Source organism: Sorangium sp. So ce1153, from assembly GCF_051521595.1.
GTDB lineage: Bacteria > Myxococcota_A > Polyangia > Polyangiales > Polyangiaceae > Sorangium.
This window is the reverse complement of sequence record NZ_CP150361.1, coordinates 12,083,412-12,198,754: the sequence shown is the minus strand read 5'-3', so window position 1 is coordinate 12,198,754 and position 115,343 is coordinate 12,083,412. Positions and strand designations below refer to the sequence as shown.

90 protein-coding genes and 2 tRNA genes (2 of these 92 cut by a window edge) are annotated in these 115,343 nt (G+C 72.6%); 61 read left to right on the top strand and 31 right to left on the bottom strand.

The genetic code is table 11. The features are described 5' to 3' along the window. Positions 1-271, bottom strand: the 5' portion of a protein-coding gene (locus WME85_RS44395; protein ID WP_437830282.1) for a peptide deformylase. The gene continues 341 nt to the left of window position 1, outside the view; 271 of the gene's 612 nt are visible here — the first part of the coding sequence; it begins with the start codon at positions 269-271; its stop codon lies beyond the left edge, outside the window. Positions 272-402: 131 nt separating this feature from the next. Here WME85_RS44395 and WME85_RS44390 point away from each other — a divergent pair, with 131 nt between their 5' ends. The 11 genes from WME85_RS44390 (at position 403) to rpsI (ending at position 13,524) form a co-directional block, all read left to right on the top strand. Then, the gene (locus tag WME85_RS44390; RefSeq protein WP_437830280.1) at positions 403-2,862 is read left to right on the top strand and encodes an MMPL family transporter; all 2,460 of its coding nucleotides are present in this window, start codon (positions 403-405) and stop codon (positions 2,860-2,862) included. A 10-nt stretch (positions 2,863-2,872) separates the two neighbouring features. Further along, positions 2,873-4,276: a hypothetical protein gene (locus WME85_RS44385; RefSeq protein ID WP_437830279.1), complete on the top strand. Its 1,404-nt coding sequence runs from the start codon at positions 2,873-2,875 to the stop codon at positions 4,274-4,276. After that, positions 4,273-5,634, top strand: coding sequence for a hypothetical protein (locus WME85_RS44380; protein ID WP_437830278.1), 1,362 nt, complete (start codon positions 4,273-4,275; stop codon positions 5,632-5,634). Before WME85_RS44385 ends, WME85_RS44380 begins: the two co-directional genes overlap by 4 nt. A gap of 364 nt (positions 5,635-5,998) precedes the next feature. Further along, entirely contained in the window at positions 5,999-6,433 is a 435-nt protein-coding gene (locus WME85_RS44375) for an RNA recognition motif domain-containing protein (RefSeq protein WP_437305120.1), read from the top strand. A gap of 323 nt (positions 6,434-6,756) precedes the next feature. After that, positions 6,757-8,019 (top strand): MFS transporter, encoded by a 1,263-nt coding sequence (locus WME85_RS44370; protein WP_437830276.1) that lies wholly within the window; start codon positions 6,757-6,759, stop codon positions 8,017-8,019. A 58-nt stretch (positions 8,020-8,077) separates the two neighbouring features. Further along, positions 8,078-9,913 (top strand): glutamine--fructose-6-phosphate transaminase (isomerizing), encoded by a 1,836-nt coding sequence (glmS, locus tag WME85_RS44365; RefSeq protein WP_437830275.1) that lies wholly within the window; start codon positions 8,078-8,080, stop codon positions 9,911-9,913. A gap of 143 nt (positions 9,914-10,056) precedes the next feature. Then, positions 10,057-11,883: a sensor histidine kinase gene (locus tag WME85_RS44360; protein WP_437830274.1), complete on the top strand. Its 1,827-nt coding sequence runs from the start codon at positions 10,057-10,059 to the stop codon at positions 11,881-11,883. A gap of 32 nt (positions 11,884-11,915) precedes the next feature. Continuing rightward, positions 11,916-12,002: transfer RNA gene (locus WME85_RS44355), tRNA-Ser, on the top strand. A gap of 107 nt (positions 12,003-12,109) precedes the next feature. Continuing rightward, positions 12,110-12,194, top strand: a tRNA-Ser gene (locus WME85_RS44350). Between the two features lie 479 nt (positions 12,195-12,673). After that, on the top strand, positions 12,674-13,123 hold the full coding sequence (rplM, locus tag WME85_RS44345; RefSeq protein ID WP_436620473.1) for a 50S ribosomal protein L13: 450 nt from the start codon (positions 12,674-12,676) through the stop codon (positions 13,121-13,123). A gap of 8 nt (positions 13,124-13,131) precedes the next feature. Further along, complete coding sequence (gene rpsI, locus WME85_RS44340) at positions 13,132-13,524, top strand: 30S ribosomal protein S9 (RefSeq protein ID WP_436620474.1); 393 nt, start codon at positions 13,132-13,134, stop codon at positions 13,522-13,524. 290 nt (positions 13,525-13,814) lie between these two features. Here rpsI and WME85_RS44335 read toward each other — a convergent pair whose 3' ends face one another. Continuing rightward, entirely contained in the window at positions 13,815-15,878 is a 2,064-nt protein-coding gene (locus tag WME85_RS44335) for a peptidoglycan DD-metalloendopeptidase family protein (RefSeq protein WP_437830272.1), read from the bottom strand. Positions 15,879-15,997: 119 nt separating this feature from the next. On the opposite strand from WME85_RS44335, the gene WME85_RS44330 reads away from it, so the two are divergent. Together WME85_RS44330 and WME85_RS44325 are read left to right on the top strand one after the other, a co-directional pair. Then, positions 15,998-16,873 (top strand): tetratricopeptide repeat protein, encoded by an 876-nt coding sequence (locus tag WME85_RS44330; RefSeq protein WP_437830270.1) that lies wholly within the window; start codon positions 15,998-16,000, stop codon positions 16,871-16,873. Positions 16,874-16,876: 3 nt separating this feature from the next. After that, the gene (locus WME85_RS44325; protein WP_437830269.1) at positions 16,877-18,124 is read left to right on the top strand and encodes a DUF2062 domain-containing protein; all 1,248 of its coding nucleotides are present in this window, start codon (positions 16,877-16,879) and stop codon (positions 18,122-18,124) included. 1,135 nt (positions 18,125-19,259) lie between these two features. Here the strand turns inward: WME85_RS44325 and WME85_RS44320 are convergent. Next, positions 19,260-19,712, bottom strand: a complete 453-nt coding sequence (locus tag WME85_RS44320) for a DNA-binding protein (RefSeq protein WP_437305113.1) — start codon at positions 19,710-19,712, stop codon at positions 19,260-19,262. 2,583 nt (positions 19,713-22,295) lie between these two features. Here WME85_RS44320 and uvrC point away from each other — a divergent pair. From uvrC to WME85_RS44305, 3 genes are all read left to right on the top strand, one after another. Further along, positions 22,296-24,701 carry an excinuclease ABC subunit UvrC gene (gene uvrC, locus WME85_RS44315; RefSeq protein ID WP_437830268.1) on the top strand — a complete coding sequence of 802 codons (2,406 nt, stop codon included), beginning with the start codon at positions 22,296-22,298 and terminating at the stop codon, positions 24,699-24,701. Between the two features lie 236 nt (positions 24,702-24,937). After that, positions 24,938-26,254, top strand: coding sequence for a protein kinase domain-containing protein (locus WME85_RS44310; RefSeq protein ID WP_437830267.1), 1,317 nt, complete (start codon positions 24,938-24,940; stop codon positions 26,252-26,254). 80 nt (positions 26,255-26,334) lie between these two features. After that, on the top strand, positions 26,335-28,104 hold the full coding sequence (locus tag WME85_RS44305) for a VanW family protein (RefSeq protein ID WP_437830266.1): 1,770 nt from the start codon (positions 26,335-26,337) through the stop codon (positions 28,102-28,104). Positions 28,105-28,328: 224 nt separating this feature from the next. On the opposite strand, the gene WME85_RS44300 is transcribed toward WME85_RS44305, so the two are convergent. Then, complete coding sequence (locus tag WME85_RS44300; protein WP_437830265.1) at positions 28,329-28,856, bottom strand: putative signal transducing protein; 528 nt, start codon at positions 28,854-28,856, stop codon at positions 28,329-28,331. Positions 28,857-29,005: 149 nt separating this feature from the next. On the opposite strand from WME85_RS44300, the gene coaBC reads away from it, so the two are divergent. Both coaBC and WME85_RS44290 read left to right on the top strand, forming a co-directional pair. Continuing rightward, complete coding sequence (gene coaBC, locus WME85_RS44295) at positions 29,006-30,319, top strand: bifunctional phosphopantothenoylcysteine decarboxylase/phosphopantothenate--cysteine ligase CoaBC (RefSeq protein ID WP_437830264.1); 1,314 nt, start codon at positions 29,006-29,008, stop codon at positions 30,317-30,319. Beyond that, the gene (locus tag WME85_RS44290) at positions 30,316-31,116 is read left to right on the top strand and encodes a CPBP family intramembrane glutamic endopeptidase (RefSeq protein ID WP_437830263.1); all 801 of its coding nucleotides are present in this window, start codon (positions 30,316-30,318) and stop codon (positions 31,114-31,116) included. The genes coaBC and WME85_RS44290 overlap by 4 nt, the downstream gene beginning before the upstream one ends. A gap of 30 nt (positions 31,117-31,146) precedes the next feature. On the opposite strand, the gene WME85_RS44285 is transcribed toward WME85_RS44290, so the two are convergent. From WME85_RS44285 to WME85_RS44270, 4 genes are all read right to left on the bottom strand, one after another. Next, a complete protein-coding gene (locus WME85_RS44285) occupies positions 31,147-31,896 on the bottom strand; it encodes a YebC/PmpR family DNA-binding transcriptional regulator (protein WP_437830262.1) in 750 nt (249 codons plus the stop codon). 316 nt (positions 31,897-32,212) lie between these two features. After that, on the bottom strand, positions 32,213-33,427 hold the full coding sequence (locus WME85_RS44280; RefSeq protein WP_437830261.1) for an ammonium transporter: 1,215 nt from the start codon (positions 33,425-33,427) through the stop codon (positions 32,213-32,215). Positions 33,428-33,571: 144 nt separating this feature from the next. After that, positions 33,572-34,021, bottom strand: a complete 450-nt coding sequence (locus tag WME85_RS44275; RefSeq protein WP_437305104.1) for a universal stress protein — start codon at positions 34,019-34,021, stop codon at positions 33,572-33,574. Continuing rightward, positions 33,996-36,173 (bottom strand): DUF2079 domain-containing protein, encoded by a 2,178-nt coding sequence (locus WME85_RS44270; protein WP_437830260.1) that lies wholly within the window; start codon positions 36,171-36,173, stop codon positions 33,996-33,998. The genes WME85_RS44275 and WME85_RS44270 overlap by 26 nt, the downstream gene beginning before the upstream one ends. 108 nt (positions 36,174-36,281) lie before the next feature. On the opposite strand from WME85_RS44270, the gene WME85_RS44265 reads away from it, so the two are divergent. Next, positions 36,282-36,923, top strand: a complete 642-nt coding sequence (locus WME85_RS44265) for a hypothetical protein (protein WP_437830259.1) — start codon at positions 36,282-36,284, stop codon at positions 36,921-36,923. Positions 36,924-36,972: 49 nt separating this feature from the next. On the opposite strand, the gene WME85_RS44260 is transcribed toward WME85_RS44265, so the two are convergent. The 6 genes from WME85_RS44260 to WME85_RS44235 form a co-directional block, all read right to left on the bottom strand. Continuing rightward, positions 36,973-37,959, bottom strand: a complete 987-nt coding sequence (locus tag WME85_RS44260; RefSeq protein ID WP_437830258.1) for a lysylphosphatidylglycerol synthase transmembrane domain-containing protein — start codon at positions 37,957-37,959, stop codon at positions 36,973-36,975. A gap of 2 nt (positions 37,960-37,961) precedes the next feature. After that, positions 37,962-38,579, bottom strand: a complete 618-nt coding sequence (locus tag WME85_RS44255) for a class I SAM-dependent methyltransferase (protein ID WP_437830257.1) — start codon at positions 38,577-38,579, stop codon at positions 37,962-37,964. Next, positions 38,576-39,541 carry a glycosyltransferase family 2 protein gene (locus tag WME85_RS44250; RefSeq protein ID WP_437830256.1) on the bottom strand — a complete coding sequence of 322 codons (966 nt, stop codon included), beginning with the start codon at positions 39,539-39,541 and terminating at the stop codon, positions 38,576-38,578. Before WME85_RS44250 ends, WME85_RS44255 begins: the two co-directional genes overlap by 4 nt. 573 nt (positions 39,542-40,114) lie before the next feature. After that, complete coding sequence (locus WME85_RS44245) at positions 40,115-40,747, bottom strand: hypothetical protein (RefSeq protein WP_437830255.1); 633 nt, start codon at positions 40,745-40,747, stop codon at positions 40,115-40,117. A gap of 10 nt (positions 40,748-40,757) precedes the next feature. After that, positions 40,758-41,774: a phosphorylase family protein gene (locus WME85_RS44240; RefSeq protein WP_437830254.1), complete on the bottom strand. Its 1,017-nt coding sequence runs from the start codon at positions 41,772-41,774 to the stop codon at positions 40,758-40,760. A gap of 240 nt (positions 41,775-42,014) precedes the next feature. Further along, a complete protein-coding gene (locus WME85_RS44235; RefSeq protein ID WP_437830253.1) occupies positions 42,015-42,839 on the bottom strand; it encodes a hypothetical protein in 825 nt (274 codons plus the stop codon). Between the two features lie 311 nt (positions 42,840-43,150). Here WME85_RS44235 and WME85_RS44230 point away from each other — a divergent pair, with 311 nt between their 5' ends. From WME85_RS44230 to WME85_RS44175, 12 genes are all read left to right on the top strand, one after another. Further along, a complete protein-coding gene (locus tag WME85_RS44230) occupies positions 43,151-45,343 on the top strand; it encodes a protein kinase domain-containing protein (RefSeq protein WP_437830252.1) in 2,193 nt (730 codons plus the stop codon). A 52-nt stretch (positions 45,344-45,395) separates the two neighbouring features. Continuing rightward, the gene (locus WME85_RS44225; RefSeq protein ID WP_437305094.1) at positions 45,396-45,701 is read left to right on the top strand and encodes a hypothetical protein; all 306 of its coding nucleotides are present in this window, start codon (positions 45,396-45,398) and stop codon (positions 45,699-45,701) included. After that, on the top strand, positions 45,698-46,504 hold the full coding sequence (locus tag WME85_RS44220; protein ID WP_437305093.1) for a sigma-70 family RNA polymerase sigma factor: 807 nt from the start codon (positions 45,698-45,700) through the stop codon (positions 46,502-46,504). The genes WME85_RS44225 and WME85_RS44220 overlap by 4 nt, the downstream gene beginning before the upstream one ends. A gap of 47 nt (positions 46,505-46,551) precedes the next feature. After that, positions 46,552-47,547, top strand: coding sequence for a hypothetical protein (locus WME85_RS44215; RefSeq protein WP_437830251.1), 996 nt, complete (start codon positions 46,552-46,554; stop codon positions 47,545-47,547). 32 nt (positions 47,548-47,579) lie between these two features. Further along, positions 47,580-48,725, top strand: coding sequence for a PEGA domain-containing protein (locus WME85_RS44210; protein WP_437830250.1), 1,146 nt, complete (start codon positions 47,580-47,582; stop codon positions 48,723-48,725). Positions 48,726-48,799: 74 nt separating this feature from the next. Next, positions 48,800-50,314, top strand: a complete 1,515-nt coding sequence (locus WME85_RS44205; RefSeq protein ID WP_437830249.1) for a PGRS family protein — start codon at positions 48,800-48,802, stop codon at positions 50,312-50,314. Positions 50,315-50,513: 199 nt separating this feature from the next. Then, positions 50,514-51,590, top strand: coding sequence for a hypothetical protein (locus WME85_RS44200; RefSeq protein ID WP_437830248.1), 1,077 nt, complete (start codon positions 50,514-50,516; stop codon positions 51,588-51,590). Positions 51,591-51,649: 59 nt separating this feature from the next. Then, on the top strand, positions 51,650-53,176 hold the full coding sequence (locus tag WME85_RS44195) for a PGRS family protein (protein ID WP_437830247.1): 1,527 nt from the start codon (positions 51,650-51,652) through the stop codon (positions 53,174-53,176). 163 nt (positions 53,177-53,339) lie between these two features. After that, positions 53,340-54,455 carry a hypothetical protein gene (locus WME85_RS44190; protein WP_437830246.1) on the top strand — a complete coding sequence of 372 codons (1,116 nt, stop codon included), beginning with the start codon at positions 53,340-53,342 and terminating at the stop codon, positions 54,453-54,455. A gap of 17 nt (positions 54,456-54,472) precedes the next feature. After that, positions 54,473-56,038: a PGRS family protein gene (locus WME85_RS44185; protein WP_437830245.1), complete on the top strand. Its 1,566-nt coding sequence runs from the start codon at positions 54,473-54,475 to the stop codon at positions 56,036-56,038. A gap of 205 nt (positions 56,039-56,243) precedes the next feature. Then, entirely contained in the window at positions 56,244-57,020 is a 777-nt protein-coding gene (locus WME85_RS44180) for a PP2C family protein-serine/threonine phosphatase (protein ID WP_437830244.1), read from the top strand. A gap of 387 nt (positions 57,021-57,407) precedes the next feature. Continuing rightward, on the top strand, positions 57,408-58,229 hold the full coding sequence (locus WME85_RS44175) for a DUF434 domain-containing protein (protein WP_437830243.1): 822 nt from the start codon (positions 57,408-57,410) through the stop codon (positions 58,227-58,229). A 69-nt stretch (positions 58,230-58,298) separates the two neighbouring features. On the opposite strand, the gene WME85_RS44170 is transcribed toward WME85_RS44175, so the two are convergent. Further along, positions 58,299-59,246, bottom strand: coding sequence for an NAD-dependent epimerase/dehydratase family protein (locus WME85_RS44170; protein ID WP_437830242.1), 948 nt, complete (start codon positions 59,244-59,246; stop codon positions 58,299-58,301). 384 nt (positions 59,247-59,630) lie between these two features. Between WME85_RS44170 and WME85_RS44165 the strand changes: the two genes are divergently transcribed. Together WME85_RS44165 and cysK are read left to right on the top strand one after the other, a co-directional pair. Then, entirely contained in the window at positions 59,631-60,701 is a 1,071-nt protein-coding gene (locus WME85_RS44165; RefSeq protein ID WP_437830241.1) for a sulfate/molybdate ABC transporter ATP-binding protein, read from the top strand. A gap of 53 nt (positions 60,702-60,754) precedes the next feature. After that, the gene (cysK, locus tag WME85_RS44160) at positions 60,755-61,711 is read left to right on the top strand and encodes a cysteine synthase A (protein ID WP_437830240.1); all 957 of its coding nucleotides are present in this window, start codon (positions 60,755-60,757) and stop codon (positions 61,709-61,711) included. Positions 61,712-61,857: 146 nt separating this feature from the next. On the opposite strand, the gene WME85_RS44155 is transcribed toward cysK, so the two are convergent. After that, complete coding sequence (locus tag WME85_RS44155) at positions 61,858-62,403, bottom strand: hypothetical protein (protein ID WP_437830239.1); 546 nt, start codon at positions 62,401-62,403, stop codon at positions 61,858-61,860. Between the two features lie 279 nt (positions 62,404-62,682). On the opposite strand from WME85_RS44155, the gene WME85_RS44150 reads away from it, so the two are divergent. From WME85_RS44150 to WME85_RS44120, 7 genes are all read left to right on the top strand, one after another. Next, on the top strand, positions 62,683-63,747 hold the full coding sequence (locus WME85_RS44150; protein WP_437305081.1) for an AAA family ATPase: 1,065 nt from the start codon (positions 62,683-62,685) through the stop codon (positions 63,745-63,747). Next, positions 63,744-65,873 (top strand): hypothetical protein, encoded by a 2,130-nt coding sequence (locus WME85_RS44145; protein WP_437830238.1) that lies wholly within the window; start codon positions 63,744-63,746, stop codon positions 65,871-65,873. The genes WME85_RS44150 and WME85_RS44145 overlap by 4 nt, the downstream gene beginning before the upstream one ends. Next, complete coding sequence (locus WME85_RS44140; RefSeq protein ID WP_437830237.1) at positions 65,870-67,114, top strand: ABC transporter ATP-binding protein; 1,245 nt, start codon at positions 65,870-65,872, stop codon at positions 67,112-67,114. The genes WME85_RS44145 and WME85_RS44140 overlap by 4 nt, the downstream gene beginning before the upstream one ends. Continuing rightward, a complete protein-coding gene (locus tag WME85_RS44135) occupies positions 67,111-68,859 on the top strand; it encodes an ABC transporter permease (RefSeq protein WP_437830236.1) in 1,749 nt (582 codons plus the stop codon). The genes WME85_RS44140 and WME85_RS44135 overlap by 4 nt, the downstream gene beginning before the upstream one ends. Before the next feature lie 237 nt (positions 68,860-69,096). Next, a complete protein-coding gene (locus WME85_RS44130; protein ID WP_437830235.1) occupies positions 69,097-70,344 on the top strand; it encodes a protein kinase domain-containing protein in 1,248 nt (415 codons plus the stop codon). An 843-nt stretch (positions 70,345-71,187) separates the two neighbouring features. Next, complete coding sequence (locus WME85_RS44125) at positions 71,188-72,414, top strand: hypothetical protein (RefSeq protein ID WP_437830234.1); 1,227 nt, start codon at positions 71,188-71,190, stop codon at positions 72,412-72,414. 140 nt (positions 72,415-72,554) lie between these two features. Next, positions 72,555-73,415, top strand: a complete 861-nt coding sequence (locus WME85_RS44120; protein WP_437830233.1) for a hypothetical protein — start codon at positions 72,555-72,557, stop codon at positions 73,413-73,415. A 194-nt stretch (positions 73,416-73,609) separates the two neighbouring features. On the opposite strand, the gene WME85_RS44115 is transcribed toward WME85_RS44120, so the two are convergent. Beyond that, entirely contained in the window at positions 73,610-75,580 is a 1,971-nt protein-coding gene (locus WME85_RS44115; protein WP_437830232.1) for a hypothetical protein, read from the bottom strand. Positions 75,581-75,671: 91 nt separating this feature from the next. After that, positions 75,672-76,184: a hypothetical protein gene (locus WME85_RS44110; RefSeq protein ID WP_437830231.1), complete on the bottom strand. Its 513-nt coding sequence runs from the start codon at positions 76,182-76,184 to the stop codon at positions 75,672-75,674. A 429-nt stretch (positions 76,185-76,613) separates the two neighbouring features. On the opposite strand from WME85_RS44110, the gene WME85_RS44105 reads away from it, so the two are divergent. Then, positions 76,614-77,534 (top strand): transposase, encoded by a 921-nt coding sequence (locus WME85_RS44105; RefSeq protein ID WP_437830230.1) that lies wholly within the window; start codon positions 76,614-76,616, stop codon positions 77,532-77,534. Positions 77,535-77,661: 127 nt separating this feature from the next. Here the strand turns inward: WME85_RS44105 and WME85_RS44100 are convergent, their stop codons facing one another. The 3 genes from WME85_RS44100 to WME85_RS44090 all read right to left on the bottom strand — a co-directional run bounded on the left by WME85_RS44100 (position 77,662) and on the right by WME85_RS44090 (position 84,444). Then, the gene (locus WME85_RS44100; RefSeq protein WP_437830229.1) at positions 77,662-78,819 is read right to left on the bottom strand and encodes a zinc-dependent alcohol dehydrogenase; all 1,158 of its coding nucleotides are present in this window, start codon (positions 78,817-78,819) and stop codon (positions 77,662-77,664) included. Between the two features lie 234 nt (positions 78,820-79,053). Beyond that, the gene (locus WME85_RS44095; protein WP_437830228.1) at positions 79,054-79,806 is read right to left on the bottom strand and encodes a hypothetical protein; all 753 of its coding nucleotides are present in this window, start codon (positions 79,804-79,806) and stop codon (positions 79,054-79,056) included. A 627-nt stretch (positions 79,807-80,433) separates the two neighbouring features. Further along, positions 80,434-84,444: a protein kinase domain-containing protein gene (locus WME85_RS44090; RefSeq protein WP_437830226.1), complete on the bottom strand. Its 4,011-nt coding sequence runs from the start codon at positions 84,442-84,444 to the stop codon at positions 80,434-80,436. Between the two features lie 161 nt (positions 84,445-84,605). On the opposite strand from WME85_RS44090, the gene WME85_RS44085 reads away from it, so the two are divergent. Beyond that, a complete protein-coding gene (locus tag WME85_RS44085; RefSeq protein ID WP_437830225.1) occupies positions 84,606-86,099 on the top strand; it encodes a serine/threonine-protein kinase in 1,494 nt (497 codons plus the stop codon). Positions 86,100-86,130: 31 nt separating this feature from the next. Here WME85_RS44085 and WME85_RS44080 read toward each other — a convergent pair whose 3' ends face one another. Continuing rightward, positions 86,131-86,895 carry a hypothetical protein gene (locus tag WME85_RS44080; RefSeq protein WP_437830223.1) on the bottom strand — a complete coding sequence of 255 codons (765 nt, stop codon included), beginning with the start codon at positions 86,893-86,895 and terminating at the stop codon, positions 86,131-86,133. A 426-nt stretch (positions 86,896-87,321) separates the two neighbouring features. Between WME85_RS44080 and WME85_RS44075 the strand changes: the two genes are divergently transcribed. From WME85_RS44075 to WME85_RS44045, 7 genes are all read left to right on the top strand, one after another. Beyond that, positions 87,322-87,735, top strand: coding sequence for a hypothetical protein (locus tag WME85_RS44075; RefSeq protein ID WP_437830222.1), 414 nt, complete (start codon positions 87,322-87,324; stop codon positions 87,733-87,735). A 385-nt stretch (positions 87,736-88,120) separates the two neighbouring features. Continuing rightward, entirely contained in the window at positions 88,121-88,879 is a 759-nt protein-coding gene (locus WME85_RS44070; RefSeq protein WP_437842536.1) for a DNA methyltransferase, read from the top strand. Between the two features lie 42 nt (positions 88,880-88,921). After that, positions 88,922-89,881: a gluconeogenesis factor YvcK family protein gene (locus WME85_RS44065; protein WP_437305066.1), complete on the top strand. Its 960-nt coding sequence runs from the start codon at positions 88,922-88,924 to the stop codon at positions 89,879-89,881. 594 nt (positions 89,882-90,475) lie between these two features. Then, positions 90,476-91,192, top strand: a complete 717-nt coding sequence (locus tag WME85_RS44060) for a TetR/AcrR family transcriptional regulator (RefSeq protein WP_437830221.1) — start codon at positions 90,476-90,478, stop codon at positions 91,190-91,192. A gap of 11 nt (positions 91,193-91,203) precedes the next feature. Continuing rightward, positions 91,204-91,938 carry an ABC transporter ATP-binding protein gene (locus WME85_RS44055; protein WP_437830220.1) on the top strand — a complete coding sequence of 245 codons (735 nt, stop codon included), beginning with the start codon at positions 91,204-91,206 and terminating at the stop codon, positions 91,936-91,938. Beyond that, the gene (locus WME85_RS44050) at positions 91,935-92,702 is read left to right on the top strand and encodes a hypothetical protein (protein WP_437830219.1); all 768 of its coding nucleotides are present in this window, start codon (positions 91,935-91,937) and stop codon (positions 92,700-92,702) included. The genes WME85_RS44055 and WME85_RS44050 overlap by 4 nt, the downstream gene beginning before the upstream one ends. Positions 92,703-92,705: 3 nt before the next feature. Continuing rightward, entirely contained in the window at positions 92,706-93,536 is an 831-nt protein-coding gene (locus tag WME85_RS44045; RefSeq protein ID WP_437830218.1) for a hypothetical protein, read from the top strand. A gap of 74 nt (positions 93,537-93,610) precedes the next feature. Here the strand turns inward: WME85_RS44045 and WME85_RS44040 are convergent, their stop codons facing one another. Further along, positions 93,611-95,506, bottom strand: a complete 1,896-nt coding sequence (locus tag WME85_RS44040) for an APC family permease (RefSeq protein ID WP_437830217.1) — start codon at positions 95,504-95,506, stop codon at positions 93,611-93,613. Between the two features lie 832 nt (positions 95,507-96,338). On the opposite strand from WME85_RS44040, the gene WME85_RS44035 reads away from it, so the two are divergent. Both WME85_RS44035 and WME85_RS44030 read left to right on the top strand, forming a co-directional pair. Next, the gene (locus tag WME85_RS44035) at positions 96,339-96,728 is read left to right on the top strand and encodes a hypothetical protein (RefSeq protein WP_437830215.1); all 390 of its coding nucleotides are present in this window, start codon (positions 96,339-96,341) and stop codon (positions 96,726-96,728) included. A 183-nt stretch (positions 96,729-96,911) separates the two neighbouring features. Continuing rightward, entirely contained in the window at positions 96,912-97,538 is a 627-nt protein-coding gene (locus tag WME85_RS44030; RefSeq protein ID WP_437830214.1) for a hypothetical protein, read from the top strand. Positions 97,539-97,618: 80 nt separating this feature from the next. Here WME85_RS44030 and WME85_RS44025 read toward each other — a convergent pair whose 3' ends face one another. Further along, entirely contained in the window at positions 97,619-98,845 is a 1,227-nt protein-coding gene (locus WME85_RS44025; protein ID WP_437305058.1) for a multidrug effflux MFS transporter, read from the bottom strand. A 272-nt stretch (positions 98,846-99,117) separates the two neighbouring features. Then, on the bottom strand, positions 99,118-100,746 hold the full coding sequence (locus tag WME85_RS44020) for an N-acyl-D-amino-acid deacylase family protein (protein WP_437830213.1): 1,629 nt from the start codon (positions 100,744-100,746) through the stop codon (positions 99,118-99,120). A 194-nt stretch (positions 100,747-100,940) separates the two neighbouring features. Between WME85_RS44020 and WME85_RS44015 the strand changes: the two genes are divergently transcribed. Continuing rightward, a complete protein-coding gene (locus tag WME85_RS44015) occupies positions 100,941-101,573 on the top strand; it encodes an alpha-ketoglutarate-dependent dioxygenase AlkB family protein (protein ID WP_437830212.1) in 633 nt (210 codons plus the stop codon). A 96-nt stretch (positions 101,574-101,669) separates the two neighbouring features. On the opposite strand, the gene WME85_RS44010 is transcribed toward WME85_RS44015, so the two are convergent. Together WME85_RS44010 and WME85_RS44005 are read right to left on the bottom strand one after the other, a co-directional pair. Next, positions 101,670-102,644: a hypothetical protein gene (locus WME85_RS44010; protein WP_437830211.1), complete on the bottom strand. Its 975-nt coding sequence runs from the start codon at positions 102,642-102,644 to the stop codon at positions 101,670-101,672. After that, on the bottom strand, positions 102,641-103,543 hold the full coding sequence (locus WME85_RS44005) for an SPFH domain-containing protein (RefSeq protein ID WP_437305054.1): 903 nt from the start codon (positions 103,541-103,543) through the stop codon (positions 102,641-102,643). The genes WME85_RS44010 and WME85_RS44005 overlap by 4 nt, the downstream gene beginning before the upstream one ends. 125 nt (positions 103,544-103,668) lie before the next feature. On the opposite strand from WME85_RS44005, the gene WME85_RS44000 reads away from it, so the two are divergent. Next, complete coding sequence (locus WME85_RS44000; protein WP_437830210.1) at positions 103,669-105,084, top strand: serine/threonine protein kinase; 1,416 nt, start codon at positions 103,669-103,671, stop codon at positions 105,082-105,084. A 53-nt stretch (positions 105,085-105,137) separates the two neighbouring features. On the opposite strand, the gene WME85_RS43995 is transcribed toward WME85_RS44000, so the two are convergent. Together WME85_RS43995 and WME85_RS43990 are read right to left on the bottom strand one after the other, a co-directional pair. After that, positions 105,138-105,860 carry a polyprenol monophosphomannose synthase gene (locus WME85_RS43995; protein WP_437830209.1) on the bottom strand — a complete coding sequence of 241 codons (723 nt, stop codon included), beginning with the start codon at positions 105,858-105,860 and terminating at the stop codon, positions 105,138-105,140. A gap of 82 nt (positions 105,861-105,942) precedes the next feature. Further along, a complete protein-coding gene (locus WME85_RS43990) occupies positions 105,943-106,539 on the bottom strand; it encodes a hypothetical protein (RefSeq protein WP_437830207.1) in 597 nt (198 codons plus the stop codon). A gap of 234 nt (positions 106,540-106,773) precedes the next feature. On the opposite strand from WME85_RS43990, the gene trxA reads away from it, so the two are divergent. The 8 genes from trxA to WME85_RS43950 all read left to right on the top strand — a co-directional run bounded on the left by trxA (position 106,774) and on the right by WME85_RS43950 (position 114,278). After that, positions 106,774-107,097 carry a thioredoxin gene (trxA, locus tag WME85_RS43985; protein WP_437305050.1) on the top strand — a complete coding sequence of 108 codons (324 nt, stop codon included), beginning with the start codon at positions 106,774-106,776 and terminating at the stop codon, positions 107,095-107,097. Positions 107,098-107,342: 245 nt separating this feature from the next. Beyond that, positions 107,343-108,368: a type I glyceraldehyde-3-phosphate dehydrogenase gene (gene gap, locus WME85_RS43980; RefSeq protein WP_437305049.1), complete on the top strand. Its 1,026-nt coding sequence runs from the start codon at positions 107,343-107,345 to the stop codon at positions 108,366-108,368. 4 nt (positions 108,369-108,372) lie between these two features. Then, entirely contained in the window at positions 108,373-109,608 is a 1,236-nt protein-coding gene (locus WME85_RS43975; protein ID WP_437830206.1) for a phosphoglycerate kinase, read from the top strand. Continuing rightward, positions 109,605-110,435 (top strand): triose-phosphate isomerase, encoded by an 831-nt coding sequence (gene tpiA / locus WME85_RS43970; protein ID WP_437830205.1) that lies wholly within the window; start codon positions 109,605-109,607, stop codon positions 110,433-110,435. The genes WME85_RS43975 and tpiA overlap by 4 nt, the downstream gene beginning before the upstream one ends. Before the next feature lie 107 nt (positions 110,436-110,542). Then, on the top strand, positions 110,543-110,815 hold the full coding sequence (gene secG / locus WME85_RS43965; RefSeq protein ID WP_433929726.1) for a preprotein translocase subunit SecG: 273 nt from the start codon (positions 110,543-110,545) through the stop codon (positions 110,813-110,815). 6 nt (positions 110,816-110,821) lie between these two features. Then, positions 110,822-112,489 (top strand): hypothetical protein, encoded by a 1,668-nt coding sequence (locus WME85_RS43960; protein ID WP_437830204.1) that lies wholly within the window; start codon positions 110,822-110,824, stop codon positions 112,487-112,489. Next, positions 112,486-113,160 carry an acyltransferase gene (locus tag WME85_RS43955; protein WP_437830202.1) on the top strand — a complete coding sequence of 225 codons (675 nt, stop codon included), beginning with the start codon at positions 112,486-112,488 and terminating at the stop codon, positions 113,158-113,160. The genes WME85_RS43960 and WME85_RS43955 overlap by 4 nt, the downstream gene beginning before the upstream one ends. Continuing rightward, entirely contained in the window at positions 113,157-114,278 is a 1,122-nt protein-coding gene (locus WME85_RS43950) for a DegT/DnrJ/EryC1/StrS family aminotransferase (protein WP_437830200.1), read from the top strand. The genes WME85_RS43955 and WME85_RS43950 overlap by 4 nt, the downstream gene beginning before the upstream one ends. Before the next feature lie 37 nt (positions 114,279-114,315). Here the strand turns inward: WME85_RS43950 and WME85_RS43945 are convergent, their stop codons facing one another. Both WME85_RS43945 and WME85_RS43940 read right to left on the bottom strand, forming a co-directional pair. Further along, positions 114,316-114,714 (bottom strand): hypothetical protein, encoded by a 399-nt coding sequence (locus WME85_RS43945; RefSeq protein WP_437830198.1) that lies wholly within the window; start codon positions 114,712-114,714, stop codon positions 114,316-114,318. A gap of 133 nt (positions 114,715-114,847) precedes the next feature. Next, positions 114,848-115,343, bottom strand: partial view of a zinc-binding alcohol dehydrogenase family protein gene (locus WME85_RS43940; protein ID WP_437830196.1) — the final stretch only. It continues 521 nt past the right edge of the window; 496 of the gene's 1,017 nt are visible here — the last part of the coding sequence; its start codon lies beyond the right edge, outside the window; its stop codon occupies positions 114,848-114,850.

Genomic DNA, 115,343 nt, shown 5'->3' with positions numbered 1-115,343 from the left:
CCCTGAGCGGAACGGGCACGCGGCCGCGCTCGGCGCGCTGGCCCGGCGTGAGGCGGGACATCAGCTCCTCGCTGTCCTCGAGCACGATGACCTGCTGGCCGACGCCGATCTGCGGCGCCGCGAGCCCCACGCCGGGCGCCTTGCGCATCACGGAGACCATCGTCGAGACGAGCTGCTTGAGCTGCTTCGTCCCGATCTCTTCGGGCGCGACGGGCGCGGCGGGCTTCCGCAGGACGGCTCGGCCTGCGAGGACGATCGGGGGGAGATCCATGCCGCCGGGATGAATCGGCGCGAGGGCGGGCGCAAGGGCCGCCGGCCCGGGATCGCGGTCCGCGTGGATGTCCTCGCGGCGAGGCGGGGGTGAGGGTAGAGGAGCGGCGCCGAGCTCCGCCCGGCCCCGCCATGGCAGCGCCCCCTCCGTCATCGCCGGCTCCCGCGCGCGCCCCGCGCCGGCCGCTCCGCCTCGCCGTCGCGCTCGCGCTCGCGGCGCTGACGCTCGCCGCCTTCGCCGCCGTGACGCTGCGGCTGCAGCTCGAGCCGAACGTCGCCTCGCTCCTGCCCGAGCGCGGGGACGCCGCGGCGCTGCGCCGGTACGTGCGCGGGTTCGGCGGCGGCGACCTCGGCGTCGTGATGGTCAAGGGGGACGACCCCGACGAGAACGCCGCCGTGGCCGCGGAGATCGCGCGGGCCATGTCGGCGCGCCCGACCGTGCAGCGCGCCGCCGACCGCATCGAGGTCGCGCGCGCGCTCGACCCGTGGCTCGCATTCCGGCACGCGGACGCGCGCGTACGAGAGCGGCTCGCCGCCGCGCTCTCGCCCGAGGGCATGCGGGAGCGCCTCGCGGAGACGCGCGCCATGCTGCTCGCGCCGGGCGGCGGCGCCGCGGCCGAGGCGATCGCGGCCGACCCGCTGCGGCTCTCGCAGCTCGTCTTCGAGTCCGCGGACATCGGATCCGGAGTGCGCACGCAGGCGGACGGCGCCTTCGCCACGGACGACGGCAAGGTGCACCTCGTCCTCGTGCAGCCGGCCGGGCAGGCGCTCCGCGGCGCCGACGCGCGCGCCTTCGTCGCGGACGCGAACGCCGTGCTCGGCGCCGTCCGCGCGGCGCACCCGAAGATCACGCTCGGGCTCACCGGCGGCCACGCCATCGCCGCGGCCACCGAGGAGATGCTCACGCGCGACCTCGCCGTCTCGGGGTCGCTCTCGATGCTGCTCGCCTCCGTCGTGTTCGCGCTGCTCTTCCGCCGCCTGCGCGCGCTCGCCGCGGTGATGCCGCCGCTGGTGCTCGGCACGGTCTGGACCGCGGGGCTCGCGACGGCGCTCCCGGGCGGCCTCAGCGCGATCGCGGTCGCCTTCATGTCGGTGGTCGTCGGCGTCGGCGTCGACACCGGCGTCCACGTCTACGCCGCGCTGCTCGAGGCGCGGCGCGAGGGCCTCGATCCCGAGGCGGCGGGGCGCGCCGCGAGGGCGCGGACGTCGCGCGCGGTGCTCGTCGCCGCGGTGACCGCGGCGGCGGCCTTCGGGGCCCTCGCGCTGTCGGACATCAACGCGCTCCGGCAGCTCGGGCTCCTGTGCGCCGCGGGCGAGGTGCTCACGGCGGTCGCGATCGTCGTCGTGACGCCCGCCATCGGCGCGTGGCTCGAGCGCGGGGCCCCGCCGCCCGACGCGCCGGCGCGCTGGCCCGATGGCCTCTACCGGCTCACCCGCACGCGGGGCCGCGCGCTCGCCGTCGCCGCGCTCGCGGCGCTCCCCGTCGCGGCCGTCGCCCTCGGCGCGGCGCCGCCGCTCGCCGAGGCCATCGTCGCGATCAGGCCCGCCGAGCTCGAGCCCCTCAAGGTGCAGCAGGCGATCTTCGACGCGTTCGGCGGGCGGCGCGGGCAGTGGGTGGTGCTCCTCGCGGACGGCGAGCAGGAGCGCGCCCGCGCGCGCGCCGACCGGATCGCGGAGCGCCTCGCCGCGATGAAGGCCGACGTGGAGGCCGTCGACGCGCTCACCGCGCTCGCGCCCGCCGCCTCGACCCAGGCCGAGCGGTTCGCCGCGCGCGACGCGCTCGACCTGCCCGGCAAGGCCGACGAGCTCGCGCGGGCGCTCCGCGACACGGGCTTCGCCCCCGAGCGCTTCTCGGCGGTGCTCGACGGGATGCGCGCCCCGCCGCGGCAAGAGGTGGCGCTGTCCGATCTCGAGCGCGGCCCCGCGTCCATCCTGCTCTCGCGCTACCTCGGGGCGGAAGGGGGCGACGCGCTCGTCGCGCTGTACGTGCGGCCCCGCGAGGCCGGCTCGGTCGAGCGGATCGAGCGCGCGATCCGGGAGGAGGACCCGCGGGCCATGCTCACCGGCTACACCCGGCTCGAGGCGTCGCTCCGCGAGACGCTCGCGCACGACATGCCGCGGATCGCGCTCGTCGCGGGCGCGCTCGTGCTGCTGGCGCTCTCGGCCTCGCTCCGCAGCGCGCGCGACATCGCGCTGGCCGCGCTCGTCGTCGCCACGGAGATCTGCCTCGTCCTCCTGCTGGTCCGGGCGCTCGGCATCCCCTTGCACGCGTACGACGCGCTCGTCATCCCGGTGCTGCTCGGGATCACGGTGGACGAGGGCATGTTCTTGCTCCACCGCGCCCGGGGCATCGAGGCCGCGGGCGGCGGCGACGCGGTGATCCGCGAGACGCTGCGCCACGAGGGCCCGGCCATCGCGGCGACCGCGCTGACCACGGCCGCGGGCTTCTCCGCGCTCGCGTTCTGCAGGTTCGACGGCCTCCGCGATCTCGGCCGCGTCGGGGCGCTCGGCAGCGCCGTGGGCCTCGTCGTCGCGCTCCTCGTGGTGCCGGCGGGGCTGCGGCTCTGGCCCCGGGCCCACCGACGCGCTTAACATCACCGCGTTGTCGCCCCGGCGCCTCCTCCTGCTCGCTCTCCTCGCGCTCGCGCGCCCTGCCGCGGCGCAGCCGTCGCCTGCGCCCGCGGCCGCTCCGCCGCGCCCGGCTGCGCCGGCTCCGCGGCCGCCACGCCCCGCCGTCGCCCGCGCCGTCGACGCGCTCGCGCGCTCGCTCGAGCCCGTGGCCGGCCGCGCGCTCGTCGCCGCCGCGCCGCTGGTCTCCGACGCGCCGGCGCCCCGCGGCGCGCAGCTCGCGGCCGCGCTCGCGGCCCAGCTCGCCGGCAAGCTCGGCGCCGCCGCGCGCGCCCAGAAGGACCCGATCCCGCTGCCGCTCGCGCGCGAGGCCGCGCGCGACGACGGGGCGCTCGTCCACCTCGCCGTCGAGATCGCGGCGGGGCGGCTGCGCGTCACCGCCGACGTGTACCCGGTGCCGCGCACCGTCTGGGCGCGCATCCGCGATCCCGAGCCGGGGCCCATCGCCCACGGCTACGCCGAGGTGCCCATCGACGCGGAGATCCGCAGCTTCCTCGCGCCCATCCCGCTCGTCGCCGCCCGCGTCGATCGCGCGAAGAACTTCGAGGGTGACGTGGTCGCGCTCGCGTGCGGCGATCTCGACGCCGACGGCTCGCTCGAGATCCTCAGCGTGAGCCGCCGCCGCGTGACGACCCTCCGCCTGCGCGGCGGCCGGGTGGTGCCGCTCTCGTCGCGCTCCTGGCCGGACGTCGTCGGGGTGCACCCGTCGCCGCTCCGCGAGCCGCTCGCGTTCGCGACGCTCGTCGAGCGCGAGCTGGACGGCGAGCCCTTGCCGCCGTACGCCGACGTGGGGCTCACCGATCGCGCGCGCAGCGTCCGCTTCGACGGCAAGCTCCAGGCGCTCGCCGAGCTCCCCGGGCTCGCGGTCCCGGACGCGGGCGGCTCCGCGTGCACGACGACGTGGGGGCCGCTGCTCACCGGCCCGCTCGGGCCGTGCGCCTCGGCCGATCCGCCGCCGGTGACCCCGGCGCTGGCCGGCCGGTACGACGCGCTCGCGTCGGCGCGGCTCCTGTCCGCGCGGGGTGAGCCGTTCACTGTCTGGGCGACGCGCGAGCGCGGCGCCGTCGAGCTCCGGGACAGCGCGGGCCGCCGCAGGCCCGTGGGCAGCGCCGGGGCGCAGCTCGCGATCGGCGATCTCGATCAGGATGGACAGCCCGAGCTGCTCGCCAGCCTCGACGTGCTGGATCCGCTCGAGGACGCGGTCGTCGTCTGGTCGTGGCGGCGCCGCGAGGGCGCCCCGGACCGCGCGGCGCTCGAGGAGATCCTGCGCCTGCCGGCGCCGGCGGGGGTGCGCGCCCTCGCGGTCTGTCCGCCCGACGGGGCCGGGCGCGCCCCCTTCGCGGTCGCGACGGCCGACGAGATCTGGGTGGTGCGGTGAGCCGGGCGCTCGCGCGCCGCGCCTTCCTCGGCGGCGCCGGCGCGCTGCTCGGCGCCGCCGTCCTCCCCGGCCGCGCCCGCGCCATGGGGCGCACGCCGCTCGGCGGTCGCGTCTCGATGCACCTCCCGTGGCCGACGAGCTCGCTCGATCCGCACGAGCTGAGCGACCCGGCCGCCGCCCTGTTCGCGCCGGCGATCGCCGACAGCCTCTACGGGACCGACGCGTCCGGGAACCCGTACCCGACGCTGGCGTCCGCGCTGCCGTCCCGCGACGGCGACGCCGCGGTCGTGCGCCTGCGCGAGGGGCTGCGCACCGCGCGCCTCGTCAAGCTCGACGGCCGCGACATCGTGAGCTCCGTCGAGCGCGCGCGGGCCCGCGGCGCGGCCGCCGCCCTCGCCGAGGTCCCGAGGCCCGAGCGGCACCCGAAGGATCCGCTCGCCGCCGTGTTCCCGCGCGCGGACCCGGGCCGCGTCGCCCGCGCGCTCGCGTCGCCCCTCGTCGCGCTCCTGCCGCGCAGCTTCGATCCCGCGGCGCCGGACGGCACCGGCGCGTTCCGGGCCGACCTCGGCCCGCGGCAGATCACGCTGACGCGCAACGACGTCGCCGCGCGCGGCGCCGCGTTCCTCGACGCGATCGACGTGATCCGCTCCGAGGACCTGACGACCTCGCTCCGCGCGTTCGAGACCGAGCGCGACGACCTCGGCTGGCTCGGCGCCGGGCTGCACACGAACCGCCGCGGCGCCGTCCGGTTCGACCTGGGCGTCGCCGGGTGGATCGTGCTCACCACGAGCCCCGACGCCGGGCTCTTCGGCCAGCCCGGGGTCGCGCAGCGGCTCGTCGACGCGCTGCCCCCCGAGCGCCTCGCACACCTCGGCCTGGTCGGCCTCCCGAAGGCGCACGGCGATCCCGCGTGGGGCGGCCCCCCGGCGGAGCTGCTCGTGGACGAGTCGGCCGCGCACCTCGTCGAGGTCGCCGAGGCGGTCGCGCCGATCCTCTCGCGGCCGGGGCACGAGGTCACGGCAGAGCCCGTACCCCGGGCGGAGCTCGGGCGCCGCCGCGCCCGCGGCACGGCGACGCTCGCGATCGAGCTCGTACGCCCGCTCGGCCCGGGGCCCCTCAACGCGTTGCTCGCGCTCGCGACCGTCGACAGCCGCAGCCGCGCCCTCGACCTCGCCCGTCACCCGCCGCGGCTCGCGCCCGGCGCCGCGCCGCGCTCGCTCACCGCGACGCTCCGCCTCGGCGTGATCGCCGAGGTCCGGATCGCGGGCGGCGTGATGCCGGACATCGCGCTCGCCCGCGCCGCGACCGGCGAGGGGTGGGATCTCGGCGCCACGTTCCGCCGTTCGGCCAGGCGCTGACGCGGCCCGGCGCACCGCGAGGCGGAAACCGGCGCGGGGAGCCTCGCGGCGGCAGGCGCGACCGTGGGGCAGGCGTTCGGGACGTCTGGGCGGCCGGCGCGACGATGGAGGCTGCTTCGAGCGCTTGCGCCGAGGGGACATTTGGTTACTATCGGCTGGTCACGAACGTCACTGGCACTCGACACGACGCTTCTCTTCTCGGGGATCGCGGATTGATCGCGGACTGGACGACGCAACGTGTGGCGCATCGGGGGCTCCTCCCCAGCGCCGCCCTCCCTCGATCCCCCACGGCTCCATCGGGACGGCAGGGCATTGTTGGGCACCGAAGCTGCCATCTCGCAGAGCCGTGAAGTGAATCAGTGTCATGGGTACTCGCCTCTACGTTGGTAATCTCCCCTTCTCCGCCACCAAGGCCTCCGTGCAGGCTGCATTCGCCGCGACGGGCGGCGAGGTGACGGACGTGCACATCGTGACCGACCGCGAGAGCGGGCAGTCGCGTGGTTTCGGGTTCGTCACGATGGGCACGCCTGAGCAGGCCCAGCAGGCGATCGAGCAGATGAACGGCGCCATGATGGACGGCCGTCCGCTTCGCGTGAACGAGGCGGAGGAGCGGGTCCAGCGCGGCGGCGGTGGTGGCGGCGGCGGTTACGGCGGCGGCGGCGGCGGCGGTTACGGCGGCGGCGGCGGCGGCGGTGGTCGCGGCGGCGGCGGCGGTTACGGCGGCGGCGGCGGTGGTCGCGGCGGCGGCGGCGGTGGTCGCGGCGGCCGTGGCGGTCGCGGCGGCGGCGACCGGTACTAGGTTCGAGCCAGGTCGACGTTGAGTGCGGCGGCGCCTCTTCCCGGGGCGCCGCCGTCTTCGTTTGTGCGCTGCCGCTCGGCGGCGGCCAGTCCCCTCAGCTCCCGGCGCGCGGTCCCTGGTGCTCGGCCGAGGCCTCCGCCTCGTCCACCGTCACCGCGGCGCCGGCTGCCGCGGTGTGGCGGAGCGCCACCTTCGCGACCGCCATCGCGATCAGCGCCGAGGCCAGCTTGCCCCTGCGTCGCGGGAGCGTCAGAGACCGTCACGCTGGGCGCCCCTCGCGCTCCGGCCGCCGCAGCACGCCGCCGATGCCACCTGTCCTTCCTTTGCAGCTCAAACCATCTCCCCGGGCGATCTCGCTCTACTACTTCGGCATCTTCGCCGTCCTCGGCGTGTACCTGCCGCTCTTCCCGAGCTGGCTACAGGCGCGCGAGGTCCGCGGCCTCGCGATGGGGGTGATCGCGGCGACGCTCCCGGCGATGGGCCTCGTCGCTCCCCCGGTGTTCGGCTTCATCGCCGACGCGCTCGGCGTGCGGGTGTGGCTGATCCGCGCGGCCTGCGCCGGCGCCCTCGTCGTGTTCGCGCTGCTCGCGCTCTCGTCGGCGCTGGGCGTCGCGCTCGGCTTCGGCGGTCTCTTCCTCGCGGCGCTCGCGTTCGCGTTCTTCCGCGCGCCGATGTTCATGATGGCCGACGTCGTCGCGATGGACGCGTCGATGAGCTCCGGGATCGCCTACGGCAGGCTCAGGCTGTGGGGATCGATCAGCTTCGCGCTGATGGCGATCGCCGGCGGGGCGCTCGTCGATCCGGCGCGTCCGGGGGCGTTCCCCGCCGCGATGACCGCCGCGCTGCTGGCCGCGTTCACCGTCTCGTGGCTGCTGCCGGCGCGCGGCGAGGCGCCCTTCCGGCGGCCCGGCCATCCGCGCGGCGAGGCCGCGGCGCAGGCGCCCGACGCCGGGAGCTCGGTGCAGCAGCGCGCTCGCGCCCTCCTCCAGAGCCGCGACTTCCGCCTGTTCCTCGCGGCGTCGTTCCTGGCCCAGAGCGCGAACTCTTCCTACGACCTCTGCTACACGCTGCACCTCCGCGACACCGGCTTCCCCGAGTCGCTGGTGGGGGTCGCTTGGGCCGTCGGGGTCGCCGGCGAGATCGCGCTCATGGCGTTCTCTGGCCCCCTGCTCCAGCGGTTCGCGCCGCCCACGCTGCTCGCGTTCGCCTTCGCCGGCGCCGCGCTCCGGTGGGCGCTGCTCTCCAGCGTGCGCTGGTGGCCCGCCTTGCTCGCCATCCAGCCGCTCCACGCCGTCTCGTTCGCGATGATGTGGGTCGCCTCGATCGCTTACACACGAGATCGCGCCCCGCCTCAGATCCTCGCCACCGCGCAGGGGCTCTTCTCGGCCAGCGCCGGGGCGGGATCCGTCATCGGGATGCTCGCCTGGGGCGAGCTCTACAAGCGCGGGGGCGGCTCGCTCACGTTCGGCGTCGCCTCGATCGCGGCATCGATAGCATTCGTCCTGGCTGTGACCTTCGCGCGGTCGACGCGGCGTTCAATGCCAGGGAGCTCAGTTTTTTCTGCCAGCTCTCAGTACCAGGAGTAACGTCAACTTTTCCGCAGCACGCGTAGGCGCGCGCGGGCATTACCTGAACGAGGCGAGCATGTGCGGGATCGTCGGATACGTTGGGTCAAAGAAGGCGGCGCCGATCATCGTCGAAGGGCTGCGCAAGCTGGAGTATCGGGGCTACGACTCGGCCGGCATTGCCATTCATGACGGCAAGGGCATCGAGATCGTCCGGACGCTGGGCAAGCTGGTCAAGCTCAGCGAGGCGCTCGAGAAGAGGACCCTCGACGGCACCACCGGCATCGGCCACACGCGGTGGGCGACGCACGGCCGCCCCAGCGAGGTGAACGCCCATCCGCACTCCGCGGGGCCCGTGGCCGTCGTTCACAACGGCATCATCGAGAACCACGTTGCCATCCGCCAGCAGCTGGAGAGCCAGGGGGTCAAGTTCCTCTCCGACACGGACACCGAGATCGTCGCTCACCTCGTCCACCGCGAGCTCCAGAAGGGCGCGAAGTCGCTCTTCGAGGCGGTGCGCGGGTCGCTCCGCCAGGTCCACGGCGCCTACGCGATCGCGGTCGTCTCGCGGGACGAGCCCGGCGTCATCGTCGCCGCCCGGTACGGCTCGCCGCTCGTCGTCGGCACCGGCGAGAACGAGATGCTGTGCGGCAGCGACATCCCCGCGCTGCTCTCGCACACCCGCGACATGATCTTCCTCGAGGACGGCGACATCGCCGAGCTCCGCGCGACCGGCGTCCGCATCGAGACCGTGGCCGGCAGCGACAAGGTCGAGCGGCGCGTGAAGCGCATCGACTGGAGCCCCGTCCAGGCGGAGCGCGGCGGCTACAAGCACTTCATGCTGAAGGAGATCCACGAGCAGCCCGACGTCGTCGAGGCGACCCTGCGCGGCAGGATCGATCTCGCCGCCGGCGACGTGCACGCGACCGAGATGGGCGTGACGCCCGAGTTCTCGAGGGAGCTGCGCCGGGTCTACATCGTCGCCTGCGGCACGAGCCACCACGCCGGGATCGCCGGGCGCTACTGGATCGAGCAGCTCGCCCGCGTGCCCACGGTGGTCGAGCTCGCGAGCGAGGTCCGCTACCGCGAGCCGATCTTCTTCCCCGACGACCTCGTGATCGCCATCAGCCAGTCGGGCGAGACCGCCGACACGATCGCGGCCCTCAAGGCGGCGAAGGCGCAGGGCGCCAAGGTGCTGGCGCTCTGCAACGTGCTCGACAGCGCGATCCCGCGCCTCTCCGACGGCGCGCTCTACACGCACGCGGGCCCCGAGATCGGCGTCGCCTCGACCAAGGCGTTCACCACGCAGCTCGCCGCGCTGCTCCTGCTGGCGGTCTACCTCGGCCGCCGCCGCGACTCGCTGTCGGCGGATCGCGGGCGCGAGATCCTCCAGGCCCTCTGGGAGATCCCGAGCCACATGCGCGAGGTGCTCGGCGACGCCGACTACGTGCACGCGATCGCGAAGCGCCTCGTCCACGCGAAGGACGTCCTCTTCCTCGGGCGCGGCCTCGGCTTCCCCATCGCGCTCGAGGGCGCGCTCAAGCTCAAGGAGATCTCGTACGCCCACGCGGAGGGCTACGCGGCCGGCGAGATGAAGCACGGGCCGATCGCCCTCATCGACGAGGCCCTCCCCGTGATCGTCGTCTGCCCGCGCGACGCGCACTACGACAAGACCTTCTCCAACCTGCAGGAGGTCCGGGCGCGCGAGGGGCAGGTCGTCGCGATCGCCACGAAGGGCGACGAGTCGATCCTGGAGATCGCCCAGCACCACGTCTGGATCCCCAAGGTGCCGGACGAGGTGGGGCCGCTGCTCACCGTGCTCCCGCTCCAGCTCATCGCCTATTACGTCGCCAACCTGAAGGGCAACGACGTCGACCAGCCGCGCAACCTCGCGAAGACCGTCACGGTCGAGTAGCGGCGCCTCTCGCCAGGAGGGCTGCTCCGACACGGCGAGCGGGCCGTCGGCCCTCGGCCCTCGGCCCTCCTGGCCCGCGCGGCGCCCCCGCGGCCTTCGCGGGCGGCCCGCGCGCCGGTCCAGGCCGCGGCTATGCTGCGCGCATGCGCATCCCCGGCAGAACGGAGCGGCGGGTCGTCGCGGCCATCCTCGTGACCGCGCTGATCCCGCTGGTCGCGAGCATCGTCGTCGCCAGGACGGTGATCGCGCGGGTGTCGGCGACGGCGTTCCAGCCCGAGTTCGGCGTCCACCTCGACGGGGCGCTCGGCGTGTACGCCGAGCTGGCCGCCGCCCTCAAGCAGGGCATGCGCTTCGAGGCCGAGGCGATCGCCGCGGCGGACCCGCTGCGCCAGAGCGCCTTCGCCGGCGACGAGCCGCGCCTCGGGGCCGAGCTCGCGCGCCTCGTCGCGGCCCACCCGGCGCTGGTCTCCCTCCGCGTCGAGCGGTGCGGGGGCGAGCTCGTCGGCGCGCGGGAGCGCGGCCGCCCGGTCGACCCGGCGCACGAGAAGACGCTCACGGTGCGCAAGCCGATCGAGCGCGCCGCGGGCTCGCCCGGCGAGCCCGCGCTCGAGGACGCCGCGTGCGACGGCGACGCGAGGACGCTCGTCGCGACGTTCGCCGCGCCGAGCGCCCGCTTCGACGAGCTCCAGGAGGCGCAGGCGTTCGCGCAGGCATACCGCGCGATCGAGCGGGAGCACCGGAAGGAGTACCTCGACGAGAGCTACGGTGACGCCTTCGCCGCGCTGCTCGGCGCGACGATCGTCCTCGCCGTCCTCGCCGGCGTGCTCGTGGCGCGCCCGGTGGTCGACCGCATCGCGCGCCTCGCCGCCGCGACGCGGCCCGTCGCGGAGGGCGATCTCTCGGTGCGCGTGGCGCTCCAGGGCGACGACGAGGTCGCCGATCTCGGCCGCGCCTTCGATCGCATGCTCGAGGAGCTCCAGGGCAGCCGCGCGCGGATCGAGTTCCTGAAGCGCATGGGCGAGTGGCAGAAGATGGCGCGGCACCTCGCGCACGAGATCAAGAACCCGCTGACGCCCATCCAGCTCGCGGTCGAGGAGTGCCACCGCCGGTATGCGGGCAGCGACCCGGCCTACCAGCGCCTGCTCCAGACGACGCTCGAGGTCGTCGAGGAGGAGGTCGGCACGCTGCGCCGGCTCGTCGGCGAGTTCTCGAGTTTCGCGCGGCTGCCGCAGGCCGAGCTCGAGCCCTCGGACCTGGCGGAGTTCCTGCGCGAGCAGGGCGAGCGCTTCGCGGCGGTCGAGGAGGCGGGGCGAGAGCACGCCTCGGACGAGGCGCTGTTCGGGCGCGTCGATCTCGAGTTCGACGTGCCGGACGTCCCGATGCCGGCCGCGCTCGATCGCGAGATGCTCCGCCGCGCGCTCGGCAACATCGTGCGCAACGCGGCGCAGGCGCTGCGCGACGCGCAGCGGACGGCGCCCGGCGGCGGCGCAGCGGCGCGCCCTGGCGCCGCCGTCTGGGGCAAGGTCCGCGTGTCGGCGCGGAGCGAGGGGCAGAGCTACCTCATCGCGGTCGACGACGACGGCCCGGGCATCGATCCCGCGGTGCGCGACTCGGTGTTCGATCCCTACGTCACGACGCGGTACGACGGCACCGGGCTCGGCCTGAGCATCGTGAAGAAGATCGTCGTCGACCACGGCGGCACCATCGACGTGCTCGAGTCGCCGCTCGGCGGCGCGCGCTTCGTCATCCGGCTGCCGCGCGCGGGCACGCCGGCGGCGCGCGCCGCGCTCAGGGCCGAGCGCGAGGGCGAACCGCGCGCGTCGGGGGAGCCGGGCAGCCCGGCGACCCGCGGGAGCGAGCTCTTCTCCGAGGGCGATCGCGAGGCGACCCCGGAGGGCGCCGGCCTGCCGGCGAGGGGCTCCGGCGGCGAAAGCGCACCTCCAGATCGCCGATGGTCAGGAGATGCTTGACCGGCCGGCCTCACTTTGCCATGTTCGCCCGCGGAGAGGTGACCGAGAGGCCGAAGGTGCCTGATTCGAAATCAGGTGTACCCGCAAGGGTACCGCGGGTTCGAATCCCGCTCTCTCCGCTACGCTTGGCTGCTTGCCCCAGTTGAACCAGGTGGGCTCTGACCGCCCGCTCCCTCGCGAGCGGCGTGGGTACGGCAGAAGCGAGGCGCGCGTCGAAGAAGTATCGGGAGAGGTGACCGAGTGGTCGAAGGTGCACGACTGGAAATCGTGTGTACGGCAACGTACCGCGGGTTCGAATCCCGCCCTCTCCGCTGGACCGAGCAGTCGGTCGATTCCTGATCGTGAGCTCCTCGGGAAGGAGCCCGCAGGACTTCCTCTCCTGATGAGGCCGCCAGGCAGTGGCCTCCAACGGGAGTCGAGCCTCGGCCTCCTCGGCCGAGGCTGAGGGCGCCCCGAACGGCGGTGACACCGCGCAGGACGCGGGGGGACGCACCGGGGGCGGGATCGCGCTCTGCACGGCAAGGCCCGATGATCCGATCAAAAGCGGGCAAACACGGCTAGCAGGCGCAGAAGAAGCCCCGGAGGGCCGGGCTCGCCAGGCGGACAGAGCGGCGCAGAACGAGCAGAGCAGCAGAACGAAACAAGGGCCAGGTCGCGGACCGGCATGCTTGACCACCCCCCTCGGGGAGACGATGGTCCATCAGAAACCAGAGACGCTTGACAGGCGGAGGGCCGCCTTGTAGAAGTTGCGCCCCTTTTTGGCAGGCGCCCTTCCGGAGTTTTTCGCCCAATGAATCCTCAGCCCAAGTCCTTTTCCGCCAAGCCTGCGGAGGCCCGCAACGAGCGTACGTGGTGGGTGATCGACGCGGAAGGCAAGCCCCTCGGCCGCCTTGCCAGCCGCATCGCCATGGTGCTGCGCGGCAAGACGAAGCCCACGTTCACGCCGCACGTCGACACCGGCGACTTCGTGATCGTCGTGAACGCCAAGAAGGTCCTTCTGACGGGTCGCAAGCTCCAGCAGAAGAACTACGTGCGGCACAGCGGCGAGCCGGGCGGCTTCCGTTCCGAGCCGTACGGTCACCTGCTCGAGCGCAAGCCGGAGCTCCCCATCCAGAAGGCCGTGAAGGGCATGCTCCCGAAGAACGTGCTCGGGCGCGAGCTCCTCACCAAGCTCAAGGTCTACGCCGGTCCCGATCACCCCCACGCGGCGCAGAAGCCGCAGCCCCTTAGCTACAGCTGAGCAAAGCCATGACGGAAACGAGAACGTACGCCACTGGTAAGCGTAAGACCGCGGTCGCGCGCGTCTTCCTCTCGCCGGGCACCGGCACCATCAAGGTGAACAAGCGTCCCGCCGACGAGTACTTCGTCCGCGAGACCTCGCGCATGGTGATGCGGCAGTCGCTGGAGCTGCTGGAGCTGCTCGAGCAGTTCGACGTCAACGCGACGGTGGTCGGTGGCGGCCACAGCGCGCAGGCCGAGGCGATGCGTCACGGCATCGCGCGCGCCCTCTGCGAGCTCGATCCCGAGCGCAGGTCGTCGCTGAAGCGCGCTGGCTTCCTCACGCGCGACGCGCGCAAGAAGGAGCGCAAGAAGTACGGCCAGCCCGGCGCCCGCAAGCGCTTCCAGTACTCGAAGCGCTAGCAGGTCGCGGCTTCTGCCCTCGGGGCGGACGCCATGGCAAGGACACCGAGGACGCGAGGGCAGAATCCCTCGGCGTCCTCGGTGCTTTTTGTTCGCCGGCCGCCCTCGACGAGCCCGAGGACGCGCGGGCGTGACGCCCGGAATGCCCGATGTTCTGTTCATCGGCCGTTCGCGACGAGGCTGGGGGACGCGAAGAGGTCATCCCCCGGCTTTCGCGCGCCAGTGGTCCCCTCGAGCGGACCTCCCGGCCCGCTCGGTTTCATCGAGCGGACCTCCCGGCCCACTCGGTGTCACATCGTTTCTGACGGGTTCTTGAGGTCGGCGCCCTCGATGAGCTCGCCCTCATCATCCCCGGCGCCCTGCGGCGGCTGCGCTTCCGGCTCTGTCGGTCCGCTCGGACCGACCTCGGGCGCCGCCGGGACCGCCGTGTCGCTGCCGGCGGCGGCGGGCGGCGGAGCGGTCGGCTCCGCGACCGCCTCTGGCTTCACCGGCTCGGGCGGCGGCTCGGGCAGCGGGATGGCGTCGAGCCTTCTGTCGAGGGCCTCCTTCGCCGCGGCGAACGCCGCGCGATCGATGCCGGGCATCACGCGCTCTCCGTCGAGCTGGAGCGTCTCGGCGTCGAAGTACTTGCCGTCCTTCTTGGCGCTGAAGTGGAGGTGCGGGCCCGTCGAGCGGCCGGTCGACCCCACGTAGCCGACGAGCTGGTGGGTCCCGATCTTCATGCCGGTCTTGATGCCGGCGGCATACCGCGACAGGTGGGCGTAGCCGGTGCTGATGCCGTTCGCGTGCGAGATGGTGACGAGGTTGCCGCTCGGACCCGCAGGCCCGACCCACTCGACCACGCCGCGGTAAGCCGAGTACACCGGCGTTCCCATCGGCGCGCCGAGGTCCGTGCCGTTGTGGGGCATCCTCTTCTTCAGCACCGGGTGCATCCGGTTCGGGTTGAACTTCGAGGTCACGGGCGCGCCCGGGACCGGCGAGCGCCAGCCGCCGGCGTGCGGCTGGCGGCCGCGCTCATCGAAGTAGCCGCGGGCCTCCTGCCCCTTGAAATCGTAGATGCGCAGCGGCTTCTCGGCGGGATCCGCCGGCCGGTACTCGAGCGCGACGATCTTCTTGTACCGGGAGAACATCCCGAGCGCCGTCTCCTCCATGGCGATCAGCCGGACGGTGCTCCCTTCCTCGAAGCTCTCCGTCGACATGCGCCCGCTGAGCGCGTCGTCGATCACGTCGAGCACGCCTGCTTCGAGGCCCCCCGACTGGTACGCGCTGGCGAGATCCTTCCCGACGTAGAAGGCGGCGACGACCTCCTCCTCGGCGATCTTCATGTCGAGCGTGGTGCCCGAGAGCAGCCCGGCCGCGTCCTCCCTCGCCTGGTAGATCTCGCTCGACGAGATCTCGTACTCGAAGGCGCGGACGCGGCGCGTGGAGCGGTCCATCGCGACGGTGAACCGGTCCTTCCGGCCGCACTTGTCGAACTTCCGGAGGCCGTCGAAGGCCTTCATGATCCGGTAGACCTGCGCCTTCGGCACGCCCTTGTCGGCGAGGGCCGTGATGAACGACCGGCGGTCCATCACATCGCTCGCCATGAGCACGGACGGATCCTTCGCGAGCTCGGAGACCCGCCACGGGCCAGGCAGCGGGGTGCGCTTCTTGGCCTTCAGCTCGGGCGCCGCGGAGGGCCTCGCGGCCTCCTCCGTTCCCCCGGCCGAGCTCGTCGGGCTCGCCGCGACCAGCGCGCGCTCGTCGCGCACCGGGACGCCCTGGATCAGCAGGGCGATCAGCGAGGTGAGCGTCGCGAGACCGAAGATGCCGCCGAAGACCGCGGTCATGCGCGGCGAGAGGTGCGGCCCGGCCGGGGGCCGGCCGAGGCCAGGGGGCAGGCGCGGGCCGTCCACCGAGCCAGAGCCCGCGTAGGGCCCCTCGATGAGCGACGGCGTGCGCGGGGTCTGCCCGCGCGGCTCGCTGCCGCGCGACCAGGGCGCTGCCCCGCGCCCGCGAGAAGAAGGAGGAGGGAGCTGCGCCCACGTCGGCGCGGTGCGCGCGCGCGGATCGCCGCTGCGCGACCAGGGCGCGGCCGGGGCGCTCTCGCCGCGGCGATGGCTCGGCAGCGGCGCGGCCAGCTGCGGCGCGGCAGGCCTGCCGGACGCGTCGAGCGCGTCGTCCGTCACGTCCTCGGCGGCGCTGCTGGACTCGATCTCCGCGCGGTCCGCGCGCGGCGCGTCCTGCGAGGCGGCGGCGCCGGGCTCCGCCGCGCTGCCGTCGGCTCCGTTCGCTCCGTCCCGCTCCTTGGAGGGGTCCGCGGCGTCCGGTGCCCCGGATGCCTCGAGCGGGTTCTGGGGTACTGCGCTCGGCACGCCGACGTGCGTACCAAGGCATCGCTGGGGTTGCAACCGCGCGGACTCCCGCCCCGCCGCGGGGGTCGCGCGGAAGACGCGACCGCATCGTACGCCCGTCGCGTAAGCTGGCGGGCCTCATGGACGACCGGCTGAAGCAGCTTCTGGTTCTCGGCAGGGAGCACTACGAACGGCGCGAGTACGATCTCGCCGAGCACGCTCTGCGGCAGATCCTCGAGAAGACCGACCGCTTCGCGGACGTGTTCAACATGCTCGGAGTCATCCTTCACGAGCGAGGGGACTTCCTCGCCGCCGAGGCCCACTTCGAGCGCGCGGTGCAGCTGAACGAGCACTACACGGAAGCGCTGCTGAACCTCGCCGTCACGTACAACGACCTCGGCAAATACGAAGCCGCGCGACAGGTCTACTCGCGCATCCGCCGCGGCGATGGCGAGGGCGGCCTCCTCGATCCGTTCGCGCGCGGCAAGCTCGCCAACATGCACGCGGACCTCGCGAAGGCCTATGCCGAGGTCGGGTGCATGCAGGAGGCGATCGCAGAGCTCAAGCGGGCCGTGGCGCTGTGCCCGACGTTCGCGGATCTCCAGCTGCGCCTCGGGACGATGTACCGCGAGGCTGGCAATATGGGGCTCGCTCGCGAGCACTACGCGGCGGCGCGCGACGCGAACCCGAAGTACGCGCCTGCGCGCGTGCTGCTCGGGGTCGCGCTGCTGTCCCTCGGCGCGTCCGATCAGGCGATCGCCGAGTGGCGCGAGGCGCTCGCGATCGAGCCCGACAACATGACGGCCAAGATGTACCTTCGCATGGTCGAGGCGCAGCGGAACTCGCGCACCAAGGATGGCGCGCCACGCGAGTCGGCGCCGCCGCCCACCGTGAGAAACGCGACCTGGGACGTGCTCGACGAGGCGACCCCCACGGAGGTGACCGACCTCCTGTCCACGGCGACATCCGATGCAGCGGAGGACCCAGATCACGCTGCACGGGAAAGCAACTCCTGAACGTTGGCGAAATACTCTCCGCTCCGCGAGGAGGTGCGCCGCGCGTGGCGTGAGCTCCGTGGCAGCGAGCTGTCCGCCGGGCGCACGGCTGTGGCGGTGGCGATCGGCCTGTTCATCGGCTCGCAGCCGATCTTCGGTTGCCACACGCCGCTCGTCCTCCTCCTTTGCCTTTGGTTCCGCCTCGACGCGGCGATTGCCTGGGTCGCCGCGAACATCTCCAACCCCTTGTTCGCGCCAGCGCTGCTCACCGCCGAGGTCCAGGTCGGGGCGTACCTCCGCACGGGCAGCTGGCTGCGGCTCCATGAGAAGATGAGCTGGGCGCAAGCGCTGTCCGAGTTCCCCGAGTACATGTTCCTCGGCGCGCCAGTGGTCGGGATCGCGCTCGCCGCCGTCGGCGGCGGCCTGATCTTCGCCATGGTCGCGCTGAAGCGGCGCCGAGCTCCGTCGCTGCAGAGCAGCAAGATCGAGCCGTATCGGCTCCCCGAGAGCGCGCCGCCGTGGGTCCACGCGGTCGAGCGGGTCGCGGCGAGGTACAGCCCGCCCGAGGGCGCCACGCCGGCGCAGCGCACGCGCTTTCACTATGTTCGCTTCAAGCTGCTCGGCGATCCCGTCGCGCGGCTGATTGCTGACATCGCCGGCGACCGCCCGGCCGCGCTGGGAGAGGTCCTCGATATAGGGACCGGGGCTGGCCAGCTGCCGATTCTCCTGCTCGAGCTGGGTCGGGCCGCGCGCGTGCGCGGGTTCGACTGGGATCGAGCCAAGATAGACGACGCGCTCCGCGCGAGCGGCGGGGGATCCGGCGCAGCGCTGCCGCTGTCGTCCGGGTCGCCCGGTCGGTCCGACGGGCCGCGCGTCGCCTCCGCGCTGCCCGCGGAGTTCTGGTGTGCCGACGCGCGCGAGGCCGAGCTGGGAGAGGCCGACACCGTGCTGCTCATCGACCTGCTCCACTACTTCCGCGTCGAGGAGCAGGACGCGATCCTGCGGCGGGCGGCGGCCGCGGTCCGCCCGGGAGGGCGCCTGCTCGTCCGCGAGGCGGACACCGAGCGCGGCTTGAGGAGCTCGGTCACGCTCCTCGAGGAGCGCATCTTCACCGCGCTCCGGTTCAACCGGGGCGAGCGTGTGCGCTTCCGCCCTGCCCGGGAGATCGCGGCGCTCCTCGGGCAGCTCGGCTTCTCCTGCGAGACGAGGCCAGCCTGGGGGAAAACGCCGTTCTCGAATGTCCTCATCGTCGGGACCCGAGCCCGGAGCTGAGCCCGAGTCGCGCCTCTCTCGGCGATCTCCTCATACGCCTCCCGCGCGGCGCCCTCAGCGACCGTCGCTCGGAGGTCTGATCCAGCGTGCGGGCTCTACCGGGTGTGGCTCGAATCGGGCGACCACCATGGATGGTCAGAAGCTGTCCAGCGCGGTAGCGTCTGGTCTCGTGGTGTCCCTTCACTCCATGAGCCGTCGTGTCCCGTCGAGCGACCTTTGATGGCATAGACCATGCTTGGTCGCGCGACGCTGGCGACGGCTCCGGCTGCCCGCGCACCCTTCTCGATCAACAAGGGGCGAGAGCTCGATGCGTCATCGGGAAAGCTCTCAAGCCTTCGGCGGGGGCGCCAGAGGGCCGTATCGGGAGAGCGCTCACGCGCCTCGGCGAGAGGCGTTCGGAGGACTGCGCTGAGGAAACGCCAGGCTCGCCAGCACTGCAAAGTAGCAATATCCGCCTAGGGCGTCCTGTTCAGACGTCCGTAGAGGTAGGTTGGCTTCCAAGATCACGCTGGCGCGCCGCGTTGCTCCAGGGCGCGCTCGCTCAGGGAGGGTTCGCGATGGACGCGGAGCGCGCCAAGCGCTCACGGCAGCATGCTCGCTCGCAGCGCCGATCGTGCTCTGCCCGGTTGGCACTCTCGACCACGCACCAGCGTCAGGTAGCTAGATATGGTGGTCCATCGATGTCGGCCCACGACATGTTGGGGGCCGAGCTGCATGGCATCCTCCGTCTCCCAGGAGCCATCCAAGGACGACAGGAGCACGGCGGGCGCGACATCGAGGTGAGGCAGCGTCCTGGGCACCGGAGCGGACCCCTGCGCCCAGAGACCGCCGAGAGCAGCCGACCCCGTATCGACGGGTCGGGCTGCTCACCAGCGGTCGGGCAGGGACCGAGAGATGGAGCGAGCTGATGTCTCCACCGTGCTACGCGGAGGAGACATTGCTGGGGGAGTCTGCCTGGGGGGTGTCCTGAGGCGTGTACGGCAGCGGAGCTTGCTCCGCTCCGATGTGCGACGTGTCCACGCCCGCCTGGGGAGATCCCGGCTCGCCGCGATCTCCCCTGCTGGGCTTGGAGGCAGGCTGGACGTCGACCTCGGCTGGCGCGGCCGGACCCGCCTGGCGGAGGTTCGCGCCGGCTTTAGCGCGAAAAGTACTTGGTAGCCCGCTTCTCTCCTTTCGACGTGATCTTCTTCTCGACGAGCAGCTTCCGAATCGGCAGGGTCAGCTCCTTGGTCGTGGTGCCCAGATCCTTGGCGATCTGCTCCACGCCCTGGCCGCTGTTGGCGCGGATGTGCTCCAGGACCTTCTGCGTCATCGCGGCGAGCTCTTCCTTCGAGCGCTTCTCGCCCTTCTTGCGGGTGGGCTTCGCGGCGCGAGCAGGGCGCCCTGCCGCCTTCTTGACCTCCGCGGGCTGCTGAGGAGCGGCCTTGGCCCGACCTGCCTTGCGCGGCGCGGCGGCGGCAGCGACCGGCTGGCCCTCCCCTCGCAGCGCGTCGGCGACCGCTTCGAGAGCCGCTTTGCGGACAAGTCCGCTCAGCTGGGAGACAAATGCATCAACGTGGCTTCTGATTTCTTGTTCGACGTTGCTCATTGGATCTCGCGTCCCATGAATAGCTAGAGTTGTCAACTGCTGATCAGCGTCTTGCTTGAAAATAATTCGAGAGGTGTCCTCTCAACATGGGTCGGGAACCCGAGCTGGCGAGGTCCCCGTCCGGTCATGGCGTGCTGGGGCGACCGGTCGAGCCGGACTCCAGCCACCGCTCCTCCCTGTGACATCGCGGAGCGACGCTGCTCCAGTCGCGCCGCGCGCCGCGCGTCGCGCGTCGCGGAGCGGCGCCAGGCCCGATGGCCCTGCGCGGGGCAGCCAAGCTCAGTGGCCAGACCCGGCGCAGCCAGGCCAGGTGGCGTCGCTCCGCGAAGCCAGGCTCTGCCCAAACCGAGCAAGGGTGCGATGGACAGCGCCGCGCTCTTCTCTGCGCCGCTCAGCGGGCTCCCTGGGCCAGCCCAGTAACCGAGGGGAGCCGGCGACATTCCCACGAAGATTTGCTTTCCTGTGCTCCGGACACAAGCGACCCACCGCGCCGCGACCGCGTCGCGCGCCTGACCCGAGGGCGCGCGGAGGGGTGTGACCCCCCCGGCGAGTCGGCCTCGATGAGGAAAGGTGTCATGGCCGAGGTCGCCGTTCCAGTCCATCCCCGGTGGGCTGGAACGGAGGCTCGAGCCTTTCACTTCTGCATTCCGCCCCGCCCCAGCGGCGTATCCGTATGCCCGAGCTTTCGTCTCGTGGCCGCGCTGCTCTCCGGGATCGACCGCAACGTGTCGGCAGCCGAGCCGCCCTCCGGCGCTGTTGGTTTCATGAGGGCTGCCGCTCCCACCTGCCAGGACATCCCCCTGGCGGATCGAGGCGACGTCCCGAGGCGTACGCGTCCACCCAGCCCACTCAGCCCACTCGGCCCACCCCCCAGAGTGCACCCCCCAGGCCACATCGCCTTGTGCCTGGCTGCATCTTTTTGCGGCTGTGCTGGAGCTGCCCAGCCTGTGGCCGTGTCGCCCAAACCCCTGGTCGCGTCCGAGCTCCGTCGGCCGCCCTGGCAAGCCGGAAGTCCGCCCGCGGGAGGTCACGAGGCCGCCGCTCCTGCTCAGCCGCCGATCCTGACTCGCCGGGTGACACTCGCGCTGGGCACCAGGGTGACGCTCGTCCGCGGCTCGCCCCTGCGACCGCGGGCGAAGCTCGCCGCCGCCGCCGGAGGCGACATCGAACCCCAGGGCGGGGCGGTGGTGGTGGACGCTGCTGGACAGTTCGTCACTCCTCGGATGCTCGACGCGCACTCCCACCTCGGGGTCTACCCGACACCAGGCGCGGTGGCCCACCTGGACGGCAGCGAACGGGAACCAGATACGAGCCCGGTGGTGCCGCAGGCTCAGTCCGCCGATGCCTTCTGGCCACAGGACCCGGGTATCGAACGGGCAGTCGCTGGTGGTGTTACGACCATACAAGTCCTTTCGGGTTCAGGCAACCTGATTAGAGGGTGCGCGGTAACGATGGAGCTCCGGCCGGTCTCCCAGCCACATGCCCGTCACCGTGGCGCCCGGCGGGCTGAAAGTGGCTAGCGGGGAGAACCCGAAGCGCAGCTACGGCAAGGACAAGCGGACAGCGGGTGGCCGGTATGGGCAACCTCGCTCTCCAGCGGGCGGCCTTTCTCAAGGTCGAGAAGCTCCAGACGGACTGGGCGCGATGGCGCGACGACGAGTCGCGCCGGATTGCGACCGAGGCGAAGAGGCGATCGCCCACGCGGCGGGAACGCCCGACACCCCAGGCCTCCTCCTGCGAAGACCCTGCCGTGCCCACTCCCCGATCGAGGACCGCCGCGCGGCGCGTTGATCGCGGTGAGCCATCTCCGCAGTCGTCTCCGCCGCCCACCGGACGGTCGATGGCGAGACACGCCAGGGCGACACCTGCGTGATCAGGACGGCCTCACCGCACGCGCAGGCAACGGCGCTGCGCCGCCGGCCGCCGCGACCCTGCCCCGGTGAGGGCCGCGCGCTCATCGCGCCGAGCCGCTCGGGCGCGCTCACGCCGGTGGAGCTCGACGAGCTCCGCGGCGCGCCTCTCGTGTCGGCCACAGCCCCTCCGCCGTTCGCGCCACACCTCGGTGTCGCGGCGAGCGCTGGTCATGAGAGCAGCGCGACCGCATGCGCGGCGCGCCGCGAAGCGTTTGACGATGCGCGTATGTTCGCGCCGGCGGCGCGCGCGCGCAGGGCTAGATCCGTCGCCGTCTCGCCCCCAGGGCGTCGGCGCGCGGCGCAGCGACCGGTCACGCCAGCAAGCCGCGTGTCACCTTTCTTCGCGTCGACCTCGCGTCCGCGCCGCCCTGCTCTCCATGGAGGAAGGACTCCACCCTGCATCCGGTGATCGCCTCGGACGCCGAGACAGCGAGCGAGCTCGCCAGCGGTGACTCCGGGGGGACGTCGCGGTCGGGCCGGGCGACCCGCGCGAGATCTCGACCTGGGCGTTCCGCCTCTGCCTCGGTGGCGAGCTGCGCCGCGCGCGTCTCATGACGGCGCTTTCGAGACGTGAAGGAGAGCCGGCGCGGGCCGCGCCGGCCTCTCTGCCGGAGGCGCCGTGATCGGGGCGCTTGCTGCCGGCGCGCGCGACTTCTAGATCGTTCCGGCCGTGGTCAACCCGAGCGCCAAGCAGGATCCCGAAGCCCTCGTCGCAGCCAAGCTCGCGTCGCTCCCGACCAAGCCGGGCTGCTACCTCTTCATCGACAAGACCGGCGCCGTCGTCTACGTCGGCAAGGCGAAGAGCCTGCGCTCGCGCGTCCGGAGCTACTTTCAGGAGAGCGGGAGCGACGCCCGCTACTTCATCCCGATACTCCGGAAAATCGTGGCCGATCTGGAGACGGTGGTGACGGCCACCGAGAAGGAAGCGGCCGTACTCGAGAACGAGCTCGTCAAGCAGCACAAGCCGCGGTTCAACGTCAAGCTGCGCGACGACAAGGACTTCCTCTGCCTCAAGCTCGACACGCAGAAGGAGTGGCCGATGCTCGAGACGGTCCGCCGTCCCGCCCCGGACAAGGCCCGGTATTTCGGCCCCTACCACTCGGCGACGAGCGCGCGGCGGACGCTCCACCTGGTCAACAAGCACTTCCAGCTCCGCACCTGCTCCGACGCCGAGATGGCGTCGCGCCGCCGCCCTTGCCTGCAGTACCAGATCAAGCGTTGCCTCGCGCCTTGCGTGATGGATGTGGACCGGGAGCTCTATTCGGAGATGGTCCGCTCGGTCGCGCTCTTCCTCGAAGGGCGCCACGACGAGCTCACGGGCGAGCTCACCGTACGAATGCGGGACGCGTCGCGGGAGCTCGAGTTCGAGCGCGCCGCCATCTACCGCGATCAGCTCCGGGCGGTCGAGGCGGTGCGGGAGGCCCAGCGCGTCGTCTATGTGAAAGACGTCGATCAAGACGTGGTGGGCATCTACCGCGAGGGGACGCTCGTGGAGGTCGAGGTGATCCTGGTGCGCCAGGGGCGCGTGACAGACACGCTGTCCTTCTCGCTCCGCAACATGGAGCTGCCGGACGACGAGGTGCTCGGCGGCTTCCTGAACGAGTACTATGGCGTCGCGTCCACCACGATCCCCGATGAGGTCCTCGTGCCGGTGTTGCCCGACGGCGCAGAGGGCGTGGCGGAGTGGCTCGGCGATCGGCGCGGCCGCAAGGTGGCGCTCTTCGTTCCTCAGCGCGGTCCTCGCGTGGATGTGCTCAAGATGGCGAACGAGAACGCAGCTCACGCGTTCCGTGAAAAGCAGAGGAGCTCCGACGATCTCGAGGCCCGGCTCGAGGAGCTCAGGGAGCGCCTCCGCCTCCCGACGCTCCCGCGTCGCATCGAGTGCTGCGACATCTCGCATCTCGGCGGCGGCGACACCGTGGGCTCGATCGTGGCGCTCCTCGATGGCCAGCCGGACAAGAAGCGCTACCGCAGCTTCAACGTGAAGAGCGTGGCCGACGGGGACGACTACGCTGCCATGTACGAGGTGCTCGCGCGCCGTTTTCGTCGCGGCAAGGCCGCCCGGCCGGCGAGCCCGCAGCCCGTCGCGGACAGCGAGGCCGCCGCCCTCGGCACCTCCGAGGCGGTCGCGAGCGACATGACAGAGAGCGACGCGCTGGAGAGCGACGCGATCGAGGGCGAGCTGACAGAGAGCGACGTGACAGAGGGCGACGCGCTGGAGAGCGACGCGGTAGAGAACGACGCACCCGAGAACGACGCGCTGGAGAGCGACGCGGTAGAGAACGACGCACCCGAGAACGACGCGCTGGAGAGCGACGCGGTAGAGAACGACGCACCCGAGAGCGACGCGCCCGAGGGCGACGTGGTTGAGGAGGAAACGGGCCTGGCGACAGCGAGCGATGCTCCGCCGGAGGCGGCGACTGCAGAGGTGCCCGCGACCGCCGCGCGAGCGGCTGCCGGTCCAGCGCAGGAGGCGGCGAAGAGCGCAGAGGCCGGTGGAACCGAGTGGGATCTGCCGGATCTGCTCGTGGTCGACGGCGGCCGCGGCCAGCTTCAGGTCGCGCTGTCCGCGGCGCGCGATCTCGGGCTCCACGGCCTCCCGATCGTGGGCCTCGCGAAGGAACGGGAGACGCAGGCCGGCGAGAAGCTCGTCGACCGCGTCTACCTTCCCGGTCAGAAGAACGGTATCCCGCTCCGCTCGACGAGCTCCGCCCTCTTCTTCCTGGCGCGCGCGCGCGACGAGGCGCACCGCTTCGCAAACCACGCGCGCAAGCGGCTCGGCAAGGCGCGGCGCCTCCGCTCGGAGATCGAGGACATCCCGGGGCTCGGCAGCGCGGTGAGGACGGCGCTCCTCCGGGAGCTCGGCTCCCTGGAGGCAGTGCGTCGCGCGACCGACGCTCAGATCCTGGCGGTGACAGGTGTCACCAAGCGTCATCTGTCCGCGCTGCGCAAGGTCATCCCGTCTCCTGAGCCCTCGCAGGCCGACGCGCCGGTCGAGGACGGCGGCGAGCCCTCCAGGCCTCGGGGCTCACGCGGTAGACGCGAGCGTGCCCGCCGATCCGGGGCGGACCGGTGAAAGATCACGCTGTGACTGAATAGCGTTCCCGGTTGAGCGCCAAGGCGTTCTCTGCGACGATCCGAACGTCGGGCGCCCGGCCGCAATCCGGGCGCCCGATGTCGATCTTCGATCAAGAGCTACACCTCGTACACCGAGCGCAATTTGCTGACCCGTCCTCATGAGGCCGCGCTCGGAAGGCTCGATTCCCGGTGGGGATTGCCTCCCTCGCCGGGGCTACGCGGCACGTGAGCACCATGGGAGAAGTACGCGCTGGCCATACGCTCGGTCGCTATGAGCTCCTCGTCCCAATTGCGCTCGGGGGCATGGCCTCGGTGTGGGCCGCTCGAACGAGCGGCCAGCTCCCGAGGATCGTCGCCGTCAAGCTGCTGCGCGCCGAGCTGAGCGACGACCCCGACTTCGAGGCGATGTTCCTGGACGAGGCCACGCTGGTCTCGCAGATCCACCACCCGAACGTCGCCGAGACCATCGATGTGGGCGAGGAGGACGGCGTCCTCTATCAGGTGATGGAGCTCATCGACGGTGAGCCGCTCAACCTCGTTCTCCGCGAGAGCAAGGCGCGCGGCGGCCTGCCGCTCCCCCTCGCGCTCCGCATCGTGGCCGAGGCGGCCCTCGGCCTGCACGCGGCGCACGAGCTGCGCGGCCGCGACGGCAAGCTCGTCGGCCTCGTTCACCGCGACGTCTCGCCGCAGAACATCCTGGTCGGCTACGACGGGTCCGTGAAGATCCTCGACTTCGGCGTGGCCAAGGCCGCCTCGAACCTGCAGCGCACCCAGGTCGGGCAGGTGAAGGGCAAATACGCGTACATGTCGCCGGAGCAGGCGAGCAGCGAGCCGATCGATCGGCGCACCGACGTCTTCACGCTCGGGATCGTCTTCTACCAGCTCGTGACGGGCAAGCACCCGTTCCTCGCCGAGAACGAGCCGGCGACGGTGCGCCGCATCTGCGACAAGGCCGCGGCCGAGCCGGCGCGGACCCTCGCCCCCGCGCTGCCGGAGAGCGTCGATCGCATCCTCATGAGGGCGCTCGCGAAGTCGAGGGACGAGCGCTTCGCCACGATGGCCGACCTGCGCCGCGCGATCGAGCAGCTGGCGCCGACGGTGCCGCTCGCCACGCCCGATGAGCTCGCTGTGCTGATGCAGCAGCTGCTCGGCCCGCGCGGCGAGCGGCGGCGCGTCGCGATCCAGGAGGCCATGCAGATCGCGCGCGAGCGCTCGGCCGACCACGACTATCCGCCCCCCCGGCCGAGCTCGCCTCAAGCCGTCGCCCGTCCCGGGCGCGCGATCGTGGAGCGCGACACGACCGCGCCGCGCAGCGTCCCTCCGCCCGCTCACCCGCCGCGGCGCTGGCTCGTCCCCGTCGCCGCCGTCTGTCTGGCGGTGCTCGCGGCGCTCGCGGGCGCGTACCTCCTCGGGTCCGCGCTGCGCCGAGGCGCGCCGCGCGAGCGGGGCTCGCTGCTCGTTTCCCCGGCGCGCTCCATCAAGGAGCCGCTCCTCAGGGCCGCGCGCGCCGCCTCGAAGGTCCCGCGCCGCTCCCGGGACGCTGACCCGTAGCGGCGCGCGCGCCCGCGTCGACGCCGCCGCGGCGTTTCCTTGACGGCTCGGGGAAGGCTTTTCAAGATGCCCGCCCTCGCATGGATCTTCGCCGCTCGCCGGAGCTCTGGCGGTTCGCCGCGCTGGTGGCGATCTTCGTCACGAGCGGCCTGGTCATCACCTACCTCGTGCTGCCGCCGCCGGCGGATGACGGCCCGAAGCCGCCGCCGGTGCTCCGCGTCGCGGAGGCGCCGGTGCCGGCGGGCGGCGACGTCGTGGCGAACGCGCTCGATCTCGTGCGCCGCTACGCCACCGGGGAGATCCGGATCGTGCTCCCTGACGGCTCCGCGCGCGCGCTCCGCCGCAACGATCTCGGCGTCGAGATCAACCGGGTCCGCCTCGCCGAGTTCGTCCGCGAGGCGCTCCGCCCGGAGAGCGCGCTCCGCCGCGCGCACGAGCGGAAGGACGAGGATGCGCCGCTCGACATCCCGATCCCGCTCCTCCTCGACTCCGAGCGGGCGATCAGCAAGCTGCTCGACCTGAAGGTCGAGCTCGACGCGCCGGCGGTCGACGCCTACGTCGACCTCGAGGCGAGGCAGCTCAAGCCCGAGAAGATCGGCTATCGGCTGGACGTCTACGGCACCCTCGCGCGGATCGACGCTGCCCTGCGGGCGGGCGAGGACACGGCGCTGGCCAGCGTCGAGACGATCGCGCCGAAGCTCGTCGCGGAGCAGCTCGGCAACGTCAAGTTCGATCAGGTGCTCGGCTACTTCGAGACGCGCTACGCGACGGGGGCGAGGTCCAAGGAGCGGACGTACAACCTCAGGCTGGCCGCCTCGAGGCTCGACGGCGTGGTCGTCATGCCGGGCGAGATCTTCGACTTCAACGAGACGGTCGGCCCGCGCGACGAGGCGCACGGCTACCGCGTCGCCCCCGTCATCGCCCAGGGAGAGCTCGTCGACGGGCTCGGCGGCGGCACCTGCCAGATCTCGGGCACGCTTCACGGCGCCGCGTTCTTCGCCGGGCTCGAGATCGTCGAGCGCTACCCGCACTCCCGCCCGAGCTACTACATCAAGCTCGGCCTCGACGCGACCGTCGTCTACCCGACGATCAACTACCGCTTCAGGAACCCGTTCGACTTCCCGATCGTGCTCCACGAGACGGTGGCCGGCGGCGTCGTGCGCGCCGAGATCCTCGGGCCCTCGCGCAAGCTCACGGTCACGTATTTCCGTCGCATCGACGAGGTCATCCCGTTCGAGGAGCTGGAGCGCCCGACGCCGAAGCTGCCCGACGGGACACGGGCGCTCGCCCAGCGCGGCATCCCCGGCTTCAGGACGACGAGCTCGCGGGTCGTCCGCGACGGCGCCTATGCGGTGCGCGAGAAGTGGAGCGACAGCTACCCGCCGACCACGCAGATCATCCACGTCGGGAGCGGCCCGCGCGACCCGGAGTTCAAGGCGGCCGACGACAACCACCCCGAGTACGTGGCTGACGAGTACCTCGTCGTCACGCAGGGCCCGGACGTCCGCACGCCCGGCGCGACCGGCCCCGAGCCGGGCGGTGGCACCGTCGAGAGCCGCGAGCCGGGGCTCACGGGCGAGCGCGGCTGGACCGATCGCGCGGGGTTCGGCACCTTCCGCGCGAAGGGGGACGAGCGCGCCGAAGCGGAGAAGGAGGGCGCCCGCGCGCGGGGGGAGGACGCCGCGCCCGCCGAGGGCGCCGACATCGTGCAGCGCGCGAGCGAGCCAGCGGCCGAGGGCAAGGCGCGGCGAGATGCCCGCGGGCAGAAGGAGAAGGACCCCGCGGCCGACGAGACGAAGGACGGCACCAGCAAGAAGCGGCGCCGGAAGAAGGCCGAGGACGACGGCTGATCGGGCGGCGGCAGCGCTCGCGGGCGGCCTCTCCAGCGCTGCCGCGCCGCACGACCGGCGCTAGATATCGATCACGTTGAGACCCGGAGAAATTTCACAGGGAGGCGGGGAGGTGGGGAGGAAGAAAAAAATGAAGTTCTTTCTCTTGCCGTCTCTCGCTCCCCGCCTCCCCGCCTCCCTGTGAAATTTCTGCTTTTTCTCGTGGTTTCAAACCGTTTGTCGCTCTAGCTCTTCGCCCGCAGCGCGGCCCCGCGCGGCGCGCGGTAGGGGTTGCCCATCCTCGGCGTGGTCGCTCCCGGCGCCCAGAACGTGTCGCACTTGCGGCAGTGCCAGCGCTTCTTCATCACGAGCAGCGGCAGCCCGAGCAGCGCGATGATGACGAGGACCTGACTCAGCGCCCACTCGCGGTACGCGTAGCGCGCCGCGCACGCCGGGCACTTGGGCCCGTCGAGCTCGTCTGCTTCGTCCTCTTCCTCGATCTCTCGATCGTCGTCGACAGCCGGCGGCTTCAGGATCTCGGCCGCTCGCTCCAGATCTGCGCGCGGCACCTGGAGTCGGATCCCGAGAGACCTGCCGATGTAGTGGGGGGTCAGCGTCGCCACGTGCTCATCGGCGATGAAGGCGCGGATGCCGTGAGCGGACAGGGCCGATCGTCCCATCTGCGCCTCGACGGACTCGCTGTAGGTCGCCACCGTGATGAGCTGCTCGGAGCCCGCCGGGACGCGGCCCCGAGGCCGATCGAAAGAGCGCACCTCACGAGGCTAGCATCCGCCCGCGGCGCAGCGTGTACGACCGCCCGTTTTCATGCCACGGTGGGTCGTCGGGGACCGCGGAGCGGATCCCCGACCCAGTTCGCAGGGGACCGCGGAGCGGATCCCCGACCCACGTTGGCTCCTGCGCCATGTCCGGCCGAACTCCGTCACCTCCCGCGCCCCGCCCGAGCGCCCCCGCGCCACCCGCTGCCGGCTCCACCTCGGCCGGCACGCTGCCGACCGTCGCGCTCGCGGTCTCTGGCAGCATCGCCGCCTACAAGGCCGCCGAGGTCGCTCGTCTCTTGATCCAGGGCGGCGCGCGCGTGCTGCCGATCATGACGCGCGCGGCGCAGCAGTTCCTGGGGCCCATGACGCTCAGCGGGCTCTGCGGCGAGCCGGTGCGCGACACGATGTGGGACCCGGCCTTCGCGGGCGAGCTGCACATCGCGCTCGCCGCCGAGGCGGACCTCGTGCTCCTCGTCCCCGCGACCGCCGACCTGCTCGCCCGGCTCGCCGCGGGGCGCGCCGACGACCTCGTGGCCGCGCTCGCCCTGTGCGCGAAGGGGCCGGTGCTCGCCGCGCCCGCGATGCACCCGCGCATGTGGGCTCACCCCGCGACGGTGCGGAACGTCGCGACGCTCGAGGCGGATGGGCGCGTGCAGCTCGTCGGGCCGGTCTTCGGCGAGGTCGCCTCGGGCGAGCGAGGCCTCGGGCGCATGGCCGAGCCCGCGGCGATCGCGGCCGCGGCCTTCTCGCGGCTCGCCGTGCGCGATCTCGCCGGGCTTCGCGTCGTCGTCACCGCGGGGCCCACGCTCGAGGACCTCGATCCCGTGCGCTTCCTCGGCAACCGGTCGACCGGCAAGATGGGCTTCGCCATCGCCGAGCGGGCCGCGCTTCGCGGCGCGGAGGTCACGCTCATCGCCGGGCCCGTGTCGCTCGCCACGCCGCCCGGCGCGCGGCGCGTGGACGTGCGCGGCGCGCTCTCGATGCGCGCCGCGCTCTGGCAGGCGCTCGGCGAGGATCTGCGCGGCGCGGACGCGTTGATCATGACGGCCGCTGTCTCCGACTACCGCCCGGCCGAGCAGCACGCGACCAAGCTGAAGCGCACCCCCGATCTCGCCACGCTGCCGCTCGTCCCGAACCCCGACCTGCTCGCCGAGGTAGGCGCCGCGCGCGCCGGCCTCGCCGGGGCGGCGAGCGCTGACGGCTCGCGGCCGCCCGCGCTCGTCGGGTTCGCCGTCGAGACCGCCACCGACGAGGGGGTGATCGCCTATGCCCGGCACAAGCTCGCGAGCAAGCGCGTGGACATGATCGTCGCCAACCACGCGGCGGACTCGTTCGGCCGGGACGACAACCGCGCGACGCTCGTGACCCGCGACGCGGCCGACGCGCTCGGCGTCCTGCCCAAGCCCGTGCTCGCGGATCGCATCCTCGACAGGGTCCTGCAGCTGTGCGCGCGATGATCCCGGGCGACGTCGACGTCGACGCGGACGCCGCGCCCCCGCCGTCCGCGGCCCCTCCGGCTGCCCCGGCCTCATCGGACGACCCGCGGTCGACCGATCCGCGCGAGCCGCCGCGGGCCTCGCGCCGCGAGGCAGCGCTCATCGCCGCGGCGGTCACCGCCGGCGTCGCGCTCGCCGTCTCGCTCGCGTTCGACCCCGAGCGCGCGGGCGCGCTCGGCATGCTCGCGCCCGTCGGCGCCCTCTACGTCCTCCTCGCGGCGGCGGCCGGGGTGTGGCTCCGCCGGCGCGGCGAGCTCCGCGCCGCGCTCCGCCCCCTGTCGGGCGACCTCGCGCGCGGCGCGCTCGTCGCCGCGGCGCTCTACGGCGTCTCCATGGCGGTGCAGATGGCGGTCGCCCCGCGCGGCTCGCCCCGCGAGGCGTGGCTCCTTCGCCTGTACCTCCAGCTCGGCGACCCTTCGGCCGACGCGCGCGTGTTCGCCGGCGCGATGGTGTTCGCGGTGGCCGCGCTGGAGGAGCTCGTCTGGCGCGGGCTCGTGATGCGCGCGCTCGAGGGGCCCCTCGGCCAGGGGGCTGCCTGGCTGCTCTCGAGCGCGCTGTTCGCGGCCGCGCACCTCCCCACGCTGTTCCTGCTCGGCGATCCGGTCGCCGGGCCGAACCCGCTGCTCGTCGCGGCGGGCTTCGGCTGCTCGATCGTGTGGGGGCGCGTGGTGCACCGGACCGGGCGCCTGCCCCCGGCGCTCTTCGCCCACGCGTTCTTCTCGTGGGCGATCGTGAGCTTCCCGATCTGGCGCCCGTGACGGGCGCGGGCGTCACCGCGGCGCCGCGGATCAGCCCTCGAGCTTCGCGAGCTCCTCGTCGGGTACGTCGAAGTCGGCGTACACGTTCTGCACGTCGTCGTGGTCGTCGAGCGTGTCGACGAGGTTGAGACAGACCTCGGCGTCGCGGCCCGCGACCTCTTTCTTGTTCTTGGGGACGTAGCCGGCGGTGTTCGACTTCACCGCGATCTTCGCGTCCTCGAGCGCCTTCACGACGGTGTCCATCATCTCGACGCTGGAGAGCACCTGCCACTCCTCGCCCTGGTCGCTGTAGTCGTCGGCGCCAGCGCCCACGGCGATGTCCATGAGCTGATCTTCGGTCGCCGCGTCCTTCGCGAGAAGGATGATCCCCTTGCGCTCGAAGGCCCACTGCGCGGAGCCGCCGGCGCCGAGCTGCCCGTTGTTCTTCTCGAAGATCTTCCGGATCTCGGCGACGGTGCGGTTCCGGTTGTCGGTCATCGCCTCGCAGAGGAAGAGCGTGCCGCTGGGGCCCGTGCCTTCGTAGAGGATCTCCTCGTAGTTCGCGCCCTCGATCTCGCCGGTGCCGCGCTGGATGGCGCGCTTGATCGTGTCGGCGGGCATCGCCTGGCCCTTGGCGTCGTTGATCGCCTTGCGGAGGCGCGGGTTGCCGTTCGGGTCTCCGCCGCCCATGCGCGACGCGACGGTGATCTCCTTGATGAGCTTCGTGAAGAGCTTGCCGCGCTTCGCGTCGAGCGCGCCCTTCTTCCGCTTGATGGTGGCCCACTTGGAATGGCCGCTCATGCCTGTCTGCTCCGTGATGACGGGGCGCTCGCTCGCGGCGCGCGCCCAGGGGAAAGGTTCGGCGCAAGCTGGAGCACCGATCGGTTCGAAGAGAGAAACGCCAGGACGCCGAGAACGCCAAGAGATCTTCGACGTCTCCTGGCGCTCCTGGCGCCCTGGCGGTTCGAACCGTCTGTCGCTCTAGCGGTGCGCCCGGGTGGAGGCAACCACGACGGCGCCCCGGCCGCGCCTACCTTTCCTTACCAGGAGAGCGAGCGCGGCCGGAGCCCTGGACGATCTGGGGGGTCTGTGGTTGCCCCGCCGTGGAGCTGCAGCGCTACAGCGCGTAGCCGGTCTCGCCGTGCTCGGTGGCGTCGAGGCCCTCGCGCTCGTCGCTCTCGGCCACGCGCAGGCCGATCACCTTGTCGACCAGCTTGAGGAGCACGAAGGTCACGATCCCGGCGTACAGCCCCACGGCCACGATGCCGGCGAGCTGCGGGACCATCTGACCCGGGTTGCCGGCGATCACGCCGTCGCGGCCGGCCTCGTTCAGGGCCTTCTCGGCGAAGACGCCGGTGAGGATCGCGCCGAGCAGCCCGCCCACGCCGTGCACGCCGAACGCGTCGAGCGAGTCGTCGTAGCGGAGGCGCTCCTTCGAGACGACCGCGAAGTAGCAGACCACGCCCGCGAGCAGGCCGATCACGACCGCGGCCCAGGGCGCGACGAACCCGGCCGCCGGCGTGATGCCGACGAGGCCGGCCACGATGCCGGAGGCGATGCCGAGGGCGGTCGGCTTGCCCCGCTGCGCCCACTCGACGAAGAGCCACGCGGCGCCGCCCGCCGCCGCGGCGACGTGCGTGTCGAGCAGCGCGAGCGAGGCGAGCCCGCCCGAGGTGAGCGCGCTGCCCGCGTTGAAGCCGAACCAGCCGAACCAGAGGATGCCCGTGCCCGTCAGGGTCATCGTCAGGTTGTGCGGCACGTGCCGCTCGTGCGGGTACCCGGAGCGCCGGCCCAGCACGAGCGCGCACACGAGCGCCGAGATGCCCGCGGCGAGGTGCACCACGGTGCCGCCCGCGAAATCGAGCGCGCCCATCTCGTAGAGCCAGCCCTTCTCCGCCCACACCCAGTGGGCGACAGGGTCATAGACGAGCGTGGACCAGAGCAGGATGAAGACCAGATACGCCGGGAACCGCATGCGCTCGGCGAACGCCCCCGCGATGAGCGCGGGCGTGATCACCGCGAACATCATCTGGAACGCCGCGAACGCGAGGTGCGGCACCGTGCCGCGCTCCGCCGCCGCGAGCCCCTGCAGCCCGACATACTCGAACCCGCCGATGAGCCCCCCGTGCGACGCGCCGAACGAGAGCGAGTAACCGAGGGCCACCCACTGCACCGAGATCACCGCCAGCGCGGCGAACGAGTGCATGAGCGTCGCCAGCACGTTCTTGCGGCGCACCATGCCGCCGTAGAACAGGGCGAGGCCCGGCGTCATGAAAAGGACGAGGGCTGTCGATGCGAGGAGCCAGGCCGTATCCCCAGTGTCGATCTTCATGGCACGGGGGTAACGTGCCCAAAGTTTCAACGAGGTTTCGTGCCCGCAGCAGGACGCATTTGACTGCGGGTAAGGAAATTTCCATTACATATCAGGAGGCTCCCGAGCGGCGGGGGAGCGCTCCGGGCGGCGCGCGGCGCCGCGTCAGCCTGCGGGCTGCGGGCCGCGGATCGTCAGGACCGGGACCTTCGCCGCGCGCACCACCCGCTGCGCCACGCTGCCGACCAGCGCCCGCGCGACCGCCCCGCGCGCGTGCGTCCCGATCACGATCATGTCGGCGCCGATCTCCTCCGCCAGGCGGCAGATCTCCTCGTCGGGGACGCCGGAGCGCAGCACGCCCGAGAGCTCGACGTCGGCCGAGGCGCGCCGGCGCTCGAGCACCTGATCGAGGCTGCGCTGGGCCGCCTCGGCGAGGCGCGCGGCGTCCTCGGCCGAGGGGATCAGCGCCGAGCCTTCCGGGAAGGTGTAGAGAGGCACGCTGTACACGTGCGCCACGACGATCTTCGCGGAGAGCTTGCGGGCGAGCTCGAGCGCCGTGTCGAGGGCGAGCTCGGACGTCTCGTCAAAGTCATGGGCCAGGAGGAGGGTCTTCATCTTGCTCCGCGGTGCTGGTGGGGTCGGGCGGCGCGGCGCCCGGCTTCTTGTTCAGCTTTCGTAGCTCCGGAGCCGGCTCCCGGGTAGTGGGCTCTTCGGCCTTGTCCGGCGGTGGCGGCGGCTCCTTCGACGCCGCCTTCACGCGCTTGAACAGCGCCATCTTCTTCAGCCGGTCGACCTCCATGAGCTCGCCGCGCTTCACCGCCGCGTTGTGGCGCTCCAGGTCCTTGCCCTTGAGCTCCCCCTCGTCGAGCAGCACGTACTGGGCGAGCGCGGCGCGGTCCCCCGGGTAGAAATAGGCTTCCTTCCGGTTCGAGACGTGCGGCCCCATCTTGCTCGTCGCGCCCACGACCGCGCCGGGCGGGATCGCCTCGACCTGCTTCCTCACCCAGGCGTAGGTCGCCTCCTGGTCCGGCGTGAGCTTGCGCGCGACGCGGGAGAAGCCGCCCCTGAACGAGGCGTTCTCGACGAGGCCGCCGAACTTCCACGACACGAGCGCGCTCGCCACGAGCATCGCCGCGAGCAGCGCGCGCGACAGGCGCCGCCCGTCGAGCCCGAGGTAGGCGGCCTGCGCCGAGTCCGCGGCGCCCCTGAGCGCGATCGGCGTCAGCGCGAAGGCGATGGGGAAGAGGATCGACGAGTACTGGAAGTAGATCGAGAAGACCGCGTCGCGCGATGCGAGCAGGCAGAACAGGAGCCCGTAGGCGAGCATCCAGCGCCCGGGCCGGGCGAAGAAGGGCAGGAAGCACAGGGGGACGAAGAGCTGGAGCAGGAAGAGGATCTTCGGCTCCTCGAGCATGACCTTGAGGGCAAAGACAGGGTTCGTGAGGAGCGAGATGACGAGGCCGCCGAGCCCGCTCCGGTTCGGCATGAGCTCCTCGTAGTAGTAGGCGAACGAGTACGCGTCCTTGCCCGACATGATGATGCCGGCCGAGGTCATGAAGAACAGCTTCACGACGGCGAAGTAGACGATGCTCGTCGCGATGGTCACCCAGCCGAGGCGCGTCCTGCCCGCGCGCCGGTCGAAGATGGCGTAGAGCCCGATGAAGCACATCAGCAGGGAGACGTCCTCCCGGCAGAGCAGCAGCGCGGCGAGGGTGGCCCAGTACAGCCTGTCCCTGCCGGTCTCGTAGAAGTAGAGGAGCCAGACGACCAGCGGCGAGATCAGCGCGAGCGAGTGGAACTCGTACATGTTCGCGCCGTGCAGGGCCGGGTAGACGGCCCACACGGCGGCGAGCAGGAGCGCCTTGCCGCGGTGCTCGAGCTTCTCGCGCGCGAGCAGGTACACCGGGACGACGCCGGCGCCGAGCCACACGGACTGGAGCACGAGGAGGAACTCCGCCCTCGGGTAGATGAGGTAGAGCGGCGAGAGCAGGACGAGGATCGGGTCGAAGTGCGCCGAGCCGTGGTAGCCGGCCCTGAGCCAGGAGCAGCCGAGCGGCCGGCCGTGGATCGACTGGTAGAAGATGTTGTCGTAGTACCCGAGGTCCGGCGTCCGCGTGTGGAGCGCGTGGTGGTTGGTTATCGCGAGCCGGGAGAAGAAGAGGCCGTAGCCCACCCACAGCGCGACGACGGCGAGCGGCGCGAGCCGCCGCCCGGCCCTCGCGAGCGCGGCGGAGCGGTGGTCCACGCCGCGCGCGCGGTCGTCGTCGAGCTCGCGCGCGGCCTCCAGGCTCGCGCCGCGGCCCCAGGCGTAGACGCCCGCGCCCACCATCACGGCGGCGAGGGAGGCGAAGAAGATCGCGGTCTTCGGGCTGTCCTTCTCGATGTTCGGGAGCTTGAGCGCGGCGACGAACGGGAGCGCGAGCAGGGGGACCAGGGCGCGGTTGAGGCGGCCCACGGTGTTCACGAAGGCCCACGAGCGGGTCAGGGACCGCCGCGCCAGCATCACGAGGAAGTAGGCGAGCCCGACCCCGACGATGGCGGCGACGGTGCCGCCGGCCATCCAGCGGCGCTCCAGCTCGGTCAGCTTGTTCGTGTCGAACGGGGCGAGGCGGCCCGGGTGGGTGAAGACCCAGGCCGTCACGGCGATGCTCATGCCGTAGAGGATCGGCCACGGCGCCAGGGTCAAGGCGGCGCGCGCGAGCCGCTCGATGGATCCGTCGAGCTTCGCGAGCGCGCTGCTCAGCCTGGTGCGGTGGGTCTCTAGCATGGGAGAGGCGGGTCCTCGGCTACTTGACCCTACCCCCCGCTGTCAAGGAACCGCGCCCGGGCGCGGGAAGGGCAGGGCGCCGCGCGCGCGGCGCGGTAGAATGGCCCCATGTCGCACTACCGGGATCATCTCGATGCGGCTCGCGCGCGCATCGAAACCCTCGAAGCCAAGCTGAAGGAGCGGGACGCGGCGCTGGCCGCCCGGGACGCCGAGATCGCCGAGATCCGGGCCGAGGTCGAGCGGCTGCGCGGCGGATCGGGCGATGACGGGCCGCTCGACGGGCCTCACGGCCGGGCCGTCGGCCAGCGCGCCCTCCTGGTGGCGCTCGCGGTGTGCGGCTTCGCCACCGCGACCGGCTACGCGATGGTGCGCCCCTCGCACTGCCCGCAGCGGGGCGCGTACCCCGCCTCCGTGGAGGTGTCGCCGCTCGCTTACGAGGGGCTCGATCCCGGGGCGAGCAGGGTCATCTCGGAGCACCTCCGCCTGGCCACGGACGCGACCGCGGCGCTCGAGCGCGGCGGCCAGCGCGCGCAGCGCTGCCGGGAGCCGGACGGCCCGAGCGGGGAGGGGACCGTGACCGTGACCTTCCTGCGGAGCGGTCGCGCCGAGGTGTCGCTGGACGGCACGCCGTACGAGGGGACCGAGGTCGGCGAGTGCGTGGCCGACGCGTTCCGCGCGGCCGCCGCGCGGGTGCGGCCCTTCGAGCCCATGACGATGAAGACGCTGTTCTCGATGAGCGCCGCGCGATGACGCGTGTCCCCGGCGCGGGCTGGGGCTGTGCGGTCCCCGCCGGCGCGGCCTAGGGCTGTGCGGTCCCCGCCGGCGCGGCCTCGGGGGCGCTCGGCGGGGGGGCGACCTGCCAGCTCACGAAGCCGAGCGCCACGACGACGAGGTAGATGACGGCGAAGACGAGCAGGCCGAAGCTCACGCCGTGCTCGGCGCTGAAGCCGAGCGAGGGGAACACGAGGGCGAAGAAGAACTCGCGCACGCCGACGCCGGCGATCGAGATCGGCAGCAGGCCGAGCAGGTTCGCGATGGCGAGCAGGCAGGTCACGTCGAACAGCGAGAGCGACAGCCCGAGCGCCCGCGCGATCAGGTAGCCCTGCAGGAAGTTGACGATGAACGTCGCCACGGTGACGGGGAGCGTGACGAGGAGCCCGCGCCCCACGTGGGCCCGCAGCGCCACGAGGAAGCGGCTCGCCGCGCCCGGCTCCGCGCCCACCGGCGCCTTCGCGAGCTTGCGGGACAGCGCGAGCATCAGCCGCTCGGCGAACCCGGGGATGAGCAGCACGAGCGGCGCGAGGACCGTGATCGCGATGCCGCCCCAGGTCAGCCAGGCCAGGCGGCCGGCGATGACCGCGCTGTAGCGCGCGATGCCGACGGCGACGAACGCGGCCAGCACGTAGAGGTCGCACAGCCTGTCCATCACGACGGAGGCCAGCCCCTCCGCGTAGGGCACCCCGAGATCGTGGCGCAGGTAGCGGATCCGCAGGAGGTCGCCGACGCGCCCTGGGGTCAGCATGCCCACGTAGAGCGACGTCATGAACGACGCCCACGCGCGCCCGAGGGGGTAACGGATGCCCTGGGCGCGGAGCAGCGCGTCCCAGCGCACCACCTTGAGGTGGATGTTGAGGAGGTTCAGCGCCGCCGCGAGCGCGAGCGGGCCGGCCGAGGCCGAGGCGAGCGCGGCGAGCACCGCGTCGCGGTCCTTCATGCGCAGGATCACGACCGCGAGCAGGAGCGGCCCGACGAGGCGGACGAGCGCGCGGACGACCGTGCGGCGCATGCTCAGCGCGGGGCTGCGAGGCAGAGGACCCAGGGGTAAGAGGTCGTCATCCGCAGGACGTCGAAGCGCGGCTCGATGAGCCGGCGCAACGACGTCGGGTTCCAGTGGTTGACGTGATCGCTGTCGTTGCCGAGGCGGAGCACGTTGTTCCCTGCGAGCAGGTTCGACAGCTTGAAGAACGGCTCGTGCGGCACGGAGAGGATGACGCGCCGGGGCGAGAGCCGCTGGATCTCGGCCAGCGCCCGGTCGGGCGTGTCGAGGTGCTCGAGCACCTCGGCGCAGATCACGAGATCGAAGCCGGGCGAGGTCTCGCAGAGATCGCCGAGATCGTAAGCGCTCCCGACGCGCGCCTGGATCCGGGGGAAGAGCCGCTGTAGCCGCTCGATATCGCCGGGGTTGAGGTCCACGCCGGTGAACTGCTTCTCGGGGAACTTCTCCGAGAGATAGCCGGAGAGGAAGCCCTCCCCGACGCCGACCTCGAGCACGCGCTCGACCGGGTTGGCCTCGATGAAGAGGTCGTGGATCGCGGACGCGAAGCGCTGGATGAGCTTCCGCTTCAGCACCCCTGCTTTCCGGTATTTGACGGTCTCGAAGCGGCCGAAGTAAGCGTCGGGGATCACTCGAACTCCTCGCGGACGGGCGGGTCGTCGGTCAGGTGTCGCTGCTGCATCTGGAAGGTGAGGAACTCGCCGATGAACCCCATCGAGAAGAACTGGATGCCGAGGAGGATCATCAGGACGCCGAGGAGGAGCAGCGGGCGATCGCCGATCTTGTGGCCGAGGAGCCAGAGCAAGGTCAGGTAGGCGTTGATGGTCACCCCGACCGCCGCGAACACGAGGCCGATGAGGCCGAAGAGGTGCATCGGCTTCTTCGAGTAGCGGGTCAGGAACATGACGCTGAGCAGGTCGAAGAAGCCGCGCAGGATGCGCTCCAGCCCGTAGCGGGAGCTGCCGTACTTGCGGGCGTGGTGGCGCACCGGGATCTCCGCGACGCGGAAGCCCTGCCACGCGGCGAGCGCCGGGATGAACCGGAAGAGATCGCCGTAGATCGGGATGGTGCGCAGCACCTCGCTCCGGTAGGCCTTGAACCCGCAGTTCATGTCATGGAGCTTCACGCCCGTGACCGAGCGGACCGTCCCGTTGAAGATGCGGGACAGGACGAGGCGGTTCTTGGGGTCGAGCCGGTTGACCTTCCAGCCGACCACCACGTCGAGCCCCTCCTCGACCTTGGCGATGAAGCTCGGCAGATCGGCCGGATCGTCCTGGAGGTCGGCGTCCATGGTGACGACCACGGCGCCCTTCGCCTTGCGGAAGCCGGCCGTCAGCGCCGTCGCCTTGCCGAAGTTCTTCCGCAGCCGGATGCCCTTCACCACCGGGTTCTCCGCGCGGATCCGGGAGATGACGGCCCATGTGTCGTCGGTGCTGCCGTCGTCGACGAAGATGAGCTCGTAGGTGAAGCGCCCCCGGAGCGCCTGATCCACGCGCTGCGCGAGCTCGGCCAGGCTCTCGGCCTCGTTCAGCCCCGGGACGACGACGGAGACCTGCGGCGCCGGCTGGGCGGCCGGCGCGATGGAGGGCGCCATCAGGCTCGGGCGAGGCTCGAAGGCAGAGAGCCCGAACGTCACCCGGTCCTCCGGAGCCTCGTGGGGGGCAGGTGTGGGGGGCTGGTCCACAATCACGGCGGCGGAGGATAGCAGATCGTTCCGGGAACGCGCGGTTCCGTCCATGGGCAGCGCTGCCGGATGCTGATCGGGCGGAGGCAAGGTGCTGCCGATCACCGGCAGGGGTTCGGCGAAGGGCTGCGGAGAGGCGGCAGGGGTTCGAGGAAGGGCTGCGGAGAGGCGGCAGGGGTTCGAGGAAGGGCTGCGGAGAGGCGGCAGGGGTTCGAGGAAGGGCTGCGGAGAGGCGGCAGGGGTTCGAGGAAGGGCTGCGGAGGGCCGGCAGGGGTTCGAGGAAGGGCTGCGGAGGGCCGGCAGGGGTTCGGCGAAGGGCTGCGGAGGGCCGGCAGGGGTTCGGGCGAGGGCTGCTCGGTCTGCCAGTGGCACCGGAGGGGTGAACAAGTCATCGCTTCGGTGGAGCAGATCGACGCCGGGATCGCGGCACTCGCCCCTCCGGCGCCCCAGCGCGCTCCTTCGAGGGCGAAGGTCTCGATCACTTCAGAACCCGAGCAGTTTGCGGTTCGTGACGTTGAATCGCTCGTCCAGGTAGAGCGCGACCGCCCCTCCCAGGATGTCCTCCGCGGTCTCGGAATCGCCCTGGTACAGTCCGAGCAGCCTCTTCGCGGCCTCCGACAGCGCGTGGTCGATGTGCGCCTGACAGTCTGCGAGCGATTCAACGCCCGGCGGGTACTCGCGGATCTCGTGGAGCATCTCCGCGACCTCGGTATGATCTCGAAACGGCCCTTCCCGGAGCAAGGCGATCAGGACGGCGTTGAAGTAGCCGTCACCGAAGCGAACCAGGGCGGGACGCAGCGCCGGCTTGAGCAGCAAGGAGAACCGGAGCTTCTCGTTGTCCCGAGAGACCGCCTTGGCCTTCTGCTCGTCGATGAGCCACTCCTCCAGCGCCGGCTCCCACGGTGCCTCGACGTCCTTCACGATGCTGCCGTCTGCACCGCAAAAAAAGACGAAGATGCTTGCCGGGAGAAAGACGAGACCTTCACGTTCCCGGCGCACCTCGACCTCGACGTGATGGCACGCCGGGTCCTTTCGATAGGACCTCCACGCACGGATCCGCGGGTGCTCGGGCGTTGCCGGGGAAGTGCTGAAGTACTTGTTCTTCGAGGTGGACATGGGGGCTCCGTCAGGCTGACATCGGGTCCGTGCCGAGGGCGCGCAAGACGGCGCGCGCAGACGATCGTGCGGCGTGTTTCCGGTTTTCTTCTAGCTCTTCCTTGGTGCGGCTCACGGCCTCCGCGAAATCCGAGATCCCCTTGACGACGATCCAGCCGGGCTCGTCGCCGGTCTCGGCGGCGACGGCACCGGCTGCTTCCATCTCGCCGCCGACGATCGGCGACTCCATCGACGGGAGGCTCAGGAGGAGGTCGTCCATGAACCGCGCCGACTCGATGCGCGCCCCGCCGGAGAGCACGGTCCCGACCGTGACGCGCTCCGCCTCACCTTCGCGCTCCCAAGCGACGGCCAGGCGCCGGAAGCGCTCGACCCACGTGACACTCGCCGGCCGGAGCGCCGTTCGGAAGTCGAGGGCATAGCCGGGGCCCGTGAGCCGCCGGGCCCACCGCGCGAGGGCCCATCGGCTCGACGTGGCCCTGTCCGCGAGCCCGCAGAGCCCCTCGACGGTCGTCGCCAACCGGCCCGCGATCTCGGCGTCGACGACGCGGCGATCGTCGTACAGGAACACGGACTCCGACACGAGCACGTCGCCGATGCTCTGATGATCGCGGTTCACGCCGAACGCCGTCCCCAGCAGGATCAACGTCGTGGCCTGCGTCTCGGCGCGGGACTGAATGCACCGTGCCGCAGAGCCCTCTGCGCCGAAGGCACCCATGGCCACCTGGATAGACGCCACCCGATTGCCCCCGACGCGGCCGATTCGATAGTAGGGCCCGAACCTGCCCGGTCGCCTGTCGAAGGACAGCCCGCGGGACAGGGCCGCTTCCCTCAGCTTCTCATGCTCGGTGCGGGTCGCGGTCACGAGGAGCACGTCCGCCTGCACCTCCCTCGCGTGCGCCTCTCGTTCCCGAGCTTTTCGCGCGGCTTCCAGCCCGAGATCGAGCATCTGCCTGCGCACGTCTTCCACGTCCGCGCCCCGCCGCTCGGCCTCCCTGCGCAGGCGCTTCTCCAGGATATCCTCGTTCATCGAACCGCCGCGCCCTTGAGCCGACGCGAGGATAATCGACGGACAAACGCGCGGCAATGGAGGCCACCCGATGCGACACTGCCCTCACGCACCGGGCGGCGCGCGCGGGCTACGATGGTCGCTACTGTTTTCGGTGACCTGACGCGCGGAGCTAGCGAGCTGGCGTCAGGACAGGGGCGCGCGCGGCGGGTCAGGGCGGCACGAGCCGCCGGCCGGTCGCGCTCCGGCCGGCGGACGCGCTCACTCGGGCGCGCTCTCTTCCGCCTCGGGCTCCTCGGCGCCCTCCTCCTCGGCGTCTTCCTCCACCACCTCCTCCGGCGCGGCGGCCGCCGGGGCGCGCTGCGGGCTGCGCTCGAGCAGGGCGAGGAACGGCGCGTGGAGCGCCTCGAGGAGCTCGCGGTGCTTGCCGCTCGGCGTGTGCTCGACCAGCCAGCCGATGTCGTCATGGATGGCGTTGAACGCCTGCGTGCACGCGACCACCGCCTCCCGGATGCGCTTCGACCGCGCGACCGCGCGCTTCTGGCCGGCGCTGCGGCCGAGGCCCTTCGCGAGCGCCTCGGTCGCCTCCTCGATGCGCTTCAGGTACGGCCCGGCGCCGACCTTCTTCACGTCGGCGGCGAGCGGCGCCTTGCCGGTGACCAGGAGCTGGTGCCACCCGTAGTCGACCTCGGCGTCGTACGTGTACCGGGTCTGCTCGGTGCCGGCCCCCGCGAGCAGGGCGCCGCGGAGCCGGACGGCCGCGTCGCGGTGCGCGGGGTCCTTGCTCTCGGCCGCTGACGCCAGGAACAGGTGCAGCGCCCGCTGGGCGGCGTCCCACTCCACGTCGAGCTCGGCGAGCGCCGCGGCCGAGGCGACGCCGAGCGCCTCGTCGAGCGCCCGGATGCTCCAGAGCGCGCGCGCCTTCCAGATCACCGGCTTCGGCGCCTCGAGGAGCAACGCTGCCGGGACGCGGTTCGGGACATCGTATTTGTCGATGGAGACGCTCTTCCACGCGCCCTGCTCGAGATCGCGCGCGAACGCGCTGAACGCCTTGTCCGTGACGAAGCTGTATCCATAGGATGCCATCGGATTCTCCTTCACCCTCCCCCCATGAAACCTCGCATCTAACGAGATGCGCGCGCGATCCCGCAACCGCTTTCAGCCCTGCGGGCGGTCGGAACCTTGCTCAAAACGCCTTGCGGACGGGGTGAGCACCTCGCCTCGGTCGGAACCTCGCTCGATGCGCCCTGCGATGGGGTGAGCACCTCGCCACGGCCGGCGAGGGGAAGCGTTTTTCCACGAGCCTCGCAGATGGGGTGAGCACCGAGGCGGCGCCGCCCCGATAGGGATGCCGACGGCGCCTCCGCAAGAGAGGCGCAACCGCGAGGCACCCGCTCATGGAGAACGCGAAACGGACCACCCACGCCGCTGAACCGGCGGACGTCACGGCGGCCCTTTCCACGACGGCGCTGACCTCCACGGAGGAGATCCACTCATCTCCGCCCTGGAGTAGCGTGCGTCACGGGAAGGAGCAGGACAGCGCCGTGAGCGACGCCGGAGAGCCCATCGAGCGGCAGGTGTTCCAGCCGGGTCAGGTCTTCCACCAAGTGGAGGTCGTGCGCTTCATCGGCGCCGGCTACTCCGGCGAGGTCTACGAGGTCCGCCACCGGATCACCGGAGCGCGGTGCGCCCTCAAGATCATGCACCTGCGCGACCGGAAGGACGCGAGGAAGGCGGAGCGGAGCCTGGCCGAGGCCCACGGGACGTTCGGGATCGAGCACGCCAACGTGGTCGAGGTCTTCGACATCGGCTGCGAGGCCGACGGCACGGCCTGGATGCTCATGGAGTTCCTCGATGGGCCGACGCTGACCACCGTCCTGGAGCGCCAGGGGCGGCTGTCGCCGCTCTACGCGCTGCACGTCGCGCTCGAGGTCGCGTGGGGGCTCGACGCGGCGCACGAGAACCAGATCATCCACCGCGACGTCAAGCCGGACAACATCGCCTTCACCGCGGATGGCTCGGTGAAGGTTGTCGATTTCTCGATCGCGAAGGTCATCCCCTACGAGATGCGGACGACCCAGCGCAACGTGCGCCTCGGGACGTGCGCATACATGGCGCCGGAGAACCTCGACGGCGCCGAGGCGGACGCGCGCTTCGACATCTACTCGCTGGGCCTCGTGCTCTGGGAGATGATCGCCGGCCGCCACCCGTTTCAGGACGCCTTCCAGGACCGGACGCTGCTCGTGCGGCGGCAGTTCTTCACGGATCCCGAGCCGCTGTCAGAGATCGCGGGGCTGCCGGCTTACGTGGACGAGGTGATCCGGCGCGCCACGGCGAAGGAAGCAGCGGCGCGGTACCTCACGATGGCCGAGATGGCGCAGGCGATGATCGCGCTGCGCGGCCGCCTGGAGAGGGATGAGGCCGACGGGCGGATCTCGCTCGTGGTGCCGCCCGGCGAGCCGCCGATCCCCGGGCGGTCGTCGAAATCCCGCGCCGTCTACCGGCCGCCGGCGACGGGGCCGACGCTCGAGGTGCCTCGGCCGGAGCCGTCGGCCAAGGTGGTGGTGGCCTCGCCGGTGCCCGCCTTGGGGCCCGGCGGAACGATCCCGGTCGACTGGGAGCGTGTCCGCGCGGCGGCATTCAGGCCCGGGCCGGCGGGGGGCGAGGGGGACGGCCGGGCGCCGGGCAGCGCCGCGAGGACGGCGCGGGGGACGGAGATCATGCCGGCAGCGGAGCGGTCGTCGCTCTCCCGGCCACCCCCGCCGGGGTCATCCCGGCCGCCGCCGCCGGCGGCGCGCACGACGAGCCCGATGCTCCGGCAGCTGGGGGCGCCGGGGGAGCGCGCGCCGGGCGAGCGGGAAGGCGGGGGGCGCGCGCGGCGCGAGGTGCGCGTGGCGCCGTGGATGCTGATCGCGCTGGTGCTCTCGTCCTCGGTGGCGAGCGCGCTGGCCGTGCGCTGGCTCGCGCCGCCGGGAGGGCCGCAGGGCGGCACCGTGGCGGCGTCGAGCGAGGCGGTGCTGCTCGAGAGGGCGGCGGACGGGGAGGCAACCGCGGCAACCGCAACTTCGGTCGGGCCGGCCACAACCTCGGTCGGGGCGGCTGCGCCGGCCGCAACCCCGGTCGGGTCGGCCGCAATCTCGGTCGGGTCGGCTGCGTCAGCCGCAACCCCGGTCGGGCCGGCCACCCCGGTCGGGCCGGCCGCGCCAGCCGCGCCAGCCGCAACCTCGGTCGGGTCGGCTGCCGCGCCGGCCGCAACCCCGGTCGGGCCGGCCGCGCCGGCCGCAACCCCGGTCGGGCCGGCCGCGCCAGCCGCAACGTCGGTCGGGTCGGCCGCAACCCCGGTCGGGCCTGCCGCGCCGAGCCGACCCGCGCGGGAGAGGGCGGCCGGCGCGGCAGCGCGGTCCGCGGCGGCCGGGCGCGGCGGGGCCGCCGTGCCGGCGCTGCCGGTGGCTGGTCGCGGCGTTGTCGCGCCGGCGCCATCGCTGGGCGCGACGCGCGCGGGGGCGTCGCCGGCGCCGCCCCGGTCCTCGGCGCCCGCCGCGCCGAAGCGCGACGGGGCCGCGCCCCGCGGCAGAGCGCCGATCTTCTGAGAAGCCAGGCGGACGGAGAGCTTGAGCGCGCGAGCGCGGAAAGGACGCTGAGATGTCGCAGCACGATGGAAACGACGACGAGGAGCGGCTGCGCGCGACGCGCGTCCTCGCGGAGACGATCGAGCGGAGCCTCGCGCCATACCGCGGGCTCGTGCCCGAGGAGATGCTCGCGCAGATGCGCGAGGCGATCGAGGACGAGCTCGTTAAGAACCCCTATTCCGTTGCGCTCCTCCGGCAGCTCATGGCGCGGCCGGCGCCCGCGTCGAGTGGGGAGGTGCCGCGCGAGGGCGCGCCGCTGCACGACGCTGGCCGTGATCGCAAGGGGGGCGCCGCGGGCGGCGGGAGGGAGGGCGCGTGACCGGCGGCTCGGACAAGGACGCCGAGGTGCTGCCGCTGCTCACCCCGAAGCAGCGGGCGCTCGTGGAGCGCGCGCTGCCGAAGGTCGAGGCGCGCGCGCGGTGGTACGCGCGCCGGTACGCGGGGCTGGTCGAGTGGGCGCAGCTCGTCGCGGAGGGCAACGCCGCCGTGGTCGAGGCGGTGCGGCGGTACGACGAGGCGCAGGACACCTCGTTCGAGGGGTACGCGATCGCGCGGATCGACGGCAGCATGCTCGACCTGATCCGCGCGGAGAGCACGGCGCGGCGGCGGGACGTGGCGATGCGGCGCGCGATGGCGGCGCTGTCGGCGCACCACCGGGGCGGGTTCGACGTGCTGCGGGACGGGCCGGAGGAGATCCAGGCGCGGCTGCAGGCGTTCAGCGACGAGCTCGCGACGGTGGCGTTCATCGCGGGGGCGGAGGTGGCGCGACGCTCGGCCCCGGACGAGGACGCGGCCGAGCGCGCGGAGTACGCGGCGGCGATGCGGGCGCTCGGCGAGGCGCTCGCCGAGCTACCCGAGGACGAGCGGCGCGTGCTCGAGGCGGTGTTCGTGGACGGCATGGACATGCGCGAGGCGGAGGCGTTCCTCGGGGTGGCGTACATCACGGTGCGGCGGCGGCTCGAGCGGGGCAGGGAGCGGCTGCGCAAGGCGCTCGTGCGGCGGGGGGTGAGGTCCGCGCCGCCGCCGCGGGACGAGCCGGGGGTCGCGCCGGTGCTGCGCGGGGCGCACGGCGAGCCGCCGGCCGGGCCGGGAGGCGCGCCGGGGCGCGGGCGCGGGCGGTAGGGAGCGCGGGCGGTAGGGAGCGCGACGCGGCAGCAGGGAGCGAGGCGATGGCGAAGCAGGACGGCGAAGCGCCGGGCGTGCCCCGGGCGATCCAGAGCCAGGGCGAGGACGCGGCAAGGGCCTACGCGGTGGGCGAGGTCGCGCCGCGGCCGCTGAGCCCGACGCTCGAGATGGAGCGGGTGCACATCGAGGATCCGCGGCGGGTGCCGCCGCCGGCCGATGGGCGCCGGGGGAGCGGGGCGCGCAACCCGGCGCAGCGCGCGCCGCTCGCGGACGTGGGGGCGCCGAGCGTGTCGACGCCCGAGGGGCTGCCGGTGACGAAGCGGCAGCCGATCGTGATCGACAGCGAGATCCTGGCGCAGTGGCACGGGGGGCGGGCTGGGGAAGGCGAGGGCGGCGAGCGGGGTGGGGGAGGCGAGGGCGGCGGGGCTGCGGGGAGCGATGCGATGTCGAGCGACGCGCCGGCGGCGATCACGCTGGCGGGGAGCGCGGGAGGGGCAGGCGGGGCGCCGCGGCTCGCCGAGGTCGCGGCGGCGCGACGCTCGGCGCGCCGGGCGGGCTGGCAGCGCGCGGTGTGGGGGGTGGCGATGGGCGTGCTGCTGGCCATCGGGTCGGCGGTGGTGCGATCCGGGAGGGGGGCGCGCGAGGGTGCGGGCGAGATGGCCCGCGGCGTCGGCGGGACGGTGCAGGGCGCGGCGGCGGCGGTCCGGCGCGCGAAGGGGAGGGCTGCGGAGAGCGCGGCGCCGGGCGCGAGCGCGGCGCCGGGCGCGAGCGCGGCGCCGGGCGCGAGCGCGGCGCCGGGTGGAGCTGCGGTCGCCGCGCGGCCGGTGCCGCGCGAGGCGGCGGTGGCGGCGGCAGCGGCGATGACCTCGCAGCAGGGCAGGCGGGGTGCGCCGGCCGCCTCGCAGCGCGCGTTGCCGGGGGCGAGCGCTTCCGCGGCGCCGGCGCGGGACGCGCCGAAGCGGCCGGCGGGCGCGGCGCCTGCGCGGCAGGGACCGGACGCGCCGCCGCCGAGCCCCTACGACAACCCGAACTTCGATTGAGCCGCCGGGATGGATGGACGATGGGAGACGCGATGAGGAACCTGACGATGCACCTGACGGGCGCGGCGCTCTGCGCGCTGTGCGCCTTCGCGCCGGCGGCGGCCCTCGCGCAGGTCTCGCCGCCGGGCACGACGGCCGCCGGCGAGGACGAGGCGCGCGGCGACAACGCCCGCGCGGCGCAGCTGTACCGCCAGGGGAACGAGGCGTTCAAGCAGAAGCGGTGGTCGGACGCGGAGCTCTTGTACCTGAAGGCGTGGGCGCTGGTGAGGTCGTTCGACATCGCGGCGAACCTCGGGGAGGTGCAGCTCCAGCTGAAGAAGCCGCGGTCGGCCGCGGCGTTCCTTGCGTTCGGGCTGAGGACGGCGCCACCGTCGGCGAAGCCGGAGCAGATCGCGCGGATGCGGCACTTCCTCGACGAGGCGAAGGCGCAGGTAGGGACGCTGCGCGTGCGGGTGACGAACGTGCGGGACGCGGAGGTGTTCGTGGACGGCGAGCGCGTGCCGGCGGAGGAGGCGAAGCACGAGGTTTACCTGGAGCCCGGGCCGCACGTGCTGGTGCTCCGGCGGGCGGGGTACGAGGAGGAGGTGGTGCGGCTGGTGGCGGGGCCGGGCGTGACGGAGACGAGCACGCAGGAGCTGAGGCCGAAGGCGGAGAAGGCGCCGGAGGCGGCGGCGACGGTGCCGGGGGCGGCGGGGTCGGGAGCAGCGGGCGCGCCGGTGCAGGGGGACGTGAAGCCGAACGCGACCGCGGCGGGAGAGACGAAGGCGCCCGCGGCGGGGGCGCAGGTGGAGGAGCCGCGGAGCTGGGTGCCGGTGATCGCGCTGGGTGCGGCGAGCGCGGTGGGGCTCGGGGTGGCGGTGGGGTTCACGGTGGCGGCGAACGGGGCGAGCGCGGACATGCGCACCCAGCGCGCAGCGATCTATGGGGACGGTGGCGGCTGCTTGGAGACGTCGGATGCGTTCAACAGGCGTTGCGACGAGCTGTATGAGATCGGATCCCGCGCTGAATCGTTCGGCAACATTGCGATGGTGAGCTACGCCGCCTCGGGGGCCCTCGCCATCGGTGCGCTGGCGTATGCGCTATGGCCTCGTGCGGGCGCGGCGACGTCCACCGGCGTGCGTCTGTTGCCAGAAGTCCACGCGCTAGGTGGGCGCGTGACCCTGTCGGGGGCGTGGTGAGGAGAACGATGGAGGGCGCTGTGCGGCGAACGCTGAACTCCTGGTTCGCGAGCATCATGGTCGGAAGCGCTGTGATGACCTCGGCCTGTGACGCTGTCTGGATCAACTACACGGACAACTGCGAGCTGATGCTGACCTGCGAGCAGTACCGCGGGCGTGGTCGTGATGACGTGACCCCTGCTGGGTGCGTGCCGAACGAGAACGCGGGCGCGGTGGACGACGGGTGCGGGGTGTTCGTGTCGTCGTCGGGCGCAGACCGGAACCCGGGGACGAAGGGGTTGCCTGTGAAGACGCTGCGCGAGGGGCTGGCGCTTGCGGGGGGGGTGAGCGGGAGGCGGCGGGTGTACCTGTGCGCGGGGACGTTCGAGGAGGCGGTGGAGGTGACGGAGGGGGTGACGATCTACGGGGGGCTGGACTGCGCGAGCGGGTGGGGGTGGGTCGGTGAGCAGAGGAAGACGGTGCTGACGGCGGGGGTTGGAGAGATCCCGCTGGTGGTGCGCGGAGGAGGCGGAGGCGAGTCGAAGGTGCGGGTGGAGGACGTGCACGTGAAGGCGCGGGGGATCGGTCGGGACGAGCAGGTGATGTTCGCGGGGGTGTCGTCGATCGCGGCGCTGGCGGAAGAGGCGAGCGTGGAGCTCGCGCGATGCGAGCTGGAGGCGGGAGATGCGGCGGCGGGAGAAGCGGGGGCCGCGTACTCGGTCAGCGCGCCGCGGAGCCTTGACGGGAAGCGCGGAGGGCCGGCGTGCTCGGGGGAGATCGTGGTGCCTGGCGGGAGCGTGAAGAACGACTGCGGCACGCCGGACGATCCGAGCGATGATTCGTCGAGTGGCTTGGGTGGCGTAGGGGCAGCGGACAGCGGCTATCCCGGGTTCGAGGGCTCGCCCGGCGCAAAGCTGAACGGAGGCAAAGGCGAAGGCGCAGAGGTGTGCGCCGAAGGGACTGCAGGCGACGACGGCACCGAAGGCGGTCCTGGCACAGGTGCGACGGGCCTCGGCGAGATCAGCGCCCGCGGCTTCACCGGCGCTGCCGGCAGCGACGGCACGAAGGGCGGCACCGCGCAGGGCGGCGGCGGAGGCGGCGGAAGCAAGGGCGGCGCGGGCGAAGGCAAGTGCATGGATGAAGCATCGGCCGGCGGGGCGAGCGGCGGCTCGGGCGGCGCCGGCGGCTGCGGCGGTGCCGGCGGGCGAGGCGGCAGCGCGGGCGGCTCGAGCATCGCGCTGATCAGCCTGAACGCGACACTGAGCTTCGAGCAGGTGACGCTGAAGACAGGGCGCGGCGGCGCCGGAGGCAAGGGAGGCGCCGGCCAAGAGGGCGGCGACGGAGGCGCCGGAGGTCCCGGCGGCGAGGCACCGGTGGGCGCTGTGTCGCTGCACGACGGGTGCGCGGGCGGCCCGGGTGGCAAGGGAGGCGCGGGCGGCCGCGGGGGAGGTGGCCTCGGCGGGCATGCGATTGGGATCGCGTACAAGGGCGCGGCGCCGCCGGTGCAAGGGGGGACGATCGCGCTGGGCGAAGCGGGGCCCGGCGGCGCGGGCGCGAACGCGGAGGGCGAGGGCGCCGCGGGCGTGAAGGCCGAGGTGCAGGCGTTCTGAGCTGAAGGAGCGGCGCGGCTGCTGCGGAGCATGCGCCGCAGCAGCCGCCCGAGCAGGGTGACGAGGATCAAGAGCGAGACGGCGCGCCAGAGCCGGCGTGCCGAACGGCGGACGTGTGCGCGCGGCGGGAGCGCGAGCGCGACGGAAGCGCGAGGAGCGAACGCGTGGATGGCGGACCGTGCGTGGACGAGGAGCGATCATGAAACGAGAGCTGCACGCGGGGTGGCTGGCGATGTCGTTGGTGCTCGCGAGCGCGGCGGTGACGACGAGCGCCCGCGGAGAGGATCGGGCGAAGCCCGGGCCGAGCGAGGAGAGCGAGCGCGACCGCGCGGTGCGGGACTTCGAGCAAGGCCGGAGGGCGCACGTGGCGGGGCGGCTGGACGAAGCGGAGTTCTTCTACCTGCGGGCGTGGGCGCGGCTGAAGTCGTACGACATCGCGACGAACCTCGGGCAGGTGCAGCTGCAGCTGAACAAGCTCGCGTCGGCGGCGAGGTACCTGGCGTTCGGCGTGCGCACGGTGGGGCCTGAGATCGATCCGGAGCGGCTTGCGCGAATGCAGGCGCTGCTGGCGGAGGCGAAGGCGCAGGTAGGGACGGTGCGCGTGCGGGTGACGAACGTGCGGGACGCGGAGGTGCTCGTGGACGGCCAGCGCGTGCCGGCGGAGGAGATGAAGCATGAGCTCTACGTGGAGCCCGGACGGCACGTGCTGGTGATCCGGCGCGCGGGCTACGGGGAGGCGGTGATCCAGGTGGCGGCCGTGGCGGGGTCGCACGAGGAGATCGCGACGGAGCTGAAGCCGAAGATGGCGACGCGGATGGGGACGACAGGGGCACCGGTGCTCGGGGACGCGAAGACGAAGGCGCCCGCGGCTGGGGCGAGGATGGAGGAGCCGCGGAGCTGGATACCGGCGATCGCGCTGGGGGCGGCGAGCGCGGTGGGGCTCGGGGTGGCCGTGGGGTTCACGGTGGCGTCGAACAAGGCGAGCGCGGACATGCGCGCGCAGCGGGCAGCGCTCTGGCGAGCCGGCGGTGGATGCGCCGACGCCCCGGACGACCACGCCGTGGCATGCCGAGAGCTCCGAAGGACATCGGAGCGTGTCGACGTGCACGCGAATGCGGCGCGCTTTGCGTACGTGACCTCGGGCGCGCTGGCGATCGCTGCGTTGACGTACGCCATCTGGCCCGGTGGACGATCATCGCGCGCGGTCTCTCTGGCGGCTGGGCCTGGGCTGGGCGCGGGCGGTGGTGCAAGCATCGCGGTGGTGGGCTCGTGGTGAGGAGAACAGGGAGAGGCGCGATGAGAAGATGGGGATGGGCCTGGGCCCTCGGTGCTCTGGTGCTCGCCATCGAAGCGAGCGGCTGCGACGCTCTATGGAGCAACTCGGCGGACGACTGTGAGCTGACGCTCACCTGCGAGCATCACGGCGGGCGATGGAACGAGACGCCCTTGATTTGCATCCCGAGCGAGAACGCGGGCGCGGTGGACGACGGGTGCGGGGTGTTCGTGTCGTCGTCGGGCGCAGACCGGAACCCGGGGACGAAGGGGTTGCCTGTGAAGACGCTGCGCGAGGGGCTGGCGCTTGCGGGGGGGGTGAGCGGGAGGCGGCGGGTGTACCTGTGCGCGGGGACGTTCGAGGAGGCGGTGGAGGTGACGGAGGGGGTGACGATCTACGGGGGGCTGGACTGCGCGAGCGGGTGGAGCTGGGCGGGAGAGCAGAGAAAGACGGTGCTGACGGCGGGGGTCGGAGAGATCCCGCTGGTGGTGCGCGGAGGAGGCGGAGGCGAGGGGAAGGTGCGGGTGGAGGACGTGCACGTGAGGGCGCGCGGGATCCGGCCGGACGAGCAGGTGGAGTTCGCGGGGGTGTCGTCGATCGCGGCGGTTGCGGAAGAGGCGAGCGTGGAGCTTGTGCGGTGCGAGCTGGAGGCGGGGGATGCGGCTGCCGGGGAAGCGGGCGCCGAGTACGGGGTCGGTGCGCCGCGGAGCACGGACGGGAAGCGCGGAGGGCCAGCGTGCTCGGCGGAGATCGTGGTGCCGGGCGGGAGCGTGGAGAACGACTGCGGCACGCCGGAGGACCCGAGCGATGATTCGCTCAGCGGCGCTGGCGGCATCGGTCAAGCGGACAGCGGCGGTCCCGGGGCCAAGGGCTCGCCCGGCGCGACGGTGAACGGAGGCACGGGCGAGGAGGAAAATATTACGACGTGCACCGACGGAACTGCCGGAACCAGCGGTGGCGAAGGCGGGCCTGGTACAGGCGCGACGGGCCTCGGTGAGATCAGCGCCCGCGGCTTCACCGGCGCCCCTGGCAGCGACGGCGCGAAGGGCAGCACCGCGCAGGGCGGCGGCGGAGGCGGCGGCTCCAAGGGCGGCGTGGGCGAAGGCAAGTGCATGAGCGACGCGTCGGCCGGCGGGGCGAGCGGCGGCTCAGGTGGAGCCGGGGGCTGCGGCGGCGCGGGCGGGCGAGGCGGCAGCGCGGGCGGAGCGAGCATCGCGCTGATCAGCCTGAACACGAAGCTGAGCTTCGAGCAGGTGACGCTGAAGACGGGGCGCGGCGGCGCCGGGGGCAAGGGCGGCGCGGGCCAGGAAGGCGGCGACGGAGGCACCGGAGGTCCCGGCGGCGAGGCGCCGGTGGGCGCCGTGGATCTGCACGACGGGTGCGCCGGCGGCCCGGGCGGCAAGGGAGGGCCTGGCGGCGCCGGGGGAGGCGGCCTGGGCGGTCACGCGATCGGAATCGCGTACAAGGGCGCGGCGCCGCCGGTGCAAGGGGGGACGATCGCGCTGGGCGAAGCGGGCCCCGGCGGCGCGGGCGCGGACGCGCAGGGCGAGGGCGCGGCGGGCGTGAAGGCCGAGGTGCAGGCGTTCTGAGATCGTGAGCGACGCGGCTGTTGCGGCGGAGCATGCGCCGCAGCAGCCGCCCGAGCGGGGTGACGAGGATGAAGAGCGAGACGGCGCGCCATGTCCGGCGCGACGAACGGCGGACGTGCGCGCGGCGAGAGCCGAGCGAAGCGCGACCGCGAGGAGCGAGCACGTGGATGGCGGACTGTGCGTGGACGAGGGAGCGGCGGTGAGACGAGCGGTGCGCGCGGGATGGCTGGCGATGTCGTTGTTGCTCGCGAGCATGGCAGCGGCGACGAGCGCCCGCGGCGACGAAAAGCGAGCGGCGCCGGGGCCGAGCGCGGAGAGCGCACGCGACCGCGCGGTGCGCGACTTCGAGCAAGGCCGGAGGGCACATCTCGAGGGCCGGCTGGAGGCCGCGGAGCTGTCGTACCTGCGGGCGTGGGGCTGGATGAAGTCGTACGACATCGCGGTGAACCTCGGGCAGGTGCAGCTGCAGCTGAACAAGCCCGCGTCGGCAGCGAAGCACCTCGCGTTCGGGGTGCGCGCGGTCGGGCCGGAGATCGAGCCGGAGCGGCTGGAGGTCATGCGGGCGCTGCTGGCGGAGGCGAAGGCGCAGGTAGGGACGCTGCGCGTGCGGGTGAGGAGCGCGCCGGACGCGGAGCTGTTCGTGGACGGCGAGCGTGCTCCGGCCGAGGAGGCGGCGCATGAGCTCTACGTGGAACCCGGGCAGCACCTGCTCGTGATCCGGCGCGCGGGGTACGAGGACATGGCGAGGCCGCTGGTCACGGCGCCGGGGGCGACAGAGGAGATCACGATCGACCTGAAGCCGAAGGCGGCGACGGAGCGGCGGGCTGCAGGCGTGCCGGTGAACGGGGACGCGAAGACGAAGGCGCCCGCGGCTGGGGTGAGGATGGAGGAGCCGCGGAGCTGGGTGCCGGTGATCGCGCTGGGCGCGGCGAGCGCGGCGGGGCTCGGCGTGGGAATGGGCTTCACGCTGGCGTCGAACGCGGCGAGCGCGGACGCTCGCGCGCTGCGCGAGGACATCCTGGGGGTCGGTCCTGGATGTCTGGACGCTCCGAGCGCGCTCGCCGATCGGTGCACGCAGCTCGCCCGCACCACGGCGCGCAGCGATCGGCTCGGTGACGTTGCCGGGGTGACGTACATCGCGTCGGGCACCGTCGTGCTGGCGGCCTTGGCCTTCGCGCTGTGGCCACGGAGCGGATCAGCGCAGGGAAGCGCTGTTCGCGTGGTCCCCGATCTGCGCGCCGACACGACCGGGGTGTTGCTCGTGGGGGCGTGGCAATGAGCTCGAACGAGGCGAAGATGGGGCACCGTACGACGTTCTGGGCCGTGGGCGCGGTGGGCGCCGCGCTCGTCGCTGCAGGGTGCGAAGCGCCGTGGGGACACCTGGGGGACGACTGCGACGGCACGCTCACGTGCGTGCGCCACGACTGGCTGAGGTACGATGGACGTACGCCTCCCGCGTGCGTGCCGAGCGAGAACGCGAGCGCGGTGGACGACGCGTGCGGCGCGTTCGTGTCGGCGTCCGGGAGCGACGAGAGCGCCGCGACGAAGGCGGCGCCGGTGAAGACGCTGCGTGCGGCGCTGGCGCTGGCGGAGGAGAACAGGACGCGGCGGGTGTACGCGTGCGCGGAGGCGTTCGACGAAGCGGTGGAGGTGACGCAGGGCGTGACGATCTACGGCGGGCTGGACTGCGCGAACGGGTGGGGCTGGGTCGGAGAGCAGCGAAAGACGGAGCTGGCGGCGGGGGCCGGAGAGATCCCGCTGGTGGTGCGCGGGGGCGGAGGTGAGGCGAGCGTGCGGGTGGAGGACGTGCACGTGCAGGCGCGCGGGATCGAGCGGGAGGACGGGTCGCTCGCGGGCATGTCGTCGATCGCGGCGGTGGCGGAGGAGGCGCGCGTGGCGCTCGCGCGGTGCGTCCTGGAGGCAGGGGACGCGGCGCCGGGAGCGGACGGAGCCGCGTACGAGACGCGTGCGAAGAGAGGCGAGGACGGGAAGCCCGGCGGCGACGCGTGCTCGGCCGACCGCATACTGCCTGGCCTGTCCATGAAGAACGACTGCGGCACGCCCGATGACGCGAGCGACGATTCTTACGGGGGTTCCGGCGGCTCGGGCGAAGTGGAGTTCCCCGGCGACGGTGACCACGGCTCGCCTTGCGGTGCCACGAACGGACGTCCGGGAGAGGCGAATGGGCGGCCTTGCTACGCCGGCATCGAGGGGGTCTCTCCCCGCTCTGGCAACCCGGGCACGGGCGCGACGGGGCTGGGCGACATCAGCGCGAGCGGCTACGTCGGCGTGGCCGGCCGTGACGGAGCGAAGGGGCGCACAGCGCAAGGCGGAGGCGGCGGTGGCGGCGCGGCGGGCGGCGCAGGCGCAGGCAAGTGCCCGAGCACAGCCTCGGCCGGCGGGGCGAGCGGCGGTTCGGGCGGCGCCGGCGGTTGCGGCGGCGCGGGCGGGCGAGGCGGGGGCGCGGGCGGAGCGAGCATCGCGCTCATCAGCCTGAACGCGACGCTGCGCTTCGAGCAGGTGACGCTGAAGACGGGGCGCGGCGGAGCCGGAGGCAAGGGCGGCGAGGGCCAGGAAGGCGGCGAAGGCGGCGCCGGAGGTCGCGGCGGCGAGGCGCCTGTAGGCGCTGCGCTGCTGCACGACGGGTGCGCGGGTGGCCCCGGGGGCAAGGGAGGCCCTGGCGGTCCCGCGGGAGGCGGTCGCGGCGGTCACGCGATCGGGATCGCGTACAAGGGCAAGGTGCCGTCGACGCAGGGAGCGACGATCGAGGTGGGCGAAGCGGGACCCGGCGGCCCGGGCGCGCTCGCGCTCTCGTTCATGCAGGGCGCCGCGGGCGTGAAGGCCGAGGTGCAGGCGTTCTGAGATCGTGAGGTCGTGAGCGGCGCGTTGCGGCTCACGCTCCGCCGCGGCCGCGCCGTGATGCGGTGCGAGGGAGCGACGTAGCGACGTTGACGTGGCGCCGGCCGCGCGCAGCCCGGCCGGCGCCCATCCAGAGAAACGCGCGCCGCCGTGCGCGGCGCGCCTTGGCTCGGCTCGTCTTGTCGACGAGCGTGCGAGGAGGACGATCGTGTATCCACGGCTCGCCATCGAGGCGGCAGCGCAGTCGGACGTGGGGCGGCGACGGAGCCACAACGAGGACAGCTTCGCGGCGCTGCCGTGCCTCGGGCTGTTCATGGTGGCCGATGGCCTGGGAGGCAGCGCGGCCGGAGAGGTGGCGTCGCGCATGGCGATCGAGGTGGTGAAGAGCTGCTTCGAGGAGGACGAGGACCTGGAGGACACGTGGCCCTACGGCGCGGCGCGGCCGCAAGATCGCGACGAGGTGCGGCTCGTGCTGAGCGTGCGGCGCGCCAACCGGGCGATCTACGAGGCGAGCCGGCAGCAGGAGGCGAACCGCGGCATGGCGACGACCTTCGCGGGCGTGCTGCTCGGGCCCGGGATGGCCTACATCGCGCACGTGGGCGACTCGCGCGTGTACCGGATGCGCGGCGGAAAGCTGGAGCGGCTGACGCGGGACCACACGCTGCGGGAGGAGCTGCTCCGGGACGGCGACGGCGCGCTGGCCGCGCTCGAGGCGCTGAGCGACCGGGCGAGCGCGGTGACGCGGGCGCTCGGGTGCGACGAGAGCGTGGCGATCGAGTCGCGCGTCGAGGCGACGGCGCCGGGCGATGTCTTCTTGCTGTGCTCGGATGGGCTCTGGGGGCCGGTGCCCGAGGGGCGGATCGCAGGGGTCCTCGAGGCGCACCAGGAGCTGAGCCTCGCGGCGAGCCTGCTGATCGACCTCGCGAACGAGCACGGCGGGCCAGACAACGTGACGTGCGTGCTGGCGCGCCTCGGAGGCGGGTGACGTGATGGGCGGCAACAACGGAGCACCAGAAATGAGAAGAATGCGACGCTGAACGCAATGGAGTGCATCGCGCAGTTTGCGGGATCCCTGGCGGAAGGAGATCGACACGCGCCCTGGTCGAGCGCTACGTTCCTGCTGGCCGCGGCGACGCGGGTCGGCGGGCTGTCAGACGCTTGCAACACGGCCACCATCATGGGTGCGTGGCGTGACGAGGCGCCGGCGGAGAAGCCGATGATCTGCTGGACAGAGTCCAATCCGTGCCGGACCTAAAGTCTGGATGTCCTCCAAAGGTCGCAGACGGCAGCCCGACGCAGCAGATCCTCCTTATTCCGCGCCTTCGCGCAACGCTCGCGGTAGCAGCAGTCCTCCACCGAGCATCGAAGGTCAGTGACAGACACGGACGAACGACATGATCCGACCGCCAGCTCGCGAGCAAGCGAGCCAGCGCCGCGCGGCGGCCACGCCGACGATGCACGGCTGTTCGGTCCCGAGGCCGTCGCGAAGCTGCGCGCCGCGTTCGAGGAGGTGACGTGGCTCCTCGGCCGCGGCTATCCGCTGCGCACCGCGATCCGGACCGTAGGCGACCACCACCAGCTGGCCGCTCGCCAGCGCCTCGCGCTGCAGCGATCCGCGTGCTCGGACGCGCAATGCGCCTCGCGCCTCGCGCGCCGCGCGCCGGCGTCGTCGCTACGGGGCGCGGAGGCGGGCATCGACGGCTTCAACCTGATCATCACCCTGGAGGTCGCCCTCTCGGGCGGCCTGCTCGTGCGCGGCCCGGAAGGGGTGCTCCGTGATCTTGCGGGGCTCCGCGGCAGCTACGCGCCGATCGCCGAGACGGACGCGGCCATCGATCGCCTCGGCGCCGCGCTGTCCGGCGCCGGCGCGGCGCGCGCGCGCTTCCTTCTCGACGCCGCGGTCCCCAGCTCGGGGAAGCTGCGCGCGCGGATCCTCGATCGCCTCGCTGGCGGGCCCTTCGCGCTCGAGGCGACGCTCGTCCCCGATCCCGACCGCCTCCTCGCCGGGGCGGCCGGCGTGATCTCGTCCGACAGCGTCGTCCTCGAACGCTGCGCGCAGTGGATCGACCTCACGGGCGAGATCCTGGCCGCGCGCGCGCCGGCGGCGCGCGTCGTCGACCTCGCCGCCGGCGTCGTCGACCTGGCCCCCGGCGGCATCGACGTCGTCCCTCGCGGAGGAGCGCTCGACTCCTGAAGGGCGCAGGAACGCCGGGGCCTCGGGGCGCGGGAGCGCCGGCCTATGAGGGCGGCGGGGCCCGCTGCGCTAGCGGGAGGGCGCGAGCGTCCTCGTCTGCCAGGCCACCTGGGCTGCGAGCCCCTCGCGCAGCGGAACCCGGGGCACGTACCGGAGCGCCGCCTGCGCGGCCGCGGTGTCGGCCCATGTGTGCCTGACGTCCCCGGCCTGCGGCTGTCCCCGCTCCACGCGCGCCGGCCCCGCGATCTCCCCGAGCATCCCGAGCGTGTCGTTCAGGCTCACCCGCGAGCCGCCGCCGATGTTGAACACGCCGACGGCGGCGCCCTCCATGGCGGCGACGTTGGCCTGCACCGCGTCGCTCACGTAGGTGAAATCGCGCGTCTGCTCGCCGTCGCCGTGCATGCGGACCGTCTCGCCCCGCAGGATGGCCGAGATGAACCGGTGAAACGCCATGTCCGGGCGCTGCCTCGGGCCGTACACGGTGAAGTACCGGAGCGAGACCGTGGGCAGCCCGAAGTTGCGCCGGTAGAGCTCGCAGAGGTGCTCGCCGGCCAGCTTGGTCACCCCGTAGGGCGAGTGCGGCGCGGTCCGGCTGGATTCGCGCATCGGGACCTCCTCCGTGTCGCCGTAGACGGAGGACGACGAGGCGTAGACGAGCTTGCGCACCTGGCCGTGCGTCCTCGCCGCCTCCAGCAGCCGCTGGGTTGCGAGCACGTTGTCGTGCAGGTAGCCCTCGAAGCTCAGCCCCCAGCTCGGGCGCACACCGGCCTGCGCCGCCTGGTGGAAGACGACCTCGCGATCCGAGAGCAGCCGGCGGAGGTCGGCGGTCGCGAGATCGACGGTCGCGAGCGAAAAGCGCGGCTCGCCCCGCAGCCGGTCCAGGTTCCCCTCCTTGATGTCGCGGGCGTAGTAGTCGGCGAAGCGGTCCACCCCGAGCACCTCATGCCCGAGCTCGATCAGACGCTCCGCGAGGTGTGAGCCGATGAAGCCGGCCACCCCAGTCACCAGACAACGCATCCGCCTCCCGTCCTGGTCCCGCCGTGCCGCGGCCCCGCGTCCTCGTTCAACCGCCCAGAGGCCTCCCGTCCCGGTCCCGCCGCGTCGCTGCGCGGCGCGGCGATGCTAGCACCTGAAGCCCGCCCATTGGACCAACGCAGCCCGCCGCGCGAGCAGAGCGCAGCCTGCTGAGCCCGCAGCAGGCGAGCAAGAGGCGTCAGGAACGCGCTTCTTGCAGCTTCTCGCAGCTTCTTGCAGCTTCTTGCAAATTCCCCCACCGTTCCGATGCATATTTCTGAATCTGGTTGCGCCTACCCGCCCGGCAGGCGAGTCTGGCACGCGCTCGAGCCTCCTGGATTTTCTGTTCCAAGGCGTCCGAGACGGGCAGAAGGCCAGCTGTCGCTTATGGGAATCGTTGTCCAGCAGCTCACGAAGCGGTTCGGTCCGAACAAGGTGGTCGACGACGTCTCGTTCGAGATCGAGAGCGGCGCCCTGGTAGCGCTGCTCGGGCCGAGCGGGGGCGGCAAGAGCACCGTCCTCCGCATCATCGCCGGGCTCGAGAGCCCCGACGCCGGCGAGGTGATCCTGAACGGCAAGAACGCGACGAACACGCGCGTACAGGACCGGAACATCGGCTTCGTGTTCCAGAGCTACGCCCTGTTCCGGCACATGACCGTGCGCGAGAACATCGGCTTCGGCCTCACCATCCGGAAGCGGCCCCGGAAGGAGGTCGACGCCACCGTCGACGAGCTCCTCAGCCTCGTGCAGCTCGCGGGGCTCGGGAGCCGGTTCCCGCACGAGCTGTCCGGCGGCCAGCGGCAGCGCGTCGCGCTGGCGCGCGCGCTCGCGCCAGGCTCGTCGCTGCTGCTGCTCGACGAGCCGTTCGGGGCGCTCGACGCCAAGGTGCGCCTCGAGCTGCGCGAGTGGATCCGCCGGCTCCACAAGGAGCGGGGGATCACGAGCGTCTTCGTGACCCACGACCAGGAAGAGGCGATGGACCTCGCCGACCGGGTCATCGTGCTGCACAAGGGGCGGGTCGAGCAGATCGGCACGCCCGAGGAGATCTACGATCGACCGGCGACCGAGTTCGTGGCGAGCTTCGTCGGGTCGATCAACGTGCTCGACGGCCAGGTGCGCGACGGCCAGGCGTCGCTCGGGACCCTCGCGGTGCACGCTCCCCCGGGGACGGACGACGGCGCGAGCGTGCGCGCCTTTGTGCGGCCGCACGACATCGAGCTCCACACCCGGGTCGACTCCTCGGACCCGCCCCGCTCCGACGACGCGAGCCTCGCGCGCGTCGAGCGGCTATCCCGGGTCGGGTGGATGGTGAAGGCGGAGCTCCGCCTCTCCGACGGCCAGCCGCTCGCCGTCGAGCTGACCAAGGACCGCGTCGCCGAGCTCGGGCTGTCCGAGGGAGACAGGGTTCTTGTAAATCTCCGTGACGCCAAGATCTTCGTGCAGGATTATTCCATCTAGCCACCGGGCCGACGCTCCGTCTGGCCAGGCGGCCATCAACGGAGGGCGGCCAGGTGGGTTCAATCTTCGACAACATCGCGGCGACGATCGGGCGCACGCCCCTCGTTCGCTTGAGCTCTGCGGGCAAGGGGCTGCGCGCCTCGCTGATCGGCAAGGTCGAGAGCCGGAACCCTGGCGGCAGCGTCAAGGATCGCATCGGCCTCGCGATGGTCGAGGACGCCGAGCGGCGCGGCAAGCTGACGCGCGGGAGCGTCCTCGTCGAGCCGACGAGCGGCAACACGGGCCTCGCGCTGGCGATGATCGCCGCGGCCAAGGGCTACCGGCTGATCCTCACGATGCCCGAGTCGATGAGCCCCGAGCGGGTCGCGCTGCTCCGGGCGTTCGGGGTGGAGGTGCTGCAGACGCCCGGGTCCTTGATGGTGCAGGCGGTCGCGCGGGCGCGCCAGATCGTGGAGGAGACGCCCGGCGCGGTGATGCTCCAGCAGTTCGAGAACCCGGCGAACCCGGCCGCGCACCGCGCGACGACCGCGCGCGAGATCTGGGAGGACACGGACGGCGCGGTCGACGTCGTCGTCGCCGGCGTGGGGACCGGCGGGACGATCACCGGCGTGGGCGAGGTGCTCAAGGAGAAGAAGCCGGGGGTGAAGATGATCGCGGTCGAGCCCCGGAACGCCGCCGTGCTGAGCGGCGGCCGCGCGGGGGCGCACCTCATCCAGGGCATCGGCGCGGGCTTCGTCCCGAAGATCCTCCGGCGCGAGCTCATCGACGAGGTGGTGCCCGTGTCCGAGGACGAGTCGTTCGACGCCGCGCGCCGGCTCGCGAAGACCGAGGGGATCCTCGTCGGCATCTCCGGCGGCGCGGCGATGGCGGCGGCGCTCTCGGTCGCGGCGCGCGACGAGATGCAGGGCAAGAACATCGTGGTGGTCCTGCCCGACGGCGGGGAGCGGTACGTCACCTCGCCGCTGTTCAAGGAGCTCATCGGGCACGGCCGGGGAGCCGCGCCCCGCTAGCCGGCGGGCGGAACCAGGGCAAGGCAGCCGCGCATCGGGTCGCCCTCCCTGCAGGCGCAGGGCGCCTCTCGCTGCGGCCGCTGCGGAGCTGGACGGCGCAGGGGGCGCCGCGGGGCACGGATGCGAAGGTCGCCGCGGCGGCGAGATCACTCGATACGGATGCCGACGAGGACCTTCATCCACACCCCTTCGGGAGGGATCGTCTTCGTCAGATCGATCTCGCCGTGCCAGTCGACATGCACCGTGTAACCGTCGTTCTCCTCGTCCTCATAGAAGAACTTCCGGATGTCGTCGTGATAGACCCGATCGAGCGGGACGATGCGCTCCCCGGTGGGCAGCGGCGCCTTCCTGGCGACCACGGTGGAGACGTCGTCGACGACGGCCTCGGCGGTGATGCTCTTGATGAACGTCAGGTCGGGCACGTTGTCGTCGCGCGCCTCGAGCCGGATGAACATGAGCTTGGCGCCGTCGACGGAATTTGGATCCTGAGAGACGGAGACCTCGCTCCACCCGGAGAAGTCCGACTGCGAGGTCGGCTTCACGAGGAACTTGGTCTCCACCTCATGTTCGCCGGCCACCGTGGCGCAGGCGCTCGCGCCGAGCGCCAGAGCCGCGGTGAGCGCCGCGCCTGTGCGCGCGGACAGGCAGAGCGAGGCAAGTGCACGGCTACAGCTTCGGACAAGCATGTTCATCCGTGAAACATAGCATGGCGATGTCGGGCGCCCGGGGATCGAGCCATGTTTCGCCGTGCGTCCGCGGCGCCCCCGGACGCTGTCCCAGGCCCGAGGGTGACCGCGTCGAGATCGTGTCTCGCCACGACATGTCGAGTTCACGCGGCCACGCGGCCATGCGGCCACGCGGCCTCGCGGCGCGCGGCGCGGACGCCTGCCGCACCTCGGCGCTGCCGCGCGCCGCGGCCCGATCGACGCGCGGCGCGCGGCCGGCTATGGTCGTCGCCCGAGGGCGACCAGATGGCGGCGGAATCAGGCGCAGGTGTTGACGGAGGGCAGGGCTCGGCCCCTGCCTCCTTCGAGGCGAGGCTCGAGCTCGCGCAGCAGACGAGCGCACGGCTGCGCGAGGCGATCGGGCAGGCCGTCGTCGGTCAGGGGGACGTCATCGAGCAGACGCTCTGGGGCATCATCGCGGGAGGGCACGTCCTGCTGGAGGGTGCGCCCGGGCTGGGCAAGACGCTCCTCGTCAGGACGATCGCCGCCTGCCTCGATCTCAGGTTCTCGCGCATCCAGTTCACCCCGGATCTCATGCCGAGCGACGTGACCGGGACCAACGTGCTCGTCTCGGCCGCGGACGGCTCGCGCCACTTCTCGCTGCACCGGGGGCCGATCTTCGGGCAGGTGATCCTGGCCGACGAGATCAACCGGGCGACGCCGAAGACGCAGAGCGCGCTGCTCGAGGCGATGCAGGAGCACGCGTGCACCATCGCCGGCACCCGGTACGCCATGGAGGAGCCGTTCTTCGTGCTGGCCACCGAGAACCCGATCGAGATGGAGGGGACCTACCCGCTGCCGGAGGCGCAGCTCGATCGGTTCCTGCTCAAGGTGCTGGTACCGAGCCCGACCGAGGACGAGCTGACCGAGATCCTCGCCCGGACCACGGGCCACGATCGCGGGCCGCCGCCGCGGGTGCTCACCCGCGACGACGTGCTCTCGCTGCGCTCGCTGTGCCGCGACGTCGCGGTCGCCGAGCCCGTCATGCGGTACGCGTCGCGGCTCACGCGGGCGAGCGACCCGGTCGCCGAGGGGGCGCCCGAGATCGTGCGCAGGGCGCTCCGGTTCGGCGCCGGGGTGCGCGGCGCGCAGTCGCTGGTGCTGGCCGCGAAGGCCGTGGCGTTGCTCCAGGGCAGGGCGCACGTCGCCTTCGCCGACGTGCAGCGGGTCGCGAAGCCGGTGCTCCGCCACCGGATGATCCGGTCCTTCGAGGGCGAGGCGGAGGGGATCACGACGGATCAGGTGATCGCCGCGCTGCTCTCCGCGGTCGAGGCGCGCCCCGAGCCCGTGGCCCAGGCGATCCGTCGATGAGGCGCGGCGCCGAGGCGCGGGGGAGGGCAGGACAGTCCGCTGCCCTGGCGAGGGTCGCGGCCGGCGCGGCGTGGCTCGCGGCGCTCTCGACGGCGTGGCCGGCGCTCGGCCAGGCGCCGGCGGCTTCGAGCGCGCCGGAGCTCGTCGTCGACGCGGCGCCGGTGTTCGGGACGAGCGGCGGGATGCCCTGGGGGTGGAACCAGGTCGTCGTGCGCCTCCAGAACAACGGCGGCAAGGCGGCCAAGGGCGAGGTCGAGGTCGCGTCGACGCGCTACGGCGAGCAACGCGTCTTCGTCGCGTCGGCGCCGTACACGGTCGCGGCGGGCGCCTCGATCCACGTGCGCGTGCCGGTGCAGGTGTCGCCCTTCGCCGACGTGCAGGTGCGCGCGCTCGACGAGGGGGGCGCGCAGGTGTCGTCGCACGCGCTCCCGTCGACCTCGCAGCGCGCGGTGGTGCTCTTCGACGTCAGCGAGGCGTCACTCGTCCGAGGGGGGCTCCACGAGGCGCCGGTCGCGCCGCTGTACCTGCCGAGCGGCCGCGGCCCCGGATCGTCGCCGAGCCCTGTCCTGTGGGTCGGGCAGCCGCGCTACGACGGCGCGACCGGCGATCCGCTGCTGCCGGACCGGGCGGCCCTGTACAGCGCGGCGGACGCGGTGCTCATGCGCACCGACACGCTCTCGCGGCTGAACGGCGCCGAGCTCGAGGCGCTCGCCGGCTACGTGCTCTCCGGCGGCACGCTGGCGCTGGCCGTCGCGCGGCCCGAGGATCTGCGGCACCCGACGCTCGCGGCGTTCGTCGGCGGCGAGGTCGCGCGGGCGGGCGTCGCGCCGCCCACGCTCGAGGAGATCGTGCCGCCCGGCGCGCCCAGCGGCTTCGGCAAGCAGGGCAACGCGCTCCTGCCCGCGCCGACCGCGAGCCCCGCGGTGGCCGAGGCGCTCTCCGGCTGGTCGGGCGGCAACCTGCGCGGGAGCCCGTACGGCAGCTCGGCCTTCTACGGGCTCGGCGAGGTGCACCTGCTCGCGTTCGATCCCACGCGCCCGCCCGCGTCCGGCGATCCCTGGGCGAAGATCCGGGTGGCCGATCTCGCGCGCCGCGCCTACGACCGCCGCTCCACGGTCGCCTTCCGGCCGGGGGAAGAGGCGATGGGGCTCGATCTGGACCCGGTGCGCCGGGAGCTCGATCCGAACGAGAGCTCGCGCTGGGCGATCGGGGTCTCCGCGCTGCTGCTCTGCCTGTACGCGGTGCTCGCCGGCCCGATCAACTTCTCGCGCGCCGCGAGGCAGGGGAGGCCGCTCCGCGCGCTCCGGCACCTGCCCGTGTACGCGGCGGTCACCTTCGCGGTGATCGTCGGCGTGGGCCTGCTCGCGAAGGGGGTGCGCGGCAGGGCGCGCCACCTCACGCTGATCGAGGCGGGGGCCGGCATCACGAAGGGGGCGGTGCGCCGGTTCCGCGGCTTCTTCGTGCCCCGCGCGGAGGAGCTCACCGTCCGCACGACCGACGCGAGCGGCGTGATCAGCACGGCGGTGCTGGCCGAGCTCGCGGAGCGGCGCGATCGGCTCCTCGTGGAGCGCGACGGGGCCCGGCTGACGCAGGTCGCCGCGCTCCCGTGGCAGACGGTGATCGTCCGCGAGGACGGCGTCGCGCCGCTCGGGGACGGCATCGCGATCATCGCCGAGCCGAGCGGCGACGTGGTCGTGAGCAACCGGAGCGGCCGCGACCTCCGGGGAGGCGTCCTGTGGTTGCCGGCGGGGGTGGCCCGCTACTTCGCTCGCATCAGGGACGGGGAGAAGGTCTCGTCGCGCGCCGGGGTCGACCTCGGGGCGCGGAGCGACGGGCAGAGCTGGCTCTCGCATGTGAGCTTCGGGCGGCGGGTCGGCGGGATCGACATCCACGACCTCGGCGGGGGCCTGCTGGTCCCCCTGCTCGAGCCCGACGCCCCCGGGCTCGGCGCCGCGTGGCTGGCCATCGAGGAGGCGGCCGGCAGCGCGGTCGACTGGTTCCCGGCCGGCGTGCCCGTCCTGTTCGGCCAGCTCGACGGCGGCGAGGGGCGCGCCAGCGACTCGGGGCTGCGGCTAGAGAGCGACCGCGTGCTCGTGCGGATCGTCGGCTACGGAGGTCGGCCGTGAGCGCCGCGCTTCCCGGGGCTCCGCCTCCCGAGCCGCGGGTCGAGCGGCCTGCGCCGACGATCCGCGTCCGCCACCTCTCGCACCGCTTCGGCGCGCTGGACGTGCTCAGGGACGTCACCTTCGACGTCGGTCCCGGCGAGATCTTCGGCTTCATCGGGCCGAACGGCGCGGGCAAGACGACGACGATCCGGGTCATGGCGACCCTGCTCGAGCCGATGGCGGGGCGGGTCGAGATCGACGGCGTCGACGTCACGATCGACCCGGCGGCGGTCCGCCGCAGCATCGGGTACATGCCGGATCACGCCGGCGTCTACGATCGGATCACCGTGCGCGAGTACCTCGAGTTCTTCGCGGACGCCTTTCGCGTGCCGTCGCTCGACGTCGTCGACGCCGTCCTGGAGCTGACCGACCTCGGCAAGATCCAGGACCGGATCGTCGCCACGATGTCGAAGGGGATGAAGCAGCGCCTCCAGCTCGGGAGGATCCTGCTGCACGACCCCAAGGTCCTCATCCTGGACGAGCCGGCGAGCGATCTCGATCCGCGCGCGCGCATCGAGATCCGCGACCTCTTGCTCGAGCTCCGGAGCCTGGGGAAGACGATCTTCCTCTCGTCGCACATCCTCACGGAGCTCTCCGACGTGTGCACGTCGATCGGGATCCTCGAGAAGGGCCGCCTCGTCGTCGCCGGCCCGATCGGGGAGATCGCGGCGCGCCTGGAGGCGGTGCGCGCCGCGCAGGCGCACGGGCACGCGCCGCCGCGCCACGCCGTCGCGCCGGGCGGATACGCGGCGCCCTACGCGGCGCCCGCGGCGCACGTGCACAGCGCGCCGCCGCCGTACGAGCCCGGGGCGCCTCCTCCCGGCGCCGCGGCCGGTCCTCTGCCGGCGGCCGCTCCGCCGCCCGGCTACGCGCCGCACCCGCCCCACGCGGCCGCGCCGGCGAGCGCGGGGCAGGCGGCGGCCTACCCCGCGCTCTCGCCGCTGCTCTCTCGGCGCAAGGTGAAGGTCCGGGTCCTCGGCGAGCCCGAGGCGGCGGCCTACCTGCTCCGGGGCGGTCCGGGGATCGCCGACGTCGATATCGTCGCGGGCGCCGTGCACGTCGGCTACGTCGGCAACGACGTGAAGATCGCCGAGATCGTCCAGCACCTCGTGCGGAGCGGGATCGGCGTGATCGGGGTCGAGCCGGAGCGCAACGAGCTCGAGCGGATCTTCCTGGAGGTCACGCAAGGAGAGGTGCAGTGAGCGTGCAGACTGCCTCATCGCCGCCCGGCGGTCCGTCGCCGCGGCGGCTCGTCGATCGGGCGCGGGACCGCGCGGGGCGCCTCCTCGGCGAGCCGAACCCGATCTGGATCCGCGAGCTCAAGCAGGCGGCGCGCCTCTCCCGCACGCCGGTCATCCTCCTGGTGTTCGCCGTGATGATGACGCTGCTCATCGCGTCGCTCGGCGGCATCGTGTCGAGGGACGTCGCGCCGGCGAAGGCGGGGGTGATCCTGTTCCAGGTCTTCTTCTCGCTCGCGTACTTCGTGGTGGCCCTGGTCGGGCCCGCGGTCGCCGCGAACAGCATCGCCTCGGAGCGCGAGGGCCGGACCTGGGAAGCCGTGCTCCTGACGGGCATCCCGCCCGGCGAGATCGCTCGCGGCAAGTTCCTCGCCGCCTACACGGCGATCTCGATGTACGTGGTGATGCTCGCGCCGGTCGGGGCGCTGCCGTTCCTGTTCGGCGGGATCACCGCGATGGAGGTGGTGATCGCGTTCCTGTTCCTGTTCCTGATCGCGCTGCTCAGCGTCGCCTTCGGCCTCGCGATCAGCTCGAAGATGGCGAGCCTGCGCGCGGCGATCCTCGTCACGCTGCTGCTCGCGTTCCCCCTGTCGATCTGCCTGTTCGCGGCGGCGGGCGCCGGGCTGTCGTACGCGGCGCACATGGCCTGGCCGGAGGTGCCCGAGGGCCCGCCGATCTGGCTCCCGGTCGCCTACCAGCGCGCCCCGTTCGGCCTCGACTACGCGCTGTTCCTGGTCGTCGTGCCGATCGCGGCGATCGTGGTCCCCGCGTGGTTCCTGTACCAGGTGACGGTCGCGAACCTCACGAGCGAGAGCGACGATCGCTCCTCCGGCCTGAAGACGTGGTTCGCGGCCTGCACGCCGGTGGTCGCGGCCGCCGCGGCGGTGCCGGCGTTCTCGGTGGACGCGCACGAGCGCATGCCCACGATCATCGCGGGCATGAGCGCGATGTTCGCGTTCCTGACGTTCTGCGTGTTCCTCTTCGCCGGCGATCCGATCGGCCCGTCGCGCCGCGTCGAGGTGCACTGGGCCCGATGCCGCGCCAGCCGGCTGCGTCGCTTCTTCGGCCCCGGCATCGTCCGATCGGCGTACCTCCTGCTCGCGGCGGGGGTCACCGCCGTCCTCGCGCTCTGGGCGGCCGGCCACCGGCTCGTCCTCGGCGCGGCCATCGCGGAGCCGGAGGTCTCGGCGCGGCAGCTCGGGTACTTCGCCATGTACGCGCTCGCCTTCTACGTGTTCCTCGTCGGGCTCGGCGCGTTCCTCCGCGCGCGGACCGCCGCGCCCATGATCGCGCGCGTGCTGCTCCTGACGCTGCTCTTCGCGATCGCGGTCGGCCCGTGGATCGTCGCGGCCATCGCCGGCCTCATCGCGGAGCTCGGCACGAGCGAGAGCGCCCTCCTCGTCGCGGCCCCGTCGCCGTTCTACGCCTTCGCGATGATCGCCAAGGCCACCCAGGGCGACCCCGGGCCCGTCGTGATCGTCGGGTACGCGGCTGCCGTCGGCTGGCTCGTCATCGGCCTCGGCCTGCTCGCCGCGGCGCGGGCGCGCTGCGCCGCGGTGATCGCGCAGCGCGACGCGGCCTTCGCCGAGACGAGCGCGCTCCTCGCCCAGGAGGACGAGGCGGCCCTCGCGGCCGAGCAGGGGGCGCCGGCGCACGCAGGTGGATCAGAGCGCGCCGAGCCCAGGAACATCGCGGGCACCGCCGCTTGAGCGCGCCCTCGCCCCCGCGCGGCGCTCTGAAATCGGACGTGTGCGCCAGGTTGTGTGGAAATTTTGAATTCGATTCGGGAATGCTTCAGGATGCGCCTGCGCGCGGCTCTGTCGAAATCTTGAGCGCTCCGGGAGGGCGTGTGAAAAGAGCGTCCGCGCGCTCGAGGTCCTGGATCGAGAGGGACTATCGATCCTCGCGTGGCGCCGCGACGGCGGCACCACCTCGGCCCGCGGAGGATGGCCTTGCCTTCGCACGACGACGGCCGTTGGGCGGCGCCCGAGCTGAGCGATACCTTGCTGTACGGCACGCCGTACCGGCCTGTGCGGCGGCTCGGGCGAGGCGGGATGGGGGAGGTGATCGAGGCCGCGCACGTGGGGCTCGACAAGCCGGTGGTGGTGAAGCTCCTGCACCGCGATCTCAACCGCGAGCCGCGGCTGGTGGAGCGGATGCGCGTGGAGGCGCAGTCGCTGGCGCGGCTCGCTCACCCCAACCTGGTGACGGTCACCGACTTCGGTCGGACGGCCGAGGGGCGGACGTTCCTCGTGATGGAGCGGCTCTACGGCCGGACGCTGCGCGAGGAGCTGGCGGCGCGCGGCGCGCTGCCGGCGCTGGAGGCGCTCGACCTGGTGACGCAGACGCTCGCGGGCCTCGCCGCGGCGCACGGCGCGGGCATCGTCCACCGCGACGTGAAGCTCGACAACCTGTTCGTGTGCGACGCGGACGCGCAGGGGCGGCGCATGGTGAAGGTGCTCGACTTCGGCATCGCCAAGGTGGTCGCCTCGGCCGGCGATGGCCGCGCGCCGGCGCCGTCGCTCTACCAGACGGAGGAGGGGGTGCTCGTCGGCACGCCTCGTTACCTCTCGCCCGAGCAGGCCTCCGGGGTGGCCGTCGACGCCCGGACCGACGTGTATGCGGCGGGCGTCGTGCTCTACACGTTGCTGGCTGGTCGCGGCCCGTTCGAGCACGTGCGGCCGCTCCACGAGCTCCTGCGCGCTCACGCGAGCGAGATCCCCGCGCCGCCGTCCCGCTACGCGCCGCGGCCGGTGCCGCCGGAGCTCGACCGCGCCATCATGAGGGCGCTGGAGAAGCGCCCGGAGCTCCGCTTCCCGAGCGCCGCGGCGTTCGCGGCGGAGCTGTCGCGGATCGCTGCGGCGCTGGGCGACGGCGTGGAGACCGAGGCGCTCCTGCCGCCGTGGTGCTGGCAGAGCACGGCGCCGCTGACGGTGCCGCCGGTGCGCGCGTTCGTCGCACCCACGTTGAGCGCGACCGTGGAGGCGTTCGGCCTCACGGCGCCGGGCGGGGCGGTGCAGCCCGCCGCCCGACCTGCGCTGCCGCGTCCACCGACGGCGCCCGGGGCCGGGGCGAGGCGCGCGCGCCGGAAGCCGGGACGCGCGGCGCCGAGCCACGCCGTCATGGCGATGCTGGTGGTGAGCGTGGTGCTCTTCGGCTTCGCCCTGGCGTTGCTGGTGAGCGTCGTGGGCTGACGGGCGGCCGCGGCGCCGCCGCTGTGGTTGCCAGGAACCTCACCCGGCGCGACGAAATCGCTACCATGCTGGCCGTGGATGGACGGGGTGAGGGGCGCTCAACCTGGGTGCTGGGGGCGGGGCGTCACGAGCGCAGGTGGCGGCTCCACCTGGGCGGGGCTCAACCTGGGTGCGGGGCTCAACCTGGGTGCGGGGCTCAACCTGGGTGCGGGGCTCAACCTGGGTGCGGGGCTCAACCTGGGTGCGGGCACGGTTGCAGGGGGGTGCACAAAATCGAGACCGCGGCATCAGCGAACGCACGACGGCATGGTCACGGGCAGCATCCCATGATTCCAGGGAAGCGGCAGGATGGTGGTCACGGTCAACTTCGCGCCCGACCGGCCCCTGGACCTACGCCTCGACCGTACGCCTCGACCGTGGTTGCGGGTCTCGACCGTGGTTGCGGGCCTCGGGCGGCTCCTTCACGCCCCCGACGGCAAAGGCACCCGATGCCGGTGCCTCCCTGGGCCCCGCCGGTGTATCGGTGCGGAGAGGTCGTGATGCTTGGGTGCATGGTGGCGACGGCCGGGTGGGGTATCTTCGGGGCTATGCCGAGGCCCTGCCCCCGAGCGAGCTCCAAGGTGTCGCGCTCCGGCCAGCGCGCGTTCCACGCTGGCCCGCGGCGCCCCCGCGCTCGCCGGAGCGCTGCCGCGGCACCCGCCGCGCCGTATGTAGGGCAGCGGTCGAGGCAGATCGCCTCGGGAGCGCGCCCATGACAAGGCGGAGCCTTGGACCGGGGGCTCGATGCGCTGCTGCCCACGCGGGGCAGCAGCGCGGCTTTTGCGCGTGGCGAGAGGGGCAGGCATGACCAACAGGAACGCGAACAAGAGCTCGCCAGGGCAGCCGGCGGGTCAGGGCTCTGCGGGCGACCCCGCGCCGCAGCCGCAGCCGCAACAGCCGCCGATGCTGCCGCAGCAGCCGCCGCGCGGGTACGACGCGCCGAACTTCCTGCCGCAGGAGCACCCGTCGCTGGCGCAGCAGCGGGCCCTCTCGCAGGACCCGCGCCGCAGGCCTGACGAAGGGGCGCTGGGCCCTGCGGCGCCCCCCGCGGAGCGGGCCATGCCCTGGGGCGAGCCCAGGCCGCGTCGCCGGCAGGATCGCGAGGCGGGGCCGAGCGACAAGCAGGTGTACGTTCCTCCGGTCACCCTGCCCCCAAACCGAGAGCACCAGGCCATGGATTTGCAAAAGATCCAGGTGGCGCCGTCGCTCTTGAAGGGCGTTGACGAACGGAACCGGCCGACGATGCGCAGGATCCCTGTGCACGGCATGCCGGGGGCTCCCGAGGGGCAGGGCGGCGCGCGCCCCGGCGGCGTGCGCACGGCCCGCGTCGGCGTGGGCAGCGGCGTCTGGCCTCCGCCGGAAGAGACGGCCCGGAAACAGCGGCCGCTTGCGGCGCCCGTTCCCCAGCCCGTCGCGGCCGCTCCGCGGGCGGGTGTGCCGCCGCAGGCAGCGCAGCCCGATCCCGCTGCCGCCGCCGCCGCCGCCGCCGCCGCGCTCGCAGCGCGTCGCCGCGGGGCTCCGCTCGGGCTGTTCGCGCTGCTCGTTTTTCTGGGGAGCGCGACCGTCGCGGGCTTCTGGGTGCTCTGGCGCGCCGCCAATCCGACGAGCCGTCAAGACGCGACGCTGGCCGAGGACGCCCGCGGGCCAGCGCCCGAGCCCGGCGTCGTGACGCCCGCGCCGAGCGCGCTGCCCGAGCAGCCGCCTCCAGCGGCGTCGCCTCCGGTCGCGACCGAGCAGCCACCTCCCGTCGCGGAGCCGTCGGCGCCTGCCGCGACGGGAGCCCCGTCTGCGTCCGCTGCAGTGGAGCCGAGCCCTTCGTCCGCGCACGCCGGACCGGTGGCCGTTGCCCGTCCGCCCGCAGCGCGCCCTGCGCCGCAGGTGAAGCGCCCGTCCAAGCCTCCCGCCACGCCGGAAGACCCCTACGAATCGACCGCGAGCAATCCGATCCCGCCCCAGCCCCTGCCGTCTGCGCCCGCCGCGTCGCCGTCTGCGCCTCCCGGGACGACCGCACCCCCGCGTCCATTCCCCTGAGAGTTGCCTCTCTCCGGATTGCAATCGTCCCGGCAGCCATCATGCGAAAGCCATTCTCCAAGTTCTCCCCTCCGTTCCTCCTTTGTGCGGCGGTCCTCTTGGCGCCCAGCATTGCGGGCGCGGCCGGCAAGGCTCGGCTGATGCCCACCTCTCCGACCGATGGCCCTCCTGCGACCTCGATCGCTGGCGAGCGCGCCGCGCAGCTCTACCGGGAGGGGAACCAGTTCTACGACGAGGCGAGGTTCGTCGAGGCCGAGGCGCGTTATCAGGCGGCGTGGGATCTGCAGCAGAGCTTTGACGTTGCGGGCAATCTCGGGAACGTCGAGCTCGAGGTGGGTCAGCCTCGCGACGCGGCCGAGCACCTCCAGTACGCGCTCGATATCTTCCCGCTCGGCGAGAGGGCCGAGAAGAAGAGCTTCCTGGAGAAGCGGCTTGCCGAGGCCAAGTCGCAGGTCGGTACGCTCCGGATCAGCGTGAACGTCGATGATGCCGAGGTGCTCATTGACGGCAAGCTCATCGGGCGGTCGCCCCTTGATGCTCAAGTGTTCGTCGACCCTGGCAAGCGCACCATCGAGGCACGCCGCGCCGGCGCGAGGACGTCGACGTCGCTGCTCGTCGCCAGGGGTTCGGACCAGCGCATCGCGCTCAGCCTGGACACGGGCCAGAACATCCCGCTGGTGGTGGCGGGGGGAGCGGTCGGGCTGCTCGGGGTCGCGTCGGGCGTGACCTTCGCGATCCTCTCCACGGCGAAGGGGCGGTCTGCGGCGGTGGAGCCGTCCGGCAGCGCGAGGCGCCTCGACCTGCGTGACTCGCAGACCACGCTCGCCAACGTCTCGTTCTGGAGCTTCATCGGCGGCGGCGTGGTGCTCGCCGGGACCGCCGTGTACGCGCTCACCACCTCGAGCCGCACGCCAGCCCCGAACGCCGCGCTCAATCGCTTTCACGCCGCGCCCCTCGTGACCTCCGATGCGAAGGGCTTCCTGCTCGGCGCGAGCTTCTAGCTGGCGCCTCGCGCCAGAGATCTTGCGAGGTCCACCAGCGCGTTCGCCTCCTGTGGCAGAGGAGGACGAGCTCCTGCTCGCCGTTGCGAGCGCGCCGTTCCTCGGCGTGCATTGCGCGCTCGACCTCGCGCTACCGAGCCCGACCGAGCCCGGCTCAACGTGGGAGCCCGACCGAGCCCGGCTCAAAGCCCGGCTCAACGTGGGTGAAAGTAACGCCCTACCTGCTCGCGGTACTCTTCGGGGACGTCGCTGTGCTCGACGCCGCCGACCTCCTGGGGACCCACGACGCCGAGCGCGCCCTCTCCTTGTACGTTCGCGGTCTCTCCGGCGCGCCCCGCGCTCCGGCCCATCACGAGCCCCGGCATCGGCCTGCCCGGGTTGAGCCTCGCGCTGGCGCGCGAGCGCAGCTCACCGCCGGCGATCGCGCTGGTCTGCCCTTCGTGGCTGCCCGGGCCGCTTCCCTCCGAGTGGCCTGGCTGCGCGGGCCCCTGGCTGCCTGACCCGCCCGCCGACGAGCCCTGCTGTCCGCTCTGGCCGGGCTCGCCGCCGTTCGGCCCCGAGCGGCTCGACCCTCCGGCGACCGGTGCCGGGAGAGGCGTCCCCCCGAGCTGTCCCTCGGCCTCGCCCGCCCCGCGCTGCGCGTCGTCGAGCGCTCGCTGGCGCTCCGCTTCTTCGCTGCTCGGGCCTCCATCCTGGGCCAGCCGGCGCAGCTGCTCTTCTAGCTGCTGCTGGCCCTCGGGCGTCGCGAGCTGCCGCGCGAGCTCGCGCAGCTGCTCTTCCGAGGCGGTCTCCCCGCCTGCGCCTCCGGGGGGCGGCGCCATCCGCTGCTTCAATCGGTCGGCGAGCTGCCTGCGCTCGTCGGGGCTCAGCTTCTCCAGCGCCCTTTCGAGGCTGCCGGCGAGCCGCCGCGCGTCGCTGTCGCTCCCGGTCCGTCCAAGGCTCTCGAGCGCGTCGCGCCCCTCCTCGCCGAGCGACTCGCCGAGCGCCTCCGCCAGCTCCCTCAGCCTGTCGGCCTGCTCGCCGCGCTGCTCCAGCAGCTTGCGCTGCTCCTCGAGCGCCTTTGCCACGCCGGGGGCGCCGGCCCTCTTCGCGGCCTCGGCGGCCTCCTCGAGCGTCTTTCTGGCTCGTTCTCGATCGTCCTTCTCGAGCCTGTTCGCGAGCCGCTCCATCTCCTCGTCGAACGTCACGAGGTCGCGATCGCCGAGTGCCTTCGCCGCCCGCTTCAGCCGGGGGTCCTCTCCGAGCTTGCCGAGCGCCGACTCCATTCCCTGACGCTGCTCGCCCTCGCCGAGCGACAGCCGCTCGGCCGTGAGCGCGTCGCGTAGCCGGCCGAGATCTGCCTGTGCCTCGCGGCGCTCGACGCCGCTCCTGAGCTTTTGCCGGAGGTCCCTGGCGTCCTCGGCGAGCTTCTTGAGCCGCTCGCGCTGCTCTGCGTCCCGAGCGTCGACCTCGGCGAGCTGGATCACCCGCTCCAGCCCGGCGATCTCGGCGAGGCGGACCTGCTCGGCCCCTGGCGGGGGCGCCGCTGTCGCGGGGGCGGGGGGCAGCGGGAGCCAGCTGAGGTAGCCGATGGCGGCCGCTGCAAGCGGCGCCCCGGCGTGCCAGGGCCGCCAGAGCGGCGCGCGGACCTGCTGCGCGGTCGCTCGGTCGAGGGCCGCCGTGGCGTGCGCGAGCACCACGTCGTGCGCTGCCGAGGCGGTGTCCCGGGGCGCGTCTTCGTCGGCGTGCTCGGATGCTGTGAGCTCCACGGCCGTCGAGATGGACTCGGAGGAGCCGAGCTTGCCGTCGAGGAACAGGGCTACGTTCGGGTCAGACCACCGCCGTCGCTGCGCTGCCGCTGCGCCGACTGCCGCGCCGAGCAGCCCGCCGGCCGCCATCCAGGGGCGCAGCGCGCCGTGCCGCGTCTGCCACGCCGCAGCGGCTCCTGCCGCCCCGAGCGCCATCCCCGCGGCGGCGCCGGTGAGGATCAGCTCCAGCGCCAGCCGCCGCCGGACGCGACGGGACCAGCGAGCGAACGCGGCGCTGAACCTTCGCCGGGGAGACGCATCCACCATGCTTTTGTACCCGTGGGCAGACGCGCCGGCCAGCGTTGCCTTGGAGGAGGTCTCCAGCGTCGGCGCGGCAACCAGGTAGGGCCCGGCCCGCGGCGCGATCGCCTCGTGCATTGCGGGGGGACCTGGGGGGCGGCGCTGCTTTGCCCCCGAGCGACGGCGTGCCGGGAGGGACCTCTCGCCGCGCATACAGCCGTCCGCCCTTTCACTGGACGAAGCACCACTTCAAGTGAAATGCAGCGAGCTCGAGGCGCGCTGGGATAACGTCCTGGGCACTTTCGATCAGATTCAAGTCGCAGTCGGAGAAGGAGAAATCGCATTCGTGCGGCGCCTGCCGCGACGTCCGGAGCGTGGCCGGACAAGAGCCAGAGAAAAGATCATCGTCGACGTACATTCGCATGTTCACGACAGCAGCGTCGCCGGCTTTGCGCTTGCTGCTGAGCAGATGGAGATCGAGGTAGTAGAAGCCCATCCTGCCCTTCGATCGGTCGACCAACTCCAGATTGGTTTCTCCATTGAGGAGAGAGCAGTCAACGTCCCAGCTGTCGTCCAATCTTGGGACAGGCCGCTTGCCGTCATCACCCGTGTCAAGGACCATCTCCTCCCCGTTCACGGTGACGACCGCCTTGCCGTAGGCCTCAGGGGTGTCCGGGCTGGTAGAGCACCCGAACGGCGAGAGCGACAGCACGAGGCCTTGGGCGAGGAGGGTTCGGTGCATGGAGGTTCTCCAGCAGCATGGCGGGCGAGAGCATCGCACGAGGGCGACAACCATGAACGCGCGTAATTTGGTTGATCCATGTGCCGTGCCAGATGTCAACCGGAAACGGAGGATCCCACGTGAGGACCTTGTTGGAGCCCGACCCAGGTTGCCTGAAGATCCGACCGACGTTGGGTACAAATCAAATCGCGGTGTGACTCGACGGATGCCTGCCGCCGCGGCCTGCCTTACCTGAAAACGCCTATTCGACGAGCGGGGGCTCGAGCGTACCGTGGAGGTATTGCTCGTGCGGTGCCCGCGCTGCAGAGGGGACTCGCCTGGCGGTGGCGGCCGCCAGCGGAAAATGGCGTCCGCCAGCTCCACGAGGAAGCTAACTCAGCGAAATCGTTCACCGCCATCCGCGGCACACGCCTGGCATAGCCGGCGGTTATGAGCCAGCCTCGCGCGATCGTCGCCGGTGCCACGTATCTCCTCACGCGACGCGCGCTCCGTCGGCATCTCCTCTTTCGCCCGGACGCGGCCATTACACAATTGATTGTCTACGTGCTGGCGGTCTCGGCGAATCGTTATGGAATTCGTGTGCACGCGTTGTGCGCCATGTCCACGCACCTGCACATCGTCGTCACGGATGTCGACGGCGTGCTTCCGCGATTTCTGCAGTACTTCCACCGCCTCGTCGCGCTGGGCACCAAGGCCATCCGGGCATGGGACGGCCCGGTATGGGGTCACGAAGCAACGAGCGTGGTGCGGCTTGTGACGCGAGCCGCGGTCGTGGAGAAGATCTCCTATACGCTCGCGAATCCGGTGGGGGCGGGGCTCGTGAAGCGTGCGTGGCAGTGGCCAGGAGCGAAGGTCCTCGTCGGCGATCTCGGTCGCGGCGTGCTGCGGGCGAGGCGTCCCGACGTCTACTTCGACCCGAGCAACCCAGCGTGGCCCGAGGACGCCGCCATTGCGCTCACGCTCCCGCCCACCGTCGCGGAGCACGGCGCGGACGACTTCCGACGCGAGGTGGCTGCGGAGCTACGACGACAGGAAGCGGAGGCCCTCTCCACGATTCATCGGAAAGGCTTCCGCTTCCTTGGTCCCGGGCGAGTGTGCATGGTCTCACCTGGCGAGCGAGCAACCAGCTTCGAGCCGTCACGTCGCATCAACCCAACCTTCGCGGTGGGTAGAGGGCACGCAGATGCGCGGAAAGTCGCGGCTGCGGCTGTGCGTGCGTTTCGCACGGCGTACCGCGACGCGCTCGAGCGATGGCGCGTGGGGCTGCGTGGCGTCTTGTTTCCGGCGGAAACGTGGTGGATGCGCGTGTTCCATCACGTGGACGTCAACGACGCGGCGCGCGTGCTATAAAGCGGTCCACCTGGCGCGCGGAGAGCCGAGCGAAGACCACCGCGGCCGGACAGCGACGCCTCGATAATCAGGCGGCGGTTCGCGGCGTCGCTCACGCCGCTCGCGCGTCTGAGCTCCCGCCGAGCATTCACGGCTTGAGCACGACCTTCACGCAACCTTCTTTCTTCGCGTTGAAGATGTCGTACCCCCGAGCTGCCTCGGCGAGCGGCAGCCGATGCGTGATGATGTCGTCAGCGCGGAGCTTACCTTCCTTGATCCACCCGAGGAGCTTGTCCACGTGCTTGTGGACCGGAGCCTGGCCGAAGCGCACGGTCACGCCCTTGTCGAAGAGCTGCCCGAGCGGAAAGTTATCGTACGGCATGCCGTACACGCCGACGACGCTGACGACCCCGCCGCGGCGGACTGCGCTCACCGCCAGCTTGAACGCGACGAAAGAGCCGATCTGACCATGAACCATGTTGGAGATCTTCTCGAGCGGCGTCCGGTGCGCCTCCATCCCGACTGCATCGATGCAGATGTCGGCGCCTCGGCCGTTCGTCGCCGACCGGATGAACTCGAGCGCGACGCCTGATTCCACGTTGACGGTCTCGGCCGAGGCGACCTCACGCGCTTTTTCCAGCCTGTACTCCTCACGGTCGACGCCGATCACGCGCGCCGCGCCGCGGAGCCAGGCGCACTTCATGGCCATGATCCCCACCGGACCGCAGCCGATGACGGCCACCGTCTCCCCGCCCTGCATGCCAGCCCAGTCAATCGCGGTGTAGCCGGTAGGAAGGATATCCGTCAAGAACAGGACCTGCTCGTCGGTCACGTCGGCGTCGACCTTGCGCGGCCCCACGTCCGCGAACGGTACGCGAACAAACTCCGCCTGTCCGCCAGCGTATCCGCCGTAAAGGTCGGTATACCCGAAGAGCCCACCCCCCTTCGAGCTGATGACGTTCCCTTCCGGGCCGTAGTGTCCCGGGTTGGAGCGCTCGCAGTGTCCAGGCAGGTCCCGCTCGCAGAAAAAGCAGCTCCCGCACGCGATGGCGAAGGGCACGATGACGCGATCCCCCGGGCGGAGCTTCCTCACGTCGCTCCCCACCTCCTCGACGATGCCCATGAACTCGTGCCCGAGGACCAGCGGCTTTCCCTGCGGAACAAGCCCGTTGTAGATATGCAGATCCGAACCGCAGATCGCCGTGCTCGTCACCCGCACGATCGCATCGGTCGCCCGAACCAGGGTCGGGCTGTCGACAGTGTCCACGCTGACATGCTTCGGGCTGTGAAATACCAGAGCCTTCATTCGCCCTCCTGGTCTACGCGCCGTGGGACCGGGGCGAGATGTCTGCAACCTGTATGCCCCTATGCGGCGTCAGCCGACGCAGTGGCTGGCGGTGTGCCCGGTCGCAGGTGCCTGGAGCGCACAGCCAGGACGAACGCTCGCCGGCTTACAGGAGCTCGCCATGGTTGCGGAGAGAGCGCGGGACGGGCCAACCCGGTGGCTCGGCGGCTGCTCGCCTGGTGCAGGCGGGCGCGCTCAGGGGAACAATGGCGTGCAGAGCGGATAGAACGCGGAGAAGTCAGGCCGCTGCAGAAACACCGTGACAACCTCGTCGTAGCGGGTCGCCTTGGGCTTGCCCAAGGTGGTGCTCGAGGGGGCATCGCAGCCCGCATAACCCTCGAGCGAGACGTTCTTGCAGACGCTGGTCGTTGAGCCCGAAAGGTCGCGACACGCGCCGAGGAACCTGAGGCTGCAGTCGGCGCGCGAGGCGCACGTGCGCTGCGGCACGAAGGCGCTCTCGTTGTCAGCACACGACATCTGAAGCAAGGCGCCGCCGCACGAGTACATTCGCGAGCCGACGTCGCCGAGCTCGTCACGCTTTTCGAGCGGCTGGAACACATTGCCGAAGAAGGAGATCTCCTCCTGCTGGTAGGAGCGGAGCTCCGCGCTGTCCGCAGCCAGCGCTGGATTACGGCCGCGCAGCGAGATGGCCACCTCGACGCCGTACCCGTTCACGTGCGCGAGCAGGCACGCCGTCACCCAGCGCTGGGATCTCTCGGTGAGCGGGCCGTGAAGCCACTCGGGCGCGAGGCCGATCCGGCCATCGAACCGGTACGTCGTCGAGTCCAGCGTGGCGACGAGGGACTGCCCCTCGGGAAGCGCGCAGCCGACGGTATAGCGAAGGAGCTCGCGGCCGTCCGCGTCCAGCAGCAGGTCTGTCGTGGCCAGCTTGCGTCCGTCCACCGACAGGCGGTTCATCGAGAGGCCGTTCATGGAGAGACGGTTCATGGAGAGACGGTTCATCGAGAGGCGGTTCGACGAGACAACCGCCTCCTCCGAGGTGCCCACGGGCTCCTCGGAGCTCGGATCCGCGCTGGAAGCACAGCCGAACAATGCAAGGCAGGGAATCGCAAGGACGGTCCGGAGCGCGTTGGATGTCATGGGGTCGCCTCTCTTTTCGAGTGCCGCGGGGTTTCCCATGATTCTTGCAATCGTCGGGCCACGCCTGACTACGCCCGCCTCCGCTCAGGCCCAACCGCACCGAGGTTGAACTCAATCCGGCACCGAGGTTGAGCTCGGCCGAGCTTTGCCCAAAGCTGCCCGACCAGGCGCCGCTGCGCGGCGCGCCGCACCGAAGTTGAGCTCGACCCGGTACCGCTCGACCCGGTACCGGGTTGCGCTCGATCCACACCGAGGTTGAACTCGAGCTCGGCCGTCCCCAGGCTGAGCTCGGCACCGCTGAGGCAAAATGCCTCAGTCCAATAGACCCCCGATCCAACCCCCAGCGCATTGCGCATTTCTCTCGAAAATTCTCATTTGCGAGCGTCCCGTCGAGGCGCAGGCACCGCGACACGCTCTCGCCACGCTGAGGCGATTTGCACCGGCTCCCAGGTGCTCACCCGGGCGCAGCTTTCGCTACTCTCGCGGCATCTGAGCGCCACCCTGCGCACCGTCGTCCGGTGGCTCGGGCGGCAGGGGCAGGAACGCCGCGAGCGCCTCGAAGCGAGGCTGCCACATGCGGCAGGCAGCCAGCACGGGCCTCGCCTTGTCGAGCACCGCCAGCGCGTCCTTGTGCCGCCCGGCGGAGGCGGCCAGGCGCGCGCGGAAGTAGAGCACCTCGAGCAGCTCCTCCACCGGCAGGCTGCGCTCCGCGAAGTCCGTGAGCGCTTCCCAGCTGTCCTCCTGGTCGCCCCCGCCCAGGGGGGGCCCGAGGCCCTCCGCCGCGAGCACCAGCTTCAGCATGCGGAACAGCGCGTACAGCGCCGGCGCGGAGGCGTCGGGGCTGCACTCGTCGGTGACCCAGGCGACGAGCCGCGCCGCCTCCCGGAGCTCCCCGCGCGCCGCCTGGATGCGCGCGATGAGGAGCGCGTCGTCAGGCGCCGCGCGCTCGCCGAAGCGCTCGTCGAGCACGCGCGAGCGGCGCGCGAGCGCGAGCGCCTCGTCCTCCCGACCGCACCAGTGCAGCAGCTCGGCCAGGTTGTGCGTCGCCACATGCTCGGGCCCAGGGTTGCCGATCTCGCGCGCGAGCTCCACCGCGCGGCTCAGGTCCTGGAGCCCACGCTCGGGCGCGCTCAGGGCAGCCCACAGGTAGGCGCGGTTCGCGTACGCCGAGCAGAGGTGCAGCCGGTCCTTCATCTCCTTGGAGAGCGCGATCACCTCGCAGAAGCGCGCCTCCGCCTCGTCGAGCCGGCCCGCGATCACCAGCGCCATCGCCAGGAGCAGCAGCGCGATGACCCGCGTCTCCTGGTCGCCCTCCGCCGCCGCCCCGGCCGAGGCGCGGTCCAGCAGCTCGATCGCCTCCGCCACCCGCTGCTGCCGCCAGCACGAGCGGCCGAGCGCCATGAGCAGGCGGTTGTCCAGCGTCCGGTCCCCGAGGCGCTCGACGATCGCCCGGGCCTCTAGCGCGCGCCTCGCCGACTCCGCGTAGTCGGTCGCGTGATCGAGCGCCGTCGCCTCCTCGAACAGGAGCTCGGCGGTGAGCCGGCCGTCGCCGAGCTCGCGCGCGAGCCCCCGCGCGAGCTCGAGATCCGCGAGCGCCTCGGGGATCCGGTGCAGGCAGTAGCGCGCCTTGCCGCGGCCGGCGAGCGCGTGGGCGCGCCGGCGCGCGTCGCCCTCCTCGAGCAGCGCGAGCGCGGCCGTGTACCGCTGATCCGCCTCGACGTTGTCATGGCGCGCCGCCGCCCGGTCGCCCAGCGCGAGGTGGGCCGCGGCCGCCTCCGCGCGCTCGCCGCAAGCGGCCGCGTGCCGCGCCAGGTGCTCGAGCCCCCGCCGGTCCGGGGCGCGAGGATCCAGGCGCGCTCGCCACCACGCGAACGCGTGCGCGTGGATCTTCTGGCGCTGCGCGGGCGCGAGCGCGTCGTAGACCGCATCCCGGAACGTCGCGCTCTCGAACGCGTAGATCCCGCGCTCGCCGCGCACGAGCAGGCCCAGCCCGCACAGCGCGCCCAGGCCGACCCCAGCGTCCATCGGCGTGCTCGCGCCGCCTGCCCGCTCGATCACGTCCTGGATCTCCTCCACCTCCTCGCGCGTGACGTCGGGCCCGAGCACGGCGCAGAGCCTCACGCAGGCCGAGAGCTCGGGCGAGAGCGTGTCGAGCCGGCGCGCGGCCAGCCACTGCCATACCGGCAGCGGCGGGAGCTGGTCGAGCGCGGCGGTCGCCACGTAGAAGGTCCCGGTCGGGCGCTTCTGGACCGCGCCCGCGCGCTTCAGCGCACGGACGATCTCGGTAAGACAGGAGGGGTTGTACCCGGACCAGCCCGCGAGCTGCCGGAGCGCGGCCTCCGGCGGGTACTCCGCGGGCAGGAGGAGCTCGGCGGCGAGCCGCATCGCGTCCTGCTCCGAGAGCCGCCCGAGCGCCGCGCGATCGTGCCGCTCGGCGCGCGCGCCCCAGCTCCGGCGCATGTCCTCGAACCTCGGGTGCGCCGCCACGAGCACCCAGAGCGGGCAGCCCGGCGCGTCGAGCGTCGCGAACTCGAGCGCGTCGAGCGCCGCGTCGTCGGCCCAGTGCGCGTCGTCGAGGAGGACCGCGACCGGCGCCTCGCGCGCGCGGCGCCGGAGCGCCTCGGCGATCGCGCGCATCGTGCTCTGCCGCAGCGACAAGGGCGACGCGCCGGCCTGCTCCGGCGGCATCCACCCGAGCGCCGCGGCCACCGCCCTCCACACCTCCTCGGCGAGCTCCTCGCCGAGCCGCGCCGCGCAGAACGCCCGCGGATCCTCGGGCGGAGCGCCGCCCGCCACCTCGAGCGCGCGCGCGAGGAGCTCGCTCGACGCGCGCGCGCCCGCGAGCGGCTGCGCCGCGCGCAGCGCGATGACCTGCGCCCGCTCCTGCATGCGCAGCACGAGCAGGGCCGCCTCGTCCGCGAGGCGCGACTTGCCGAGGCCCTCCTCGCCGATCAGCGTGAACAGGCCGGGGCTCGCGCTCGACAGGCTCGCCTCCATGCTCACCGCGAGCGCGCCGAGGATCTCGCCGCGCCCGACGAGCGGCACGGCGCTCACCGGGGTCGGGGGGTGATGCGAGCGCGGCGGGAGCCGGTAAAACGCCGCGCCGGGCGCGTGCGAGAGCGCGGGATCGCGCGAGACGCCGCGGAGCTCGCTCTCCGGCAGGGCGCGCACGAGGTCCGCGGTGAGCGCGACGCCGCCCCAGTCCCCGGGGGGCATCCAGGCGTCCGGCTGCTCCACCGGCGCGCCGTAGACCGCGGGCGGCCCCTGCTCCTTGCGGCGCACGATCAGCCCGGCGATGTGCACGGCCGCGCGCCCGGCGTACCGCTCCTCGATCTCGCGGGCGACCGCGATCGCGGCGCTCACCGGGTCGTCCGCGTCGACGCCCGAGAACACGCACACGAGCCGGCCCCCGCGCTGCCTCGCCACGAAGCCCTTGCGCGCGGCCACGGCGCTCATCACGACCGCGGACGCGCTCCTCGCCTCCGCGACGAGCACGACCGCGGGCTGCCGGCCCTCGGCGAGCAGCGCGCCGCGCGCGGGCTGCGCGTCCGGCGCGCGCTGCGCGTCGATCGGGCAAGCCCGGACGAGCGCGCCCCTCACCGCGGCGACGTCGGGCGGGCGGCGCTCGGGCTCCTTGGCGAGGCAGGCGAGGACGAGCTTCTCCAGCTCCTCGGGAACGGCGGCGAACTCGCGGGGGCGAGGCGGGCGGAGCGCCAGGTGCCCGTGCTCGATCTCGCCTCGGTCGCCGACGAACGGGAGCCGCAGCGTCAGGAGCTCGTAGAGGAGCACGCCGAACGCGTAGATGTCCGTGCGTTCGTCCTGGATCGGATCGCCGCGGATCTGCTCCGGGGCCATGTACTCCGGGGTGCCGACGACCGTCCCGCGGGGCGTGATGCCCTCGTCCTCCTGCGCGCGCGCGTGCTTCGTCAGGCCGAAGTCGAGGAGCGCGAGCCGCTGGCCCCCTTCCGCCACGAGGAGGTTCTCGGGCTTCAGATCGCGGTGGATCACGCTCTTCGCGTGCGCCGCCGCGAGCGCGTCGAGGATGGCCGCGCCCGTCGCCACGGCGTCGGCGGGGGCCGGCGGAGCCTCGAGCTCCGCGAGCACGTCGGCGAGCGTCCTGCCGCGGATGAGCTCCATGGTGATGAAGGGCCGCCCGTCGCCGAGCGTCCCGCTCTCGAGCAGCCGGGGCACGTGCGGCGGCCCCACCTGCTCGAGCGCCTCCGCGTCGCGCCGGAACCGCTCCACCATGGGCGGGCTCGCCCATCGCCCGACCTTGAGCGCGACGGGCTCGCCGCCGCCCGCGCGCTCCGCGGCCCACACCGTCGCGAAGCCGCCCGCGCCGACCCGCCGCAAGGGCGTCAACCCGGGCAGCGATGGGGCGGGATCCGGCGTCGCGTCAGGGGGACGGTTCGGCGGGAGCCAGGCGTCGCGAGGGCAGGGCTTCGCGCCGGCGACGCGGCGATGGCAGACCGGACAGCGGGGCAAGCTGCCTCCTTGGGTCAGAGCTTAGCCCGTTCGACGCCCCGGACGAGGACCTCATCCACCCGGTCGACCTCGATGGAACAGGGTGTGCTTCTTCCTCGAGCGTGTGGCAAGAGACGGTTCGCTCGGTGGTTCTGACGCAAGGCGATGCGCCGCAGCGAGCCTTGTCGGACAGGGGCGCCGCGCTCGGCACCGCGTGCGACGACACCGCCGCTGGGGCGCTGCTCTACGTGGAGACGTGCGGAGCGCCCGCCTCTTCGGGACGCCCGCAGACGCTCCCCACGGGCAGCCGGGTGGGCGACTACGTCGTCGAGCAGAGCATCGCTCACGGGAGCTTCGGCGTCGTCTACCGCGCCGTGCACGCCGAGAGCGGCGAGCGCGCGGCGGTCAAGGTGCTCCACCCGGAGCTCGTGTTCACGCGCGAGGCGGTCGTGCGCTTCGAGCGCGAGATCCAGGCGATCCGCCGGATCGACCACCCCAACGTCATCCGCATCCTCGATTTCGGCGAGAGCGACGGGGGCCGGCCGTTCTTCGCGATGGAGCTCCTCGGCGGGGTAGATCTCCAGTCGTACATCATCTCTCACGGACGGCTCTCCCCCGAGGAAACGCTCGACATCCTGGAGCCCGTCTGCGAGGCGCTGTCGGCGGTCCACAAGAGCTCGATCGTGCACCGCGATCTCAAGGCGTCCAACGTGTTCATCGCCGACGAGGGCTGTCGTCCGCGGGTGGTCCTCCTCGATTTCGGCGTGGCCAAGGTCCTCGACGACGCGGGGCCGGGCATCACGACGCCCACCCACCTGCTCGGCACGCCGGCGTGCATGGCGCCCGAGCAGATCCGGGGGCAGCAGGCGGACGCGAGGACGGACGTGTATGCCCTTGGCGCGCTCGCCTATTACATGCTGACAGGCAAGCTCCCGTTCCTCGACTCGACGCTCGCGACGCTCCTGCACATGCACCTCTGGGTGCACCCGCCGAGCCCGAGCCGCGAGGCGCCCGTCAGCCCCGAGCTCGACGGCGTGGTGCTCCGCGCGATGGCGAAAGATCCCGCCGCGCGGTACCAGACCGCGGGGGAGTTCATCGAGGGGCTCCGCGCCGCCGTGGCCGCGGCGCGGAGGAGCGCCGTGCCGCCGCCCGAGAGCTCGGAGGAGCGCCGGGTCGGCGCGATCCACGTCGAGGTGTACGCGGACCGCGGCGCGATGGAGGACCCCGACGACGCGCTGCTCGCCGACATGGACGAAGTCCTGCCGCTCGCGTCGCGCTTCCTGTCGGCGAGGGGCTTCGGCGCGGCGATGGAGACGGGCAATACCCTGCTCTTCTTCCGGGAGCTCACCGCCGCGGCGGCCTCGGAGCGGGCGGCGCGGCAGGAGATCGTGGAGGTCGCCCTGCTGCTCGAGCGCGAGCTCTGCGAGCGCGAGGGGCGCGACGCGCGGGTGCACGTGAACCTCTGCCTGCACGCGGGCGGGGTGCTGACGCGCTCGGCGGAGGTCGTCGGCGGAGAGCTCATGGATGTCGAGGCGTGGGTGCCGGACGTCAAGCTGCCCGGGGTCACCGCGACGGAGGCGATGCTCGACGGCCTCGATGTCGAGGCGGATCTGCTGGAGTGCACGCCGGCGCTCCGGCGCGTGGCGCGCGTCGCGGAGGGGGCGGGCTCGTGTTAGTCAGAGCGGGCCCGAAGGGCAGGCCGCGCCGCTATTCCGGCAGAGGGAGCGCGATATATGGCTCGGTGATCCTGCCGACGACGATATCGCGCACCTGCTTGGCGTAATAGGTCGATCCCGATTGAGCGCTCCAGGTGTATCCCACGAGCGAGCCGTTGATGTTCGCATAGAGGCGCATGACGCCCCGCCCGACGCCCGGGTGCCAGGTGCCGTCCGCTTTGCGCCGGGTGTCGAACACCCCGTGTCCCGTGGTGCTCGAGTCGAGGACGGGGAGATCGTACTGGATCGTCCCCGCGATGAGCGGGTAGGTCGCCGCGTGCGGCACCGCGGCGCCCGCCGCGATGGCGACGTGCCCGGTGGCCGTGCTCCCCGCCGGGTATTCGATCGCGACGATATCGCCTGCCTCGATCTGGGTCACCTCGAGGATCTGCTCGAAGCCGACCTCCTCGATGATCCTGTCATGGTACAGGATGGCGTTGGGGCTCATGCTGCCGAACCACGTGTTGATGTCGTACGCGGAGAGCTGATACGCCTGCCGGAGGACGTACGTGACGAACGACGTACAGAAGCTGCGGCTACGGTAGGCCGTCGCCCCTCCGATGCCGGCCCAGTAAACATAGCTCGTGCCGCTGCCGTATTCGTTGTCCTCCGGCGCGATGTGGCTCACGAGGGTGTCGGCCCAGTAGAGATGGTTGGGCTCCCCTGATGACTGAGCCTCTGCCGAGCGCGGCGCGAGCAGGCCTATTCCCGCCAGGACGATGGCCGGGAGCGCGTGAACAACGGATCGTGGGCTCATGCGCTTCATTGCATTCATGGTTTCCTCCCGTATGGGGTCGATGGTTCCGCGTGGGCTGGTCACATCCAATGCCGGCGGCTCCGCGGGCGTCTCGGCGGAGCTCCGGTGAAGCGAAGTCGCGCACCAAGCTACCGAACATACGCCGGTCGCCCGGCCTCTACAACGACCGACGCGAGAGCGGCGCACGGTCTCTATGCGGCTCCGCGCGGTTCGTTCAGCTCCACTCGATTTGCCGCGAACATCATTCCCTGCATTTCCACAGCCTGTCTCCGCCGGGCGACCTCCGACTCACGTCTTCGTAGAGCCGCGCGCCGCCGCCCACCGGAGGCGCGGCGATCGCGGCACGCGAGGGCGCGGAGCAGCTGTCCAGAGTGACGTCATGCCCTGGCGTCGACGGGGGGTGAGTCGATGTGGTACGTTCTTGCAATGTCGGAAGAACGCGGTCGGCAAAAGCTCCAGGCGCTCGCGAAGACACTTCAGGAGAAAATCACCCCCTCGGGAGAGGCGCTCCTGAACCGCCAGGGCTTGAAGATGATCGAGCGGCTGGCGCGCGATCTCACCGGCGAGAACGCGATGCCCGGCCTCCGGGTGTGGCGCGACAGCGCCGGGAAATTCCGCCTGCAGCGCCCGCCGCGCAACGCCGAGATCGCGGTCGAGTGGCAGCGCGACATCGGCGCGATGGTGAGGACCGCGCAGAAGCACGGCGAGCCCCCCACGACCGTGCGCTACGTGTACGACCCGGCAGAGGACCACTTCCGGAGGATGGAAGGAGAGGGCGAGCTCTATGAGGACCTCGCCGAGGCCCTCGTCGAGTACCTCTACCCCGAGGGCAGGGGGTAGGGCGAGCGCCCGCGCCGCTGCGGCGCCTCGCCGGCGCGCCGCCGCGGCGCCTCGCGGTGCGCCGCCGCACGGGCGCCGATCTCCGCCGTTTTGTTGACAGATCCGCACAATTCGATTGGATGGCCGCGTGCCCCCCGCGAAGTGCGTACCGACCGACCTCCGCCCCGTCCTGACGCTCGGCGACGCGATGGAACACTATGCCTCCTGGCCGAGGCCCACGGTGATTGTCTCCGACGGCGCCTATGGAGTCGCCGGGTTTCCCGGCGATCCGCCGACACACGAGGGGCTCGACGCGTGGTATGCGCCCCACGTCGCCGCCTGGTCGGAGCGCGCCTTGCCGTCGGCGACCCTCTGGTTCTGGGGGACGGAGATCGGCTGGGCGACCGTGCACCCGCTCCTCGTGCAGCACGGCTGGGACTACCGGAGCTGCCATGTCTGGGACAAGGGGATCGCCCACGTCGCGGGAAACGCGAACACCCGGACGCTGCGCAAGTTCCCGGTGGTGAGCGAGGTGTGCGTGCAGTACGTGCGCAAGGTCCTGCTGGAGACCGGCGGCGCGCGGCTGCCCCTCAAGGAGTGGCTGCGGCACGAGTGGGAGCGCTCCGGGCTGCCGCTGCGCCACACGAACGATGCGTGCGGCGTGAAGAACGCCGCCACGCGGAAGTATTTCACGCGCTGCCACCTCTGGTATTACCCGCCAGCCTCGGCGTTCGAGCAGATCGTGGCGTTCGCGAACACGCACGGGCGTCCCGAGGGGCGACCCTACTTCTCGATCGACGGCAAGCGGTCGCTGACCGGCCATGAATGGTCCAGCCTGCGGGCGAAGTTCCATTGCGAGATCGGGGTGACCAACGTGTGGCACGAGCCCGCGGTGCGCGGCCCCGAGCGCTTCAAGGACGCGACCCGCGCGGTCCACGGCAACCAGAAGCCGCTCAAGCTGCTCGATCGCATCATCCGTGCGTCGTCCGATCCGGGCGACGTCGTCTGGGAGCCGTTCGGCGGGCTCTGCTCGGTGGCGGTGGCGGCCTTCGCCGCGGGCAGGCGCTGCTACAGCGCCGAGATCGCGCCGGCCTACCACGCGGTCGCCTCGAGCCGCCTCGCGAAGTGCGTGCCGCGCCCGCGCGTCGAGATCTCGGCGGCGTGACGGCCGGCGTCGGCCGCGCTCGTCATGGTACCCTGCTCCACCATGGCGACGCCGAAGATCGTGACCGTGGGAGGGGGGACGGGCCATTACACGCTCCTCACGGGCCTGCGCGACCTGAGCGCCCAGATCACCGCGATCGTGACCATGATGGACTCGGGCGGGAGCTCCGGCAGGCTCCGGGACGAGTACGGGCTGCTGCCCCCTGGTGACTTCACGCGTTGCCTCGTCGCGCTGTCCGAGCACCCGGAGGCGCTGAAGGAGCTGCTCAGCCATCGCTTCCGCTCGGGGAGCCTCGGCGGGCACACGCTGCGCAACCTGATCTTCACCGCGGTGCAGGAGATCACGGGCTCGCTGCCCCTCACGGTCGAGCGCCTGCACGAGATCTTCTCGGTCAAGAACCGCGTCCTCCCGGTCACGATGGACCATGTCGATCTGGTCATGCACCTCGAGAACGACCGGACGATCCGCGGGGAAGCGTCGATTGACAACCTCTCCGACATGCTCGATGCGCCCGTGCTGTCGGTCTATCTGGACCCCGAGGCGCAGGCCTATCCGGCGGCGCTCGAGGCGATCGCGGACGCCGATCTCATCATCCTCGGGCCGGGCGACCTCTACACGAGCCTCGTGCCGAACCTCCTCGTCAAAGGGGTACGCGAGGCCATCGCGGCGAGCCGGGCCCGCGCGCTGTTCGTGTGCAACCTGATGACGAAGGCGAACGAGACGCCCGGCTACACGGTCGAGGAGTTCGTGGGGACCATCGCGATGTACCTCGGGGAGGCGCGGCTCGACGCGGTGCTGTTCAACGATGTGTGGCCCTCCGCCAGCCTCCGGGAGTACGCCTCCACCGGCTCCGAGCCGGTCGTGACCTCGCCGGACAGGCCGCTCCCGTCCGACCTGCTCGTCCCTGCGGATCTGCTGTTCGGGGGCAAGCTCATCCGGCATGACCCGCACAAGCTCTCGGCCGCGATCGTCTCGCTCGCCAGGGAGCGGTCGTGGTGGTGAGCCGCTGAGGGCGCGCGAGCCGACCCCCGCGACCCGCCACGGCGGCTGACGCCGCCGCGTGCGGGAGAGCGAGGCGTGGGTTGGTGCCGGCGCAGCCGGTGTGCCTGCCGGAGCAGGATTGCGGCGCGGCGCACCGGCGCGGCGCACGGCGCGGCGCACCGTCGCCCGCGGCGCACCGAGGTTGAGGCTGCGCGGGCGTACCGAGGTTGAGGCCCATGGGTGGTGGGCGTCGCCTCACCGAGGTTGGGGTCCGCCTCACCGAGGTTGAGCCTCGGCCGCAGCGTGGACTCCGCCGCCTCACCGAGGTTGGGGGCCGTCCGGCCGCAGCGTGGGCTGGGGTCCGCCTCACCGAGGTTGAGCCTCGGCCGCAGCATGGGCTCCGCCGCCTCACCGAGGTTGGGGGCCGTCCGGCCGCAGCATGGGCTCCGCCGCCTCACCGAGGTTGGGGGCCGTCCGGCCGCAGCGTGGGCTCCGCCGCCTCACCGAGGTTGGGGTCCGCCCAGGTTGGGGTCCGCCCAAGGCTCCGCCGCCTCACCGAGGTTGGGGGCTATCCGTCTATTTGACTTAAATGACCAAATTGGTCATATCAGTTCCGTGGCCCACGAACCCCCGTCCGCCCGCCCCCGCGTCGTCGCGTCGCGCGACCCGACGCGCCGCCGTCGCATCCTCGACGCCGCGAAGCGGCACTTCACGGACCGCGGCTTCAAGGGCACGCGGCTCGACGTGATCGCGGCCGAGGCCGGCTGCGCCAAGGGCGCGCTCTACCTCGAGTTCGAGAACAAGGAGATCCTGCTGCGCGAGGTCGTCGCCGAGCTCTTCGGCTCGATCCGCGCCCGCTACGAGGCCGAGATCGCCCGGATCGACTCACCCCTCGAGCGCCTCAAGGCGACGCTCCGCTTCGCCTACCGGTACATGGCGCAAGAGCCCCTCTTCGCGCGCCTCCTCCGCGACGATCCCGAGCTCCGCGCGCTCCGCCCGACCCAGGACGCCGCGGCCGAGGAGCGCGCCGTGCGCGCCGAGGTCGACCGGCTCCTCGGGTGGGTCGACGAGGGCATCGCGCGCGGCGAGATCCGCGCCGACGTCGATCGCGACGCCGTGCCCTTCATCCTCTCGGCGCTCCGCTTCGTCCCGCTGCAGCTCGGCCTCGCGACCGCGGGCATGTTCCCCGGCGAGCGCGCGCTCGACGCCATCGTCGACGTCTTCGCCGCGGGCCTCGCCGCGCGCGGCGCCCCGAGCGCGCCCCGCCCCGAGCAGGGCGAACAACCAATGAGCGCGGCGGCTGCCCACCAGCACCAGCAGAAGCAGTCCTGAGGAGGTCATCCATGACAGCGATCGAGGTGACAGGTCTCTCCAAGCGGTTCGGCCCCGTCGAGGCGGCCTCCGATATCCGCTTCACCGTGGAGCCCGGCGAGATCTTCGGGCTCATGGGCCACAACGGCGCCGGCAAGACCACCCTCCTGCGCATGCTCCTCGGGCTCACGCGCCCCACGGCCGGGAGCGCGCGCGTGCTCGGGCACGACGTCACGCGCGACGCCCTCGCCGTTCGCCGCGCCGCGGGCTTCCTCCCCGCGAGCTACGCGCTGCCGCCGGACATGACGCCGCGCCAGCTCCTCGAGTACGTCGCCGCCATGTTCTCGCTGCCGCGCGCCGTGTCGCGCGCCCGCGTCGAGGCGCTCCTCCGCAAGTTCGACCTCGCCGCCGCCGCGGATCGCAAGCTCCGGGGCTTCTCGACCGGGATGACCCAGAAGGTCGGGCTCGCGCAGGCGCTCGTGAACGACCCCCAGGTCCTCTTCCTCGACGAGCCCACCTCCGGCCTCGACCCGCTTGGCCGCCACGAGCTCCTCGAGCTGCTCCGCGAGCTCGCCCGCGAGCGCGGCGTCACGATCCTCTTCTCGTCGCACATCCTCTCCGACGTCGAGACCCTCTGCCGCCGCGTCGCCGTGCTCCACCGCGGCCGGCTCATCGCCTGCGACGCCCTCGACGCGCTCCGGCGGGCGCACGGCGCCGCCACGATGGACGAGCTCTACCTCGCGCTCGTGCGCCGGGAGGCCGCGTGATCCGCTTCGCCTTCCTCGACTACCTCGCCTCGCTCCGCGAGCGGAAGGTCTGGCTCCTCGCCGCCATGTTCGCCTACGCCGTCCTGAGCGTGCCGTTCCTGTTCGCGCGCCCGCCCGCGCACATGAGCGAGGCCATGTCGGCCTGGTTCGGCGTGGAGGACCGCTTCGCCCTCTTCCTCTACCTCTGGCTCGACCTGTCGATGAACAAGCTCATCGCCGTCGTCCCCGTCGTCCTCGCCGGCGGCATCGTCGTGCGCGAGCGCGACACCGGCGTGCTCCCGGTGCTCGCCGCCAAGCCGCTCTCGCTCCCCCGGTACTTCGTCGTCCGGGCGCTCTCGGCGTGCGCGGTGATGGCCACGCTCCACGTCGCCGCGCAGCTCCTCGGCGCCCTCTACTTCACCTGGCAGGTCGAGGGCTTCCGCCCGGGCGTGTTCCTCGCCGCCATGTCCGTCCACCTCTTCGCGGCGATCTTCGCCACGGCCCTGTCGGCCGCGATCGCCGTCTGGGTCGGCCGCCGCGGGCTCGGCGCCCTGGTCGCGCTCCTCACGCTCTTCGTGCTGGTCGGCACGGCGCTCCTCGGCTTCTACAACCCGGCCTGGCGCCGCGCCTCCCTCGCGAACCCCATCGCCCTCGGCGCCCAGGCGCTCGCGCACCTCGACGCGCTCCGGCCCGAGCATCTCCTGCTCCCCATGCTCGCCCTGAGCGCCCTCTCGGCGCTCACGATCGCCGCCGGCGCCCTCGCGGTCCGGCGCATGGAGGTGTGATCCGTGAAAGACATTCCCCTGCCCGCGAGCCGCGTGGTGACCACCACGTCGCCCGCCTCGCTCTGCGATTACCGGCTCCTGGAGGCCCGATACGCGCCGCGCCGCGGCCCGCTCCTCGCCACCGCCGTCGGCGTCGCGCTCGTCGCCGGCACCCACGCGCTCCTGCCCCGGATGCCGCGCCAGGCGATCGCGCTGATGGAGCGCGCCTTCCATCTCGAGGACATGGGCGGCGTCCTCCTCGCGAACGACTACCTCGCGGTCTCGCTCATCGCCTTCCTGGCCGGCGTCTCCGGCCTGCTCGGCGCGATCGTCGGGCCGCGCGAGGAGCGCCAGCTCGATCTCCTCCTGAGCAAGCCGGTGCCCGCGTCCGACTTCCTCGCGGCGCGCGTCTGGCCGGTCCTCCTCTCGGCCTTGGTCGCCGGCGCCGTCATGGCGATCGCCTGCGGGCTGGCCGTCGCCCCGCACGCCGGCGATGGCGCGAGCGTCACCGTGGGCGGCGCCATCGGCGCGAGCCTCGCCCTGACCGCGCTCTCGGTCGTCCAGCTCGCGCTCCTGACCCCGGTCTTCGTCCGCGTCGCCGACTCGTTCCACGCCCTGCTCATCGCCTTCGTCGTGTGGTTCGCCCCGCTCCTGCCGACGGCCGCGTTCCTCTATCGCCCCGACCTCTTCGAGGGCCGCCACGTCATGACCTCGCTCACGGTCATGACGAGCCTCGTCTGGCACGACCGCGCCATGACCTGGCTCGGTCCGCTCGCCCTCGTCGCCGCGCTCGCGGTCGCCGCGCTCTCCGTCCGCCTCGCCGGTGTCCTCCTCGAGCGCGCCGACGGCGCGTGAGCGCTCGAGGAGGCGTCATTCGTCCCGCGTCCCGCGTCCCGTGGAGCGTCCAGCGGCGCCGCCGCGCACGACCGTCAGGCGGTCTTTGGCGTGTCGTACAGATAGAAAGGCGTGTTGACGATCACGACGCTCTTCCCGCCCCGGAAGAGCAGGAGCCATTTGAGGATCGACGCCGTGTGGTTGTGGAGGAGGTAATGGTACCAGCGTGACTCGACCACCTCCGGCACGACGACCGCCACCTGCCGCTCGGGGTGTGCGCGCGCAATGGTGGTGATGAAGCGGAGCAGCGGCCTGAAGAGCCGCCGGTACCGCGACCGCACCACCACCAGCCGAGGCGCCGGAACGCCCTTCGCCTTTGCAGGCTCCTCCACGAGATCGTGCCACTCGCCGCTCAGGTCCTCGACGCGAGGATCATCGAGGATCACCTGGAGCGCGTAGACCTCGGGCGAGAGCTGGAGCGCGAAGCGGAGCCCCTTCTGCGCCACGAGGTCCCAGCGCCGGACCGGGACCACCACGATCGGCGGCGGCGGCGGCGTCAGGTCGAGCGGCTCGTGGTCGCGCACTGCGTCCTCGAGCTGCGCGTAGTGCCTCTTCACGCCGCGGAAGAGGAAGAAGGCAGCGATGACGAGCAGGGTCGAGACCCACGCGCCCTCGGTGAATTTCGAGATGATGATGACGACGAGCGTGGCGGCCGTGGCCGTGGCGCCGGTGGCGTTGATGGCGAGGTGGAGCCGCGAGCGCGGGCCGCGGACCCTGTTCCAGTGCGCGACCATCCCCGCCTGCGACATCGTGAAGGCCAGGAAGGCGCCCACCGCAAAGAGCGGGATGAGCGCGTCCGTGATGCCCTGGAAGACGATGAGCAGGAGCGCCGAGAGCCCGGTGAGGACGGCGATGCCGTAGGAGAAGGCGAGGCGCCTGCCGCGGTGGATGAAGGGCTCCGGCAGGAAGCGGTCGATCGCGAGGAGCTGGCAGAGGCGCGGGAAGTCGGCGAAGCTCGTGTTCGCAGAGAGCATGAGCACCGCGACAACGGCGGCCAGGGTCACGTAGTAGAACGGGCCGCGCCCCACGACCGCGCCCACCACCTGAGAGATGATGCTCTGGTAGCCGCTCTTGCCTGGCTCGGTGGCGGTGACGCCGTACGCCTGCGCGAGGATCGCGATCCCGGCGAGCAGGATGCCCAGCGAAGCGACGATGTACGAGAGCGTCCGGCGCGCCTGCAGGCTGCTCGGCTTGCGAAAGGCGGGGACGCCGTTGCTCACCGCCTCGACGCCGGTCATCGCGGTGCACCCGCTCGCGAAGGCATGACAGAGCAGAGCGATGCTCGCGGTCCCGAGCGAGGACGGGAGCGAGGGCGGCGCGACAACGGGCGCGGGGTGCCCTCCCTGGAGGACCAGCTTCCCGATGCCGATCGCGATCACCGCGAACAGGCAGCCGAGGAACGCGTACGTGGGCGCCATGAACACGAGGCCCGCGGTGCGCAGCCCGCGCAGGTTGGCCGCGGTGAGCAGGACGAGGACGGCGAGGCAGAGGCCCAGGGTGTGGGGCAGGAGCGCGGGCACCGCGGAGACGAGCGCGCCCACCCCCGCCGAGACCGCGACCGCGACGTTGAGCACGTAGTCGAGGAGCAGCGCCGCCGCCGCGACGAGGCCCGCGTTGGTGCCGAGGTTCTCCTTCGCGACGATGTACGAGCCGCCGCCGCTCGGGTAAGCGACGATCGTCTGGCGATACGAGACGTAGACAATCACGAGCAGCGCGATGACCAGGGCGCTGAGCGGCACGATGTAGCGGAGGCCAAGCGCGCCGAGGGGAATGAGCACCGTGAGCGCAGCCTCGGGCCCGTACGATGCAGAGGCGAGCGCGTCCAGGCCGAGGACCGGAATCCCGGAGAGCGGACCTATCTGCTCCTTCTCCTCCTCATCCGATGCCAGCCGCCGACCGAACAGGATCGTCGTGAGAGACGTGAGAGACATGCGCGTCGGGGGAGAGCAAGGCATATGCCGGAGTGAGCTCCCTCAGCGCGCTCGCAAGAGGCGCGGCGTGCACAGGATGATCGCGTCTCGCGCCGAGAAATCCTGCGGCGCTGGCGCAAAGGTGGACGAGCACGGGCGCTGCCGCGTGCGAGCGGCCGGCACCAGCCGAGCCGGGACGACGCTGGCGACACCTGCTTCCAAGAGCTCCGTGACCCGAAGCGATCGCACCCACGGAGCGCTCGCATTGAGAGGCCCGATCAAGCTCGAAGCGAAGGCACGCGTGGCGGCGTCTGCGACGTCTCGAGATGATCCACCGGGGCGGGGGACGATCGCACGCGACCCTCGACCGCGCCGTCGGCTCCCTTCACATCGTGAGCGCGCTCCGCGCCGTCATGGCCCGGCTGCACCGCACCCCGCCGACCTCCGCGTTCCTCCGCCGCCGTGATCTCGTCGAAGGCCGCGAGGGCGTGGGTTTGCTCACGGGCGTGGTGAGCCTCCTCCTGATACGATCGCGCGCTTCCCGGACACCGCCTCGTCGCGATCGCCCTCACGGACGCCGCGCTCCCCGTCCGGCCTCGCCCGTACCCTCCTCGATCGCTCCGACGGCGAGCGAGCGCTTGAGGCGTGATCATTTGCCACGCGTGGCCAAGTTGCCCCACGGCGGCGGGGCGACCGGGCACGCGATCGCCCCTGCCGCTGGAGCGAGCAGCTCGGGATGAGGCCGTTGCTGCGCTCCTGCCACTGCGGGTTCTCCAGATGGTATGTGCTTCGCATGAAGCCGGGAGCTATCGCCATCTCAGAGGCTGATCCTTTCAGGACGAGGTAGAGCGCTATGACCACCATCGGTAACGACCAGTACACTTCGGGCGGGTACAAGAACGGGATCTACGAGGGCGGCTCGCAGGAGTCCGGCTCGCAGGAGTCTGGCGCGCAGCAGGCGCAGGGCGGCGACGGCGGGGTGAGCCTCGACTCGCTCCTGAAGTTCGCGAAGGACATCCAGGGCAAGGTCAAGGACGTCCCCTACATCGTCCCGATCGCGATCGGCGGAGCGGCGTTCGCGATCGGCGTGCTCGCGAGCTCGAGGATCCTGCGCCAGCTCACCCTCCTCGCCGGCGGTTACGTGGTCAAGTACGCGATCCAGAACGCCCCCAAGGACCAGATCATCGACTTCGCGAAGAAGGTCGTGACCGACTCGTTCCGGGCGGCGTCTTCGAAGGCCTGAGTACGGCACAGACGGCGCGCACGCAGGAGCGCTTGCCCGGAGCCGAGCCGCTCCGGGCGAGGGCAGCCTGACCCGGCCTCCGCCGCGCCGACGCCGCACGCGCCTCCGTCGTCTGGTATGCCAGACCTCTGGTATGTCAGAGACGCGCGCGCGCGCCGCCAGCGTACGGGTCAGGAGGACGCCATGAACATCTCGGAGAGCATCGAAGTCCGCTGGTTCTTGCCCGCCGACGACGCTCGGGCGCAGCGGCTCACGTCGTGGTTCTCGCGCGCGTCCTCCGAGGCGCCACGCGTGGACCGCTACCTGCGCGTCCAGCGCGCCGACCTCGGGGTCAAGCAGCGCGGCGGCAGCGCGGCGACCGGCCTCGAGACCAAGTTCCGGGTCTGCGCCTTCGGCCCCGTCCACTTCTCTGCGACGATCCTGGGCGAGCTGGAGCGGTGGACGAAGCTATGTCACGGGTCCACGGACGCCGACGACGGCGGGCGCGGGTGGACGACCCTCAGAAAAGAGCGCCGGGTGCGGGTGTTCGGGCTCGTCGGCGGCCGCGCCGTCGAGGTGACGGACGGGAGGCATCCCGGGGCCGGGTGCGCCGTGGAGCTGACCCGCGTCGATCTCGTGGACCGCAACGGGAAGGCGACGCCGGCGGCGTGGACGCTGGGGCTCGAGGCGTTCGGTCCAGCCGAGACGCTCCTCGAGGCGCTGTACGGGGTGGGGCGGGCGGTCTTCGCGGAGCAACCCGACCTCAGGCTGGAGGTCGCCGACTCGAAGGGATACTCGGCGTGGCTCGCCGAGCGGTCGGCGGCGCTGTGAGCGGGAGCGGCGCGAGCTGAGGCAGCCGCGGAGGGCGACCGCGGTGGGCGCCGTCGCGGTGGGCGCCGTCGCGGTGCGGCTCATCCGGGCGCTCCGGCGGAGACGGGGGCGGGGGAGAGCCGGCGGGCCGCCGCGCCAGCGACCCACGAGGCGGCGCCGCAGGCCGCCATGATGGCTGCCATCGGCCGCATGGAGCCGTCGTTGAGGACGCCGACGAGCGACGAGGCGCCGGCCGCGATCGCGAACTGGATCGAGCCGAGCGCCGCCGAGGCGAGCCCCGCCCGCGCGCCCTGGCCGTCCATCGCGAGCGCCGTCGCGTTGGAGCCGATGAAGCCGATGCTCGCGACGAACGCGAACAGCGTCCCGACCACGGCGGCGATCCCTCCCCAGCCGCTGATCCCCACGGCGAGGAGGACCGCGCCCACCGCGGTGGTGGCCGCCGTGGCCCGCGCGAGCAGCCACGCCGGCGAGCGACGCGCGAGCAGCCGGTGGTTCACCTGGGCGCTCGCGATGAGGCCGAACGCGTTCGCGCCGAAGATCCAGCCGTAGTGCTGGGGCGAGACGTGGAACAGCTCGATGAGCACGAACGGCGAGCCCGAGATGTACGCGAACATGCCCGCCTGCCCGAAGGCGCCCGTGAGCGTGTACGCGACGAAGGCGTGGTCCCGCGCGAGCTCGCGCAGGTGCGCGCCGATCACCCGGACGTCGAGCCGCTTCGTCCGCTCGACCGCCGTCTCGGGGAGCGCGGCGGCCATCAGCGCCAGGCAGCCGAGCCCTAGCGTCGCGAGCACCGCGAAGATGACCCGCCAGCCGGCGACGAGGAGCAACCAGCCGCCGAGGGTGGGCGCCAGGATGGGAGCGGCCCCCATGACGAGCATGAGCAGCGAGAGCAGCCGCGCCGCCGCGGCCCCGCCGTAGAGGTCGCGGACCACGGCGCGCGTCACGACCTGCCCCGCGGCGCCGCCCACGGCCTGAAGGAAGCGGAGCGCGATGAGCGCCTGCACGCTCGGCGCGAGCGCGCACCCGATCGACGCGAGCACGTAGAGCGCGAGACCGACGTACAGGGGCCGCTTGCGGCCGAACCGGTCGGTCAGCGGACCGTACGCGAGCTGTCCCAGCCCGAGGCCCGCGAAGTACACCGCGAGCGTGAGCTGCACCGCGGACGCGGTGGTGCCGAGGTCCCGCTGCAACGTCGGCAGGCTCGGCAGGTACATGTCGATCGAGAGGGGACCGAGCGCGGTGAGCGCACCGAGGATCAGGGCGAGGAAGCCAGGGCTCTTGCGCGTGATGGGCGGGCTCGGCGTCATGTCAGGCAGTCATGTGGGGCCCGCGGCGTCGCTCGACCAGTGACGCGCGACGCCGTCGCGGCCGAGCGCCGACTACCACGTCAAGCACGGCGGCGCCGGTGTAGGTTGCGTGCGTGGATGGCGTGCGCGGCGACGAGCCAGCGCCCGGCTTCGTTGAAGAAGCTCGTCGACGACGCTCGTCGACGAAGCCGGCCTGCGCAGCTCGACGGCGCCGGAGTCGCCCGCCGTGCGCGTGTCCACGGCGCGGGCGACCGTCGCGATCGTGCCGCGTGCTACCTGCGCAGCACGCGCCCCTGCCGCGTCTTGCTCGTCAGCGCGCCGTCCCGCACCACCTCCTCGCCCGTGATCAGGACAGCCCGGATCCCCGAAGGCGGCGCTTCAGCTCGCCCCGGCGTCGTGTTGTCCGCCACCGTGGCCGGATCGAACACGACGAGATCCGCCCAGTGTCCAGGCACGATGCGCCCGACGTCGCGGAGCCCGATCCGCTCGGCCGGCAGCGACGTCATCCGGCGCACGGCCTCCTCGAGCCGGAACAGGCCGAGATCCCGGCTGTAATGGCCGAGCACCCGCGGGAACGTGCCGAACGACGCGGGGTTGTGCCGGCCGCGCCGGGTGAGGATCGCGTCCGTCTCGAATGCGCACAGCGGGTGAGAGAGCACGGCCCGGAGCGGCTCGTCCTGCGCGTCGACGCCGGAGTAGGTGTTCAGGAGGATCCGCGCCTTCCCGTCGCTGGCGCGGGCGACGTGCACGTAGGCGTCGAACTCGCTCCTGCGGAGGCGCCCCGCGATCTCCCTGAAATCGAGCCCTTCGAGCGCCTCGAGCTCCGGCGCCCCGCCCCAGAGCAGCCTGATGTCGGCGTAATCGAGCCCGAGGAGCAGGCGGAACATCGCGAACTCTCGCCGGAGCCGGCGAAGCACGGATGGATCGTTGATGCGGGCGCGGAAGTCATCGAGCACCCAGCCCGGGAAGAGGGCGTTCACCGTGGTGTTGCCGACCGTGTAGGGGAAGGCGTCGAACGCGGCGTCGACCCCCCTTTCCACGGCACGCTCGATCGCGCGGAGCACCGAGGGAGCCGTGGGCCACGTGCGCCGGCCGATGAAGATCTGGTGCGAGAGCTGGATCCTCGCGCGGCTCTCCTCGGCGAGGCCGAGCAGCTCGCGGACGGAGCGGAGGTTGTGCGGCGGGCCGAAGAGCAGCGGCTTGTAGAAGGGCGACACCCATGTGTAGGCCCGTCCGTGGACCGTGAAGACGCCGCCCTCGTCAGCCACCGTCCGGAGCAGGCTCAGGAGCTCGTCCCTGCGCGAGAAGACACCGGGCGTATAGGCCAGTCCGGCCGAGAGCCCGAACGCCCCCTCGCGCAGCGACGCGCGCGCGAGCGAGCACAGCTCCAGCAGCTGTCTCGGGCTCGGGGCGGCGGCGCTGTTGCCCATCACCGCCTGGCGGAGCGTGCCGTGGCCGACCAGGAGCGCCGCGTTCACGAGCAGGCCGCCGCCCTCGAGCGCGCTCAGGAGCTCGCCCATCGATCGCCACGGATACGCGAGATCTCCGTCCTTCAGGATCTCCGCCGAGTGTTCCACCAGCGGGATGGACGCGTCGGTGACCGGAGCAGGGGAGTGCCCGCAATTGCCCGCCACGACGGTCGTGATGCCCTGGGCGACCATCGGCGCAAGGACTTCCTCGTGATCCGGCAGCGGGAGGAGCCAGTCGACGTGCGAATGGATGTCGATGAAGCCGGGCGCGACAGCGAGGCCGCCGGCGTCGAGCGTTCGCCCGCCCTTGAGCGCGCCTGGCCCGGCGATCGCGGCGATCTTGCCATTCAGGATCCCCACGTCCGCCACATAACGAGGTTGGCCGCTGCCATCGAGGACCGTCCCCCGCGAAACGACGAGATCGAATTCCATCAGGGCTCCTGATCAGGCGAGGGCGGGGCCCCGATGGGCCCGTGAGCTCGGGGAACGCGCCAGGAGGCGCACCGCCACCGCCGGCACCGCCGACGTCATGAGCAGCCTGCTCTCGAAGATCATCGAGAAGCAAGCGCGCCATGTCACCTCAGCGCTGCCTGGCGCGCGCGCGGCGAGAGCGCTAGTCGGTCCTCGTGCGCAAGCGAGTCGAGCACCTCGTCGAAGGCGGCTGGTTCGCGCTCCTCGATCCATGGCTCCCGCGCGAGGAAGCGGACGCGCTGTTCGAGGCGCTGCGGGAGGGGGTCGCGTGGCGGCAGGACAAGATCAAGCTCTTCGGCAACGAGCACCTCCAGCCGCGGCTGTCGGCCTGGTACGGCGACCCCGGCGCGATCTACACGTACTCGGGGTTGACGCTGGCGCCCGAGCCCTGGTCGCCGCCGCTCGCCGAGCTCAGGGCGCGCGTGGAGGCCGCGTGCGCGGAGCTCCCCGGGGGCGAGCCATCGCGCGCGCCGGGCCCCACGTTCAACAGCGTCCTCTTGAACTATTACCGCAGCGGCGCCGACTCGATGGGCTTCCACGCGGACGCGGAGAAGGAGCTCGGGCCGAACCCGGTGATCGCCTCCGTGTCGCTCGGCGCGCCGCGGCGCTTCGTCCTCAAGCCCGCCGGCAAGTGGAAGGACGCGCCCGCGATCGAGCTGGAGCTCGGCGGCGGGAGCCTGCTCGTGATGGGCGGGACCACCCAGCACCACCACCGGCACGGCGTGCCGAAGCAGCGCGGCGTGGGGCCCCGCATCAACCTGACCTTCCGGCGCATCCACGGGCCCTGAGTGCGCGCCGGGGCGGGGACGTAGCGCTGCGGCGCGCCGCCCTCGCGGCAGCGCTCCCGAGGGCCGCGCCGCGCGCGCAGGCCGGCGCGGCGCTCGTCACGCGAGGTCGCCCCCGCAGATCAGCGCGGCGAGCTCCCCGGCCCGCTCCGGGGTCCCCAGGTCGCGGGCAGCGACGGTGATCGCGCGGATCTCCTCTGCCCTCCAGCCGCCCTGGCCGGGGGCGGCGGCGATCCGGACGCGCAGGAGCTCTCCGGACGCGACGACGGCGAGCTCCACGCCCCCGCCGCCCGGACTTCCCTTGTCGCGGGAGACGGGCACCACGACGGCGCCGCGCGCCTCGAGCGCCCGCGCGAGCCGCGCCTCCGGGGCGACGGTCGTGCCGAGCGGCGCCGCGCTGCCCGCGTGGCGCGCCGGGCCGAGCGGGTGGAGCGCCGCGGCGAGCTCCACGGACGCGACCGCCTCGGCGGCGCGCGTACCGGCGCTGCGCACGGCGCGCCGCAGCCGCTCCGCGCGTTCGCCGTCGCGGTCGAGCGCGGCGAGGTCCGCCGGGTCGAGCCGCACCACGCAGCGGACCAGCGCCACCCCGCCGCTGCTCGGGACCTGCGCTGCCTCGAGCCTGGCGCGGCGGAGCATCGCCGCGCCAGGCGCGTCGCCCGACGCCTCGAGCAGCGTCGCCGCGCCGCCCAGGACCGCGTCGGGGTGCGGCCGCTCCGGCGCGTCCGACAGCGCGGCCTCCCGGTACACCTGGTTCCACCCGCGCCCGACGCCGGGCAGGCGCAGCAGCAGCGACAGGTCGGCGAGCTCGGTCTCCGGCGTGCGGACCGCGCTCGCGAACGCCTCCCTCACCGCCGCGAGGCGGGACGCGTCCGCCGTGAGCGCCGCGAACGCCGGCGCGTCCACGGCCAGCGAGAGGCGCGACGCGCTCACCGCGCGCGACCCCAGGGTCCACCGCTCGGGCGGCCCGGCCAGCGCCAGCTCGGCGCCGCCGACCAGGGCGGCGAGCCCGCGATCGCCGCGCGCCTCGAGCAGCGCCGCGGCCGCCGCCTTCAGCGCGGTCAGCGCCGGGATCACGCCCCGCCCATGCGCCCGCGCCGCGCGGTCCGCTGCTCCTCGAGCGCGGCGTCCGCCTCGAGCGCGGCCTCGGCCTCGCGCTGCGCCTCGGCGTCGACGGCGCGCTGCCCCTCCACGACGCGGGCGGGCCGCGCCTCGGTGGCGGCCGCCTCGGCCATCGCCACCGCCGCGTGCCGCACGTCGTCGTACGGCTTCGCGAGGTCGAAGATCACCTTCGTGTTGCCCTGGCTCAGGTTCGCCAGCGCCTCGAAGCGCCGGAGCTCCATCGCCCCTGGCGAGCGCGCGAGGATGCTCGCCGCCTCGGCGAAGTTCTTCGCGCTCTCCACGTCGGCCTCGCTCTTGATGACCACGTAGCGCCGGTCGCGCTCGGCGATGGCCCCCTTCGCGAGCACCTCCTGCATCTGCGGCGGCAGCGCGATGTCCTGGAGCCCGATCATCTCCACGTGCAGCCCCCACGCCGCCGCCACCGCCTCGACCTGCGCGCGCACCTTGGCGGCGACCTCCTCGCGGTGGGCGAGCAGCTCGTCGAGCCGCGTCTCGCCCACCACGTCGCGCAGCACCACCTTCGCGCGGTCCTTCATCGCCGTCTCGTAGTTCTCGACGGCCAGCGTGGCCTTCTCCGGGTCGACGACGCGGTAGTAGACGACCGCATCGACCATCGTGGTCACGTTGTCGCGCGTGATCACCATCTGCTGGAGGAGATCGCGGTTCTTCATCCGCGTGTCGATGCGCCGGAGCTCCTGAATGCCCGGGAGGAACAGCGTCACGCCCGGCGACACGCGGCCGGTCAGCTTGCCGAGCGTGAAGCGCAGCGCGGCCTCCCACTGGTTGATCTGACGCAGCCCCGACAGGAGGTAGGTGACCAGGAGCGCCGCGAGGAGGACGAGGACCAGGGACATCGCGAGGGACTCTAGCAGAGCGCCCTGCGACGGCGCGCACGCCCGGATGAGCGCGCCTACACGAGCCCGCGCCCCCGCGGCTTCGCGCTGGTGTCGCTTCCCGGGCGGTGTACCCTCGCTCGGCGATGGGTGCCGAGCCGAGCCAGGCGTTGCGCGACGGGCGCTACGTGATCACGCGCGCCCTGGGCGAAGGGGCTCAGGGGCACACGCTCGAGGCGGTCGACAAGCGGCTCGGCAAGCTCGTCGCGATCAAGCGGTTCCAGGTCCGCGGCGCCGCGAGCTGGAAGGGCGTGGAGCTCGCCGAGCGCGAGGCGCGGGTGCTCGCCTCGCTCTCGCACCCCAGCCTGCCTGCCTATCTCGACCATTTCGAGGAGGACGGAGCGCTCTTCCTGGTGATGGAGAAGATCGACGGCGAGAGCCTGGGCGCGCTGCGCCGCCGCCGCGCGGTGCTCGGCCGGGACGAGATCCTCCGCTTCCTGCGGGACGCCTCGGGCGTGCTCGACTACCTGCACGGCCGCGCGCCGCCGGTCATCCACCGCGACATCAAGCCGAACAACGTGATCCGCCGGCCGGACGGCTCCTTCGCGATCGTCGATTTCGGAGCGGTCCGCGATCGCATGCGCCCCGAGGGGGGGAGCACCGTGGTCGGCACGTTCGGGTACATGGCGCCGGAGCAGTTCCAGGGCCGCGCGCTGCCCGCGTCGGACGTCTACGCGGTCGGCGCGACGGCGCTCTGCCTGCTGACCGGCGAGGAGCCGGAGAACCTGCCGCACCGGGGGCTCGCGATCGACGTGCCCGCGGCCCTCGGCGGCCGCGCGGACCCGCGGCTCGTCCAGGCCCTGTCGGCGATGCTGGAGCCCGATCCGGACCGCCGCGCCGCGCGGATCGCGCCGCTCCTCGCGGGGCTCGACGCGCGCGGGGCGCCTCCCGAGCGGCCGCGCGCCGGCCCCGCCGCGGAGCGCGACGCGCGCAAGGCGTACAGCGACGCGCGCAAGGCGGAGCGCGACGCGCGCAAGGTGTACCGCGACGCGCGAAAGGCGGAGCGGCGCGCCCGCAAGGCGGAGAAGCGCGCGCGCAGGCAGGAGGGGCACGGGGAGCACTGGCGCGGCCTGGACGGCTTGCCGCTCGTGGGCGCGCTGTTCGGTCTCACCGTCGCGCGCATCGCCGTCGGCCTCGCGCTCGGCGTGGTCGTCCCGACGGTGCTGACGCTGCTGTCGCTGGTGTTCGGCCGGGTGCTGCGCGAAGAGGCCGCGCCGAACGTGCGCAGGGCCGGCCGCGTGGCCCAGCTCGCGCTGCTCCGCGCGACCCGCGCCGTCCGCGGGCGCCCCGCGCCGGCGGGCGCCGCCCAGCACGGCGCCCAGCAAGATCACCGAGCGCCGGCGCGCGTGCGCATCGACGAGCAGGAGGCCGCCGGGCGAGCGCGCATCCGCGATGACCTCGACGACGAGTTCGACGAGTTCGACGAGTTCGACGAGCTCGAGGCCGAGGAGCAAGCCGGATCGGACGCCGCGTCGCGGCCGTCGCGCGCGGCGAAGCGCTGAGCGCCGCGCGTCTGGGCGCATCCGAGCGGCGCGGCGCGCGGCCGTCGCGCCGCTCAGATGCGCCCGAGCGCGGCGTCGATGCGCAGGCGGAAGACCTCGACGATCGCCTCGGCGAAGATCCTCCGGCTCATCTTCGAGTGGCCTGCGCGGCGGTCGACGAACACGATCGGCACCTCGACCACGCGGAGCCCTTTGCGGAGCGCCCGGTAGGTCGTCTCGATCTGGAAGGCGTAGCCGTTCGAGCGCACGCTGCCGAGGTCGAGCGAGAGGAGCGCGCGCCGGGTGAACGCCTTGTAGCCGGTCGTCAGGTCGCGGACGCCGACGCCGAGGATGGTCCGCGCGTAGAGCGAGCCGCCCTTCGAGAGCACGTGCCGCCCGAGGCCCCAGCCCTCCACGCCGCCCCCCGGCATGTTGCGCGAGCCGAGGACCACGTCGGCGCCCCGCGCGATCGCGTCGAGGAAGGCCGGCAGGTACCCCGGGTCGTGCGAGAGGTCCGCGTCCATCTCGAGCGCGACGTCGTAGCCGCCGTCGAGCGCGCGCTGGAAGCCCTCCAGGTACGCCGTGCCGAGCCCGAGCTTGGCCGGGCGGTGGAGCACGCGGACGCGCCCGTCGCGCGCGGCGAGCTCGTCGCCGAGGGCGCCGGTCCCGTCCGGCGACGCGTCGTCGACGACGAGCACGTGCGCGTCCGGGACCGCCGCGAGGACGGAGCTCACGAACTCGGCGAGGTTGTCCCGCTCGTTGTACGTCGGCGTGATGACGAGGGTTCGGGGGGCCATGCTGGCTCGGCTCGGCTGCGCGGCCGGACGCGGGGACGTGCGCATCGTGCGGCGTCGCGCGTCGCGCCCGCGGGCTCTGCGCTCAGCCCTCCGCTTCGTCGGCCGGCACCGGCACCGGCTTGATCGAGAGCACCGCCGGCACATAGACGGCGATTGCGACCGCCTCGTCGGGCTCGCGCTCCTGGCGGCCGGTGAGGCCGTGCACCCGGTGGAGGATGTACGGCCGCGCCAGCCGCTGCTTCCTGGAGGGGAGGACCTTGCCGAGCAGGTGGCCATACAGGCTCTTCAGGTCGTCGATGCCGCGCGGCGTGATCGCGGCGAGGTGCAGCCCGCCCTCGACGCGCGCGACCTTCACGTCGCCCTCCGGCCTGGCCGCGCCGCGTACCGGGAGCACCGCCTCGTAGTCCCACCGGTCCGGCGGATCCTCGCCGGGGTCGCCCCTCAGGCCGAACAGCGGCTCCTCGACGAGCGCCAGCTGCTGCCGCTCGGCCACCTCGGCCAGCCGGGCGCAGGCGGCGCGCAGCGCGGCGAGCGTCAAGGCGCGCTCGAGCGGCACCACGAGCCCTCGGACCGTCTGCCGCCAGGTCTCCTCGACGTCGTGGCCGCCGGTCGCCGTCGCGGGAGCGCCGCGGGCCCGCAGGCGCCGCGGGGGCTTCGGGGTGGTCTCGTCCGACGACATCCGGGCCGAGCGATCTACCAAAACGATCGCGCCGGCGGAAGGCGCCGCGGGGCGCGCCCCCGGCTCCTTGCGGTTGCCGGAGGCGTGCGCGCCAGTTACTTTCCCTTCCCGACAGGGCGTTCGCTCTGCATCGGGCCGACCGGCTGCATGCAGCCTCGGTCACTCGCGGGGTAGCGCCCGGCCAATGGGCGCGCGACCTCGAACCTGAACAGCGCGGCACCGACGGAGACAGACATGGCGAGCCAGAACGTTCACACCCTCACCGACCAGAATTTCGAGTCCGAGGTCCTGAACTCCCCCATCCCCGTTCTCGTGGATTTCACGGCCACCTGGTGCGGGCCCTGCAAGGCGCTCGCCCCGATCGTCGACAAGATCGCGGACGAGTTCCAGGGCAAGGTGAAGGTCGCCAAGCTCGACATCGACGGCGCTCCGGAGACGACCCGCAAGTACGGGGTGCGGAGCGTTCCGACGGTGATCGTGTTCAAGGGCGGCCAGAAGGCCGGGCAGCAGGTCGGCCTCGTGAGCCGCGACAAGCTCGTGCAGCTCCTCGGCCTCTGAGCCGAGCGCCGCCTCGCACCGAGGCCGCGCGACGGAGCGCGAACGCGCGCGAACGCGCGAGAACGCCGACCGCTCCCCTCTTCCCTCCGAGCGCTCCCCACCCCACACCTCTTCGGCCAGCCGGTCGCGGCGCCGCCAGCGCGGCTCCCCGAGAACGCGGGTCTTGCGCGCGCGGAGAGCTTTGCTTGACCGTCGCGCGCGAGGTGACTACGTATCGCGCCCGGCCACTTTCCCAGGAGTTCGTGATGGCGACGAAGATCGCAATTAACGGTTTTGGACGCATCGGACGCTGCATTGTCCGCGCGCTCGTCGAGCGCGGCGTGAAGGATATCGAGCTGGTCGCCATCAACGACCTGACGGATCCGAAGACCCTCGCCCACCTCTTCCAGTACGACTCGATCCACCGCGAGTTCAAGGCGGCGAAGGTCGGCGCCGGCGACAAGCACATCACCATCGGCGACCAGAAGATCGAGGTCCTCGCGCTGAAGGACCCGGCCGAGCTCCCGTGGAAGAGCCTCGGCGTCGACATCGTCCTCGAGTGCACGGGCCTCTTCACGGACAAGGCGAAGGCCGCCGGCCACATCAACGCGGGCGCCAAGCGCGTGATCATCAGCGCGCCGGCCAAGGGCCACGACCTCACGGTCGTCATGGGCGTGAACGACCACAACTACGACGCGTCGAAGCACACGATCATCTCGTGCGGCTCGTGCACGACGAACTGCCTCGCCCCGATCGCCAAGGTCATGCTCGACAACTTCGGCATCGTCCGCGGCCTGATGACGACGGTGCACTCGTACACGAACGACCAGAACCTGCTCGACATCCCGCACCGCAAGGGGGACCTGCGCCGCGCCCGCGCTGCCGCGGTCAACATGATCCCCTCGAGCACCGGCGCCGCCAAGGCGCTGTCCGAGGTGATCCCGGAGCTCAAGGGCAAGTTCGACGGCCTCGCGATCCGCGTCCCCACGGTCGACGTCTCGCTCGTGGACCTCACCCTCGAGACCGAGAAGCCGATCACGAAGGAGAGCATCCACGCCGCGATGAAGCAGGCCGCGGACCAGGGTCCGATGAAGGACATCCTCAACTACACCGAGCGGGAGCTCGTCTCGGGCGACTTCATCGGCTCGCCCGCGTCCAGCACGTTCGACGCCACCATGACGTCGGTCCTCGGCGACCGCTTCGCGAAGATCTTCTCGTGGTACGACAACGAGTGGGGCTTCTCGAACCGCATGATCGACCTCGCGCAGCTCGTGGCGAAGAAGGGCGTGTAGCGCCGTGAAGCTCACCGGAATCCGCTCCATCGAGGACCTCGCCGCGGCCGGCGACGCCGCCGGCCTCAGCGGCAAGCGCGTCTTCATCCGCGTCGACTTCAACGTCCCGCTCGACAAGAAGACGGGCAAGATCACGGACGACTCGCGCATCCGCGAGGCGATCCCGACGATCAAGCTCGCCGTGGAGGCGGGCGCGAAGGTGATCCTCGCGTCGCACCTCGGCCGCCCGAAGCCGGGCAAGACCGAGGGGCTCTCGCTGGAGCCGTGCGGGGGGCGGCTCAGTGAGCTCACGGGCTACGAGGTCCACCTGCCGGACGACTGTATCGGCGACTCGCCCAAGAAGGTCATCTACGACCTCCGGGCGGGCCAGATCTGCCTCCTCGAGAACCTCCGCTTCCACCCGGAGGAGGAGAAGGACGACGAGGGCTTCGCGCGCCAGCTCGCCGAGCTCTGCGACGTCTACGTCGACGACGCCTTCGGCGCCGTGCACCGCGCCCACGCGTCGGTGCACGCGCTGCCGCGCCTCGTGCGCGAGCGCGCCGCCGGCCTCCTCCTCCTGAAGGAGCTCAAGGCCCTGAGCCGGCTCATCGACCGCCCGGAGAAGCCGTACGTCGCCGTCCTCGGCGGCGCCAAGGTCTCCGACAAGATCGACGTCGTCGAGGCGCTCCTCAACGTGGTCGACACCCTCTGCATCGGCGGCGCGATGGCGAACACGTTCCTCGCCGCGCAGGGCAAGAACGTGCAGAAGAGCCGGATCGAGGAGGACAAGCTCCCGCTCGCGCGGACGATCATGAGCAAGGCGCGCGATCGGGGCATCCAGCTCCTCTTGCCCGTCGACGTGGTCGTCGCCTCTGGCATCGACGCGACGCAGGGCGAGTCCGCGTCGGTCGACTCCATCCCCGAGGGCACGATGGCGCTCGACATCGGGCCCCGCTCGGTCGAGCTCTTCGGCAAGGCGATCGAGAAGGCGAAGACGGTGTTCTGGAACGGCCCCATGGGCCTCTTCGAGACGCCGGCCTTCTCCAAGGGCACGTTCGACGTCGCGCGCATCATGAGCGGCGCGTCCGGCTTCACGGTGGTCGGCGGCGGCGACAGCGCGGCGGCGGTCAAGGTGGCCGGCGAGCAGATCGCCCAGGGCTTCAACCACATCTCGACCGGCGGCGGCGCTTCGCTCGAGCTCATCGAGGGCAAGAAGCTGCCGGGCGTCGAGGCGCTCCGGTCGGTCGAGGTGAGCGAGTGAAGCCCGTGAACGATGGGGGGACGCCCGGCGACACGGGCGCCGCCCCGCGGCGTCCGCTCATCGCCGGCAACTGGAAGATGAACGCCGGGGGGCAGGACGCCTGCCCGCTGGCGGCGGCCGTCGCCAAGGCGACCCGCGAGCTCACCCGGGCCGAGGTGGTGGTCGCCCCGCCGTTCACCGCGATCGCCGCCGTGGCCCACGAGCTCGCGGAGGCGAAGAGCGAGGTCGGCATCGCCGCGCAGAACATGAGCGCCGAGGTCTCCGGGGCGTTCACCGGCGAGATCGCCTCGGGCATGCTCAAGGACGCGGGCGCGACCTGGGTCATCCTCGGTCACAGCGAGCGGCGGCAGCTGTTCGCCGAGACCGACGAGTCCGTCGCCCGGAAGGTCGCCTCGGCGATCGCCGCCGAGCTGCGCCCCATCGTCTGCGTCGGCGAGACGCTCGAGCAGCGCGAGGCGGGCGAGACGCTCGCCGTGGTCGAGCGCCAGGTCCGCGCCTTCCTCGACGAGCTCGCGAAGCAGCCCGGCTTCGGCGTCATCGCCTACGAGCCGGTCTGGGCGATCGGGACGGGCAAGGTCGCGCGCGCCGAGGACGCCCAGGAGGTCCACGCGTTCATCCGCGGCCTGCTCGCGAAGGCCTCGGAGGACCTCGCTTCCGTCACGCGCGTCCTCTACGGCGGCAGCGTCAAGGCCGACAACGCCGAGGCGCTGCTCGCCCAGGACGACATCGACGGCGCGCTCGTCGGCGGGGCCTCGCTCGACGCCGCCGGCTTCGCCAAGATCGTCGAGGCCGCGCACCGACTGGCGGAGCGCGCGGAACAGGGGTAGATCGCGGGCCGCTCCCGCCTCACCGCGGGAGCGCCGGCCTGCCCTCTCACCCGGGTTGCCCCTCAGCCTCCCCGCGCGCGCCAGAATATCCCAGCAGAAAGACGCCGATGCTTCACACGCTCCTCAACATCGTGCACGTGTTCGTCTGCCTGTTCTTGATCCTCGTCGTGCTCCTCCAGCAGGGGCGCGGGGGCGGGATGGGCTCGGCCATGGGCGGCGCCACGGCGCAGGTGTTCGGCGGCCGCGGCGCGGGCAACTTCATGACCCGCCTCACGGCCATCTGCGCCGCCGTCTTCATGGCCACGAGCGTGTCGCTCGCCTACCTCTCGTCGGCGGGCGATCGCGAGCTGCGCGAGTTCGAGCGATCCCAGGAGAAGTAGGCCCGCGTGCTACGGCCCGCTCCCGCGCCGGGGAGGGCGGCGGGCGGGGCGCGCGGTGCGGGGTCGCCTGAGCGGGGGGCAACGGCCTCCGCCGCCCCCTTCGCGCGTGACCTTGCCCTCGTCGTCCTCGCCAAGGCGGCTGTCTCCGCGCTGGTCCTCGCGCTCGGCTTCCGGGCGGTGAGCGACGACGACTTCGCGCGCGTGGTCCTCGCGCAGGCGTGGGCCCACGCGCCCCGGCTCGACCCGACCGGGACGAGCTGGCTCCCGGCTCCTTTCTGGCTCAATGGCGCGCTTTTCCGCGTTCTGGGGCGCGTTGTTGCGCCGACCCTCGAGGTCGCCCGCGCCGTCGCCTTCGCGCTCGGCCTCGCGTCGGCGGCGCTCGTCTACGTCTCCGCCCGCTGGATCACGGGCGACCGCCGCGCCGCGCTCGCCGGCGCGCTGCTCGCCGGCGCCTTTCCCTGGAGCGCCTGCCTCGGCGTGGCGACGGTCCCCGAGCTGCCGACCGCGGCCCTCTCGCTGTTCGCCGTCGCGTCGCTCCTCACGCCGCCGGCCGGGCCCGCGCCGCCGGCCGGGCGCGCCCTCGTCGGCGCGCTCGCGATCGTCGTCGCGACGCTCTCCCGGTACGAGCCCTGGCCCGTCGCCGTCATCTTCGCGGCGATGGCGCTGCTCGCCGCCGCGCGCCTCGGCCAGGGCCGCGCCGCGCAGGCGAAGCTCGCGCTCGCGGCGCTCGTCGCCCTCGCCGGGCCCGCGGCGTGGGTCGCGTGGAACCGCGTCGCCCACGGCGATGCGCTGCACTTCCTGGCCCGCGTCGCCTCGTACCGCAACGCGGTCAGCCCCGGCGGCGACGGCACCCTGCTGCGGCTCTTCGCATACCCCGCCGCGATGGTCCGCGAGGAGCCGGAGCTCTTCCTTAGCCCCGCCGCCCTCGCCTTCGTCGCCTGGCGCGCACGCCGCGGCGCCGCGTCGAGTGCGGCCCGCGAGGCCCGCCCGTTCCCGCCGCTCCTCCGCGCCGCTCGCCCGTACGCGCTCCCCGGCGCGGTCGCCGCCCTCCAGATCGCGGCGCTCTCGCTCGCCCTCGTACGCGACGGCGCCCCGACGCACCACCCCGAGCGCGCGACCCTCCTCGCCCTGCTCCTGCTCGCGCTCGCCGTGGGGGATCTCTCCACGCGCGCCTTCCGCGGCGCTTCCTCCGGGGCGCGGCGGGCGCTCGGCGGCGCGCTGCTGGTGGTGCTCTTCCTCGGCGTGTTCTTCCGGCCCCACCTGCGCCGCGAGCACTTCAACCCGCGCACCGACGAGGTCGCCATCGGCCGCGCCGCCGCGGAGCTCACGCCGCCCTCCGCGCCCGTGCTCGTCGAGGTCGTCGACTATGGCCACCTCGCGACGCTCGCCGCCCTGGGCCGCCCCGAGAGCGCGCACCCGGACCGCTCGGTCGACCCGCGCGACCCCCCGGTCCGCTCGAGCTTCGACGACCCCGCGTCGCTCGCCCGCCGCATCGCCGACGTCGGCGCGGCGTACCTCGTCGGGCGCGTCAGGCCGTCCGTGATCGACCTCGCCGGCCCGCCGCTCGCGACGCGCGGCGCCTGGGGTCTCTGGGCCGCGCCCGCCGGGCGCGGCGCGCCGCCGCCGGGCACGCCGGAGGGCCGCGCCTCGGGCCCGGCGGAGGCGGCGCCATGACCCAGTCCGAGAGGCGGTTCTTCGCGCACCCGTCCGCGTGCATCGACGAACCCTGCGACATCGGCGACGAGACGAAGGTATGGCACTTCTGCCATGTCTCGGCGGGCGCGCGCATCGGCCGCGCCTGCGTCCTCGGGCAGAACGTCTTCGTCGCGGGCAGCGCCGTCGTCGGCGACGGCGTCCGGATCCAGAACAACGTGTCGGTCTATGACGGCACCCTCGTCGAGGACGACGTGTTCCTCGGACCGTCCGCGGTCCTCACCAACGTCATCAACCCGCGCGCCCAGATCGACCGCCGCGCATTCCTCGACACGACGCGCATCCGCCGTGGCGCCACGGTGGGCGCCAACGCCACCGTCGTCTGCGGCGTCACGATCGGCCGCCACGCCTTCATCGGCGCCGGCGCCGTGGTCACCCGCGACGTCCCCGACTACGCGCTCGTCACCGGCGTGCCGGCCCGGCGCACCGGCTGGATGAGCCGCCACGGCCACAAGCTCGTCGCCGCGCCCGACGGCCTGATGCGCTGCCCCGAGAGCGGCTACCGCTACGAGCGCCGCGGCGACGTCGTCCGTTGCCTCGACCTCGACGAGGACGCGCCGCTCCCTGCGCCCCGCGCCGCGGCCGCGCGTCGCTACCGCGACCTCCCCGCGCCAGAGGACACCGAGGAATGACGCCGCCGCCCGTTCCCTTCTTCGACCGCGCTCGCGGCGATCTCGCCATGCAGGACGAGCTCACCGCCGTGTTCCAGTCGGTCGTCCGCGGCGGCCACTACATCCTCGGTCCGGAGGTCGGCGCCTTCGAGTCGGCGTGCGCCGCGTACCTCGGCGTGCGGCACGCCGTGGGCGTCTCGTCCGGCACCGACGCGCTGCTCGTCGCGCTGATGGCGCTCGGCGTCGGCGCGGGCGACGAGGTGGTGTGCCCTGCGTACACGTTCTTCGCGACCGCGGGCGCCATCCATCGCACCGGCGCGCGGCCCGTCTTCGCGGACGTGCTCCCCGGCTCGTTCAACCTGGATCCCGCCTCCCTGGCGTGCGCCCTGACGGCGCGCACGCGGGCGGTCGTCGCGGTCCACCTCTTCGGCGACTGCGCCCCGATGGACGAGCTCCTCGCCGTCGCGGGCAGCCGTGGCCTGCCGATCATCGAGGACGCGGCCCAGGCCTTTGGCGCCGAGCGCGCCGGCCGCCGCGCGGGCGCGCTCGGGCTGCTGGGGTGCTTCTCGTTCTTCCCGACCAAGAACCTCGGCGGCTTCGGCGACGGCGGGCTCGTGACGACGGATCGCGACGACCTGGCCGAGCGCGTCCGGGCGCTGCGCGCCCAGGGCGCTCGCAAGAAGCATCAGCACACGCTGGTCGGCGGCAACTTCCGGCTCGACGCGCTCCAGGCGGCGCTCCTCCGGCGCAAGCTCCCGCACGTCGGCGCGCTCCTCGAGCGGCGCCGCGGGCACGCCGCGCGGTACGCGGCGCTCCTCGGCGGGGCGGGTCTGCCCATCGCGTTGCCTGACGCCGGCGCCGCCGGGCACACGTTCAACCAGTACGTCGTCCGCCTGCACGACGCGTCCCTGCGCGATCCGCTGCGGAGCTTCCTCGCCGAGCAGGGCGTCGGCACCGAGGTCTATTACCCGGCGCCGCTCCACCTCCAGCCCTGCTTCGCGCCGCTCGGCCCGCCCGCCGGCGCTCTCCCCGTCGCGGAGGCCGCCGCGCGCGAGACGCTCGCGCTCCCGATCTTCCCCGAGCTCACGGGCGAGGAGATCGATCGCGTGGCCGCCGCCATCCGCGCGTTCTTCGGGTGACGGGCGGCGTCGCGCGCCGCCGCGTGACGGGCGGCGGCTACGCGCGCTTCGGCGGGATCGGATACAGCTCGGCCAGGTCCTCGTTCCGCCGGAACCCGAGCGCCTCCCGGTGCACGCGCAGCTCCCAGAGCGCCTGGGTGGCCGCCTCGCGCTGCCGGTTGAAGGCCGCGACCCTCGCCACCCGCTCCCCCGGGGCCGCGCCCTGGCTCCCGGCGAGCGCGTCGAGCGCCTTGCCTTGCAGCTCGAGCTCGAGCAGCGCGACGTTGACCTTGTCCTCGGACCTCCCGAGCGCCGAGGCCATCTCCCGGAGGATCTCGCCGGCGATGTCCGAGGGGCCCGAGGCGGGCAGGCGCTGCCGGAGGCGGTCGAGGTAAGGGCTCCTGTGCCCTTCGTTTTTCAGCTGGTCGACGAGCTTCTTCCACGTGGGCTCGGCCATGTCGCTGGAGCGTAGCAGCGCTGCTCGACCGTACCGCCTTGGCCGTGCGCGCAGCCGCGCGGGTCACCCGGGATCAGCCGGGCCTGCCTGCTTTGGCCCGTTGGCCCCGCGGACGGCGCGGCCGCCCTCGCGGTCAGCCCCACCCCTCCAGCACCAGCTTTCCGATCGCCTGCCCCGACTCGATGTGCGCGTGCGCGGCGCGCAGGTTCGCCGCGTTGATCTGGCCGAGGTGCTGGCCGCGCGTCGTGCGGAGCCGCCCCTCGTCCACCCACGCCGCCACGCGCGTGAGGATCTCCCGCTGCGCGGCCATGTCCGGGGTCCCGTGGAGGGACCGCGTGAACATCAGCTCCCACGCGAAGCTCGCGCTCTTCGACATCAGCTTCCCGAGTTCGATCGGCCCCTTGGTCTCGACGATCCCCACGATGCGCCCGAGCGGCGCCACGACGTCCACCATCGTGTCCCACCACGCGTCGGTGCTCTGCGTGTTGAAGATCAGCTCCACGTGCTGCAGCCCCGCGGCCTCGAGCTGCGGGCGGAGCGGCGCGCGGTGATCGACGACGAGGTCCGCGCCGAGCGCGCGGGCCCACGCCTGGCTCTCCTTGCGCGACGCGGTGGCGACGACGCGCAGC

Excerpts from the sequence above, each read along its gene's own strand:
- WME85_RS44390 (WP_437830280.1), top strand. The coding sequence starts at position 403 with ATGGCAGCGCCCCCTCCGTCATCGCCGGCTCCCGCGCGCGCCCCGCGC.
- WME85_RS44375 (WP_437305120.1), top strand. The coding sequence starts at position 5,999 with ATGGGTACTCGCCTCTACGTTGGTAATCTCCCCTTCTCCGCCACCAAG.
- glmS (WP_437830275.1), top strand. The coding sequence starts at position 8,078 with ATGTGCGGGATCGTCGGATACGTTGGGTCAAAGAAGGCGGCGCCGATC.
- WME85_RS44360 (WP_437830274.1), top strand. The coding sequence starts at position 10,057 with ATGCGCATCCCCGGCAGAACGGAGCGGCGGGTCGTCGCGGCCATCCTC.
- rplM (WP_436620473.1), top strand. The coding sequence starts at position 12,674 with ATGAATCCTCAGCCCAAGTCCTTTTCCGCCAAGCCTGCGGAGGCCCGC.
- rpsI (WP_436620474.1), top strand. The coding sequence starts at position 13,132 with ATGACGGAAACGAGAACGTACGCCACTGGTAAGCGTAAGACCGCGGTC.
- WME85_RS44330 (WP_437830270.1), top strand. The coding sequence starts at position 15,998 with ATGGACGACCGGCTGAAGCAGCTTCTGGTTCTCGGCAGGGAGCACTAC.
- WME85_RS44320 (WP_437305113.1), bottom strand. The coding sequence starts at position 19,712 with ATGAGCAACGTCGAACAAGAAATCAGAAGCCACGTTGATGCATTTGTC.
- WME85_RS44310 (WP_437830267.1), top strand. The coding sequence starts at position 24,938 with ATGGGAGAAGTACGCGCTGGCCATACGCTCGGTCGCTATGAGCTCCTC.
- WME85_RS44305 (WP_437830266.1), top strand. The coding sequence starts at position 26,335 with ATGGATCTTCGCCGCTCGCCGGAGCTCTGGCGGTTCGCCGCGCTGGTG.
- coaBC (WP_437830264.1), top strand. The coding sequence starts at position 29,006 with ATGTCCGGCCGAACTCCGTCACCTCCCGCGCCCCGCCCGAGCGCCCCC.
- WME85_RS44290 (WP_437830263.1), top strand. The coding sequence starts at position 30,316 with ATGATCCCGGGCGACGTCGACGTCGACGCGGACGCCGCGCCCCCGCCG.
- WME85_RS44285 (WP_437830262.1), bottom strand. The coding sequence starts at position 31,896 with ATGAGCGGCCATTCCAAGTGGGCCACCATCAAGCGGAAGAAGGGCGCG.
- WME85_RS44280 (WP_437830261.1), bottom strand. The coding sequence starts at position 33,427 with ATGAAGATCGACACTGGGGATACGGCCTGGCTCCTCGCATCGACAGCC.
- WME85_RS44275 (WP_437305104.1), bottom strand. The coding sequence starts at position 34,021 with ATGAAGACCCTCCTCCTGGCCCATGACTTTGACGAGACGTCCGAGCTC.
- WME85_RS44270 (WP_437830260.1), bottom strand. The coding sequence starts at position 36,173 with ATGCTAGAGACCCACCGCACCAGGCTGAGCAGCGCGCTCGCGAAGCTC.
- WME85_RS44265 (WP_437830259.1), top strand. The coding sequence starts at position 36,282 with ATGTCGCACTACCGGGATCATCTCGATGCGGCTCGCGCGCGCATCGAA.
- WME85_RS44260 (WP_437830258.1), bottom strand. The coding sequence starts at position 37,959 with ATGCGCCGCACGGTCGTCCGCGCGCTCGTCCGCCTCGTCGGGCCGCTC.
- WME85_RS44250 (WP_437830256.1), bottom strand. The coding sequence starts at position 39,541 with ATGGCGCCCTCCATCGCGCCGGCCGCCCAGCCGGCGCCGCAGGTCTCC.
- WME85_RS44245 (WP_437830255.1), bottom strand. The coding sequence starts at position 40,747 with ATGTCCACCTCGAAGAACAAGTACTTCAGCACTTCCCCGGCAACGCCC.
- WME85_RS44240 (WP_437830254.1), bottom strand. The coding sequence starts at position 41,774 with ATGAACGAGGATATCCTGGAGAAGCGCCTGCGCAGGGAGGCCGAGCGG.
- WME85_RS44235 (WP_437830253.1), bottom strand. The coding sequence starts at position 42,839 with ATGGCATCCTATGGATACAGCTTCGTCACGGACAAGGCGTTCAGCGCG.
- WME85_RS44230 (WP_437830252.1), top strand. The coding sequence starts at position 43,151 with ATGGAGAACGCGAAACGGACCACCCACGCCGCTGAACCGGCGGACGTC.
- WME85_RS44225 (WP_437305094.1), top strand. The coding sequence starts at position 45,396 with ATGTCGCAGCACGATGGAAACGACGACGAGGAGCGGCTGCGCGCGACG.
- WME85_RS44215 (WP_437830251.1), top strand. The coding sequence starts at position 46,552 with ATGGCGAAGCAGGACGGCGAAGCGCCGGGCGTGCCCCGGGCGATCCAG.
- WME85_RS44210 (WP_437830250.1), top strand. The coding sequence starts at position 47,580 with ATGAGGAACCTGACGATGCACCTGACGGGCGCGGCGCTCTGCGCGCTG.
- WME85_RS44205 (WP_437830249.1), top strand. The coding sequence starts at position 48,800 with ATGACCTCGGCCTGTGACGCTGTCTGGATCAACTACACGGACAACTGC.
- WME85_RS44200 (WP_437830248.1), top strand. The coding sequence starts at position 50,514 with ATGAAACGAGAGCTGCACGCGGGGTGGCTGGCGATGTCGTTGGTGCTC.
- WME85_RS44185 (WP_437830245.1), top strand. The coding sequence starts at position 54,473 with ATGGGGCACCGTACGACGTTCTGGGCCGTGGGCGCGGTGGGCGCCGCG.
- WME85_RS44170 (WP_437830242.1), bottom strand. The coding sequence starts at position 59,246 with ATGCGTTGTCTGGTGACTGGGGTGGCCGGCTTCATCGGCTCACACCTC.
- WME85_RS44165 (WP_437830241.1), top strand. The coding sequence starts at position 59,631 with ATGGGAATCGTTGTCCAGCAGCTCACGAAGCGGTTCGGTCCGAACAAG.
- WME85_RS44155 (WP_437830239.1), bottom strand. The coding sequence starts at position 62,403 with ATGAACATGCTTGTCCGAAGCTGTAGCCGTGCACTTGCCTCGCTCTGC.
- WME85_RS44150 (WP_437305081.1), top strand. The coding sequence starts at position 62,683 with ATGGCGGCGGAATCAGGCGCAGGTGTTGACGGAGGGCAGGGCTCGGCC.
- WME85_RS44145 (WP_437830238.1), top strand. The coding sequence starts at position 63,744 with ATGAGGCGCGGCGCCGAGGCGCGGGGGAGGGCAGGACAGTCCGCTGCC.
- WME85_RS44130 (WP_437830235.1), top strand. The coding sequence starts at position 69,097 with ATGGCCTTGCCTTCGCACGACGACGGCCGTTGGGCGGCGCCCGAGCTG.
- WME85_RS44125 (WP_437830234.1), top strand. The coding sequence starts at position 71,188 with ATGACCAACAGGAACGCGAACAAGAGCTCGCCAGGGCAGCCGGCGGGT.
- WME85_RS44120 (WP_437830233.1), top strand. The coding sequence starts at position 72,555 with ATGCCCACCTCTCCGACCGATGGCCCTCCTGCGACCTCGATCGCTGGC.
- WME85_RS44115 (WP_437830232.1), bottom strand. The coding sequence starts at position 75,580 with ATGCACGAGGCGATCGCGCCGCGGGCCGGGCCCTACCTGGTTGCCGCG.
- WME85_RS44110 (WP_437830231.1), bottom strand. The coding sequence starts at position 76,184 with ATGCACCGAACCCTCCTCGCCCAAGGCCTCGTGCTGTCGCTCTCGCCG.
- WME85_RS44105 (WP_437830230.1), top strand. The coding sequence starts at position 76,614 with ATGAGCCAGCCTCGCGCGATCGTCGCCGGTGCCACGTATCTCCTCACG.
- WME85_RS44100 (WP_437830229.1), bottom strand. The coding sequence starts at position 78,819 with ATGAAGGCTCTGGTATTTCACAGCCCGAAGCATGTCAGCGTGGACACT.
- WME85_RS44095 (WP_437830228.1), bottom strand. The coding sequence starts at position 79,806 with ATGAACCGTCTCTCCATGAACGGCCTCTCGATGAACCGCCTGTCGGTG.
- WME85_RS44080 (WP_437830223.1), bottom strand. The coding sequence starts at position 86,895 with ATGAGCCCACGATCCGTTGTTCACGCGCTCCCGGCCATCGTCCTGGCG.
- WME85_RS44075 (WP_437830222.1), top strand. The coding sequence starts at position 87,322 with ATGTCGGAAGAACGCGGTCGGCAAAAGCTCCAGGCGCTCGCGAAGACA.
- WME85_RS44065 (WP_437305066.1), top strand. The coding sequence starts at position 88,922 with ATGGCGACGCCGAAGATCGTGACCGTGGGAGGGGGGACGGGCCATTAC.
- WME85_RS44055 (WP_437830220.1), top strand. The coding sequence starts at position 91,204 with ATGACAGCGATCGAGGTGACAGGTCTCTCCAAGCGGTTCGGCCCCGTC.
- WME85_RS44040 (WP_437830217.1), bottom strand. The coding sequence starts at position 95,506 with ATGTCTCTCACGTCTCTCACGACGATCCTGTTCGGTCGGCGGCTGGCA.
- WME85_RS44035 (WP_437830215.1), top strand. The coding sequence starts at position 96,339 with ATGACCACCATCGGTAACGACCAGTACACTTCGGGCGGGTACAAGAAC.
- WME85_RS44030 (WP_437830214.1), top strand. The coding sequence starts at position 96,912 with ATGAACATCTCGGAGAGCATCGAAGTCCGCTGGTTCTTGCCCGCCGAC.
- WME85_RS44025 (WP_437305058.1), bottom strand. The coding sequence starts at position 98,845 with ATGACGCCGAGCCCGCCCATCACGCGCAAGAGCCCTGGCTTCCTCGCC.
- WME85_RS44020 (WP_437830213.1), bottom strand. The coding sequence starts at position 100,746 with ATGGAATTCGATCTCGTCGTTTCGCGGGGGACGGTCCTCGATGGCAGC.
- WME85_RS44005 (WP_437305054.1), bottom strand. The coding sequence starts at position 103,543 with ATGTCCCTGGTCCTCGTCCTCCTCGCGGCGCTCCTGGTCACCTACCTC.
- WME85_RS44000 (WP_437830210.1), top strand. The coding sequence starts at position 103,669 with ATGGGTGCCGAGCCGAGCCAGGCGTTGCGCGACGGGCGCTACGTGATC.
- WME85_RS43995 (WP_437830209.1), bottom strand. The coding sequence starts at position 105,860 with ATGGCCCCCCGAACCCTCGTCATCACGCCGACGTACAACGAGCGGGAC.
- WME85_RS43990 (WP_437830207.1), bottom strand. The coding sequence starts at position 106,539 with ATGTCGTCGGACGAGACCACCCCGAAGCCCCCGCGGCGCCTGCGGGCC.
- trxA (WP_437305050.1), top strand. The coding sequence starts at position 106,774 with ATGGCGAGCCAGAACGTTCACACCCTCACCGACCAGAATTTCGAGTCC.
- gap (WP_437305049.1), top strand. The coding sequence starts at position 107,343 with ATGGCGACGAAGATCGCAATTAACGGTTTTGGACGCATCGGACGCTGC.
- secG (WP_433929726.1), top strand. The coding sequence starts at position 110,543 with ATGCTTCACACGCTCCTCAACATCGTGCACGTGTTCGTCTGCCTGTTC.
- WME85_RS43955 (WP_437830202.1), top strand. The coding sequence starts at position 112,486 with ATGACCCAGTCCGAGAGGCGGTTCTTCGCGCACCCGTCCGCGTGCATC.
- WME85_RS43950 (WP_437830200.1), top strand. The coding sequence starts at position 113,157 with ATGACGCCGCCGCCCGTTCCCTTCTTCGACCGCGCTCGCGGCGATCTC.
- WME85_RS43945 (WP_437830198.1), bottom strand. The coding sequence starts at position 114,714 with ATGGCCGAGCCCACGTGGAAGAAGCTCGTCGACCAGCTGAAAAACGAA.